Origin of the sequence: Coprococcus hominis (ex Arizal et al. 2022), from assembly GCF_040094675.1 — a bacterium.
Taxonomy (GTDB): Bacteria; Bacillota; Clostridia; order Lachnospirales; family Lachnospiraceae; genus Coprococcus_C; species Coprococcus_C hominis.
In genome coordinates this window covers 1-115,343 of record NZ_JBBNHG010000032.1, presented here as the reverse complement: position 1 = coordinate 115,343, position 115,343 = coordinate 1, and the positions used below count along the sequence as shown (strand labels likewise).

Sequence of the window (115,343 nt, the reverse complement as noted above, 5' to 3'; positions counted from 1 at the left end):
GTGCAAAAGTATGCGCCGCCGCATCTACTTCTGCATCCGACTTATCTGTACCAATAATAATACGGCTTGGATACAAATTGTCATACAGCGCCTTGGACTCCCGCAGAAATTCCGGAGAAAACAGAATCCGGCTTGTCTGATATTTCTTTCTTACTGACTCCGTATAACCAACCGGGATCGTCGATTTGATTACCATAAATGCTTCCGGATTCACCTTCAGCACAAGTTCAATCACGGCTTCCACCGCTGTGGTATCGAAGAAGTTCTTCTGACTGTCGTAGTTTGTCGGCGCAGCAATGATGACAAAATCCGCATCGCGGTATGCTGTCCCTCCATCTAAGGTTGCTGTCAGATGCAACTCCTTCTCTGCCAGATACTTCTCAATATAATCGTCCTGAATCGGAGAAATCTTATGATTGATCTTCTCCACCTTCTCAGGCACGATATCCACCGCTGTCACCGTATGCTTCTGAGACAACAGGGTTGCAAGTGACAATCCGACGTAGCCGGTTCCTGCAACCGCAATCTTTATATCTTCAAATGTTCTCATATTCGAAATCCTCCTGTAACACGTCTTTTCGAATAACTATTTACTCACTCCGCAATGCTTCCACTGGATCCTTCTTTGATGCTACACGCGACGGAATCAGTCCACCGATCATCGTCAGCACAACGCTGATGACAACCAAGAGCGCACCACCTGTAACCGGAAGCTTCGCAACGCCGGTTAGTCCTGCAAAATGGTGAATGACTGCATTGATTGGGATGTTCAGGAGCACGGTAACTCCAATACCGATCAAACCTGCCACGAAACCAATGATAATCGTCTCCGCGTTAAATACACGCGAGATATCCTTCTTCGATGCACCGATGCTTCGCAACACACCAATCTCCTTCGTCCGCTCCAATACGGAAATATATGTGATGATACCAATCATGATCGAGCTTACCACGAGCGAGATTGCCACGAACGCCATCAGCACATACGAAATCGCATTGATAATCGTACTGATGGAAGACATCATCGTTCCTACCATATCTGTGTAAGAGATTTCCTTCTCCTCTTCGCCGTTTGCTTTCACCATATCGTTATATTCTTCGATCACGTCGATGATCTTTTCCTTCGACTCAAAATCGATCGGATAGATGCGGATGACCTTCGGATCATTCTCATAAGCGATACCAAGTGTGACAAGGTTGTCATCATAGGTCGCATTCTCAGCAGATTTCAGATCGGACAGCGACATGCTGTTTGACACACTTTGCGTCTGTTCCGTCATCGTCTGCATGAACTGTTTCAACTGATCTGCCGGAAGGCTCGCCATATATTCATACAGCTGATTCTCTGTCATGTCTGCGATTCCCATCTCGCTCATTGCATCCTGCGCCTGCTGCTCAGCTTCCTTCTGTGCCTCCTCGTTCAGATCTGCACCAAATTCATAGCCGGTAAATACATTCTTATCTGGATCATCCAGCTGCGCCTTGCCAACTTCGCTGTCTCTCGACAGATCCATCAACTTCTCCACCAGTGCATGCGTATAACCAATCGTCGTTGTGATCGAATGTACCGTTGCATCCTCATTCGGACGGACGATACCAACCACCTTGATATCCAGACCATTTTTGATCTTATCTTTCAGGTAATCAGCATCATCGCTCTTATCCACATAACATTTCTCTGAATCATCGTATTCGTAAAAATCGGAAGATGGAATTACCTTATAGGTGAGGCTCAGCAGGTCATCATAGGTGTACGAGGTGTTTGGATACGTCTTCGTCTCACCCTTCAATGCCGCACGCATCATCTCCTGCATCTCGCTGACATCCCGGATGCCAAGCGAATACAACTCATAATCGCTGATCTCGTTATCCTTCGTCACGACCATCACGACTTCATCGTAATTCTCCGGCCAGCGTCCGGCTACAACATCATACTGGTTCTCGAGCAGCTCCTGATTGCTGATCATCTCGGACCAGACATTCGTCGTACTCTGCGTCCCTGTCATACCCAGGTTATCCATCTCTGACATCGAACCAAATCCGATACTGTCAAAGACGGTACTTGGATTGACCTGATAGACTTCTTTCTCTACATCACTTTTGTAAGCGTTAATCGTAATGCCATAGGTGTACATGATATCGCTGGTGTAGTCCTTCATCTTCTGACCGTCACCTTCCTCGATATAATCCTTGAAGGATACCATGTCGTTAACCTTGACTTCACCAAGCATATTCTTCATATAATTACCGACAAAGTTGTTTGAATACACCTTGTCCATATCATGCTCTTCTTCACTCTTCATCTCGGTGCCGAGCATAATTCCCATCATTGCGGACATGTCAATGGACTCATCCGTGATCTCCAGCGGGTAGGTAGAAAGAGTATCTTCCTCCACGCTCTTGATATAATTCCGGAATCCATCGGACAACGATAAGATCAGCGCGATTCCGATGATACCGATACTGCCTGCAAATGCGGTAAGCAGGGTTCGTCCCTTCTTTGTAAGCAGGTTGTTGAAGGACAGATTCAGCGCTGTAAAATACGACATCCGCTTATGCTTTAAGTCCTTCTTGCTTAATTCCTCATACGTTTCCTTCGCTGCTTCCTCATCGGAATACGGCATGCTATCATCTGTAATCTCACCATCCAACAGCTTAACAATTCGTGTACTGTACTGCTCTGCAAGCTCCGGGTTATGGGTAACCATAATAACGAGACGGTCTTTTGCAATCTCCTTCAGAAGATCCATGATCTGCACGCTTGTCTCTGTATCAAGTGCACCGGTCGGTTCATCCGCAAGCAGAATCTCCGGATCATTGATCAGTGCACGCGCGATTGCCACACGCTGCATCTGTCCACCGGACATCTGATTTGGCTTTTTATGGATCTGGCTACCGAGTCCAACCTTCTCGAGCACTTCCTTCGCCCGGCGTCTGCGCTCGCTCTTCGAGACACCCGACAAGGTCAATGCCAGCTCGACATTCTGCAGCACCGTCTGGTGCATGATCAGATTGTAGCTCTGGAATACAAAACCAACGCTATGGTTCCGGTAGGTATCCCAGTCCTTATCCTTGTATTTCTTTGTTGTTTTTCCCTTGATTATCAAATCGCCATCGGTGTACTGATCGAGCCCTCCCACGATATTCAAGAGTGTTGTCTTTCCACAACCGGAATGTCCAAGAATCGAAACAAATTCATTTGCCCGAAAATTAATACTGACTCCCTTTAATGCCTGTACCTTTGAATCGCCCTCTCCATAGTCCTTTACTATGTTCTTCAGTTGCAGCATGTCATCTTCCCTTCATTTTCTTTCACTATAACAAAAGCGATTTCTTCACCCTTCGGGTTCCCGAAATCGCTTTCATACTCTTACATCATGTATTCAATCATCTTGTTGACTGCTTCGCCAAATTCCTCTGACTTCTTCTGTGCATCATCGAAATCCTTACCGATAACGCCATAGTAGAATTTGATCTTTGGCTCTGTACCGGATGGACGGACGCAAAGCCAAGCGCCACCTTCGAGCTCGTAATATACAACGTTTGACTTCGGAAGTCCGGTTGGAACAACCGCCTTATTCTTCATGTTTGTCGCTGTATCGTTGTCGTAATTACGTGCCCAGAGCACTTCTAAGCCTGCAATCTCCTTTGGTGTATGAGACTTTAACTGATCCATGATACTCTTGATCTTCTCCAGACCTTCGATACCCTTTAATGTCAGTGTATGGATCGCATCTACATGATAACCATACTTCTCATAAATATCGATCATGGCATCCCACAAAGTCTTGCCCTGTGAACGGTAATATGCAGCTGCCTCACAGAGTGCCATCGTTGCTACGATCGCATCCTTATCTCTGGCATGTGTACCGATCAGACATCCGTAGCTCTCCTCAAATCCGAAGAGATATGTGCCATTATGTTTTGTCTCAAACTCCAACATCTTCTGTCCAATGAACTTGAATCCTGTCAGAACCTCTACGAGCTTCACGCCGTAGCTCTTCGCCATCTCATTTACAAGGTTTGTTGTAACGATAGACTTGATCAGTGCGCCATCCTTCGGCAGTCCCTTTGTCGCCTTGATCTGGCTGAGCTCATATTCCGCAAGCAGACTTCCCGACATATTTCCGGTCAGGCAGTGATACTCGCCATCCTTATCCTTTACATACACACCGAGACGGTCTGCATCTGGATCCGTTGCGAGAACGAGATCTGCGTCATGCTGCTTTGCAAGTGCAAGTGCAAGCTCGAATGCTTCTGCTGCCTCCGGGTTTGGATAGCTTACAGTTGGAAAATCGCCATCTGGCAATTCCTGCTCTGGAACAACATATACATTCTCAAAGCCAAGTTCACGCAGAATTCTTCTGGCTGGGATATTTCCCGTTCCATGCAATGGTGTATATACAATCTTTAATTCTTTTCCGTATTTGTCGATGCACTCCTGATGCAGTACAAGCTTCTTCAGCTCTGCCATATATGCATCATCGATTTCCTTGCCGATGACTTCATACAAACCTTCATGGATTGCTTCCTGCTTTGGCATTGTAATGGCATCCTGTACAGAGATTGCCTTTACCTCACGCATGATACCCGCATCATGTGGAGGTGTAATCTGTGCACCATCCTCCCAATATACCTTGTATCCGTTGTACTCTGGTGGGTTGTGGCTGGCTGTTACGTTAATACCTGCCACACAACCAAGGTAACGGACTGCAAAAGAAAGCTCTGGTGTTGGACGAAGAGACTCAAACACATATGCCTTGATACCGTTTGCTGCCAGACACAAGGCTGCTACATCTGCAAACTCTGGTGAACAGTGTCTGGAATCATATGCAATCGCAACACCCTTCGCCTGCTTCTTACGCTGTTTGATATAATTTGCAAGTCCCTGTGTTGCCTTTGCAACAATATAATTATTCATACGGTTTGTTCCGGCACCAATGATGCCTCGCAATCCAGCTGTTCCGAATTCGAGATCCATGTAGAAACGCTCTTTGATCTCTCTCTCGTCATCCTTAATTGCTGCCAGCTCTTGTCTTGTCGCCTCATCGAAAAATGGGTTTGTCAGCCATTCTTCATAAACCTTTTTGTAATCCATGTCCATGATGTTCCTCCTACTATTTAGTCCAGCACGGATATCAGATCCGCGTAGCTATATTCATCGTCTTTGCCGTTATCTTCGGCTTGTATTGTATAACTTTTTATCAAATAACCGGCTTTGTATAGCGTGATCGTATGTGTTCCCGCTGTCTTCCTGATCGACACCGGTGCGATTCCGACATAATCGCCGTCGAAATATACGCCCACACCTTCCGGTTTTTTAATCGTAATTTTATTACCCTGCTCCGCGGACTCCGTCGTCTGCCCACTCTGCGTCGTCGCAGTGGTCGTCTGTGATCCCTGTGTCGTTGCAGTCGTCTGCGTCGTAATCTGCCCGGATGCAGTTGTCTGTCCCTCCTGCGTCGTTGCCTCAGTCGTATCTTCCGTTGTCTCTTCGGTCGTTTCCTGCTGCAAGGTTACGCGCAAGGTTTTCATCGTCTCTGTGATTTTAAAGTTTCCACGGAAGCTGTCATAGCCATCCGCTGTAATGCTTAATTCATGATCGCCGTACAATCCGGTATACGTCCGGTTCGCGATCACCTCGCCATCAACCTTGATGACTTCATTCGCATCCTCCGGCGTCACAGCAAACGTTACCGTTCCGGATGGAATTGCAATATCTGAGATATCTACATTTAACTCGCGATCCTTTGTCACACGGATACTCTTCTCTCCGGAATATCCATTTTTACTGATACGAAGTGTATAATCGCCTTCCCCGACTGCTACCAGCATATCTGCAGTAACTGGAACAATCACATCTTTTCCAATCTCTACAAATCCGCCAACATATGTCCCCTGATTTAACAGCCGGACATACCCGTGCCCCTTCGTAATGATCACGGACACCAGATTGCCATTCCACAAGGACAGCGTCACCTCATCCTCTGTGTTTACATCCACGAGAGAAAGCGCCTGATCCCCATCAAATACCTGTGCATAATCCGATACCGGGAAACGATTTCCATTATAGACAGCGGTATGGTCATCCTGCCGGTACAGGAACTTCTTAATCTGTGTATATGTCTTCACCTTCGCATTCTTCGCGATACTGACCAGCTTCTCTGTATCCATATAATACACGATATCCACGACATTTCCACAGGCAACATTGTCAATGCCGATATCCGCGCCCGTCGTATCTGTCACGCGCACACCGCCATGATACTGCAATGTTATATCTGTACCATCCAGCACCGATACAAAATGCATCTGATTATTTTCCATGTCCATGCTCGTTATGATTGCCGTCATGGAAGCCTCTTCATGATCTGCCGTGACTTCCTCCGTGTTCTCATAGACCTTGACATCATTCTTCTTTTTTTGCCCACAGCCCACGAACACGAACGCAAGCATCAACACAACGATTCCATATTGTATCTTCCGCTTATCCATAAAACCACCTTAACCTCTGTATTATACAAGATTATTTTGCAAATGTGAAGATTATATATTCATTTTTTCGAGATATTATAGGAAGATAATTTTTCAAGCAACGTCTGCTTCTTCTCTTCCTCTTCCATGATCCGGTTCAACTTCTCGACCATTTTCGGAGAAATGCGTGTCTTCGAACCATTCATATATTGATTTGAGAGCTTATAGAATTTTTCAGGATACCGGTAGAGTCCACAAATATACGCAACGTCCATCTGTTGCAATGGGATTCCCTGCTGGTACCGTTCTAAGATCGCAGTGAGCAGTGCAAACGCATATCCATTTTTTTCCACGGTTTTCCGAATGAAATAATACAGATCCTGCAACTGGTTCCCGATATGATATTTTTCAAAATTAATCGTTGCGATATAGCGCGCATCGGCTGTCCCACATACAAGGACACTATGATGATTGTAAGTGCCATGACAATATCCCATATGTTCAGATTCGCCCGCCGTCCCCGCCTCTGCCTGTTCACAGTTCAGCCCCTGCTCATAAAAGTACGGAAATGCCTGCATAAACAAAGATTCAAATTCCCGTTTCGGACTCTGTTTCGCAATATAATTATGTACTCGCTTCATTTCCCGATTCCGACGCTTGACATCATTCTTCTCCCGGATCTGCATATCGCGATCAACTTCCTGCCAGACCGTACGTCCAGCCCGATGCAGGGCAACCAGATTATCAACCGCAAGCATGATTTCATTTTTGTTGCTGACACCCATCTCACGACCGTCAAAAAACATCCGCATCACAAACGGATTCCCATAACGATCGTATGTAATCAGTTCATCCTCCACATTTTTCACAAGCCGGTCAATATGTGGAAAGCCTGCCAGATACATATGCTCTTTAAAATCATACTCTGCCTGCAGCCGTTTTTCTCCGGCTGTCGTTGCCCGGATCTGGCGCACCCCCTTGTCCGTCTGCAGCAGCATCGCTCCCCGTCCCCGTCCTATGTGATCCAATCTCACATCGTACATCTCGAATACTTCCGACATTTTTTCAGCCACAAAAAATCCCCTCCCAACATCAGTCTTGTTAATTGTATGCCGGGAAGGGCGGATTCATTCCGATTGATCGTCCGCATCTATAGATACGATTCCTTTACAATCGCCAATAATTGTTCTCTTGTATTCAATTCCGGTTCTTCAAGTACCCGGTCCAGCAGTGCCTTCAAAATGCGTCCCATATCCGGCCCCGGTTTTACACCGATCGCGATGAGATCTTTTCCACTGATTTCAAGTTCCGACAGTTTCAAACATTGCTTCTGTTCTATGATCTCTGCATACATCGCTTCCATATGCGCGATCACCTGTCTGCGCTGTTCGAGATGATACGCACTCTGACCTGCCATATCGCCCTTTCGGATCTCCAGAAAATCTGCGAAATGCTCCGCGCCAAGCTGTGCCACAAACCGGCGGAAGCTCTTCATCCCCGGTCCGTCCCCGGAGAGTCCATAATCGTGATTTCTCACCAGTCTGCAAACCTGATCGATCGTATCGTTATCAAGCTTTAACCGACGCAGAATCGTGCGCGCCATCTTCGCAGAGAGTTCCTGATGTCCATAGAAATGATCGACTCCTGTTTCGTCTGTCGTCTTACATTCTGGTTTTCCAACATCATGGAGCAACGCCGCATAGCGCAGTACAGGTGTTGCTGATACTGCCCGCATCACCTGCAGCGTATGACGACCGACATCATACAGATGATACGGGTTATTCTGTGGCGTCTGCATCATCCGGTCGAACTCCGGCAGAAATATATTGGTGAGTCCCAGCTCGTACGCTTCTTCCAGCCGTTCCGGATGCTTCGAAACGATCATCTTCGTAAGCTCAGTACAGATCCGTTCTGCACTGATATCCTTCAGGAACTTTGCCTGATCGCGCATCGCTTCCCGCGTCTGATCTTCAATTACAAAATCAAGCTGTGCCGCAAACCGGACTGCACGCAGGATACGAAGTGCATCCTCGTCAAACCGTTCTGATGCCTCACCCACGCAGCGGATGATTCCTTTCTCCAGGTCCTTCTGTCCACCGAAAATGTCGATCACACCCTGCTCCGGGTTATATGCCATTGCATTGATCGTAAAATCCCGTCGTTTCAGATCCTCTTCCAGGCTCGCTGTGAAGCACACGGATTCCGGACGACGGTGGTCGGTATAAACACCATCCACCCGGTATGTAGTCACCTCAAATGCATAATCGGTATGACTGGCAGGCAATCCACTTCCATCGTCCAAAATCTCGCGATCCACTAAGACCGTCACCGTTCCATGCTGGATTCCCGTATCGATCGTGCGGTGGAAAATTGCCTTGACCTCCTCCGGTTTCGCCGAGGTCGTGATATCCCAGTCATTCGGCTGCTTGCCGAGCAGGCTGTCCCGCACGCAACCGCCAACAATATATGCCTCATACCCATGCTTATTTAATTGTTGTAAAATATATGCCGCCCCTGTCGGAATTTCTATTTTCATGTATTTCACCCAAATAAACAACTACCCCGCTGATGTCAGCAGGGTAAATGTTCTGATTTCTATTTTTAGTATGCCTTTCCAAAATAAACCATGTGTTTCGCAGGCTTGCCACAATGTACACATACATCACCAAGCTTCTCCTGTGCAAACGGGATACATCTCGTTGTTGCACCTGTCTCGTCCTTGATGGCTGTCTCGCAGGCTTCCTCGCCACACCACATAGCCTTGATGAATCCCTGCTTCTTCTCCAGAATATCTGTGAACTCATCCCAGTTTGTAGCGACATGTGTATTCGCATCACGATGTGCCTTTGCCTTTGCATACATATCATCATGCATCTGTGCAAGCAATGCCTCACAGGTCTCTGACAGCTTGTCGAATGGTACGATGGTCTTCTCTCTTGTATCACGGCGGACAACAACTGCCTGTCCTGCCTCGATATCCTTCGGTCCAACCTCAACACGAAGTGGGATACCCTTTACTTCCTGCTCGGCGAACTTGAATCCAGGACTCTTATCGGAATCATCAACTTTCACACGGAAGTTGGATGCGAGCACGCTGCGAAGCTCTTCTGCCTTCTCGAGTACGCCCTCTTTTTTCTGCATGATCGGAACGATCATGATCTGTGTCGGAGCAACCTTCGGAGGAAGTACCAGTCCGCTGTCATCACCATGCACCATGATGATAGCGCCGATCATTCTCGTTGTCATACCCCAGGATGTCTGATGTACATACTGAAGCTTATTATCCTTATCTGTATACTGAACGCCAAATGCTCTTGCAAATCCATCCCCAAAGTTGTGGCTCGTTCCGGACTGCAGTGCCTTACCATCGTGCATCAGCGACTCGATCGTATAAGTTGCCTCAGCACCTGCGAATTTCTCTTTGTCTGTCTTACGTCCCTTGATAACCGGAATTGCAAGCACGTCCTCGCAGAAATCCGCATACACATTCAGCATCTGGATCGTTCTTGCCTCTGCCTCTTCTGCTGTTGCATGTGCGGTATGGCCTTCCTGCCACAGGAACTCTCTCGAGCGAAGGAATGGTCTTGTCTCCTTCTCCCAACGCACAACGGAGCACCACTGGTTATATACCTTTGGAAGATCACGGTAGCTCTCGATCTCCTTAGAATAAAAATCACAGAATAATGTCTCGGATGTTGGTCTGACGCACAGGCGCTCCTGCAGTTCATTCAATCCGCCATGTGTTACCCATGCAACCTCCGGTGCGAATCCTTCGACATGATCCTTCTCCTTCTCGAGCAGGCTCTCCGGAATAAACATTGGAAGGTATACGTTCTCTACGCCGGTTGCCTTGAAACGCTCATCGAGATTCTTCTGGATCAGTTCCCAGATCGCGTAGCCTGCCGGTTTGAAAACCATACATCCCTTTACGCTTGTGTAATCACACAGCTCTGCTTTACGGACAACGTCCGTATACCACTGTGCAAAATCCTCATCCATCGCTGTAATATGCTCTACTAATTTCTTGTCCTTTGCCATTTCTCTTTTCCTTTCTATATCCTCTTTTCCGATTTGGCAATTGTGATACAATTTCTGTACCTCGGTATTCATCATACGTAATTTGCCGCAGACGCGCTCTCGCTCACTTCCGCATGTAACGGTACTAAACTCATTGCACCAGCAAACTGGCACAATTCGTTAAGTGCCGACATGCTCCAATGGTCTGCTTGCAAATTGGTATGTATGAATACCGCTATCCACATATTCTTTCACAATTGCCGAATCCCTTCACGTGATTGTGTATATCCAGTCACACGAGAGTTTCCTTATCTTAATATTATTCAAACTCATCTAAATCAAGCACCTCGAAGGCCTCGCCCTCCGGTTCCTTCTTGATCACGATTTCTTCCCCGGTGATGGGATGTGTAAATTCCATCCGTGAGGAGAATAAACCGATCTGTTTATATTTACGTTTTGTCTTCGCGAATTTCGGGTTATATTTCGTATCACCCCAGATACCACAGCCCCGGCTCGCAAACTGTGCCCGGATCTGATGATGTCTGCCTGTGACAAGCTCAATCAACACATAGCTGAGCGTTCCGTCGTCCGTATCCATGACATCGAGCACCTCATAATATAGCTCTGCGCGCTTGGCACCCTTTTCGCCTTTTTTCACGACTTTCGTTGTGTTCGTTTTTCCATCCCGCAGAAGATAGTCTACCATCTCGCCTTCAAAATCCGGAAGCTCTCCGGTTATGACCGCCTGATAATATTTCGCGATCTCACCATCCTGCTGCATGTCCGAAAGCTTCGCTGCTACCTCTGGAGTTTTTGCAAATACCATCACACCCCCTACGGGACGATCCAGTCGGTGAATCGCAGCTACATACGGCTCTTCCGCCTGCTCCGATTCCGCTTTGTCATACAGGTAATGCTTGATTTTTGTAATCATATCTTCATCGTTGCCCTTGTCGCCCTGTGACAACACACCATACGGTTTTACGCAGGCAAGCAGATATGCATCCTCATATAAAATCTCTAACTTCATAAGTCCTGTCCATTTCCGATATAATTCCTATATCTTAGCTATATTTACACATAACTAAAAGGAATTATACAAGAGTTGCCATCTTTTTGCAACCAGCGGACACAGAAAGTTTTTGATCTTACCGGTGTTTTTTGAAGATTCCCTTTTTCGTTTTCGTTGCTGCTACCTCTGCATTTGCCTGCTGGATTTCCCGCAGCACCGTGTCCAGTCTCCGGTACCGTGCTTCCTCGCGTTCCTCTTTCTCCCGCATAACTGCATCAAACTGCCGCATCACATCCGCGGTCACTTCCTCCTTAATGGATGTCGTGATAATATCCTTGTTCTCGCGCAGGGCAGTTGCGATCACACGGTTCATCACGCTTTGCAGTTGTGCCTGCTTGAAGTCGACAACCTTATCCTCATCCCCCACCATCTTCTGCATACGTTCTAACATCGAATCCTTATCCTCATCCATCCGGGTATGTACGGGGCGAAGCTCCACCGACGATGTGCGCTTGATGTTCGCTTCCGGTTTGCATGGTTTATCCTCGTTGTCTGTTTCTTCCTGTGCTGTTTTTGCGCAATCGATGGTCTGCGCATTCCCCTCATTTTTTTCTTCTGTCGAATCCAAAGCATCCTCTTCAGATTTTGCACGTTTTGCACGAATGATCGCATTTCGGATATCCTTGAGCATCAGTCCCTCTTCCTTCATCGCTTTCACGCTCTCAAACAACCGGATATCGCGATCATCATAATACCGATGTCCCTGCGCATTCCGCTTAATGTCGAGTTTTAATTCATCCTCCCAATATCGAAGTACATGTGCTTCCACATGCAGTTTTTTTGCAGCTTCCTTGATTGTCATAATTCCCATCTCTCCTTTAATTGTAAACATTTTTCCCCGTTCTTACCTTAACATAAATATACTTACATGAAACCTGCTTTCGTATACTTTATGTAGCCATTTTTCCTGTCCGTTCGACAGATGTATTTCTGTGCATTTTATGTGAAATCTGCATCGGACGATTGCAGATTTTGATTATTTCGAGTATGATTATTTTGTATGTCTATCCAATTAAAGCAGATACTATACTATAAGATACAGGAAAACGGAGGTTATAGATTTATATGTGGAAAAAATTTTACAAGAAGGCGACTGCGCTCGCACTTGTCTGTGCGATGTCCGTCATGCTGACCGCATGTGGTGACAGCAACAGCAGCTGGAAGGCAGCATCTTCGTCCTTAGAGAATTCTGTGGAGGACGCGATTGCCGCAGGAAATACAGAGCCGGAAGCATCTCCGATCGATGCCTCCTCCCTGGAAGATTGTGCCTATGCATTGCCTGATCCAACTGGAGAAGAAGCAAAAGCCGAGCAGGAACGGTTTCATACTTACCTGATGGATAACTTTAAGGAGAGCGTCACAAGCGATACCGTCACGCTTCACTATACCGTTGCCAATCCAGCCCACTACGATCTGGATGTTCCAACTGCAACCTTTGGCGATGCGGAAATCTCCGAGGACGCCATTGCAAGTGACAAAAAAGAAACCGAAGATGAAATCACAGAACTGCAAAGCTTTGACTACGATCTCCTGACCGGATCGCAGAAATACACCTATGATGTTATCAAGGATTATCTGGATCTGAATCTGGAATCCTATGATTACACATATCTGTACGAACCATTTGCCTACACAAGCGGCTTGCAGACAAACATGCCGATCAACATGTCGGAATACAAATTCTACAACGAAGGGGACGTTCAGGACTATCTGGCATTGCTTGGACAGTTATCCGATTATTATGGAAAATATCTGGACTTTGAACAGACAAAGATTGACAAAGGGCTTTTCATGAACGAGCATTCCGCCAGCGAGGTTGTTCGCCAGTGTGAAGAATTCATTGCAACTCCGGAAGAGAATCTTCTGATTGCAACCTTTGAAGATAAGGTTCGCGGTGTCGAGGGCTTGAGTGAAGAACAAATTCAGGACTACATTACCCAGAATCACGATACGGTTATCAATTCCGTCATCCCTTGCTACAAGAATGTAATTAACTTCTTTAATGCACACAAGGATGATGGACAAAACGATCTGGGTCTTGCCGGGTTTGAACACGGAAAAGAATATTACGCATATCTGTTAAAGGATAAGGTTGGCACTGACAAAACGCCAGAGGAAGTTATCGACTGGCTGGACAATGCCATCGATGATGTCATGTATGAATACCAGGCAACCGCGCTTGCCAACTATTCTGCTTATGAGCAGTACTTTAACGATTCCAGTGACAGCTTATATGCGGATAACGATCCGCTGGAGACGATCAACTACTTTAAGGATGCTTTTGCCGACCGCTTCCCTGCCATGCCTGACGTGCATTACACCATTGAAAATGTCCATGAATCCTTAGAAGATATCGTCAGTCCGGCATTCTATGTGACAACACCAATTGATGCCTACGACGAAAACTCCATCTACCTGAATATGGGCAGTGACGGCGCCGGTGATCTGTGGTCCACCCTTGCGCACGAAGGAATCCCCGGACATATGTATCAGTTCACCTACTACTTGAGCACGAACCCGGAACCAATCCGCGCGTTGCTTAACTTTAACGGCTACACCGAAGGCTGGGCTACCTATGTTGAGATGATGAGCTACGATATGTACAAAGATTATCCGGATGACAGTTATGCAGATTTCGAACGGATCAACTCTGAGTTGAACCTGCTTGTCAGTGCCCGTGTCGAAATCGGTGTCAACTATGAGGGCTGGGATCTGGAAGCAACACAGAAGTACCTCTCCGACAATGGTTTCAATTCTGATGGAGCCGAAAGCATCATGGATTACGTTATCGCCGAACCAGTCAACTACCAGATGTATGTCATGGGCTGGCAGTCCTTCCAGGAGCTTCGTGACTATGCAGAATCCGCCCTTGGCAACAAGTTCGACGAGCAGGCTTTCCACAAGGTTGTGCTTGATGCAGGTCCATCCCAGTTCTATCTGATTGAGAAGCTTGTCAAACAGTATGTAAAGGATAATTTATAATTTCATATATAGCAAAAGCAGCTCTTAGAGCTGCTTTTTGTTTTTACCAATACTTCTGTATTAACCGCTTTGCTTCTTCCTCTGTTTTATCACAAGATTCCACAAGGTTTTTTATTACATTCTCTTTTGTTCCATATACTTTTTTCATAAGATCCATTAGTGTTTTTTCCGCTTTATCCCGTTCTACTTCCGTCTTATTCAACTTCTCTTCTGCTCGATCCCGTTCCTCTTCTGCTTGATCCGCCCGTTCTCGTTCTCTCTTGGTATTTGCCCGCTCTTCCTGTATGTTCATTGGCTCCATATTCTCAAACCAGTTTCCCATGCTCTCGCCTCCGATCATCTTTCTCAAACAATCTGTCGCTTCAGAAACCGATACCTGCATCTTCATAAATAACGCCCACAACGAATTTACAATGATCTGCACGATATTCTCCGACGCCCATCTGCGACAATACATAAACCATAGCATACAACTTCTGAAAATGTAAAGCGTAAGTTTGGAACATTTGGAAAAAGTGAGGAACTATACGGGTTTAAAGGCAAAAAATAACGTAGGATGCATATGTCATTTTATACACATCCTACGTTTATCCATTCATATTCTATTTCAGATTCAAGATTTCATTCATAACCTGCGAGAATTCCCGGTACTCAGAAACCAATGCTTCCAATCGTTCTCTCCCCGCGTCCTCCAGATGATAATACACTTTCACCATCCGTTCACCGGTCTGTTTCTTATAATCACTAATGTACTTCTGATCAATCATCTTATATAACGTCGGATACAAAGTACCCACCGACAACGAGATCTTATCTTTCGAAGCACGCTTTATACTTTTTACAATTTCATAACCGTAACAATCCTTCTCCGAAAGGAATTTCAACACAAGTAATTCCACATAGCCACGGTAAAACATATTTTTATTTTCCATATATCTGCCTCACAACGTATTCTATGTATCTTACCATTTTGGATTGTAAAAAACAAGAAATATATTCATTATATTTATTATTTTCGGTTTATATCAGATAGCATTGTTATAATCAAAAAATTTCATGCATGAGTATTAACTATAGGTATCTTACTATCTGAAAATCAAATTACATCTCCATTTGTTTTTATCTTAAATTGTCCCTTAAATTTAGCAGATTCTTTTGTCGACTTATTTGTTACCTTATAAGTAACTGTTGCATATGCTGGATTTCCATTCTTCTTTGTTTCCGCCGTAAAAGTTTTGGTGCCCATTACCATTACCAGCGATAAAATTATAATACCCGCAATATGCTTTCTTATCTTTTTCATCTGTTACATCTCCTTCATCTTTATTAACATTTCAATTCATCTGAAATCTTGTGGTTAAAATATATGCTGAAAAATCACCATTTTCAGATATAGGATTTATTACCTTTAATACTACATTTCCATAGTCATCATAATAATTTCCACTATGACTAAGCAGTTCTTTTTCCAAGTCACTATAGCCCTCGTCAAAGTCTTCTTCCTCTGTATCTGCCACCTTGTCTCCAGCGGTGTCTTTCCGTTCGGTTCTTAAACTCGGTGTTGCAAATATAACAGCTCCGAACAATATACCGCACACGCCTATTGCCAACCCAACATGCTTCACCATCACTTTTCGAACATTCCGTATATCTGATATTTCAATTTCCTTCTGATAATTCAAGATCACTTCCTGCGGTTTTCCAAACTCATCCACCAGCATGTCATAAGTACATGGATCATGCTCTCGAACGAAATGATCTATGTCCTCAGCAATTGATACCAAAAACTTCTTCCTGCACGCTCTTCCATAAGGAAAATAGTTCTTCAACAATTTCATATATTTCCGCTTTGCCCTGTTCATAGGAATACCCCCTTTCGAATTTATTTGACTATATCATATGTATTATCGCTTGTCAAATGTTTCGTTTCCCGATATATTTCATTCTCCATTCATTCTTATATACAGTATGTTGAAAGCTCAGAAGTTCTTAATGTTCTGCAAGTAATCGCAGCCATGTTTGAACACGATGTTCAAACAAGCCGCCGCTGAGACAGGGATGTCGAATCGGCGGCGGTGGCGTATATTTTTAACATGTAAATCAGAACATTTAGAGCTTCTTAGCTTTCATACATTGTATATGGAATGAATCGAGAATGAAATATATGTTTGAGTACATCTTTATTTTGCAATGTCAGAAATTCTATATAGAGATACTTGTATTGAATGTCCATTATTAAGAACCATCCCCTACATAAAACAGGGTAAAAAATAACCCGCGTCAGCCGACGCGGGTTACCCTTATTTATAAGCGATTCAATTACTCAGCCTTAGGACCAGCAGCAACCAATGCCTTACCAGCATCGTTTGTTGTGTACTTCTGGAAGTTCTTCTGGAATCTCTCAGCAAGATCCTTAGCCTTTGTCTCCCACTCAGTAGGATCAGCATATGTGTCTCTTGGATCAAGGATTGCTGGATCTACACCAGGAAGCTCTGTTGGAACCTCAAAGTTGAACATAGGAATCTTCTTTGTAGGAGCTGTCTTGATATCACCTGAAAGGATTGCATCGATGATTCCACGAGTATCCTTGATTGTGATACGCTTGCCTGTTCCGTTCCATCCTGTATTTACGAGATAAGCCTTAGCTCCGCTCTTCTCCATCTTCTTAACAAGCTCTTCTGCATACTTTGTAGGATGCAACTCAAGGAATGCCTGTCCGAAGCAAGCTGAGAATGTAGGTGTAGGCTCTGTGATACCACGCTCTGTACCAGCAAGTTTCGCAGTAAATCCTGAAAGGAAGTAGTACTTTGTCTGCTCTGGTGTCAGAATAGATACTGGAGGAAGTACTCCAAATGCATCTGCTGAAAGGAAGATTACGTTCTCTGCAGCAGGACCTGCGGAAACGCCATTTACCTTAGATGCAATCTTCTCAATATGATCAATTGGATAAGAAACACGAGTATTCTCTGTTACGCTCTTATCGTCGAAATCAATCTTACCTGCTGCATCAACTGTCACGTTCTCAAGAAGAGCGTCACGTCTGATTGCGTTGTAGATATCTGGCTCAGACTCCTTATCAAGTCCGATAACCTTTGCATAACATCCACCCTCGAAGTTGAAGACACCGTTGTCATCCCAACCGTGCTCATCATCACCGATCAAAAGTCTCTTAGGATCTGTAGAAAGTGTTGTCTTACCTGTACCTGAAAGGCCGAAGAATACAGCTGTATGCTTACCTTCCATATCGCAGTTAGCAGAACAGTGCATTGAAGCGATACCCTTAAGTGGGAGGTAGTAGTTCATCATAGAGAACATACCCTTCTTCATCTCTCCGCCGTACCATGTATTGATGATAACCTGCTCCTTAGATGTGATGTTGAATGCTACACATGTCTCAGAGTTAAGACCAAGCTCTGCATAATTCTCAACCTTAGCCTTAGATGCGTTGTAAACAACGAAATCCGGCTCGAAATCCTTCAGCTCTTCCTCGGAAGGCTTGATGAACATGTTTGTTACAAAGTGAGCCTGCCAAGCAACCTCAACGATGAAACGAACTGCCATACGTGTATCCTTGTTTGCACCACAGAATGCATCTACAACATAAAGCTTCTTGTTGCAAAGCTCCTTCTTAGCAAGATCCTTAACAACTGCCCATGTCTCTTCTGTCATAGGATGGTTGTCGTTCTTGTAAGCATCTGTTGTCCACCATACTGTGTCCTTAGAATTCTCATCCATAACGATGTACTTATCTTTAGGAGAACGTCCTGTAAATACACCTGTCATAACGTTAACTGTATCTAATTCTGTGTTCTGTCCAACCTCATAACCCTCGTTTGAAGCCTTTGTCTCTTCCTCAAACAAAACTTCATATGAAGGATTGTGAACGATTTCTGTTGTTCCGGTAATTCCATACTTAGTTAAATCAATGTTTGCCATCTTAAAATTTCCTTCCTTTGCTTTTTATTAATTCAGGGCAGTTATCCACCCAAAACCACCGAAATTGTATCACTAAAAAGATATCCAGTCAACCAACATATATGAAAAATCGTTTAATTTTTCGTGAATTAAATGTTAATCCTCTTTTTTATCAATATATCGGTTGAGTGTCTCAACTACCGTGTTCAGATTATATGGTTTCGCAATATAATCATCGAGCTTGTTCTCTAAGATTCGTTCCTTATCACCAAACATGGCTCTCGCTGTAACTGCAATGATCGGAAGGCGCTTCTTATGCTCCTTCTGCTCAATCTCACGAATCTGCTGTGTTGCTGCGATACCATCCATAACCGGCATCTGTACATCGAACAGCGCTGCATCGTATTCCTTCTGCTTGAACAGCTCAATTGCTTTCTCACCATTCTCTGCAATATCATAAGAGAATCCTGCCATACCGAGCAGCTTACCGATAACCTGCTGGTTGACCGGCTCATCCTCTGCAACAAGGATACGCGCCTTGCTGTGTGCATTGATCGAGAATACTGCGGCATCTTCTTTTTCTTCCATGTTCTTGGCTGCTTCCACCTCGGCTGCCTTTACAACCTTCAGAGGAATCTCTGCAATGAACGTCGAACCGATGCCTTCCTTACTCTGCACACTGATGTTACCACCCATCAGCTCTGCAATCTGCTTGGAGATAACCAGACCAAGTCCGGAACCGCCATACTTTCTTGTATCGGAACCATCGACCTGTGAGAACCGGATAAACAGCTTATCCATGTTCTTCTCCGAGATACCGATACCAGTATCAGCAACCGCGATACGCAGGTTGATATTCTCTTTTTCTGCATCAATTGCGGCAATCTTTACTCTTACACTTCCCTCAGATGTGAATTTTAATGCATTGGAAAGCAAACAATTCAAAATCTGCTGGATTCTCTGTCCATCGCCCTTTACAAGCTTTGGAATATTGTTACCAAATGTGCAGTCAAGGGCAAGTCCCTTGTTTGTCGCTGTCGGTACCTGTGCAGCTACCGTCTCCTCAATGGCTGCACGCACATCGAAGATCTCTTCCTTCAGATTATATTTACCAGCTTCCAGCTTACTGATATCAAGAATATCGTTGATCAGGCGAAGCAGGTTATCTGCACAGCCCTTTGCAGTGAGCAGGTTATCGCGGTAATCTGCCTGCAGATCATCTGCCATCAGCGTAAGCTGCAGCATACCAAGGATTCCGTTGATCGGAGTACGAATCTCGTGGCTCATGTTCGCGAGGAACTCTGCCTGTGTCTTATATGCTGCATTCGCATCTTCGATTGCTGCAGACAGCTTGTTCTCCGTCTCCTTCTGGTCTGTAATATCAATAACAACCATGTTGATATAGTCAGCCTCAGACTTGTACATAACTGTGTTAAATACCTTGCCAAGCTTCTCCATCGTGATCTCCACGTCCATGAAGTCGCCCTCTTTGGTTCCAGAGGTATTATACGCAGTAAACCATGCGTTAATATCCTGTAACACTTCGATCTTACTCTCACCAAGAATCTTGTCCTGATAATCAGATGCATCCAGATTGAAGTAACTTCCGAACCGCTCATTTGCTTCCTGAATGCAGTACCCAATGCTGTTCCCAAGTGAATCTGTGATGATCTTTGCCTGTGCAAATCCGATCGGAAGATTCATGAACAGCTTCTTGTATTTGTCACCCTTTGTGTGGCCTGCCACAACGCCGCCACCAAGCGCAAATACAATCACTCCCGTGACAGCCGCAGCCAGCACGCCAACGATGATTCCCGCCGGAACCGCCTTAAAAATCGCACCAAATATAATTCCGAGCACGATATCCAGCGCCGCTGCAATGATGATTAGTTTCTGCCACCCTAATTTTGCTAGTTTTTCCATGTGCATAACACCCCCTATTTATCAACATTTTACTATACATTTTCGAGATTTTCAATATCTGTCTCGACCTCTTCTGCAAGTTTTTCGCCTGGTTTTTCATTCTCTTCGCGTGCGTTCGCCTTCTCGATTCTCCGCACCTCCAATTTCTTCTCCACCTGCAGGGAAACCAACAGTAACACCATGCAGATCACGGAAATCGCAATGCCCAAAAGCATACCCTGCGGCATATAGGAAAATTCAACCGTATGCGAACCGGCACCGATATCCACACCGATAAATGCGCCTGCCACCTTGTAGTAATCCACCTTTTTTCCGTCGACCTTTACCGTCCAGCCTTCATCATAAGGAATGCTTGTGAACAGTGTCTTATCCTCCGGCATCTCGATCGTGCCATAGACATAGCCATCCTTTACCGTTTCAACCTCCAGCATATGGTTCGTCAATTCCCGATATACATTTTCAAACACATCCTGATGGAAGGTTGCCACATAAAATGGTGCCACTTCGGAGCCACTGACATTGCTGTATTCGTATTCAATGGAAATGTAATCGCCCGCTTCCAGCTGTCCCAGATGGAAAATCTGGATCTGATAACGGTCATAAGCGATTTCCTGTCCGTTCTTATAAAACCGGATCTTCGTCACATAATTACCACGGCAGTTCACGTAATAATCGCCTGCATGATCCGCAGTAAAGCTCAACATAAAACACATCGGTCCAGATGCATTTGCTGTGAAGCTGACCTGATTATTCTCATAGCTGACTTTCGCCGTATCACTCGTCACACTGATCGCCGGATACTCGTCCTGGAAGAATCCGCCATAGCCAGTCATGTCATATGCCAGTGTATTCTGCGCGATCATTGCAGAGTAACGGCTCTGATCCCAGTCCTTGACATTGTTGCTCACCGCAAATCCAATAGAGGTCGGGTATGGATTCTCATAGATGGATACATTATCCACCGTTTCTTTATAATTATAATCAAAATTATTCAGATCTCCCGGTCGTTCCAGCAGATACCGGATATTAAAGATTGCATTTGTAAATGGCGTATAGCCACGATACAAAAATTCATTTGCGCCTGTATAAAATCCAAGCTTGCCCATCGTGGTGACAACCGGTCCCATAACCGTTGAATTGAATGTGCTGACGCTCGGCATGTTATGCCAGCTTGCCTCATCCAGTACCGTGTAATTCATCAGTTCCGAACGATAAAAGCCTGCCTGTTCTTCCTCTGCCATCTCCCGCACGCGCACATTCGCTTCTGTCACTGCCGGACTCGTCTTGTAATATTTCTTGTAATGACAATACCCATTTTCCGAAAATCCATATGCTGCATTTGCCACAAGCTCGACCAGACAGACACTTCCAATCACCGAAATGTAAGTCGCATGCGTGATCTTCTTCGACGTCCGCAGACAACAGGTCACGCCGTAGATCACCAGCAGCACAAGACTCGCCGGCAATGTATATTTGCCAATTGTCGCGCCTGCCTGCTGTTTACAGGCAAATGCAAACGCACCTGCCAGTAAAATTGACGAAATCACAAAATAAATATCGATTTCTGTAATCGACTGCACTGCATCATATGCCATAACGAGCAACACAAAAATAAACACAAATGAAAACCGATTCGGGATTCCATACTGGTCATGCATGCCATGCCAGATATAGTTTAACGTCCCATGATTGAAGCTGATCACAAGCAGCACCAACAGCACATATTTGCGGAACTTCTTCCACGGATGTTCCTTCACAAACAGATACAGGAACATCGTCAGAACCGCCAGCATGCCACAGTACAGATTCACACCGCCATCAAAGATCTGATTCGTAATCGGCTTTGTAAATACAAGCAGCTGCCGCAGCATCACAAAGATATTTCCATACCATGTTCCTTTTGGGATTGCCATATCTCCCGCTGCCGTCGCCATGATTCCATGATATGCAGGAAGCAGGATAAATGCTGCCATACCACCGGATAACAGGGAATACACTGCAAACCGGAATCCATTTATGAAGAATCGCTTCACTGTCTTATGCTCATAGACAAAGAACCACAGCACAAGAAACAGGCAAATGATATATCCAATATAATAATTACAATAGAGCGCATAGAACAGGGACAGCACATACAGCTTTGGATCTCTCTCCTCAAGCATCCGCTGGAAGCCCAGCATGATAAGCGGGAAGATCATAATACAATCCAGCCACATCGTGTTCCAGTTGTAACCGATCACATAATTACTGAACGCATAGGCAACCGAGATCGCCACGATCAGGAAATTGCGTTTCTTCTCGCCATCCTTGTAGCTTAGGAAATGTACCATTGCAACGGCTGTGAGTGCAATCTTTAAGCACATCAGGAAGCAGGTAACCGCCGCAATCTGTTCCTTGCCAAATAGTAACAACAGCAGATTAAACGGGCTCATCAGATAATACGCCGCAAGCGATACGAAATTCGAGCCAAGTGCTACATTCCATGTATAAAGAAGACTTCTCTCATGCAGAAGCTTGTCTCTGAGTTCTGAGAAAAACGGCAGATACTGATGCACACTGTCTACCAGCGTCAGGGAATTCTCTCCAAACGGTGCAATCTTTTCTGCGATACAGACAACCAGCATGACGACTGCAACGATTGCAAACGACAGATAATAGCACCAGTTATCCTGCATATTCTCGTGAAATGGTTTCTTTTCCTTGAACACAATCAGCTTGCTGAACACATAGTTCAATACCAGTACAATGACCTGTACAAGCAGCTTGGATGCCAGTTCATGGATTCGAAATGTATCACACAGAATCGCCAGTCCAAGAATTTCCACAACCATGGACACCAGACGGGCGCCTACAAACTGCACCGACTCTACCAGAGTTGCATAAAATCCCTTCTTCTTACTCTGAAATACAAAAAATTTATTTGCAAAGTATGCAAAAGCAATAGCCATAGCGATCGCTATGGCATTGCATGTATTTCTTGAAATTGGTGTAATAACGCGCAGCAGGAAGAATGTTACCAGGTTGACAGCTGTCGTACAGCCTCCCGCAATCAGATATCGCATTTTCTCATTGGCAAGAATCTTCTTTATAAAACGAATCAATGTACTACCCTAATCCTTTTCTTTTAATTTAAACCTGTAAGCAGATAGATCAGTGGAGAATTCCAGTAAATCGTTACCTCATTACATGAATAGCACTGCTCATTATCTACATATGCACGTCCCGGTGCAATTCCGTAGAGAACGGCATTTGCATATGGATCGTTCAGATTGTTATTGGCACCGCCAACCAGCATACCCGGCATCGTCTCTTTCAATACCTGTGATGGTCTGTGGTGTGTTGCATTCGGGGTGAGGGATCCATAGCCGGTCACATAGCAGTATCCGGTTGGGTTCACACCGAAGATATAATCACGCATCTTCTGCGCATATTCTGTATACTTGGCATCCCCTGTCAGGTTTGCAGCAGCCAGAAGCTCCATACCCTTGTTGGTGATCGTCATATTACTTCCCCAAGGATATGTCACACCCATACCTGTAAAGAAGCCCTCTGACTCTGCTTTCGAAAGTGTCTCATCCGCATCTGCAAGCAGCTTTTCCTTCGCTGTCTTTGCCACATCTGCATCCACGCCCTCGGTCTTTGCAAGATCATACAGCGCATAGCTTCCGATATCTGCCCAGCCAAAACCTGTCAGATAGTTGCTGTCAAGTGCTGTCTTTGTCGCAGTTAAATATTTTGCATCCTTTGTTGCAATATACATCTCTGCAGAAGCCCAAAGTGTCTCGTCTGCAAGATGTGTATCATCGTATGCACCTGTTACAAGGTCTTCCGGATTCTCATATCCCTTCATATCCGGATTTGCCTCCAAAAATGCATACGCGTTCGTTGCTGCATCCAGACAGCTCTTTGCAAAATCTGCATCGTATTCTGCATAGAGTACAGATGCCTTTGCCATAACAGCCGCGAAATCAGCCGTTGCTGCATAGGAAATCGGCGCAAGCACCATATCATCCGTCTCATCAACCGCAAGTACCGTCTCCGGGAATACAAGTGCAGTTACTTTATGGTAGACGCCACCGCTTGCTGCATCCTGCATCTTGAGCATCCAGTCAAGCTCATACTTTGCTTCATCGAGAAGATCCGGTGTCTTGTTTCCGCTCTCTGGAATTCCAAGATCATCGGCAGTCTGACCATAATCCTCGTAAGCAAGGAAGAGATCCTGTACCGTCTTAGCACCAGACACAACATATCGTCCGTAATCACCGGCATCATGCCATCCACCAGATACATCAATCTTTGTTCCAGATGTATCTCCGTAAACAGTCGCTTCCTGCATATGACATGCCTCATGTGCGAAATCTCCAGCGATATCCTTTGTCACCTCTGTTCCGCATCGCTGCTTGTATAACATCAGTACAACATCCTTATACACATCATCATACAGATCGTCCCCGATGGAGAACTCATAGGATGCACCAGATGGACTGGAAATAATCTTGTATGTACCAGGTGTCTTAAACTCCGTGAAATCACCATGTCTTACGTTTGATTCCGCAGACTTGTCATACGAAAGCTCTCCGTATGCACCAACAAACATTGTCTCATCTGTCTTCGCATCTACGATCTTGAATTTCTCATCGTCCTTGGATGTCACGATCACTGTCTTTGTATCATCCGGCTTGTAACCGATCTGATTTACCTTTACCTGAATCGGCTGTGGTGCACCGACAATCTTCTCCGCATTGGAACCGTCTGTTACAAACAGGGAAATGTTGTCGAAGTAAATCTTATGTGCTTCTGTAACCTCAGTCTGTCCTTCCTGAGTTCCCATATTGACAACAAATCTTGGAGCCGGATCGGAATTTTCTTCCATCGTAAACTCCTTCGTAATCGTCTGTGTCTCTGGTCCAACTGTGATGAAATCACTCGCATAGGCATGGTAGTCTCCACCATTGATCTGTACACGCCACTGGATCACACGTTCAATATCACTTCTGACATCAAAACTCATCGTATAGACACAGCCCTTTGCCATCGTAAATCCATCGTAATAAATCTGGCAGCTATGCTCAAGCGGTCCACTCTTTGTAATGTCACAAACGAGTTCGCCATTTTCTGCGGACATTGTAAAGTTACCATTATTTATGTAACTCGTAAAACCATCTGTACCATCATCAAATGTCACGCCGATCGCATCTGCGCCTTCCACCGTCGTGAAACGGTCATCCTCCACAACTTCCTGTTCCGTCGTTGTCCAGTCTCCATCATCCTCGATGGTTGACGCTGTTGCATCTGTCACGGTTGCACCACCACCAGATGTCTGTTCTGTCGTCACCTTGTCTGTCTTTCCGCCACATGCACATAACGAAAGTGCAAGTGCTGCCGCCGCAACAACTGCGGCTGTCTTCCTGAATTTTCTCATAAACCCTCCTATCGTTTTTGTCCCTCTTTTTATCGTTTTATTGTAGTCCCACATGGGTACTACGAACAAAATTTCACAACCTCATCGTATGGTAATGCACCGCCGAATATATCCAGTGCACTTCCCACCGTCACATCAATGCGATCCTGTCCACATTGCTTCAAGCTCTCTAAATCATCAAAGCTTCCAACTCCGCCTGCATAAGTCATCGGCTGTTTGCCCCATGTGCCAAGCATGGTTGCAAGCTCCGTCTCAATGCCTGCCGCTTTACCCTCGACATCCACTGCATGAATCAGATATTCGCTACAGTATTCTGCCAGCTTGTCCAGCGTCTCCGGTGTAACAACTTCGTCTGTAAATTCCTGCCAGCGGTCGGTCACGATATAATACCTGCCATCCTTTTTCCGACAGGACAAATCGAGCACCAGATGCTCCGCACCGATCAGACTCGACAGCCGTTTCAGATTCTCGTAATTGATTCTTCCATCCTTAAATACATAGGATGTCACGATTACCTGCCGCGCGCCCATATCCAGAAACTGCTCTGCATTGTCTGCGTTGATGCCGCCACCGATCTGCAGGCCCTGTGGATATGCAGCAAGTGCAAGCTTCGCCTGTTCCAGATCTGCCTCATAGTATGTACTGCCAGCCGGATTCAGCAGGATAATATGTCCGCCGACCAGACCGCTTCGGCGATACAGATCAGCATAGAAATCTGCCTTCAGCTCCGAAACGAAGTTATCCTTGGCAAAATCAGCCTCATCTTTCAGGCTACCGCCGACAATCTGCTTGACTGCGCCATTATGTATATCAATGCATGGTCGAAACCGCATAATACGCTCCTTCTACGTCTGTCCGTCTGAATTTGCATCTATGGAATCCCACGTTCATGTATGGAACTGGTATAAATGCACATAGAATGTATTGCAAGCAGAAAGTACTAAGTGTTCTAATATACATGTTCTTACCATACGGGACCGCCGTCGATTCGCCGTCCATGGCTCAACGACGGCTTGTTTGAACATCGTGTTCAAACATCCCTGATTACAGAAAGAACACTAAGTACTTCCATGCCTGCAAACATATCCTATGTTCCATTTATACCGGTTCCACACATGACTCGCGAATAAACATAACAAGTCAGTTCAAACGGACAGGCATATTCTGTTTTTCCTTATTGGTTTCTCAAAACCTAATTGGTTTTTATCGTACCATATTTCCCTACCTTGTTCAATATATTTCGCTTTACGTGAAAGTGTTTTTGCGGTATCATTTACCCAAGGTAAATTGAACGAACACCTGTAAATTGGGTTCCAGACATTTGCGAATCGTATGAGGATTTGTGTATATATGTCTGCATCCGCTTCAAATAATTTAAATATGTTTGGGACTTAGAAGTTCTTGATGTTCTGTGAGTATCAGCAATGTTTGAACACGACGTTCAAACAAGCCGCCAGTGAGCCATGGACGGCGAATTGGCGGCGGTTGCGTACGATAACTATATGTGTATCAGAACATCTAGTACTTCTTAGTTTCAATACATGCTGATATATTATTGGAAGCGGATGCAGACATATCACAAATCCCATCACGATTCGTAGATACTGAAACAGTTTTACAGGGGCAAGGAGAAAATATGTTAAACGATTTGAAGAAAGAAATCACGGATTGCTACATGTACGGTGAGATCATCTGCCAACAGGGTTTTGGTCCAAAAACCGATATCTCCATGCATGACATGATCCGTTTTGATCTGCTGCAGTTTCTGGTGTATCTGACAGACAGCTCCGACGGCAGCCTGTACCCGGAGACACGCTTTTTACACGAATATCTCGGACAATATTTCACATTGGAATCTCTGATGCGCTTCAAGCAGGATCGCACAGCAACCCCCGAATTTGTCACAACGATTCCACGTTCCCTGACTTATTTTGTGGAAGCTGACCAGTCTGGGCTTTCTGCCTGCACGACGAAAGGTTTTTCAAAGTCAAGGAATCTGTACAACCTGTATGTCGAACTCGGTCAGGCATACATTTCCTGCAACAACCGGACAACCGACACAGAAGTCTCCGCGCTGACGGCTTATACCGGTATGATCGAGGAATACCTGCGCAAACTGAAACTGTTTGAGCCCGGCGAGAATCCGGCACTGAAGAATCCCCCGAAACCTTCCACCCCGAACAAGGCAGCCTCCGATGCCAACCCCCCTGCCAAAAATGCATCGACCTCGCAGGCGGCTATGGCTGCTATGAAAGGCACTATCAACAAGCAGGAAGTTCCAGAGGAAGATATCAAATTAGATGATCTGCTAAATGAATTAAACGAACTGACCGGACTTTCTGAAGTAAAGAAAGATATTAAATCACTGATCAACCTGTTGAAGGTGAAGAAGCTGCGGGAAGAGCGCGGTATGAAGCAGCCCGAAATGTCATTGCACATGGTATTTTCCGGGAATCCGGGAACTGGTAAAACAACCGTTGCCCGTCTGCTCGCCAAAATCTACAAATGTCTCGGTATCCTGCCGGGTGGTCAGTTGGTCGAGGTTGACCGTTCCAACTTAGTCGAAGGCTATGTCGGACAGACTGCCATCAAGACAAAGGAAGTCGTGGAAAGTGCCTTAGGCGGCGTACTCTTCATCGACGAAGCTTACACACTTACCGCAGGCAAAGACGGAAAGGACTTCGGGCAGGAAGCGGTAGATACCCTGCTTAAAATGATGGAGGATAACCGCGATAATCTGATCGTGATTGTTGCCGGTTACACCGAATTGATGCAGGAGTTTGTAGACTCCAATCCGGGACTCCGTTCGAGATTTAACAAATACATCAATTTCGAGGACTATAGCGGCGACGAGCTTTATGATATCTTCTTATCCATGTGCAAAAAACAGGAATACGAACCAAACGCACAGGGAAAAGCATATGTCAAAGAGTTACTGAATATCTGGGCAAAATCCCACGATGAAAACTTTGCAAATGCAAGAGAAGTACGAAACTATCTGGAGCGTTCCATCGCCAGACAGGCAAGCCGTATCGTCGAGCTTGACTCTGTCAGCGACAAACAATTAAAGACATTAACCAAGGGGGATTTAACGGAGGGATAATACCTGTGACCACAGGATTTCAAACAAATCCCGCTCTGTACGTTCCATCTGCGCATCTACGATGGCAGCCTCGCGCACCTGTCTGACAGAATCAGGCAGATCGTGAAGCTGCCATTTTGCATGAGCAGCATTTACAATCCGATATCCATGCTCGCGTACACGCAGGCAGAAGTCAAGTGCGGAAAGCTCTGTCCGGAATTTATCCGAGAATCCACCCAACTGTACAAACACTGATCTTTTCACAAGCATACAATGTGCCGGCACAATCACATATTCGCGGTTCATTCCATAGTACCGCATCGCACCGGTCTCATCCTGCCGGATCTTCCGCCATTCTTTCCATGCATCAAATTGTGGTAATCCGCGATACGGATAGCGGTATAAATTTTTTATTTCCTTCAGATCAATCGCACGTTCTGTTTCCGCCTGCCATTTCTGAACCGGAGACTCATATGCCCCTGCGAATTCCAAGCCCGCGCAATACAGCCGATCCCGGTCATCATAGACCGTCCCGGCTACAATTCCGACGTCTTCACGCATAGCGATACCTAGCATTTCACCGAGTGCTGTCGTATCGCCAATCTCCATATTCGCATCCAAAAATAAAAGGAAACTGCCATTCGCATGCAAGGTTCCAAGATTTCGGCATTCCGTGCTGCTTTTCCCAGGCTCTGCCTCCACCACAGCAATATTTCGTCTGCGGCTCTGCATCTGCTGGTAATATTTCTGCAATTCCTCATCTGTTCGGTCTTCATCTACAATGATAATCTCAAAATTACTGTACCGTGTTTTCTCGTAAAATGGCTCCAGCATCTGTTCCATCAACGAACGATTCGTATGCCCGGTTATGATCATCGACACGAGTGGATTGCCCGGTGTATCATATTTTACCGTATATACGCTTCGCTGATCAGTCATCATGACACGCGCCAGCAAATGTTCCCGCGACACATGTGCCTCCAATGCCTCTTTGCCCGCCAGATTCTCCTGTGCATGCTTTGCCTCCCGCTCCGAAGAAGTTCCATCATGAATCCGTTTGTGATACAACACGCGCGGAATATGACAGATCTCCCGGTTGCCTTCACAGCAACGCAGGATCATATCGTAGCCCTGCGCACCATCATACTGACTATGAAAGCCTCCGTCCGCCAGCATAAGCTCTCTCCGTGCCACAAACAAATGGGAAATATAATTATATGCACGCAGCAGGTCGATATCGAATTCCGGTTTGAATCGCGGTTCCAGATAATGACTTCCATTTTCTGCCATCCGGTCTTCATCGGAATAAACCACATCATAGCGTTCTCTCTGCAAAGCATCCACCACCCAGTACAGGGCATCCTCCGTCAGGACATCGTCATGATCCAGCAATGCAACATACGCTCCTTTTGCCGCCTGCAATGCCCGGTTACTGTTCCCGGAAATTCCAAGATTTTCTTCCATTTTTATGTACTGGATTCGCGGTTCATTCTCCATATATTGCCAGATAATGCGCTCCGTCTCCAAACTATACACCTTCTCCAGCACCGACAATTCGCCATCCTCTGATACGCGCGCATCAAGAACCGGCGGTTCTCCCTTCGCCTGACTGCCATCGACCAGACACAGTTCCCAGTTCCCATAGGTCTGATGCAGCACCGATTCCAGCATTGCACGTAAAGAAAGCTCCGGTGTCATATACACCGGAACTACAATACTGATACAAGGGCAGTATGAAAACACCCGCTCCCGCTGTGTTGCAAGTGCTTCCTCATCTGCCTCTATATTTTCTTTAAAAAAACGATCATACGCCAGATCCAGCCCCGTCACCATCGAACGTGCCTTGGAAAGCGCCTCCGGGATTGCAGTCGAACGAATATGCGCAAAGCCTTTTTTAATTGTATCCGCATTCAAGTCTGAAAGTCGAAACTTCATCGCCACTGCCTCCCCTTTTTCTTATTTCCGCACAGAGAAATCAAACGCATCTAACGCCAGATTCATGTTGTAGTACGGATCTCCGGTTGCCAGAATATCCACCCATCTTGACTGAAACAACTGCATCTCGCTGTGGAATCGCTTCTGTTTTTTCACAGTATCTTCTTTACCTCTGGATTTTGATTCATAATGATACAGCTTTGCCTGTGGAACATACACAACCAATTTGCCAAGCTTTCTTACTTTCAAACAAAAATCCACATCATTAAAAGCCACCTGAAATTCTGGATCCAGTCCTCCAACCGCATCGAAGGTCTCTCTGGAAATCATCAGACAGGCTGCTGTAACCGCACTATAATCACACGCAACAGAAGTCCGAAGCTGATAGATACCCGCCTGCTCATCCATTGCAGAAAATGCATGTCCGGCAATTCCGCCAATCCCAACAATTACGCCTGCATGTTGAATCGTGCCATCCTCAAAATACAACCGTGCACCAACAATTCCTACATCTTTGCGTTGACAATACCCAAGCATCTGAGTAATAAAATCCGGTGAAATCAGTTCGGTATCATTGTTTAACAACAAAATATACTTACCCTTTGTATGTGCAACACCAAAATTATTGATTTTGGAATAATTAAATTCCTCCTGCCAATACAACACCTGAATATGCGGATTTTCCACAAGTGATTCATAGTATGCAAATGTCTCTTGTTGCACACTGTTATTTTCTACTATGATAATCTCATAATTCCGATAAGTCGACCGTTGTTCAATCGCATCAATACATTTTTTCAAATCATCCACATGATCCTTGTTTGGAATCACGATTGACACAAGCGGTTCTCCCCGAACCAGATAACTCACCTGATAATACCCCGGAGCTGCTCCATCCACAACCTCCGCAGCCAGCCCCTGTCGCGCCAAATGCGCTTCTATCGCTCGTTTTCCAGCCTCAAACGCATAACGTTTTGCTGCCGGATCTTCCGCTGTCGATGCCGCATGTGCCCGCCAATGATACAGAATCTTCGGAATATGACAAATGCCATCTGCCTGCTCCGTGCAACGGAATATAAAATCATAATCCTGCGCACCATCAAACGCTGGATTTAACAACCCCACCTGATCCACTAAGTTTTTCTCTGCTACAAACATATGACAAATATAATTATTACAACGTAGCAAATCAATATTAAAATCCGGTTTAAAATTCGGTGCAAAGAAATAATCTCCTGTTTCATCCACCTTATCTTCATCGGTATAAATTACCTGCACCCGCTTCGCATTTAGCGACTCAACGCAGGCATAAAGTGCATCCGGCTCAAACAAATCGTCGTGATCACCAAACACAATATAATCTCCCGTCGCAAGCGTATATGCCTGATTCGTATTTTCGGCTATTCCAAGCGTTCCATCTTGTGAAGCTATATAATGAATTCTCTGATCCTTTTGCATATATACCTGCAAAAAATCGTATAAACATTTTTCTTTTCTTCCTCCATCCGAGAAGCATAACTCCCAGTTTCCATAGGTTTGCGCCTGCACCGACTCAATTAACGCACGCAGAAAATCACAATTGCTCTCATATAATGGCACCAAAATGCTAAACTTCGGATGATATTCAAAATGCCGTCCACATTGTTCCTGTCTTTCACTATCTGTCAGCCGATGACTATGCATCCATTTATTATAATCCACATAGTTGGAACCAAGATGCAGGTACTTTTTTAATTTTGCACATGTATTACGCCATCCGAATGTCTTTATATTGTTGATTACACGGATTGCATTTATATATATACGTCCCATATCTGATTCTCCTGCTGTTTTCTATATCATCTGTTGTCTCAGTATATCATACATACAAAAAAATCTCACGAAAATATCAAGATTTAGTTGTTATTTTCTATTATATTCGTGTATAATAGACACGTTATAAGGTTTACCATTACGAATACCATTCTTATATCAATCTTTCAGTAATTAACCATATACCTTATAACGCACGAAGAGGAACCAGCATCACCGGTTCCTCTTTTTTGTATATCCAATATCAAGGCTCTGATTCATCTTCTCCTGAATCAGCCTTTATCTTTATATTACTAGGCTCTTCTCCGTTTCCAGACAGCCGGGCAGAACAACAGCATCATCGGGAAAATCTCCAGTCTGCCTGCCAGCATATCGAACATCAGAATATATTTCGTAAAATCCGTAAAATGTCCGAAATTCGCCATCGGTCCAACCAGAGAAAGCCCCGGACCGATATTGTTAAACGTCGCTGCTACTGCCGCGAAGTTCGTGACCAGATCTTTGTTCTCAATCGACACAAGCAGTACGGATACCGCGAAAATAACCATATATGTCATAAAATAGACATTTGTCGCCCGCAGCGTCTCATGCTCGAGTGGTTTTCCCTCGATTTTGATCTTCTTCACGGAACGCGGATGCAGATAAGAAATAATTTCTTTTATAAATGACTTGCATGCAATAATAAACCGTGAGACTTTGATACCGCCGCCCGTACTTCCGGCGCAGGCACCGATAAACATCAAAAGCACAAGGATTGTCCTCGAAGTCTCCGGCCATAGATTGAAATCCGCACTTGCAAATCCCGTTGTCGTGATAATACTTGCTACCTGGAAGAACGCTTGCCGGATGCCTTCCGCCGGCGCATACAATGCAAAATGCCGCAGATTAATAAAGATAAACACTGCCGCTGCAATCACGATGATAAAATAAATCCGCACCTCTTCAAACTTCAGCGCATCCCGCAGCTTTCCTGTGAGAATCAGGAAATAAAATCCGAAATTCACACCGAACAGCAGCATGAAAATCGTAACGACCCACTGATTATACGGGCTGACACTGACGAATCCGTCATTCCAGATTGCAAAACCTCCGGTTCCGGCTGTTCCAAACGACGTTGTCAGAGCTTCAAACAGATTCATTCCTCCAAAGAGTAGAAAAATCACCTCTATCATGGTCAGGGCAAAATAAATAATATACAGATATTTGGCTGTCTGACGCACCTTCGGAACCAGCTTTCCAACCGAAGGTCCCGGGCTTTCCGCCTTCATCAGGTTCATGTGGCTGCCTCCCGCCATCGGCACGATGGCAAGCAGAAATACAAGAACGCCCATGCCTCCGATCCAATGGCTGAAGCTTCGCCAGAATAAGCTGCCCTTCGTCAGGCCTTCCACATCCGATACAACCGTCGCACCCGTTGTTGTAAATCCTGATATCATCTCAAAAAGCGCATCTGCAAAATGCGGAATATCACCATTGATCACAAACGGCAGACATCCAATCACAGACATCAGAATCCACGAAAGTGCTACCGTCACGAAACCTTCCCGCAGATAAAACCGCATGTTCTTCGGTTTCCGCAAAATAATTGCTGAACCTGCAACCGCACTGCCAAGTGCCACCCACAAAAAAGCAAAGCCGCCCTTCTCACCATAGATCGCAGACACGATCCCAGGGAGAGCCAGAAATGCTGCTTCGATTTCCATGATCCAGCCTAATATATAAATAACAACTGAGTAGTTCATAATCTGTCTCCAAAAAAATCTCCCTTACTGCCATTTCAAAATATCGCTGACATCGGTAAAGCCCGTGTGCGTTGTAACAACGACCACGTAATCTCCCTCGCAGATGACATCCTGACCACGCGGAATAATGACCTTACCATTCCGGTTCAGACAGGCAAGCAGAAGGTTATCCTTCAATTTCAACTCCATGATCGGTTTCCCGATTACCGGAGAATCCTTCTCAACCTTAAACTCCAGTGCCTCCGCCCGGTTATCAAAGATATGATACAGTGTCTCAATATTACTTCCGACCGAATTCTGCATCGCACGGATATACGCCAGAATCTTCTCTGCTGTAATATAACGTGGATATACGATACTTCCGATGTCCAGACTATCAAGCACATCACTGAATGTGCTCCGATTGATCTTCGTGATCACCTTTGTGTCAGAGCATTTTCTCGCAAATAACGTAAGCAGGATATTCTCCTCGTCAAGTCCGGTCAGCGGAACAAACGATTCCGTACTCTCGATGCCCTCCTCACGGAGCAGGTCTTCGTCCGAGCCATCGCCATGCAAGATCAGTGCCTTCGGAAGTAATACGCTCAGCTCCTCACACCGTTTCTCATCCAACTCCAGAATCTTGACCTCCACACCGGATGAAATCAGCTGTTTTCCAAGATAATACGAGGTTTTTCCTCCTCCAATGATCATGCAGTTTTTGACCTTATGTGTATCGACACCGATCTTCTTGAAGAAATCCATACTGTTTGTCGGTGTCGCAAGAAATGTCACGGCATCACCGCCACGCATGATGAAAGAACCATCCGGGATAATCAGGTTCCCATCCCGCTCGACACCACAGACAAGCATATCACAGTTTAACTCATGCATCGCCGAAATCGGCTTATCGTGCAGCAGATTTCCCTTCGGAATCTTGAACTTCACAAGCTCCGCATGTCCACGCGCAAAGGAGTTGATCTCAAGGGCCGACGGCAGACGCAGCAGACGTGCAATCTCGCGTGCAGTCTCCAACTCCGGATTAATGATCAGCGAAAGTCCAAGCTGATTTCGAAGATACGAAAGCTCCATACTGTAATCCGGGTTCCGGACACGTGCGATGGTAGCACAGTCACCGACCTTTTTCGCGATCGTACAGCTGAGCAGATTTAACTCATCACTTTCCGTCACGGCAATCAGAACATCCGCATCCTGAATACCCGCCTCAATCTGGATGCTGTAGCTCGCACCATTTCCGGTAAAGCCCATAACATCGTAGTCTTCCGTAATCCGCTGAATCACCTCATTCTTCTGATCAATGACGGTAATATCATGGGATTCCTTGCTGAGCTTCTCCACCAGCGTACTTCCAACTTTTCCGCATCCAACGATAATAATGTTTAAACCCCGTTCTTTTTTCTGCGTTTTCTTTGAAGATCTCATATCCTTAATTCTTACACTCCCCGTATATTCGCAATTCCTTATTAACAATAAAATTGAAACTTTATTGTACCATATTCACAGTGTTACTACAAGGGAATGTCACGCGGAACCGCGTTCCAAAATCCGGTCTGGTCAACACGTCAATCTGTCCATCATGTGCATCTACGATCCATTTTGCAATGGATAGTCCAAGACCTGATCCGCCCGTCTCACTGTTGCGTGCCTCATCGGAACGATAAAACCGCTCAAAGATATGCACGACCTCGGATGCCTGCATGCCGATACCTTCATCCTGCACCTGATAATAGACGCCTTGCTCTGACCGCCCGACTGTAAAATGAATCGTATCGCCCCCTTCCGAATACTTTGCCGCATTCTGTACGAAAATACGAATAGACTGTTTCAGCATGGCAACATCGCCACGCACCATACAGCCTGGGCAGGCTGAAAATTCGTACGGATGCGTCTCATCAATCATCATGGATTCCTCGTACACCTCCTGCACAAGGTCATTTAAGTCCACTTCGACCGGCTTCAATGTATTCCGCCCACTATCTCCGCGCGCTAAGAATAGAAGCTGTTCAATCAGATCCTTCATATGGTCAGATTCGTTCTTGAGCGCTTCAATCGACTCATTTAGCACTGCTTCATCTTCTTTGCCCCAGCGGTCGAGCATGTTTACATAGCCCTGAATCACGGAGATCGGCGTCCGCAGCTCATGCGATGCATCCGACACGAACCGCGCCTGCTGCAGCTTACTCTCCTGCATCCGAGCGAGCAGATTATTCAGTGCCACCTCAATGCTCTGCAAATCCTTATCCCCGGTCGATATCCGTATATCATTCGCATCAACGGAGACATTCGAGATTGCCTGTTCCAGATGCTCCAGATTTACCTCATCACCGCTCATATTTGAGAGTGCTTCCGCACGCACAGCAAGATCATTCAACGGACGCAGCTTCCGTCTGATATTCCGTATACCAAAGCACGCAGAAATGAGCATCATAAGTTCCACCGCGCCAACCACAATGAGCGGTATAGCCGCATAATCCAGAACCTCATGCACCAGAAAATTGTCCGTGTTCTTACCGACCTGTGTGGTCATCGCCCATGTGGCATATGAATCACCCGACCATGTAATATGCACCGGCTTCGCCCCGGACATCCAGTCTGCATCTGTCGTATCAAGCCGCCATACCAGCACCGCCACGAACAACATTCCGAGTATCACAATATCAAGTCCCAGCAACGCAAAAAAGCGCCGGAACCAGTATCCGACATGAATCTTCCGGGCAATAGAGGTTGTCTTCCGATTTGTCCGTTCTTCTCTCATCCAATCACTCCTATGACTCCTTGATGCAATATCCGACTCCGCGAACTGTCTGGATCAGCTTAATTCCAAAATGATCGTCAATCTTCGTCCGCAGATACCGCACATACACATCAATGATATTCGTCTCGCCGACATAATCATACCCACAGACCTCATTTAGAAGCTTCTCCCGGGTAAGTACAATATTCTTGTTCCGCATCAACGTGTGCAGCAACTCGAATTCACGGTTCGTAAGCTCCACATTTTCGCCCTGCACAGTCACCTCGTGGCGGTCTTCGTCTAAGCAGACACCCAGCACCTCCAGCTTATGTGTCGGTGCATCCTCTGTACGCGCATGCTTCTTTAGCGCGACGCGGATACGCGCCAGCAGCTCCTCGATGGCAAATGGCTTCGTGATATAATCATCCGCACCAGCGTCCAGCCCTGCTACCTTATCCATCACAGCGTCGCGTGCCGTGAGCATAATGACCGGCGTGTCCTTCTCCTGCCGGAGTCTGCGCAGCACTTCCATGCCATTTAATCCCGGCAGCATCACATCAAGTAAGATCAGGTCAAACGAACCGGAGAGGGCTTTGTCCAAGCCCTCTCTGCCGTCTGCCGCCTTCTCGACTTCATTTCCTTCATGTTTTAATTCCAGTTCGACGAAACGGGCGATGCCCGCTTCATCTTCAATAATCAAAATCTTGCTCATATCGTCTCCTATAAACAGGAAAACGATTACGTCATAATGCTTATACCAGATATGTATAGTATCCAATTACATGCAGACGCGCTCTCGCTCACTTCCACATGTAGCGGTACTAAACTCATTGCACCAGTAAACTGGCACAATTCGTTAAGTACCGACATGTTCCAATGGTCTGCATTAAAATTGGTACTATACATATCTGAAATATATTTTTTTATACGTAATCGTTTCCCCTATCTTATAATTTTCCTTTCTCTATGTTTCAGATTTTTATTTCTTGATGTCTTCTTTCACTCCCGCACAGGCATCGGATGCCTTGTCGCAGGCGTTGTTGATGTCCTGAACTGTTTTCGCGTCACCCTCGAAATGGTACCTGCAGTCGCAGAAGAGTCCGATGATCAAAAGTGGTACACAGATCCAGAATGCGAAGATCAAAAGCAGTATGAATATGATGATCGGCATCCGCATAAAACGCTCACCCTTACGCTCAATGATGAAGTTCTTCTCGCAGCCCTTCTTGATGATATCGCCTACCCACGCGAAGAACTCATCCATACGCTCACCGAATGTTTTCTTCTTGCAAGACTGCTCGTAGGCAGCCTGTGCCTGTGCCAGCTCGTTCGATGTCTCCTGCGGAGTCGTCGTATAAGTGCCAACCTCCGGTGCCTTGATCTTTCCAAGCTTCTCTAAATACACGATCGCATCGAGCAGATCATAATTACATGCTTCGAGTGCACTCTTGGCATCCTCATAACTGACGCCTGTTTTCTCTCTGATTTTTTCTACCTTTTCTAACTGATCCATATCTGATATCCTCCATTTTCTGTAACAGCGGTTTTGTAATTTGTTCTTTGCTGTTCTTGATTGTGTCCTTATCTTACGGCACCAAAATTAATCTATAAGGTAGGAAAGATTAAAATCAGATTAAAATTTCTATTATTTTCCATATATCTATCTGCACTTCTTCCTGTTCACATACTAACACAAGTGTATGCGTATGTTCATCTATTTTCTTCAGAATTCCGGTGTCCTTCACATAGGCACCGCCCTCTTTTTTCGCATCCTTCACAAAATGTACGACCGCTACTTCCGTATCCTTGTGCTCCGCTAACCACTGCAGCTTCCGGTTTAGTTCCGCAACCTCATACTCATCAAGTTCGATCTCTTCCTCTGTCAGCCGTGCCGTCTCCCGCACCGCTTCATCATGTCCCGTAAGCGCTGCAAATGGGGCAAACTGCGCCGCACGCATCATCCGATCCATCGGCGGATGCTTCTTCGACACCGGGCGTTCCCGGTCGATGATATCACTGTAATCCCGTCTCACGCCTTATGTCCTCCGATCTGATTATTCCTGTCACGCGCCGTTGCGCCCTCGCGGAAATTCATTCCACGTAGAACTGCATTTTTACCGTATTTATGTTTGATTGCAAGCAATGCCTGCTGAATCTGCGCTTCTTTTGCTTCCTTTTCTTTCTCTGCTTCCTTCTCCTTTTCCAACGCCGCATAATCGGTAAATAAATCCATCTGTTCAAATCCAGAAGTCTCTTCCTTCACATCTTCCTTCCGGATCACATGATTGGCTACCACATACATCCGCCGCACAAGCAGATTCTCATCCACAATCCGGTCATATAAGCGAAGCACCGCCGCCTCAATCCTGCTTGTTGACGATGTATAACTGTCCAGATTCTCTGTCCCGTGTGCGTGCTTCGGCACCTTCCGCCCATAGCGGTCACGCGTCACCTCACCGTGATACCCATTTGCTCCCCCAGACAGATTCTCGATATCATAGCCAACTGTAAGTACCATCTGATTTGTGACAAGCCCCTTTTCAACCAGTTCCAGCACCAGTCCCTCTGTCATTTCCTGTACAACCACACGTGCTTTCTCACATGTATACGGGCATTGCAACACCTGCCCCGAACTAATGCTATTACTCTCCGGGCGGTACGCCTTAATCTCTGCGATCGTACACGGTTCATAGCCCCATGCATGGTCGATCAGCAGCTCTGCATTCACCCCGAAAAGCTTATACAGCAGATCTTCGTTATAGTAATCATCTTCTCCGCCCAGTGAACACCGGGCAATATCTCCCATCGTATACAGATCCTGTGCATGCAGCTTCTTCTGGTAACCCGCCCCCACACGCCAGAAATCCGTCAGCGGTTCATGGTTCCACAACAGTCTGCGGTAGCTCATCTCATCAAGCTCCGCAATCCGCGCGCCACGTTCATCCGGCTGCATATGCTTCGCCTCGATATCCATCGCAATCTTTGCCAGATACAGATTCGTTCCAATCCCCGCCGTCGCCGTGATTCCTGTCGTTTCATAGACATCCCGTATCATTGTCTCTGCAAGCTGTCTTGCTGTCATCTGATAGGTATTCAGGTATGTCGTCGCATCAATGAACACCTCATCCACCGAATAGACATGCATATCCTCCGGCGCGACATATTTCAGGTAGATATCGTAAATGCGCGTACTGTATTCCATGTAATGTGCCATCCGCGGCTTCGCCGCAATATAGTCCAGCGCCAGCCTTGGATCCGCTTTCACCTTCAGATTTTCATACGACGATCCGTTAAATTCCCGCCCCGGTGCAAATGCCAGCCGCTGACGGTTGATCTCTTTTACCCGCTGCACAACTTCGAACAAGCGCGCCCGCCCCGATATGCCATAGGATTTCAGGGATGGCGAAACAGCCAGACAGATTGTCTTCTCTGTCCGGCTCTCATCTGCTACGACGAGGTTCGTTGTGAGCGGGTTCAATCCCCGCTCCACGCACTCCACCGACGCATAAAATGATTTCAGATCAATTGCTATATACTGCCGCATACCGTCACTCCACATAGATAAATCCGTGTCTTATTTCACATACTGTTTTTATTTTAGTATAGAACATATGTTTTGTAAATAATAAATATTTCAAACAGCATCATAAAACCAGCGGATTCGTACGTTATTTATATAATCATTTACAAAATTATACAAACTATAAATATTTATTTTGCAACTTCGTTACACTTTTGATGCAACTTTGATGCAATTATTTGGTATGTTATGTTAACAGGGGATTTTAGGAAATCCGGACACATATTTTCAGGAAAGACAGGGAGATAAATGAACGTAAAAATAGACTCAAGAAAAATCGAAAAGGGCGACACTTTTGTGGCACTGCGCGGCATCGACCACGACGGACATGCCTATATCCGACAGGCAATTGAAAACGGCGCAGCGAAGATCATCTGCGAGGAAGGAAGCTACGAGGTGGAAACCTGTATCGTCGAGGATACCAGAGCATATCTGGTCAATTATCTGAAAGATACTTACTACGACAAAATCAGCAAACTCAAGCTGATCGGCATCACCGGTACAAACGGAAAAACTACATCAGCATTTCTGCTTCACCAGATGTTGAATAAGCTTGGCAGAAAATGTGGCTATATTGGCACAATCGGCTTCTACGTCGGCGAGAAGATCCGCAGTCTCGCGAACACGACCCCCGATATCTATGATCTGTACGCGATTCTGCTGCAATGCCTGTCGCTCGGCTGTGAGTATGTTGTCATGGAAGTAAGCAGTCAGGGACTTGCAAATCACCGTGTCGAGACGTTGCAGTTTGACTATGCGGTCTTCACAAACCTGACACAGGATCATCTGGATTTCCACAAGACGATGGAACGCTATGCCCTTGCAAAGCAGGAATTATTCCGCATGTTAAAGCCATCCGGCAAAGCGATCATCAACTATGACGATTCCTACAAGCACTATTTTCTGCTTGAAGAAAATGAGAATGTAACCTTCGGCTTTACCGGCGGAGATTTCAATGTAGCTTTGGATGCCGCAGACAAGGAACATACAGAATTCTCGGTACAGTGCCCTGCATTTACCCAGAACTTCTCGACCAATCTGATCGGCACTTACAATATCTACAATCTGATGGCTTCCGTTGTGATTCTGACACTGGAGCAGTTTGACAGTGCCACCATCGCACAGGCAGCCGCAGCACTTACACTTCCAAAGGGCAGAACCGAATGTATCCACACAGGAAATAATCTGATCATGGTAGACTACGCACATACGCCAGACGCCATGAGCAAGGTTCTGACTGCCGCACGTGCACTTACCTCCGGCAGCATCTATGTCGTGTTTGGATGCACTGGTGAAAGAGACCGGGATAAACGTGCGAAGATGTCCGCGATTGCCTGCAAGCATGCTGATTACGTTATAATGACGCACGACGATCCTCATTATGAAGATCAGGCACAGATCTACCATGATATGACATCCGGGCTTTCTTACGATAACTACGAAATCGTGCATGACCGGAAGGACGCTATTCGAAAGGGAATCTCCCTGTTAGATACGGACGACATTCTTCTGATCCTTGGAAAAGGGCACGAAGAATTTATTGTTTGCCGGGATAAGCGGATTCCATTTAATGATATGAATGTCGCACGGCAATGCCTGTCTGAACGGAGGACTCCCACCGCAGCTAGGATCTGCCAATCCGCCTAGCGGTCACATGCACAATTAACATTTATGAACGCTAAAAGGGCGGCCACATCCTGTGACCGCCCAGTAAGAGAGGGGAAACGAAAAATCGTCTGGCTAGCTATTTTAAATTATCCTTCGATGGCAATGAATTTCTTCTCTTCCACCTGTGGCTTTGCTTCCTTCTTTGGAACAGAGATCTTCAAGACACCATCTTCGAATTTTGCCTTGATATCATCCTGTGTGATCGCATCGCCCACATAGAAGGATCTGTTGCAGGAACCTTCATAACGTTCCTTACGGATATATTTGCCCTTGGCATCCTTCTCATCCTTAGAGTTCTTTGTAGAAGCCTTGATGATCAGGTAACCATCCTTCACTTCACCGGTTACATCTTCCTTCTTAAATCCTGGAAGGTTCATATCAATCTCGTAACCGTCTTCTTTCTCAAACACATCAGTACTCATCAGATTCTGTGCCGGTGCATCATACTTATAGACACCAAAACTTGGTGCATCAAAGAAATCATCCATAAAACTATTTGTAAATAAACTTGGCATTAACATAAGCCATACCTCCTTTTATACTTCACTCAGTAATTGCAATCTATGTTTCTTGACGGCATTCACTATTTAATTGCAATTACAATATCAACTTTCCTTCCCACTCGGGTTCCCTTCTCTAGGTCTTCCCTCATGTTCTAGGTGTACTATAACACACTTATTAGCACTCGTCAATAGCGAGTGCTAATAAAAATTGTGAAAAAAGTGTGAAGTCTTGATTATACAAAAACAGGTATGCCGCAACAATACAGCACACCTGTTTCAAAATCATGTTATTTACTTAAACTGATTCTGCTCTGCATGGCGTTTGAAGAAGTCCTTTGTCTCCTTCACAACCACACCACTCAAAGCGAAGATTGCGATCATGTTTGGAATCGCCATCAATCCGTTGAAGATATCGGCGATCGTCCATACTGCCTTTACTGTCATGTATGGTCCGATGAATACTGCCAAGATATACAACCAGCGATATACAAGGATTGCTTTCTTGTTCTTGCCTGACAGGTATTCCAGACAGCGCTCCGAATAGTAATCCCATCCGAGGATCGTTGTAAATGCGAAGAATACCAGACAAAGCATCAACAGGAACGCAGCTACCTGCTCGGAAATCGGAAGTCCCTCCTGGAATGCGTAGGTTGTTACCTGTACACCCTCTAAGCCTTCCTGCTGCCAAGCACCTGTCAATACGATAGAAAGTCCTGTCATCGTACAGATGATGATTGTATCAATAAATGTACCCGTCATGGAAACCAGACCCTGACGTACCGGCTCCTTTGTCTTTGCTGCGGCTGCAGCGATTGGTGCAGAACCAAGACCGGATTCATTTGAGAAGATACCTCTTGCAACACCCTTCTGCATTGCAACGATCATCGTACCAACCACACCACCGGTCACTGCCTTTGGATTGAATGCGCCCTTTACGATTGTTACAAACGCATCCGGAATCTCTTTGATATTGCAGATGAGAAGCACCAGACAAAGCAGAACATAAAGCACTGCCATAAATGGGACGACGATCTGGGATACATTTGCAATACGCTTGATACCACCGATCAACACAAGTGCCACGCAGACACTCAGGATCAAAGATGCAATAACTACCGTCCACGAATATGTACCGATTCCAGGAATCTCTACGCTCCATGATTCATTCGGATCAAAGAATCCCTCAACAGCCGATGCAATACCATTCACCTGTGAGAATGTTCCGATACCGAACAATCCTACACAGATACCGAAGAATGCAAAGATCTTCGCAAGCCATTTCCACTTTGTACCCATACCTTTTTCGATATAGTAAAACGGTCCACCAAGGGCATGATTATCTTCATCTACCACACGATACTTAACTGCAAGGAGTCCTTCTGCATACTTGGTTGCCATTCCGAAGAATGCAGCAAGCACCATCCAGAACAGAGCACCCGGGCCACCGGCTCCGATCGCTGTTGCGACGCCGACGATATTTCCGGTTCCGATCGTCGCTGAAAGTGCCGTACAGAGTGCACCGAACGAAGTTACCTCTCCTTCGCCCTCTTCCTCATTTTTCACCATCCATTTCAGGGCAAGCGGCAGTTTACGGACCTGCAGCACACCCATACGGATGGTAAGAAGGATTCCACCTGCAATGATTAAAATCATAAGCGGCGGACCCCAGACGAAATCATCTACTTTTGTCAAAAAGCTATTAATTGCTTCCCACATGTTTCCTACTCTCCTTTATTTTATTTTAACAACATGTTCTCTATATTACACAGTTTTCCAGCTTTTGACAACATTTTTCCCTCAATTTATAAAGTTTTTTACTGTTTTCATATTAAATATACGGGGTATAATAGAGTTTATGATATACTTTATATGTCCAAATATGGATTTTAAAAAAGAAAGGAATACATTTTTATGAATCTTATTAAGAATATTTCCAAATCAGAAGTACATGTATTGAAGGATCAGGTTACTTATCAGGAGGGACAGGTTGTCAGCAAGACACTCGCCCAGAATGACGCCGTATCTATCACATTATTTGCCTTTGACAAGGACGAGGCGATCAGCACACACGAGTCCGGCGGCGATGCATTTGTTACCTGCTTAGATGGTGTCGGCAGAATCACAATCGATGGTGTTGAATATATCCTGCACGAAGGTGAATCCATCGTAATGCCAGCCAAGCATCCACATGCCGTCTATGGTGCAGAACAGTTCAAGATGCTGTTAGTTGTTGTATTTTAATTATCTTAATTCTTAAAACGGAAAAGCCGCCGAGCCGGGAATCCAAGCCCCAGTCCGACGACTTTTTTTCTTTCTTCTATTCTATATATCGGCAGATTTCTATTATTGCTTTACATTAAATGCTTTCATTCCTGGATATACAGCGCTTGCGCCAAGCTCTTCCTCAATACGGAGCAGCTGGTTGTACTTTGCAACACGCTCAGAACGAGAAGGTGCACCTGTCTTGATCTGGCATGTATTAAGTGCAACTGCAAGGTCTGCAATCGTTGTATCAGCCGTCTCACCAGATCTGTGTGAGCTGATTGCTGTGTATCCAGCCTTGTGCGCCATCTTGATTGCTTCCAATGTCTCAGAAACAGATCCAATCTGATTCAACTTGATCAGGATTGCATTTCCTGCGCCAAGCTCAATTCCCTTTGCCAGTCTCTCTGTATTTGTTACGAACAGGTCATCGCCAACAAGCTGAACCTTGCCACCAAGTCTTGCAGTCAGCTTCTGCCAGCCTTCCCAGTCCTCTTCATCCAGACCATCCTCGATTGAGATGATTGGATATTTCTCGCAAAGTGCTTCCCAGTGCTCGATCAACTGCTCAGCTGTATACTCTGTACCCGCCTTCGGAAGCTTGTAGTAGCCCTTTCCTTTTTCGCTCTTCCACTCAGAAGAAGCTGCATCCATAGCAATCTTGAAATCCTTGCCCGGCTCATAACCTGCTCTCTTTACAGCTTCGAGAATTGTCTCGATTGCTTCCTCATCAGACTTCAAAGCAGGGGCAAATCCACCCTCATCACCAACGGATGTTGCAAGTCCACGCTCTTTCAAAATTGCAGCCAATGCATGGAAAACTTCTGCACACCAACGCAGACACTCTTTGAACGATGGAGCGCCAACCGGCATGATCATGAACTCCTGTACATCAAGTCCAGAAGAAAGTGCATGACATCCACCGTTTACGATGTTCATCATTGGAACTGGCATACGATTTCCAGATACGCCACCAAGGAAACGATACAGTGGAATATCAAGGGATGTTGCTGCTGCACGGCAGCATGCGATAGATACTGCAAGAATCGCATTCGCACCAAGCTTAGACTTGTCCTTTGTTCCATCTGCCTGAATCATAGCCTGATCCACTGCATAGATATCTGATGCATCCATACCCTCGATTGCATCATTGATAATTGTATTGATATTTTCAACTGCCTTTGTGACACCCTTGCCAAGGTAACGGCTCTTATCGCCATCACGAAGCTCCAGTGCCTCGAACTCTCCAGTGGATGCACCACTTGGTGCAGTACCTCTTCCGATGGTTCCATCTGCCAGATAAACCTCTGCCTCTACCGTTGGATTTCCTCTGGAATCCAAGATCTCACGGCCAATAACCTTTTCAATTTCTAAATAATCCATTGTTATGTACTCCTTTCAATTTGCATTTTAACGGAGTCTCTTGCTTCTGACGGTCTCTCCTCGTTCAGAAGCAGGAGTTCCGAAATGATTTACACGTGCTAGGTTAGCCAGACCTAACTATAAGTTAGTATATACTAACCCGGTTTAAAATGCAAGTGTATTTTCCATAACTTTTATGCAACTACAATACTCCCAACCATACGGGCATCTCCATCCAGCACAAGAGATACCTCATAATGCTGTTTAGGCAGATTCTGCTTTATAAATGCAGCCTCAAAACCAGCAAATGCTAACCTTCGCTTACCAAACGCATCCCGGACATCTGGTCTGTACAGTCGCTCTGATTTTACAATGTACTGTTGCTTGTCCTGTCCAGTTAAAACAATATTGAGCGTTCCCGCACGCAATGTTTTTCGATTCAAGGCCCAACCACTGATTTTTACGACTGCTTCATCTGTAAACTCTTCCACCTTGTATTGCAGACTTCCTTTTTCAACAAGCACCTGTTGCGTTTCCTCAGGCGTTTCGATTTCCTTTACTTTCAACAGCCGTAACGAGAAGTTATCACTGTTTCCAATCAGATTTGGGTTATAACACGGATCATACCCCTTAAATTCCGGATGACGATCATACAATTTTTTCATTTCCCGTTGCTGTCTGGCGGCTTTTTCTGGGGATACAGCGTCATAGCCACGGCTGACAGATTCATAATGGTATAAACGGACATCTGTTCGCACAACATTATAATATCCTGCTTCCACTAAATTAAAACATAAGTCAATATCGTTATATGCCACTGGTAACTGTTCCGAAAAACCACCCACCTGATCATATTTATTCCGGTCAATCATAAGACACGCACCGGTCACCGCACTGTAATTATATTCCAGCTTATTTCGTCCCCAATAACAATTCAAATCGTCGTTAATCCGTTGAAATGCATGTCCTGGTCCAACCATAAAACTGACAACACCTACATGCTGTATCAAATTCGTATTTGGGTAAATTAATTTACATCCAACCGCACCTGTATGTGGCTGCTGTGCATGTCCCAGCATCCGTTCCAGCCATTCCGCTCCCTCAACACGAATATCGTCATTTAAAAACAGAAGGAACTGTCCATCTGCCAGATGTGCCCCAATGTTGCACATCTTTGAAAAATTAAACTCCATTGGCGCGTAATGATATTTGCACTCCAATTCTTTACACATTTGTGTATATTTCGCATGTGTTTCTTCTGCACTGCCATTGTCCACAACAATGATTTCATAATTTTGATATTTCGTTTCCTTTCGGATGGACGTCAGACATTGCTTTAAAATGTCATAATTATCCTTAGACGGAATAATAATGCTTACTCTGGGATTTCCCACAACTTCATAAACCACGCGGAACATCACTATATCTTTAATATATTCCAGATGCCCTTTAACGCCTCTTCGCTCCAGGGCTTCGAGCTTCGCCTTCTTTGTCGTTTCAATAATATATGGCTTTGCCGATATATCATTTGCCGTAGACTCTTCACGTTCCCGCCAATGATAAAGAATTTTTGGCACATGCCCTATACGATTCGTCTTCTCCATCACCCGCAAAACAAGATCATAGTCCTGCGAACCTTCCAAGCCTACACGCAAACCGCCCATTTCGTCCAGCAAGGATTTGCGATACACCGCCAAATGGCAGGTATACATCAAAGACATAAATGTATCTGGAGACCAATCCGGCTTAAAAAACGGATTCCTTCTTTTTGTCCCATCCTCAGATAATTTGTCCTCATCGCTGTAAATAAAATCCAGTGTATGATCTTCATTTAGCTTTTTCGCAATTTCATACAGTGCATTTTCTGCATACAGATCATCACAATCCAAAAGCGCAACAAATTCGCCCTCTGCCATTGCAATTCCATCGTTTGTAGTTCTGGATATATGTCCATTCTCACTGCGGTATTTTATTTTAATGCGCTCCACTCCTTCAAATTGCCGCAAAGTCTCTCTGACACGCGCATCGGTTGAACAATCATCTACAAGGCACAACTCCCAATTATCATATGTCTGATTCTGCACAGATTGAATGCATGCCGTTAACATCTGTGGTTCCACATTATATACTGGCACAACAACCGAGATGAGTGGTTTATATTCCAACTCCTGTTCTGGCTCTTTATATTGCTGTTCATTTTGCAGCATCCACATGTCATATTCATTTTTCTTGTGTAGACGATGATTTAACTTATAACAAAATACATGCCATCCTTCTTTACCCAGACAGCGCATCATTCTTTTTGAAAAAGAAAGCACTCTTTTTATCTGACCCATATTTTTATACTCCTACTTCTTCTCTCATAGATTGAACTATACGTTGTTCACTGCCCGGAATATTGCTGTTATCACATACATCTGTAAAAACACCGTCCACATAGCAGCATATTGATCTGCATTTCCTGATACACATGTCCGTTTTGTCCGAACTGCAAGCAAACCAACCACAAGTGCCGGAAGGAAATATCTTCCCTGTACACCCGCTACCACAACAAATTGATATGGCGTCCAATATAAAAGCATCGCTGCAACTGCCAGCCCACTGACGCCGACAAACACCAAAAGCATCCAAATCCGGTCTCCCACTGTTATCAACTGTTCTTCGTTTTCTTTCCGCATAGAAACATATAACAGCAACAATAAAAATCCTATTACAAACACCAGTGGAACTTCAATATCAAGCCATCCAAGATAGCTTCCCAACATCTGCTGGATATGCTTTCCTGATTCATACCAAAGCGTATTGAGTAATATTTCAAAAAATTGGATCGGATTTTTTAAGAAATACCCCATTGTATACCCTTTGGAATCGGACCATGCAATATAAGTACTGTTAATATTTTCTGGTTGTAGCCAGCGCCGAACCACGAGAACCAGAACCATCACACAAGCCACTACAAATATACCTGCAATGACAATCATAAGCACCTTCATCCAAGGTTTAATTTTCTGTTTGACCGCATCCACCTTATCTTTGTGCTGTTGCAGAATTCGAGGGATCAACATCAACGGCAATACAACCAATGGCAACAGAGAAAAGCCTTTACATGGTAGCAATAATAAGCTGCTCAATACCATAACAATATTATTTACAAGCTTCGATCTCCGATTTGTTTCCTGTCCGTAAACTGCTGACATTGTTGTCGCTATTACAAGAATACATAAAGCAAACAACTGCGAATCATAGGAAAAAGAACATACCTGTTGCAATGTAATTGGCAAAAGCGCCCATACCATAACGATTCCTTTACCAAACGGAATCCGCTTTATCGCATAATAAGCTGCCGCTATAAAAGCAAGCAGATTCATCAATCGTCCAAGCAAATACAACATAGTTGTGCTCGCCCCTAACAACCGTCCAATTGTAATTCCAAGTCCGGATAAAATATACAGATAACGCGGAGACTGCGTCGAAACATGTGCTGTCTTTATCAGATTCGTTTTTTCCGGTCGCTGAAACAGCCCCTCATATTGACTATTGTAATCTTCCTTCGTAATACCACGTGCATTATACATATGTTCGTTATCCGCCTGCCGCATCATGACAGTTTCCGCATCGTGCGTTCCCATCATAACATCCGACATGTCATATGCTGTATATATGTGTACATACTCATCTGGAACTACCATAATCGGAATAATAAGCAAATACAAAAATCCAAGTACAATAATCATTGGCAGAAAAAGTTTCTCAAAAGAAGTCTTCCACTTTGTGCCAAACATCGCCTGAATGCTGACAAACGCCAACAATACAAACAACAATCCATATGCAATACAATGTAATATAAAATACGCATCCACACCGTTTTGATTGTCGATTTTGTGATATGCCACATTTATCATATACACACCCATTACCAAGGTAATCAATAGGAGTCCTATAATAACGCATAATTTGATTATTCTATTTGGATTTTTCTCTTTCACTTCCATTCTTATTCCCCTGTGTTTCTTTAATTTGATTTAGGTAGACAAAAGAGACTTTTATTGTAGGAATACAATAAAAGTCTCATGTCCTTTATAATCTATTATCGATTAGATGTTAAGCAGATCACTGAATACCTTCAACGCACCATCTGTCTCGTGTGCAAGTACCTTCTTTGCAAGTACCTTACCAAGCTGAACACCTTCCTGATCGAAGCTGTTGATGTTCCACAGGAATCCCTGGAACATAACCTTGTTCTCGAAATGTGCAAGCAGTGCACCAAGTGTCTCTGGATCAAGCTGCTCACCGATAATGATAGAAGATGGACGACCACCCTTGAAGTTCTTGTTGCTGTTCTCATCCTTCTTACCACATGCAAATGCTACGATCTGTGCAGCAACATTTGCGCAGAGCTTCTTCTGGCTTGTGCTTCCCTGAATCTCTACATCCGTGCCAATCTGGCTGTTCTTGAATGCGATAAACTGCAATGGAACAATGTCAGTTCCCTGATGCAATAACTGATAGAAGGAATGCTGTCCGTTTGTTCCCGGCTCACCGAAGATCACTGGACCTGTTGGGTAATCAACCGGCTCACCAAAACGGTTTACAGACTTACCATTGGACTCCATATCAAGCTGCTGCAGGTGTGCAGGGAAACGGCTCAGTGCCTGTGAGTATGGAAGAACAGTTGTTGCAGGGTAACCAAGTACGTTACGCTCGTAAACGCCAATCAACGCATCAAGCATAGCCGGGTTCTTCCTGATATCTGTATTCTTTGCTGTCTCATCTTCTGCGGCTGCACCATTTAAGAAACGTGCAAATACATCCGGGCCAAATGCCAGTGAAAGTACAGCACCACCAACGGCTGATGTAGAAGAATAACGACCACCGATATAATCATCCATAAAGAATGCTGCAAGGTAATCATCGCTCTTTGCAAGTGGAGATGTCTCACTTGTAACTGCAATCATATGCTTAGAAGCATCCAGACCTGCCTTTGCAAGCGCGTCCTTCACGAAGGACTCATTTGTAAGCGTCTCCAATGTTGTACCAGACTTTGATACAAGTACGAAGATTGCATGTGCTACATCGGTAGATGCAAGAACTGCTGCCGCATCATCCGGATCTACGTTGCTGATGAACTTCGCATCCATCTTGAATGTGCCGTTCTTCTTTGCCCAGTTCTCAAGTGCAAGATACATTGCACGAGGACCAAGGTCACTACCACCGATACCGATCTGTACAACCGTTGTGAACTTCTCGCCAGCTGCATTTGTGATCTCGCCATTGTGTACCTTATTTGCAAACTCTGCAATACGGTTCTGCTGCTCTACGTAAAATGTTCTCTTATCCACGCCATCTGCCTTGACTGGCTCGCCAAGCTGACCGCGTGTCATCTGATGAAGAACCAGACGGTTCTCTCCTGTATTGATAACGGCACCATTATAAAGCTCCTGGAACTTGTCAACAAGCTCTGCTTCCTTGGCAAGGGCTGCAAGCTTCTCCAAAACTGTGTCATCCACTTCCTTTGCAGCGAAGTTGTAAGTAAGCTTCTCTGCCATCGGTACGCTGTAATTCTTCGCACGGTCTGCACCGCTCTCACCAGCCATAACAGTTGTGAGATCTACACTGCCCTTACAAGCTTTGAGTGCCTTGTAAGAATCCAAAGTATCAAGATTTTTCCAATTTGTCATTTTTCTTTCCTCCGTAATCTATTTGGCGTAGGACGCCAGCTCGTTTTATTATAACCTTTTCGGCGGAATTTGTCACTTGTTTTATTCTTCGTCTGTACAAGAATTCTTTACGATTTTCTTCTCTGGTCTCGGTGTGCCACAGGTACAGGTTGTAACGTATCTCTCATTTTCAGAGGGACTCTTCTTCATGACAAAAGCTACGTCACCACAATATTCTTTATTTAACAAAATAATATCTTTATTTACGAAAATCATAATTAAGATATTTGTTTAGTATTGATAACCCACTTTGAAAAATCTCCAAACATTTATTTTTTTCATCAACATTAAAACTAGGATGATATTCTTCATTTAGTGATTTTGATAAATCACTAAATAAATGCCATGTATCTATTAAACTTTGACAATTTTGCGATATTTCTACATTATCTATTAACTCGGTAATTTTAGATAGATAAAAGACTGTTATTCCTTTTTCAAAAATAATATGTTCCTTATCCGCAAATATATTTGCTTCTTCGACACTAGAAAAAACTAACAGCCGTTGATTAAAAAGCAAGAAACCATCTTCATCGTTGCTATACCATATAAAAAAATAAGTTAATCCATTATAAATAATTTTTGTCAAATAATATTTCGTCATAACTTTGTTCCTAATTATTCCAAATCTTCTTTTGTTGGCAGTCTGCGGATTTCTCTTCCATCTGTGCATTTGCGCGGAACATCCGATATTCCGGCGGACAAGTTTTCAAATACTCGGATTGACAAATCATCTAATTCTGTTATAAAATGTATCCAAGAGATGAGTTTTACAACCGTACAGTTTTTACTCAAGCGGCTCACTCGTTTCTTTTTTTATTCATTTTCTTTATGCTCGTTTACAGAAAGATTTCCTATCAAATCTTCACCAATTTTGCAAGTGGATAACTTATCGATTGCCATTTGAACCTGAAACTCATTTAGTTCGATCTCAACATCGTAAATGTTTCCGCTTCTTGGCAGTCTGACATGCCATTCAGGGCTTTCAAAATAGCTGCCATTCATATATTGCGCCTTCGTCTCATGCGCTTTCATATCTGCTTTTCTTTCTTTACAATACGCATAGATTAAATATACAATGAGCATCGGACAAACAATACATGCCGCACACTTTCCAACCATATCTCCTCTGACAAAAAACAGAAATAGTCCCATAAGTACTGTAAAAACGATATATACAACCAACGATTTCTTGGTCATAGCAAATGGAAATTTGTGATTTGTTCTCATGTAATTCTATTCCCCCAACTACGAACTTCTTTCTCTACTTAGCAGGCACACTGCCTCACAATGTTCCGTCCACGGAAATAAATCCACAAGCGCAATCTTCTCCACCTGATACATCCGCTTGCTCTTCAGGTATTTCAGATCCCGCGCCAGACTTTCCGGTCCACAGGAAATGTACACAATCCGTTTCGGTGCCAGCTTACAGACGGAATCAAAGAACTCCGGTGTACTGCCACTGCGCGGCGGATCTAGGAATACAACATCCACATCCGTTCCGGCTTCTGCCATGCCAACCATGAATTTGCCTGCATCACCATCATAGATCCGGACATTCTTACAATCATTTCGTTTCACGTTCGTGATGGCATCCTTCGCGGCTGCCTTGTTCAGTTCGACGCCGATCACCTGCTTTGCATGGTCACTTGCCACGATTCCGATCGTACCGGTTCCACAGTACGCGTCCACGACAACCTCTTCGCCGGTAAGGTTTGCATATTCCATCGCCTTGTTATACAGGAGCTCAGTCTGCACCGGATTCACCTGATAGAAACTTGTCGGCGAGATCTTGAAGGTCTTCCCACACAGCTTGTCTTCGATAAATCCTCTGCCGTACAACACCTGATTTCGTTCGCCAAGCACCATACTTGTATCCTTGTCGTTGATATTCTGCACGATCGTCGTAATCTGCGGATGTGCCTTGACAAGTGCCTTCGCGAAATTCTTCTTCGATGGGAAGATCGGCGACGCAGTCACAAGCACAACCATAACTTCTCCGGTCGCATGTCCGGTTCTAACCATCACATGGCGCAGCAATCCATACCCACTATCTTCATTGTAGACAGTAATCTTAAATGAACGCAGCAGCCCACGGATTGTCTCTACAATCTCCTGTGCCCGACGATTCTCGATCTTACAATCGTCCACCGACAATACACGGTGCGTTCCCTCTTCATACACACCCGCCAGAATCTCGCCATTTCGCTTATGCTGAAATGCCGCATTGACCTTGTTCCGGTAATGATAGGGTTCTTTCATGCCGATAATTTCATCCACAGAACCATATGGAGCAAGCAGCTTCTTCACCTGATCGGTCTTGATTTTTAACTGCTCTGCATAGGACTTGTCAATATACTGGCATCCACCACATTTCTTCGAGATGGGGCAGCCGGATTTATTTCCTGTATGTCCGTTCTCACTTACATGTACATGCTTCTTAGATTGTTCACCACTCTGCTTGTATCTTCCCTGCTTTGTCATCACTTACTCCTGCTTCATCTGTCGTTCAGCTTCATTGACACAATTCACTGCATTTAAACATCTCGGATATCCAATGTATGGCAGGCTCTGCGAGATCACACGCATCAACAATTCCTTGTCATTCCCGATTTTCATGTTGCCCTTTGCATGTGCAACCACCTGCATATCGCAGCCTCCCTGTGAGAATAAGAAACAGAACGTTACCAGTTCCCGTTTTGCAAGCGGCAGACGGCTTCCCGGATAATCATTCCCGAAATAATTCTCCTTTAACCACTTGTTGATGTGGCTGTCCTTCCAGACTTCCTTCATATGCTCCTCGAAGATTCCCGCCTGCTCCGCAAGCTTTTTCTCCTCAGCAGCATCCTCACCTGCTCCTGTAGTCTCTGCCTCATCCGACGCAGACTTCTCCAGCCGTTCCTGCTTCGTCATGCCCAGGCGCCCCTGCTTGGCTCTTGTCGAATCCAGCAGCGGAAGTTCAATTCCCTTTGCTTCCATCACTACATTCGTGGCAACCAGAAACGGCCAGACTCTTCCCATACCAAGATAATCCACAGACTGATACACGATCTCCTTAATTACCATCGGTGACAAGCCACTATCCAGTGCTTTCGCCACAATCACCTTATATGCATCCACACCCTGACAACCGATCAGGGATGCGAGAATCGACATATACCGTGTCTCGTCATCCAGCTTCATTCCGTTCTCATTTACAATCTCCGTAAACGCAAACCGTTCGAAGCGCTCCATAAATTCCGCATCTGTCTCATATAAATTCATAGTAACAACTCCTTCCAAAAATAACCTGCTCTCATTATACCATGTCGCCTGTTGGCTCCATGAAGTTCTCGTATCATGTCTGTATGCAAAGACACATCCAACTATAATGATTATATCACATTTCACACGCAAAAAAAGTATTGCTTTCCCAAACGAAAAAGCAATACTCTATCCTTTTTATTCAACACCTGCGATACCGCGCAATCGTCCGCAGCATCTTCTCTGTATTTAACGGCTTTGTAAGCTGCTCATTCATTCCCGCAGCTCTGGTTCGATGCACGTCTTCTGCAAATACATTCACACTAAGTGCCACAATCCCTATCGTGCGCGCATCTGCACGTTTCTGCCCACGGATAATCCGCGTAGCTTCCAATCCATCGATATTCGGCATCATGACATCCATCAATATCACATCATAGGTATTCTCCGGTGCATTAAGATATGCCTCCACTGCCTGATATCCATCTGACACTGCGTGCACCTTCGCCCCTGCATCTTCCAGAATGAACTTCACAACATCCCGGTTTATGTCATTATCTTCCGCAAGTAGAATCCGCATATTTGTCACATCCGGCTGCACTGTCCCTTTCTGCATATTTCCTTCAAACTCATCACGTGCGACCTTCTCAAAAGGAATCGTGACAGTAAATGTGCTTCCGGCATTTTTTCTGCTTTCCACACGGATATTCCCATCCATAAGGTCAAGAATACTCTTCGTTATCGTCATGCCAAGTCCGGTTCCCTGATAACTGCTACGCACATCCATTGCTTCCTGCACAAACGGTTCAAAGATATGGTCAATAAACTCGGGCTCCATCCCAACTCCATTATCTTCAATCGTGAATTCATACACAACACGAGCCACATTTTCCATCGCAATGCGGGCTTTGAACTTTACCATGCCCTCATAACGATTATACTGAATCGCATTTGTAAGTATTTTTTCCAGCATTTGCCGCACATGTATCGGGCTTCCATACACGCGGGAATACCTGATATTTTCTGCAATATCCGCCGCAATCGTTATTTTCTTTCCTTCTCCCCGCGCCTGTGCAAATGCTATCATCTCTGCAATGACATCTGCCATATAAAATTCTTCCTGCACCAGCACAGCTGAGCCATCCTGAAGCTTACACATCTCCAGTGCATCTCCAAGCAGCTTCATCAGATAATTCGTTTCCGTCGTTGTCTTCACAAGGTTTGCTCTCATGAGTTCTATATCTTCATAGCTGCGCTCACTTATATCCATCATCCCTATGATATCATTTAAAGGCATACGGATATTATGTGACATACGGGATAAAAACTCCGATTTCGCAACATGCGCCTTCTGTGCCTCCTCAAATGCCTGTGCCAAAAGCTTCATCTGCCCGCGCTCTTTCTGCATAGTTCTATGATATTCACGAATATAACTGATATGCGTTCCCGCGTCCTGTAACAACTTTGCTGCCAGCTGTCCGAACTCCGTTCCGGGATTATCGAGTCCCATAAACCCATTCAAATGATTCTGCGACATGACCGGCACTACAATCGCTGTATGAACACCTCTCATCTGCAGCAATTCATACTCAAATGGCATTTCATTTTGCACATCATCTATGTTTGCAATCCATACACAGTCTCCCTGTTCAAATCGTTTTTGCCAACACGGTATCATCTGCACATAGATTTTCTGCATCCGTTCCTGCAGGGAATACACTCCCTCTTTGCACCACTCATATGTGTTTCGATAAATCCGGCAGTCCGGAGATGCCCAATCGAAAAAATACACACGATCGGACTGCGTATATTCTCCAATCTGCTCAAGTAACTGCGGAATCTGCATATCTAACTGCTGCTCTGACATCGAATGATCCAGTGTCAGAAGCTTTGCAAGCACCGTCTCCATATTCATTATTGTCTGCTTATAATCATCTCTTTTGTCCATGTACATTCTACCCTTATCAAATAAAAAGAAGCATTATACCTACCCTTATATGGCAATACAATGCTTCTGAAATAAACGTTACGTTATACGTCCGTGCAACTGGCTGCCATCTTACAGGCCCTATAGCTTTGCGTCGCAATCTTTCGATTGTTTTGCCAAATATTTACTTACATTATCGAAATAGTAACACATACTATTATTAATTGCAATTGTAGAATATTACTAGAATCTTACATCCATTTTTATGAATCTTTAAACATCCGGTAATCATCTATCTGTAATTGCGTTATATATTTCTTATATCCGGCAGGTCCACAGATCACCGATCTGCAGGCCTGCCATCCAAACTAGGAATTATTCTTTTTCTGAGGGTTTTCCTCCTCTTGTAAACTTATAAACATTCTGCTATGATGATTTTAAATCGTACCCTAAGGGACAAGTCAATGGGAAATTCGATTTTTCCAGACAGAAATCGCAAATAATTCGCGTTATCTACAGAAAAAACTTGATTGTATGGGGTTGATTATTCGGATTATATTTAGACAGAAATTCGCATCATCAGAGAAAAAAATACTGATTTTATCAGGAGGATTTCTATGAGAAAACAAAGTGAGCATCTATTTAAAATCGGCGAGATTGCCAAGATCTTAGGAGTGACACGGAAAGCCATCCTTGTCTATGAAGAGATGGGACTGCTGACACCTGCAGTCAAGGATGAAGCAAGCGGCTACCGCTATTATACTGCGGATAATATGACGCAGATTCGTGCCATCCGCTCGTTGCAGACACTGGGACTTTCGCTGGCGGAAATCAGAGAATATTACTATGATACAGAAAACCTTGACCGCTATCTTGACCGCCTCATGGATCTTCGGGCAACCTTGGACCGCAACATCCATCTGCTTCAATTGCGCGCGGCAAAACCGGGAGACTTAAGCGTGCACCGCGTCCGCCTGCCTCGGCAGGTGTGTTTCTGCCGCAGATACCAGTGTACCGATGCGAAGGACGCCGCCATCAAATTGCGGGATACCTATATTGCCGCAGCCAGAACAGGAAAAATGTCCATGGGGAGCCGCATGTTTACTGTACGTGCAGGTTCCTCCTGCAAGGAACTCGATCTGCTATGCTGCATCCCTGTTTCAGAAGATTTTGTGGGTGAAGAGCGGATGGAGTTTGCGGAAATGTCTGCCTTGTGCATCTACTATCGTGGTGCTTACGAAGGAATCAATACCGCGATTGACGCCCTACAGGCATATGTACAGGAAAATAAAATTCAGGCAACCGGCGGATTCCACTGTATCTATCTCGAAGGGCCTCCTAACCGCGGAGACCATACAGAAGACTACATCACACAGGTTGCCCTGCCCTTCTCAGAGAATAGTGAGGGATGTTTGTAAATAATTCCATTTCTCCCCCACTATCCATCTCTTGTTCCTTATTTATCGATTATGTCCACCTGACAGGAGCGCATCGTTGCAAGTGCCGCCGCATGTGCTTCCGGTGTCACACCTGCACAACAGCCTGCATCCACACGCACCGTGGCTTCCGGATACAAGGCTTTCAGTATAAGAGCATTTGACACGACACAGATGTCCGTGCAGACTCCAATCATTTCAATATCCAGATCCGAACCATCCGCGGTCTCACTCGCAAGAACATCCTTCCAGCCTAAGAACCCGAATGTCGGCTTGTCAACGGTCTTATATTCCGAAGTGATTCCATCAGTAAGCTCTGCACAGATCTGCCATCCATCTGTCCCTTTGATACAATGCGGAACCGGCAGATGTTTTCCCTCGTTCGTCTGCATATAATCTTCTCCATGTGTATCCCGCGTGAAAATGATCTCCTTACCAGCACGATCATACTCACTTATTTTCGCCATTACCTCTGGCAGAATCGCCTGTGCTTCCGCTGACGCAAGTGCACCTGTTACAAAGTCTTTCTGCATATCTACTACAATTAAAATGTTTCGCATCTGTGGACCTCCTTTTCCTACACCTCACGGTGATCGATCACACGCTTCGCCTTCTTCTCTGTTCGCGGCAATGTTCCAACCGGCACAACATTGATCTTCGGTGTAACACTCATCTTCGACTTGAACAGATTCTTGATCGTCTGACCTGTCTGCTCGAAGTCCACACGACCTTCCGCCTCAACCGTTACCATGATGATGTCACGGTTATGTGCTTCATCATGCGCGATATTAATGTTATATTCGCTCGATACACCATCGACCATGCCGAGGATTTCTTCTACCTGACTTGGGAACATATTGACACCATGTACCTTGAACATATCATCACTACGTCCCTTAATTATATCAAGACGCGGATATTTGTTACCACATGCACATTCACCCGGAATAATTCTGGAGATATCATGTGTCCGGAATCGCAGAAGCGGTGCGCCTTCCTTGACAAGTGTTGTTATAACAATCTCTCCTTCTTCTCCGTCCGGTACCGGCTGAAGTGTCTTCGGATCAACAATCTCAATATATACATAATCATCCCAATAATGCATACCCGAATTTTCATCACAGCTGATTCCGATGCCCGGTCCGTAAATCTCCGTCAGACCATAGATATCATAAAGAGAAACTCCAAGCTCCCTTTTAATGTATTCCCGCATCTTCTCACTCCAGCGCTCGGAACCAAAAATACCTTTCTTCAGATACAGCTGATCGCGGATTCCTCTTTTATTGATTTCCTCTGCCAGAAGCAATGCATACGAAGATGTCGCAGTAAGGACGGTCGATTTCAGATCCATCATCATCTGAATCTGCTTATCTGTATTACCCGGTCCCATCGGAATTGCCATTGCGCCAAGCTTCTCACAGCCTGCCTGGAATCCGATTCCCGCCGTCCACAGACCATAGCCGGCTGTAATCTGAATATGGTCTTTGTTTGTGATTCCTGCTGTTTCATAGCAGCGTGCAAACATAATCGCCCAGTCATCCACATCCTTTGCTGTATAAGGAATGATGACCGGCTTACCTGTCGTACCGGACGAAGAATGGATTCGTACCACCTCCTCATCCGGTACCGCCTGGATTCCAAGCGGATAAGCATTTCGAAGATCCGCCTTGCTGGAGAACGGAAGCTGCTCAAACTCCTCCTGACTTGAAACTCCTGTAATTCCTGCTTCTTTATAAATTCTGCCATAATAACTGTCTGTCTGAATCAGACGCTTAATCTGTGCATCTACCTGCGACAACTGTAAGTCTGTTAATTTCATAGTTGGTTCCTCCTCCAAATACGATTTATATTATCGACTGATGATACGTTATTTCCTCTATCACAACGTTTTTCCGCTTCCCACTTCAACACCTGCATAAAATGCCGCTTTGTTTGTCTCTACATACTTTGACGGCACGCGCCTTTCAAGCTCTGCAAGCACGGTTTCCTTGCTGATTCCAAGCCGTCCGCTTCCAACTGCCACGCCCAGGATGGCAATGTTGAAATATCGCGACGAGCCAAACGGTGCACAGATTTTCTCTGCATCGATTACGATACAGCTGCATTTCTTCTGCAGATACGCAATCATCTCTGTGCCGTCATACCCGGTATCCTGCAAAGATTCTGTCACCGGTTTTACCGGTACACGATTCACGATCACGATTCCATCCTTTTTCAGATACCCTAAGTTCCGCACAGCCTCCGCCGGCTCAAATGCGAGAATCATATCTGCTGCCCCCTGTGGGATCAGCGGTGCATATGCCTCCCCGATACGCACATGGCTCGTCACCGAACCACCCCGCTGTGCCATGCCGATCGTCTCTGCCGAATGAACTGCCGAACCTTCATCCATCGCAGATGCCGCAATAATTTTGGATGCCAACACGGTTCCCTGCCCGCCGACACCACAGATCAATATATCTTTCTTCATGATGTGGCACCTCCTTTTTGAGTATCGCCCCCAATGGCGTGAACCGGGCAGATCTGGCTGCACAAGCCACAGCCGGTACATAAGTTTTCATCGATCGTCACATTTCCATCTACGGTAATAAGTGCCGGACAGCCGATCTCACGGATGCATTTCTTACAATTGATGCACTGCTCCGAGATCCGGCATTTGCCGTCTGGCTTGGAAATCGCAATACACGGCGATTTGAAGATGATCGCTTTCACGCCCGGAAGCTTGGCACATTCCTGCACAGCAGCCACCGACGCATCAAGGTCTAATGGATTAACCGTCACGATCATATGTACTCCGATTCCTTCCAACACCTTCGCAATATCTACCTTGTCCACGAACTGTCCCATCATATTCCGTCCGATTCCCGGATGCGGCTGATGACCGGTCATCGCCGTTGTCGAATTATCCAGCACGCAGAGAATCATATCTGCGTTGTTGTACACCGCATTTACGACACCCGTCATACCCGATGCGAAAAATGTCGAATCGCCCACGAATCCGAAGCACGTGCCTTCCCCATCAATCCAGTGGAAGCCCTGCGCCATCGTGATTCCGGCACCCATGCAGAGACATGTGTCAACCATATCAAGCGGCATCGCATTTCCAAGTGTATAACATCCGATATCGCCACAGAAATACGCTTTCTTTCCTTTCATCGCCTGCTTCACTGCATAGAACGATGCACGGTGCGGACATCCTGCACACAACACTGGTGGACGCATCGGAAGCGCCGGTGCATCGCTGCCATCATACCCACGCGCGAGCTTCTCCGTGCCAAGGAACCCGCTCAGAATATCTGCAACCAGATTCGAACTGTTCTCGCCACTTGCCGGCACCCTTCCGTCTAATTTTCCTGACACTTTGATGGCAAGCGCGTGCTTACCGACAAGCTTCAGAATCTGTTCTTCAATATATGGACTTAACTCCTCCACACAGAGCAGTTCCTCCACACCCTCGAGTGCCTGTAACAGAAAATCCTCCGGCAGAGGGTACGCAGTCGCAAGCTTGATGAGCTTGATATCGGTGTGGTCTTTCAGATATTCCTTCGCATAGGCATAGCTGATTCCTGACGTAATTACTGCCTTCTTGGAATTTCCGCCTTCCACACAATTCCATTTATATGTAGAAAAATCTTTTCCGATTTCAACATTCCGCTGCTCGATCATTGCATGATTCATGTAGGATAACCGCGGGAAGATGACCCATTTCTTGGAATCTTTCACGAAACCATCATATGCTTTTGGTCCATTGTTAACCGGATTCTCAATCGACGCATACGCATGGCAGACACGTGTCGTCGGACGGAACAGAACCGGTGTCTTATATTTCTCCGAATATGAAAATGCATCCTGTATCATCTCATATGCTTCTTCCGGGGAAGATGGATCAAACACCGGAATCCGTGCGAAGTCCGCGAACCGCCTTGTATCCTGCTCGGTCTGGGAGGAAATCGGACCCGGATCGTCCGCCGATACAACAACCATGCCGCCCTTTACACCCACATACGCAAGCGACATCAGCGGATCGGCTGCCACATTTAAGCCCACCTGCTTCATCGTCACCATCGTCCGTGCGCCACCATATGCCGCACTCGCAGCAACCTCCATCGCTGCTTTCTCATTCACTGACCATTCCAAATGCACCCCATCGTGTGGGTACTTGGATATCGTTTCCACAATTTCAGAAGATGGAGTTCCCGGATACCCGGACACAAGATTGACGCCTGCTGCCAATGCGCCGAGCGCGATCGCTCCATTTCCCATTACATATTCCTGCATGTAACTGCCGTCCTTTCTCTAACAAATATGTATATTATAGCAAATTCTACGTGATACGACTACTTTTGATTTTTTTGTTTATCATCAGAAAAAGCACAGTTCAAAAGCAAACTGTGCTTTTCTCATAAATATAGACAGAATTACCGCTTCTTTCCCGCATAGAGACAGCCCATTCCCGATACCAGCATCAACACGCAAAGTACAGGCAGATTCATATCATCCCCTGTTTTAGGCGAAGCTGTTACAGCATCTTTTGTTGCTTCTGTCGTACCACTTGTCGTAGCTTCGGTCGTATCCTTTGTTGTAGTTTTGGATGGATCTTCGGTTGTGCTCTCCGTTGTCGTTTCCTTTGTCGAATCCTCCGTCGTTGTCTCACTCTTCTTATATGCGACCGCATAGTTGGAAAATCCCTTTGTCTGGAACATCACAGTCTTAGTTGCAGAATCAAAGGACGCAGGAATAACCTCATAGGTTCCATCCGAATTCTCATGAATGACAATCAGATCATTGCCTTCAACCTCCATGTCTGTACCAAACTGAAGGGATACCTTTGCCGGATTCTTCAAAGCTGCTATATCATTTACCCACAGATCTGCTGCAGAATTCTTGTACAGGATCTGTGCCAGTTTGATGTCAAAATATCCTGCGATCTGATAATCCCCGGCTGCCTTTTCAAAGGCGTCCTGCTGTTGCTGTGTGAGAACCGCATCCTTTATCGTCAGTCTGCTGTTTCCTGAAGTGATCTCATTTTCTGCTAACTGAATCAATGCATTTTTCACTTTATCTGTTTTCAGCTCTGTCTGATCCTCTTTCTTTGTAAATATGCCACAGATATGAACATTTGCATCCGGCATCGTGTATGTATATGTAGATGTATCCGCAGAAGGTGTCAAAGACTGCCCATTGATGGTGATAGAATCAAGCTGGTACCCATATTCTGGTGCTACACGAAGTGTTATTTCTGACCCCGGCACAATACTTCCATACCCATGACTGGCGCTCTGATCAATATCCTTTAATTCAACCGGCGTTCCATCTGCATCTTTGATCCCAATAATCGCAATACTTCCATGCTTTAATAATTCATTCTCTTTCAGGCTTGTATTATTGGCATTATCACTCTCCCATACGATAACTCGTTTCATAACCGTCAGTCTCTTTGTAACCTCGATCTTATATGCACTTGCAGGTGCTACTGTGAATTCCACCCTGTCCTCTGTGCCTTCCGGAAGGTTAATTGGCTTTCCATTTACCGTAACAGTTCCGATATTTCCATCTCCAAACGCCAGCTGAATCTGGATCAGATTATAGATTTCACCAGAGGCATATCCCTTTCCAGTCCCTTGTATCTCCTTACTCTCTTTTCCAATTCTCTCTCCATTTAGAGAAATCTCCATTCCTACTCCATCACAGCTTGCCGTAATCTGAATATCATCTGGATAAGCCGGCTTCGGTGGCGCAGGTTCGTATTCTACTTTGATATTCAGGTTGCCGCTAAATTCGTTTGGATCCAGCTTGATATACGAATTACTGTCAATATTATACGATGTCTCATTGATATATACCCGAATATCCGAACTTGAAATACTCGGCATACCCGGCAGTTCCTCTATGGATGATGCTTCTAAAGAAATACCAACCTTCAAATAATACTCGTTCTCGAGCAGATCGACCTGCATGCCATTCCCACTGATTGAACAATCCTTATAACCATCCCATGCGTCTTTCGTACATAATGTTATTTTTGCTTTACAGCCCTCAGCAACATCAAAAACGGCCTTTCCTCCGTCAACGGATGCCCCTATAAAATTCAATGTCACCGTGTTTGTTTCTGCTGCATGAACCGGCGTGCTGACCAATAACAGCAGGAGCATACTGATACACAACCATACACTTAGAAAAATCCCTGTTTTTTTCCTCATAACGTTGTCCTCCCTCTCTGCTTCCCTCCCCGGGAAGTTATTTTTGACATTTTATCATAAAGCACTTGACATCACAACAAGGTTTTCTTAAAAAATGCGTCGTCCGGTTTGTATCCGGTCTTTGCCAGCCACACCGCAAATGGCGCGATCAGCATCGCATAGATGTGCTCGCAATATTCAATTCTTGACTCGTCATCGAAACCACCACCAATCTCGATCTCATCGATGTCACTGATTTCGTAGCCGATTGTTCCCTTCCATGCGCACGTCTCCAGAATCCTCCGGCTTTCGGCATCCGCATCCCCCAGACAGGCAATCAGATCTTTCGGTCTCAGGTTCAGATAGGCATCCTGCATCGCAACCTTTTTGCGTAACTGCGCAGGAAAGCTATCCTCGCACTGCTGTATACTTTCTATTTCCATGTCAATTTTCTCCTTCGTGAAAAATGGATACCGGCGGTGGTTATCCACGATATCTGACAACAGCCAGACTGCCTCCCGCGCCTTATCCTGCAATGCCGCATCCCCGGAATTCCGATACGCGACGATCAGATAAATCAAATCCTTCCACATATCGTCAAGGAAGGACTCCGGCAACTCCAGCACATCCAGCACCCGCTCCATCATGTAAGACCGCGGTTCCATGCCAAAGTGCTGCAGCTCTCTGTCATAAAACAGATAAAGCCGTGTATCCACGATCCACACGACGATCGCATCAATTACCTCCGGGCTGATTGATGCATCCTTCTGCGTGCTTGCAGCCATTTTATTCCATGGCAGTCTCCCTACGATTTTCCTTACATGTTCTCCTATCAATGTTAAAAATTTTTCCATGAAAAAAACACCCCTTTCCAAACAAGTTAACAGTATCTGCCTACAATAAAATTCGTATTTGCTCGTTTAAAAATGGATGTTCGTTTTTCTCGTTGTGTTTGTATTTGTGATTCTCGTTGATAGACGCCCCAGCCTCTTCGGCTTCGAGACTGGGGGTTTTGATTTTTGTTTGTGGTTACTGCTTTCTAAGGCCACAGACACTGCACTCCTGGTGCGTAACAGCATCGTGATGTCTTGTACCAGTCTGTACTTTTTCAGTACCAACCCATACTTCACCATCAAGGATGCTAAAAGCACATCTTCCAGCTGGGTCTGGGTCCGGACAATCCGGGAAGCAGCTGATACAATGTTGTGCACACCATCTCTGTTTTGCACAAGAGTCACGTAACTCGTCTGCATAACTACCATCAGGCCACATAGAGTGCCATTCATACACATCCTGCTCCTCATAAATCGGTGTTTCATGCGCTGGCTCATCTACAACCGTTTTCCACTTACAATCATGTGGAGTAATATATGGAAAAGCCACTTTGCTCTTGATTCCATTTAGATCCGTCAAAACACCGTCGTCTTTTTTCACAAGTACGATCTGAATTGCCTCCAACCGCTTGCCAAGACCGCTCGTACCTGCCGGATCTCCATTCCACGCCCACGAAAGCCATCCGTAGGTCTGTGCATGCACACGATAACAGATATTGTAATGGTTTGCGATTTCTCCTTTGAGACGGATTCGGATTGCTTCCAGTCGTTTTGCCTGTCCGGAAGTGCCGCTCATCATACCATTTGACACCTCATTCATCCAGCCATAGCTCTGTACGTGAGTAGAATATTCGATGCTTCCACTATACTCATTTCCGGTCAAAGCAATCTCGATGCCTTCCAATCGTTTTCCTTCGCCCGTTGTGCCGCTAACCTGTCCCATCGTTTTGTACGATGTCTCCCAGCCATACGTCTGACGATGTACGCGGTACACCAGTCCCATCGTCTCAGACTTCGGAACCAGCTGCACTTCCAGACTTTCGAGTCTCTTCGCTTCGCCCTCAGTACCCGCGAGCGCGCCATCATACTGCCAGCCCTGACTCCATCCATACGTCTGGATATGCACCCGGTAACGAATCGAATAATGCTTCGCAATCTCTCCAGTCAGACGAATCTGGATTCCCTCCAGCCGCTTGGCTTCCCCCTTGGTGCCCGCAAACTGGTTGTTCTTCACCCAGTTTGTCCAACCATACGTCTGACGATGAACCCGGTATTCAATCGAGCCATCATACCCGGTCTGATTGTTGAACTTGATCTTGATCCGCTCCAACCGTTTCGCCTGTCCGGTCGTGCCAAGTATCAGCGTGTTGTTCCTGTAAACGCCCGCTCTGTCGCCGTATGTCTGCACATGCGCCTCTCCCTCGAAAGAATACGACGCCGCAAGCGTATCCATCTGCGTCACAGATGCCATACCCAGTACAATCACCATTGCAACTGCAATCGCAATCATCTTTTGTGCCATTTTTCTCATAATTCATCCTCCTCTGCTATACCGCACATTATCCGACCATGTGGGTACACCCTCGTCTCTGGTTTCATTGTACTTCAATGGGAAATTCGTATTTCTCAATCACTTGAATTCGTATTACTCGTTTAATTAGAAATTGGTAAACTCTCGAAATGGTGGCTCGAACCACCTGTAGTTGGTAGAGTACCGCATTCTAAATTGTTTGTCAAGAGGGAACTACCAATTCTTTTCTTCCCCATTTCTTTGCCCATTATAGCATAAGCGATTCTTTGTTGCAATATATTCCGTATTGCATCTTGCAATGCATACTTCATCTGTTATTTGCAATAATATAACTTAAACGGAGGTGTAATTATGGCATTTCAATTAAAACCAAATAAAAAAGAATCGGAAAACAAAACGATTCGTTTTCCAATTCCTTTAATTCACAAAATAGAAGCAGCGATTCAAAATCAGGATGTCACCTTCTCCAGCTTTGTCATCCAAGCTTGCGAATACGCGCTGCACGACCTGCAAAGACCCGATCACTCCAATGCAGAGCCAGAGAAACAGGATGGGAGTAAAGTATAAAAAAGCACCGTTCATACCAATCTGCCTAAGGGAATTTACACATTACATCTGCCAGATCAGGTTGCCGGATGGATCAAGAGCCTGAATCCGATAGGTATGGGCTTTTAGGTCTGCAGACAGACGGGCAAGATAACCGTCCTTTTTCCAGGTGATATAAATGCCGGAAATTCTTTCCGGAATTTCAACATTTCAAGCTGCTTTTTATCAGTACGGATGGGAACGCTGTACACCGGCTCATCAGTTCGGGCCGGCTGCCAGAACCCACTATCTGTTTCATTATGTCATCTCCGGAACCGGACTTTTAATGGCGCAGGATCAAAAAGGAGAGACTAGAAATTATTCGATCAAAAGCGGACAGGGCTTTCTTCTGTATCCGGGACAGATCAGCACCTATATCGCAGATAAGACTAACCCATGGGAATATGCCTGGCTGGAATTTGATGGATTACGGGTAAAAGAAGCACTGGACATTGCCGGTTTTTCAAAAGACCAGCCGATCTATCATGCCACCTCAAAGGAATACCGGGAAATCATGATGAATGAAATGCTCTATATTGCCAAGCACCCAGATGAACCGCCTTTTCACCTGATCGGTCATTCCTATCTTTTTCTGGATGCACTCATCCGTTCCACCTCCTCTACCCGGATGATAAAAACCGGTAAAATGAGCGATTACTATATAAAAGAAGCAATCAACTTCGTAGAGCAGAATTTTCCTTATGACATCTCTATCGAAGATATAGCTGCCTGTTGCGGCATCAACCGCAGCTATCTGGGAAAGATATTTCACAACTCCATTGGCAAAACGCCACAGGAATTCCTGATACACTACCGGATGTCCAAAGCAACAGAGCTGCTGAAAATGACGAAATTATCAATTGCAGATATAGGAAATGCAGTCGGCTATCCAAACCAACTGCATTTCTCAAGAGCTTTTAAAAATATATATGGTGTCTCCCCCAAAAACTGGCGGGATCAGAATCACTAATATAGCATGAAACTCCGCAAGTCCGCATAACAGTTTTATTATTGTTCTAAGGTTTGACGTATTTTTCAATGGTAGCGGTTACTTCTTCCATGTCAAATGGTTTTGAAATATGTCCATTCATACCAGAATCCACGGAAGCCTTGACATCCTCCGCAAACGCATTTGCGGACAAGGCAATAATCGGAATCGAACTTGCGTCCGGTCGTTCCTTCTCCATGGCCCGGATCGTTTTCGCAGCCTGATGTCCGTCCATGTTCGGCATCATAATATCCATCAAAATAATATCGTAAGTGCCTCGCGGATGATTTTTGAATCGTTCGACCGCTTCCTTTCCATCGGATGCCCGTGTCACTACCATGCCTGCATCCTCCAGCATCACCGTAGCAAGCTCGGCATTCAGATCATTATCTTCTGCCATAAGAACATTGACACCCGTCAAATCACGATGCACCGGTTCTTCTTGCTTTTGATGAATATCCTGCTCTGTCAACTCCAACGGAATCTCCACTGTGAAAGTAGTTCCAATGCCCTTTTTGCTTTCCACGTCAATTTTGCCACCCATCATGTGAACATATTCCTTTGTAATGGCCATTCCAAGTCCGGTACCTTTATATTGTGTTCTGGCACCGCTATCATCTTCTTGCGAAAATGGTTTAAATAGTTTTTTCTGAAACCCTTCACTCATCCCAATACCGTTATCTTTCACAATATAACGGACTATCATATGCTTGTCATCCTCTCCCGGATGACTGCTGATATCCAGGGTGACCATTCCACCATCCTTTGTGAATTTCACAGCATTACCGAGAAGATTCGTCAGAACTTCCCGAATACGTGCAGCATCTGCAAGAACATAGGGATTCTTTGGTCTTTCGCGGTATACTTCAAACTTCAAATCTCTGTTATAAAGAAGACCTTTCATGATTGCCAGAACATTATCTGTCAGTTTGGTAATATCCACCGGTTCAGGAGAAAACACTGCTTTTCCGCTTTCAATACGACTGAGATCGAGAACATCATTCAACAACGAAAGCAGATGATTTGAGCTTTCCCGTACCTTTTCCAGACTTCCATGAATATCTGCAACAACATTCTGGTGCAATGCAATATTGGTAAATCCAATGATGGCATTCATCGGTGTTCGGATATCATGGCTCATGTTAAGTAAAAATGTAGATTTTGCCTGATTGGCAGCATCTGCTTTTTCCGCAGCCTCCAGCAATAATTGCTTTTGCTTCCGTTCTTCTTCCTTACTTTTCTGGTATATAAAATAGGTACTCAAACAGATCATCATCAACACCAATCCGACAATCGTGCCACAGATTACGGAAATTTTGTTTGTTTTCACTACCATGCCATACGCAGACTGCATATCCATTTCCATACAAAATGCACCTACAATATCTCCCGTTCCATCCAGATTTGAACGTACCGGATAACAAGCCGTGAAAATCGGTCCCCAGGTTGTGTCCACAATATCTTGGGAATACACGTTTTCTCCAGAGAGAGCCCTTTCAATATAGGGAACCATTTCATCCTCTATATAATCCCCAGGATGTCTTACATCCCCGGCATCTGGATCCAAACCGTCCACTACATAGATCAATTTTCCCTCTTCATCTCTCGTAGCAATGTAAATATATCTTGTAGAATTCAATGTCCGGATCTCATTGAGATAGCAGGAAATATCCTTATAGAACCGTGTTTCTTCATCTGAACGATCCTTGATTTGTGAAAAATCCTCCCATCCAATTTTTCCATCCACCAGTTTATGGACTGCATCTGCACTTGCTCGATCACGGGAGATTTCTGTTTCCAGTGCGGTCTTGGTATAGGCGCTTTGCAGAATAAATGTGTACGCAGCTATGGCCAGAATGATAGCCAGTCCCATAAGAACAAAGATCTTTCCTGATATTTTTTGTTTTACAAACCTTTTCTTTTTCTTCAAATGTATCCCTTCTTTTATTTTCTTCTCCATACAACTCCACCCTTTCAGAAATGCACACCTGAACATGGCTTTTCCAATATCTTGGTTATAATACTACGCGACATTTTCCGTTGCAACAGATTTTTACATTTCTGCTTGCTGTCGATATACATTCATGATAACGATGGATATCATTAAACTTCTTCGTGGATGCCCACTCGTCAAGCATATATACAATTTCATCCAATTTATTGCTCCTTCCGACAGCTATGTATTGGAAAAGGACAAAAAACACCGCCATGTTGTTTACACATAGCGATGTTCTTTTTAACATTCCTATTATTCAGTTGTTGTATCAATCAACTTAATCAGACAAGGCCAATTGCAAATATACAATAAAAGAATTCATAAATGAATTGCCATAGGTATTTATATCTTTTTCCACTATCTACAAATTCACCAAAACCAATTAGATGAGGTATTAATGTCAGCAAAACCGACATTACAGTTCCAATTAGGATACCAACAATAATTTGCATTCCTATTTTCTCTTTGCTAAACCCATAATCTGTCAACTTGTCTTTATTAACAACCATAACTATGGCTGGAATCAATGCAATTAACCAGTAAGTCATAATCATACATACCATTCTTATTCCTATCGGTAATGACATCAATACGAACCGGTTAAATGACTCAACACCATACAATTCAGCCACAGCTCCCACAAAACCTATTATCAAAGGAATAATTTCTATTTTCTATCTACATTTTTTCCTGCTAAAAACACAGGTACATAATCTTCAAAAAAGCCCGCTAAGCCGCATAAAATCAAGGTCTCTTCGACAGCAAGCAAACCGTCTCAACGGTACTTTCGTTGTCCCAACAAAGTTCCTGTGTCTCCCTGTCTCCAAAATACACCGGAAAACGAAACTTTATGTGCTTCAGGAATCTGCCATCTGGCTGCTCCTGCTCGTAAATGTCCACCTGTTCCACAAAGCTGTTAAGAAATTCTTTCTTCTCCAGGTCGGTGAACTTATCATATAGTTTATCAAAATATAAAAGAAATTGATAGACGTTTTCTTCTGATATTTTCTGTTGCTGAATATTCAGCAGGCGATTCTTTACTTCCTCTATACTGTTCTCCACGCCTTCAATCTCATCATACAAACGGTATAACCTTGTCTCCATATCCTGATATTTCTTCTCATAAAATTTATCCATAATATCCAGACTGTCCATCTGCTGTCCAAGTCTTGCTTTTGCTCCGGTCAACTGCCTGTGCTGCTTTTCCAATCCTTCAATCTCTTTTTCTATTTCTTCTGTATCTATTCTTGAACCGATTTTATTCAGTATTGCTTCCTCAAACTTTGGATTCTTCACCAACTTCCGAATAACTTCTTCCACTGCATTGTTAATCTTCTCCTCACTCCATTGTTTACGATATCCACATTTATGACCATCTACCAGGCGACGATGTTTGCAGGCATAATAGAAATAATCCTTATATAAAGTTCCGTCTTTCTTTTTCTTTCGATTCACGTTTCCATACATACCGCTTCCACATAACGGGCATCTCAATATTCCAGATAAAATATGCTCATGATCGAGACTATGTGTCTTTTCATATTTCACACCTGTTTTTTCTCGTTTTTGATGGGCCAACTCCCAGTCTGTTTCTGAAACAATCCCTTCATGGATACCATCGTGCAGCATATAATTTTCCTGTTTTACAATGCGATATTCATTTCTTGTTCCTGAAACTTTCTCGTTCTTCCTTCGTCCATAAGCCAGCTTTCCACAGTATACCGGATTATCCAGAACACCTTTTATAAACGAAGAAGCAAATGCGTCCAGTGTATTATTCTGTCGTTTTTTCTTTTTATATCCGTGCTGGTTCAGCCATGCAGCAATCGCAGAGATTCCCATATTGGTATGAATAAATTTGTCATAGATCAGGCGAATAATCTCTGCTTCGTCCTCTGCGATCTGCAATTCTCCATTTACCAATTCATAGCCATATGGAGCAAATCCACCGTTCCATTTTCCTTCCCTGGCTTTCTGCTTACGTCCTTCCATTGTCTGAACAAGGATATTCTCCCGTTCAATCTCTGCCACCGCAGACAGAACGGAAATCATCAGCTTTCCGCTATCTTTAGAGCTGTCAATTCCATCTTCAACACAGATCAAATTCACTCCGAAGTCCTGCATTCTTTGCAAAGAATTTAATACATCTGCCGCATTACGACCAAATCTGGAAAGCTTGAACACCAATACAAACTGCACCTCATCTGTTCCATTCTCAATATTGTCTAACATACGTTGGAATTCCGGTCTGCCCTCTACGCTCTTTCCAGACTTACCTTCGTCTGAATACTCATTTACAATTTCCATGTTCTGAAACTCCGCATATCTCTTGAGTTTTTCTTTCTGAGCATCCAGACTGTATCCATCTACCTGCATGGTTGTGGATACTCTGGTATATATATCGCATTTAATCTTTTTATTCTTCATAATCTTCCTCGCAGTATAACTCTGTTTTATTGTCCCAACTTAATTTTAGTACTTGTTCCAACTATTTTCAATACTTATTTTCCGTATTGACGCATTTCTTCGCCAATCGTATAATTAAGTTAGATACAGAGCATTTCTGTTATCAAAATATTGCCCGCCCACCATTGGCGACTTATAAATGATTGGCTCGAAAATATTGTTCGCCTACCGGAAGCGTCTAATAAATGTCCGGCTTGAAAATTATTTAGAAATAATTTCTGTTTTTGATATTGTGTTTTTATCACACATTGCATATACTATAAATACACAAAAAAGCCAAAAAAAGAGGAGGTGTTAGTATGGCTACTTCAAGTATTACTCATAATTTTGTCGTATCCAATCCAAATAGCGTAAAGCGTTTTGTCGCAGCAATTGACGAAGCTGACCGTGACCGCACACCAAAGCAGACACTTCCCGGACGTCAGTTAACGAACCCACAGGAAATCTTAGCTTTAATGTCAAAAAGGAAGAAAAAACATGTCTGATAAATATTTTACCGTTAATATTCGGGCATATTTGGATAAAGACGAACCGACATATATCGGAGAGGAAAGTCTTTACGACTTACTCTCCGATTTTTCTTGTCCCAAAAATCCCGATGTGGAATACTTTTTATTACATAATGCGATTGAGTTTACCAAAAAAGATCAATCTATCACTTATCTGGTATTTGATGCTGAAGATGCTTCACTGGTTGGTTATTTTTCACTTACAGTAAAACCCATCTCTGTCCGTGCTTCAAATATCAGCAAGACAATGGCAAAAAAGCTGTCCCGTGTCAGTATTTTGGATGAAGAAACACAATCCTATACTACCGCAGCTTACCTGATCGCCCAGTTGGGAAAGAACTATTCTCTTCCAAAGGAAAAACGAATTCCTGGAAATATTCTACTGGGATTTGCACTGGAAACCATATCCAGTCTCAAATATTCCGTAGGTGGCGTTATGGAGTTTCTTGAATGCGAAGATAATGAATTTCTTCTGAGCTTTTATACGCAGAATCATTTCAAGCCATTTGATACTCGTATTACCGCTTCTCAGAATAATGAGCCACACACTCTGCATCAGCTTTTAAAATTTATTTGATTTAAAAGTACATGAAAAAGCGACAGTCTGATTTACATTTTGTATTTCAGGAAACTGCCGCTTCTTTTTCTTCTTTATTCTGTTTTTCTTCCTCCAACTCCCGGAGGACTTCAGCACCGTACTTATCAATCATCCGTACCAGAAAATCAATGCACCGCTCAAATTCAATATTCTGTTGCATAAGCTCCTCCCGTTATTGTTTTGATCTGAGCTTATTTTACAGAACCTGCCGGAAAACCACATTGAATAGAATTTGATTGTAAATTGACACAATCAATTTAAAAATATCTGCATTTTCTTGAATCGAATATATGTTCGTGTTATGATGGATATACTTAATCTTAACTATGAAAGGGGAATTTCTATTGAATCGATGCGATTTTTCTTCTATTAGCACTTGCTTAAAAAATCATATCAGCGAAAGTAATCAAATGAGTCAGCCTGATTTTTTATACGAATTATTTGAAGATTTTATGGATGATCCGGCAAATCAGGATTTTTCAATGGACAACGGTCTGGTTTGCCGCTGGATGACTGGTCAGGCTAAAATCAGCCCTAAAATATCCGCTTACTATTCCAAGCCATCCAATCAGGAAAAATTAGCCCATACCATTCACCAGAATCTGCTTCCATTGATGTCTGACTGCAATATGGCTATGCAGGATATATACACATTATTTATACAAGATGACAACATCTCCGATGCCAAAAAGAAAAATCTGGCTTCTCTGTATAAACCAGCCAACTCACGTCTGCTTTTTCTTGCAAAGCTGATTTCTTTTGGCATGGAGCGACAATTTATCAAACGTGATACTAAAAATCAAAAATTAATTGCCGGAGGTGCCCTGTCACCCATTGTGCTGGATTATATTATGGACAGTGAGGTTCCGAAACCATGCCGTCATTTTATCGGAAGAGATAAAGAACTAGAAGAATTATATACCATGCTTGAGGAAAACCGTCATGTTTTTCTTTGCGGAATTGCCGGTATTGGTAAAAGCGAACTTGCCAAAGCCTACGCAAAACATTACAAAAAGCATTACACTAACATTCTATATGTAGAATATACAGGTGATCTTCATCAGGACATTACTGACATGGATTTTATTGATGATCCACCAGAAATCAGCGAACAGGAACGGTTCCAAAGACATAACCGTTTTCTTCGTTCCCTGAAATCCGATACTCTGCTTATCATAGATAATTTTAATGTCACTGCTACACAGGACAGTTTTCTGTCAGTAGTATTAAAATACCGCTGTCAGATTTTATTTACGACCAGAAGTAATCTGAATGAATACTGTACTTTTCAATTAAAAGAAATAAAGGATATAAACATTCTTTTCCAACTGACATCTGCATTTTATTCAGAAGCAGACAAGTATCGTTCGACCATCGAAAAAATCATAGAGACCGTACACTATCATACTTTTGCTGTAGAACTGGCTGCAAAACTTTTGGAAAATGGAATTTCAACTCCAGGTCAATTATTAGCAAAACTTCAGGAAGAAAGAGCATCTCTCGATAATGAAGATAAAATTAAGATAATCAAGGATGGTCAAAGCAGTAAAGCCACTTATTATAGTCATATCCATACTCTATTTTCACTATATGCTTTATCCCGAAAACAGCAGGATATCATGTGCAATTTGTGTTTTCTTCCTTACACTGGTATTTCTGCCCGCATATTTGCCAAATGGTTGGAACTGCCTACCTTAAATGAAATTAACGACTTGATTGAAACTGGTTTTGTGCAGACAACTACACGTCACACGATCTCCCTGCATCCTATGATTAAGGAAATTGCCCTTTCAGAGACAAAACCATCTGTAAGTAGCTGTCACATATTACTGGATTCTTTACAGAAAATATGTTTAATGCATGGAATTGAAGTCGATTATTACAAGAAGCTGTTTCAGACAGCAGGAAACATCATAGAATTGATTGAAAAAGATGATATACCAAAATATCTACTTTTTCTGGAAAATGTTTTTCCATATATGGATAATTATAATTACCAGAAAGGTATGAAAGCAATCATTCAGGAATTGAAAAATTTTTTGAAGCGTAAAGACATTGGCACCGATTCTGACCGGGCATTGTTACTGGATTTTCAGACTACTCTTGAAATCAAGCCAGAAAAAGCAATAAAACTGGAAAAGGATGCACTTGCCCAGATAGAAAATATCACTGCTGACAATGCTCGCCTTGTTTCCAACCTTCATGCCAATCTCGGTGGACTTTACCGCATGAACGGTCATCCCGATCTTGCAAGAGAACACATGGAAAAAAGTATCTCACTGCTTGACCAATTTAACCTGCTTCATATAAATGACAGCATACCTCAGATTGCCAATTATGCAATGTTCCTGACAGAACAGCAGGAACCCGAAAGAGGAATCTCTGAATTGCAAAAATTATCCGGCATCATCAAGGAATACCATTCCGATGACTGTCTGGATTATGCCAAAGTTCAGGAAACCCTTGGAACCATTTATCTGATGACTGCCAATCTTCCGCAAGCCAAAACACATTTTAAAAGAACTTTCAAAATATATGAAAAGATCTGGGCTGATGAACCAGAAATGATTGAAGCAAAATATCAGGAAATTCAGGAGTTATATCCACAGATTGGATTTTTCATTGGAAAAAATCTATCCGGTCTTTTAACAAAATAAGCATAATTTACGGCGGGCAACTTGCCCGCCGTTATATTCAACTATTCGTCAAATAAATATATGCATCTTCCAAAGTGATATCATTATCCAGGACACAATTCTCATTTGGCTTTCCTTTGCTTAATACTTTCATATGAATTCCATTTTCTACATACTGCTTAGATGATATAGAATAATTGGCTTCTAACAAACGGGCTTCTTCTGCATTTTGTACCGTACAATTCCAAACACAGCCCTTTGCATTTTCCAGCAACCCACTCACGCTTCCAGAATATAAAAAACTTCCCTTTTTCATAATGGCAAGCTGTGTACAGGTTGCTGCTAAATCTTCTACTACATGAGTGGAAAACAGCACAGTTCTATCCTTTGAAAAATCAACCAAAAGATTGCGGATCCTGATTCTTTCTTCCGGATCTAACCCGGTGGTAGGTTCATCAATAATCAAAAAATCCGGATTATTAAGAAGTGCCTGTATGAGTCCGACACGTCTCTTCATACCACCAGATAATTGCCGCATTTTTTTATTCTGATGCTCTGTAAGAGAAGTCTTTTCCAGATAATAGGTAATTCTTTGTTCGAGGTCATTTCTGGCTACTCCTGACAGTCCCCCCATATATACAAGACATTCTTTCACCGTAAGATTCGGATATAAGTCGATTTCCTGTGGAAGATAACCAATCTTTTTCTGTATTTTCTCATAATTTCCCTCGTTATACAGAATTCCATCAAGGGAAACCATTCCTTCCGTTTGTTTTAAAACAGTTGTAAGAACCCTCATCAAAGTGGTTTTTCCGGCACCATTCTCACCCAAAAGTCCGTAAATTCCCTTAGGTATTTCAAGAGATGCCTTATTTACTGCAACTACACCATTTTTAAATCTAACTGTTAAATCATTTATTCTAATACTCATAATCTATCCTCTTTTCTTTAAAGTCATTGGTAATACTGCAAATAAAAACAGCCCCGCTATAAAAGACACAAGCGTTCCATAAATCCAACTCTCGGACATTAATTGAGTAGGTTCACAAAAGCTGAAAGAAAACAATCCCAGATTTCCGAAAAATGAACTTCCCGCTTTTGATATAAGTCCAATGACAATTCCAAATAAACATCCAATACCTGCCCACATATTTCGAAGCAATGTACACAAAATCACAGAGCATATACTCCAAAGCCAGATAGTTCCAAACATTGCAATGAAATATAAAAGAAATATCTGAATACCCGAAATGCCTTCGTTTACACTGCCCGGTTTTTGCCAGAAAAACAAAACATATCCAACACAAGAAAGTATTAATAAATATAATATTTGAACGCCCACTCTCTGCAATATTACTTTTAACTGCTTTTTTTGATTATACAAATGAAATACATCGGCACGCTTACTTTTTACTTCCATCAAATATGTGTCACTACAAAAAATAATTGTTAAAAATGCTATTGGCGACTGAATCGCTGAACCGATTTCTTCATAGTATATAATCGGATGAATAGCACACAATATCAGTATAAATGCACATGAATAAAAAATCTTATATAACGACAGGCAGTTTTTTAGTTCCGTTTTCAATGAACCCTCCTCCTTTTCCAGATTGTAACAGAAATACATACTAATATAACTGATGAAATTACAAGAATAATCTGATTTATGTTTGACATTTTGGCTACATGTGTTTCAAAAAATCTGCCAGGGAATCGCACCATAATAGAGAACGGTCTCATATAATAAATATCATTCTTCATGGTCAGCATATTTGAATATATAATGTGTAAAAACAAGATTGGTGCTGCCGGAAGCGGATTTTTAAATATTACTGCTGTAATTGTATAGACACAACATATCATCAAAAGATTCGGAATAATATAGATCAGAGAATTCACGCAAAAATCAATTGGTGTTACTGGAAAGCCCGATTCTAAAGACGTTTTCAAACACAGCATAAAGAATATAACATTCAAAATCACTAATACTCCCAGCATACTAATGAATCCGCTTATTACTTTCCCACATATATATTGGACTGCCGTAACAGGCTTTGTATGTAATAATTCATAGGTACTTTTTCGTGTATCCTGAATAAATAAAAATGATAGCAAGACTGTTGCAAAAAAGGCCATATGCAATCCTGCAAAATCCGTAAATTTTTTGGCAAAGTACCAGGAAAAAGAATGTTCGGATAATTTCCGCTCGATATAATGATTGATTTCTTCTGCTGTCCCCTTATGAATTTCAAGGTCCTCATAAGCATCTATTGCATTATAATAGCCATATTGGGATTCCAAAAACTCAGAAGCAGTCTTTACATCCATATTCTGAATTTCTTTCATTACATGATCTGCTTCCTGCCTGCTAAATCCAAAACCATTTTTGGAGGTGTCCATTAACGTCTCTTTGATCGTATCTTCCCACTCCCTTCTTCTTTCTTTATCATCAGATGTGGGAATGTACCCATCCATGACATCAGCATCTTCCAATGCTACGTCATTTTGTGTGATCTGTTCATTCTGTTTGATATAATGAATTTGCAAATACGATGACAGACATTGATACATACTGGCAACTATAATAATCAAGCCAATCCACAAAACAGGGTTCTTTAAATAATCAAGTATACTTCTTTTTATGATTGTTTTCATTGTATCTCTTCCTTTCTTTAACAACATCATACAAATCAATTCTCAATAAATTCACAACAAAAAAGACTAAAACCACTTTATTTGTGATTTCAGCCTTATAAAGTATTTTTATTCAGCTTTGAAAAGAGCTTCTACATGAGCACCGCCTTGTCTGGCATTATATATTTTCAAATTTCCTCCATGCTTTTCACAGAAAATACGAGAAATATACATACCAAGGCCAAAATGCTTTAAATCATCTTGTGGATTCTTATGATAAAATGGTTCTGTTACTTTTTCCTCAGTATCCACAAATCCTATTCCATCATCTTCAACAGAAATTATAAGAAAACCATCCTTTTTCTTTATCTGCAAAGCAATACTTTTTTGTGCATATCGAACCGCATTTTCCAGTAAGTTGTCTGCCACTTCCATGACAAGTTCCTCATCCACTTTCACAATGTTTTGTTCCTGCACTCTTTCTACCTTACATAATTTACTTTCCTTCTTGGACAGCATGGCAGCTTCTGCCTCAATCTTTTTTGCCAGTTCCGATAATTCTATCTCTGAGCATTGCAGTTCCCTCTGTTCTAAATGGGACATTTTTCTCATGTTTTCCGTGAAATGCTCTATACGGTCAATCTGATACATGCCTGTTTGTAAGATATCAATAACATCCTCTGTTTTTATACTCTCAGCAGAAACAAACTCTAAGAGCATTTCCTGATACCCTCGCAATATGGAAAGTGGAGAACGTATGTCATGTGCAATTGCATTCCGCAAGACCTTCTCGTCATCAATCATTCGCCACATCTTTCTGTTGTTATCTGCAAAAGCACTTCGCATCATTTCAAATTCTTTACACAACGTTCCCATCTCATCTTTATTTTCATAGGACACATGAAAATCCAGTTCATTATCTGCAATCATTTGTGAGGCATCTTTTAATTCCTGTAGAGGCGTCTTTAACTTATTTTTATAAAAAAAGAATACCGCAGCAACACTCCCAACAATCGAAAAAATCAGTACCGAATATGTTTCCATAAAGTCACACATTTCCGAAAGATGATGGTCCAAACGATTCATCTGCGATTGATTAGGTCTTGATATCTCAATCTCGTATTTCTTTCCATATTGCTGAAACACGTCCGTATAATCTGCATAATCAATATATTTTTCCCATATTTTATTCTGCATATTTCCTGCAAAATGAACTGTAAATCCAGATAACAGAAATGCTGCCGTTAAGCTGATCACAAAATAAAGCAGAATTGTTTTTTTCAGTGACAAGTTTCTTATTTTTTCCATCGGTATCCAATCCCCCATACAGTTTCTATGTATTCTTTTTCTGAATAATCCGCTATTTTTTTCCTTATACGCCGTACTAATTCCGTTATCGTTCTACTGTCCCCTTCCGCATCATATCCACAGACTTGTGCATATATACGTTCTTTATCAAACACCTGCCCTGGATGCATGGATAAGAATTCAATAATCTGATATTCAATTTTTGTGAACTCCATCCTGTGTCCGGCTATAGCTACTATTTTTTCAGAATAATCAATCAGCATTTCATCCATGAAACGGTATTCCGTTTTTTGTTGATGCCTTTCTTCTCTCTTTATGTTTGTGACAATCCTTGCTTCCAACTCCCGAAGACTAAATGGTTTCGTAATATAGTCATCCCCACCCGAAAGCAACCCATTAATTTTATCATCTTCATCAACTCTTGCTGTTAGAAACAAAATCGGGCATAACACTTTACTGCGTATCAGACGACATACTTCAATCCCATCCATGCGTGGCATATTGATATCCAACAAAATAATATCCGGTTTCATTTTTATTTTATTTAATGCTTCCATTCCGTCTGTAGCCGTAATGGTTTCATATTGTTTCATATTAAAATAACTACAAAGCATTTTCACCAATTCTTTATCATCATCGACAACTAAAATCTTGTATTTCATCCAAACCACCTCCAGTATCCATATTATACGATAAAAAACAATGAAATCACAACAAGAGTACATGAAGAACGTAAGCACAATATATCTTTTTTCTCAATTCCTGCTCAATTTCCCCTCAATGCCTTTTTCCTCCGATTTTCGTATGCTTATCCCACAGCAGAGCAGTACCACACCGGTACGACCTGCTGAATCAATCAATACGAAAACGGAGGTATTTTTTATGCGAGAACTCAGAAACACCAAAATCATTGCTGTAGATCATGGCTACGGCAATATGAAAACAGCAAACACCGTCACCCCAACCGGCATCAAAGCCTATGAAACTGAACCAATCTTCACCGGGAATATTCTGGAATACAACGGCATTTACTACCGGATCGGCGAAGGACACAAAGAATTTATCCCGGATAAAGCTATAGACGAAGAATATTATCTTCTGACGCTAATGGCTATTGCAAGGGAACTGAATGTCTTTTCCATCCGTGAAGCAGATGTTCATCTGGCTGCCGGACTTCCTCTGACATGGATCAGAAATCAAAGAGAAGCTTTTCGTTCCTATCTGCTCCAGAATCCAGAAGTCCATTACCGTTTCAACGGCAAAGAATATCATCTCCGCTTTGTGGGATGTAGCCTTTACCCACAGGGATATCCGGCTATTGTAAACCACCTTGGAAATTTCAAGGGAACTAATCTCCTTGCAGATATCGGAAACGGAACCATGAACATTCTGTATATCAACAATAAGAAAGCTCAGGAGAGCCGATGCTGGACAGAAAAACTTGGTGTAAACCAATGCATGATTGCCGCAAAGAACGCTGTTCTGGACAAATTCGGAGTGAAAATTGAAGAATCCACAGTAGAACAGATTCTGCGGTTTGGAACCGCTGACATTTCAGCACCATATCTGGATTGTATCAGTTCTATTGCCAGACAGTATGTGGCAGAACTTTTTTCCACGCTCCGCAAATATGAATACAATCCTGACCTGATGCGCCTGTATGTGATTGGCGGTGGTGGATGCCTGATTCGTAACTTCGGAACGTATGACAAATCACGAGTCACCATCATTGATGACATCTGCGCCACCGCCAAAGGTTACGAATCTCTGGCTTATATGAGCCTGAAAAGGAGGGGATAAACCATGCAGAACAATATCCGCAACACCAACCTGCGCTTTAATCTGGGCAAAGAACAGCAGCGGAGAGCCTGGGAATATTTACAGACAATGGACAGGCAGGATTTTAAATCTTACAGTCAGGTAATCTCTCTTGCACTGGTAGATTATTTTGACCGCTACTACCGCACACAGGCTGATCCTTATCTGGAAACAAGAGAACGGGAAGAACTTTTTGTGAAACAGATTGTAGATGCAGTGGAAAACAGTCTGAAACAGGCATTGCCACTTTTTCTTTCCGGACTGACTGCAGGCATGGTGCAAAGGGAGCCCCAAATCAGGGCGTCCTTTCCAACACCTGAAAATTCGCAGCCAGATAGTGATGTAGACTGGGATTTTCTTGGAGAATAACTGATTGGAGGTGAACACATGACGGACTTTCTGACAGCAGACACCAACCTGCCATCTTATATGATGTTTCCCCGTTTTCTTCTGGACATGGAAATAAACGAAACTGCCAAAATGCTTTATATTATCCTGCTCGACCGGGCAAGGCTTTCCCAGAAAAATGAGGGCTGGTCAGATATCAATGGTCATGTGTTCATTTACTTTACAATTGAAGCACTGGCAGAAGTTCTCCATAAAAGCCAGATGACGGTTAAAACTGCTCTGGCAGTACTGGAAAAACAGGAGCTTATCTTCCGAAAACGGCAGGGACCCGGACAGCCCAATCGGATTTATGTAAAACTCCCAAAAGAAACCATCCACTATACAGACAGATTTCTTTCCCTAAGACAGACAGAAAACTGTCCTATTGACAGACAGGATTCTTTCCCTGATACAGACAGAAAACTGTCTGGTAATAAGAAAGAGATAAAAAAGAACAATTTAGAAAAAAGAGGGAGTAAGGAGCCACTCTCACCCTATGGAAAATTTCAAAATGTTTTTCTGTCAGAAAAAGAGCTGGAAGATATCCGACAGACAATCCCTGACTGGAAGGATTATATTGAACGCTTATCCGGTTATATGGCTTCTACCGGAAAGCAATACCAGAACCATGCAGCTACCATCATCAGCTGGGCAAGCCAGGATCATCCTGCTTCCCGGCAAAGAAATTACGAAAGTGAGGAATACGAAACATTATGACAAAATTTACAGAAAAAGCAACCGCTATAACACCAAACAGAGAGATTCAGCCTGATGAATATTTTAACGAAACAGACCACCTGATCTACTGTTCCAAATGCAATACGCCAAGACAATGCCGGCATGAATTACAGGGAAAGGTTCTTATTCCTTCCATCCGCTGTAAATGCCAGCAGGAAATCTTTGAGCAGGAAGAGGCCCAGAGAAAACTTCATGAAAAACAAATGGAAATAGAGCATCTTAAAACCAGCGGCTTACAGGACAAAGCACTCTATGACTAATTCCGCTGCCTATATAACCATACTTGCTTTCAGATAGAATAAATTTAACAACACATCTATATCAACTTGTCACAACCATTTTTCACAATCACTTTGATTCTATTTCATACTTCTTAAAAAGTTCGGGACATTATTATCAGTTACCACTCGTACCGTTTCCTAGGAAAACCTAATCCATGTATTCCTATTTCTTCACAAATTGAAGATAATATCTTTAATATTTCTTCCCTTGTTGAATCAAACCATATTGCCAAATCTCTGTCATAGAAACAATACATCACATCATCTTCTCCATATAATGAATATGCTCCAGTGTCTTTTGCAATTTTTAATCGTTTTCTTAGTGCAACCAACATATCACAAATTGTATTAAGCTTCTCCCGCCACTCTATATTTACAACAGACGATTTTCCGTCTGCTTTTTTTAAGATACTTCCGTCTCTGGTTCTAAGAACTCCCGTATTTAAAGCGATAATAGTATCCTCAATAGCCTTATCAAAATCTTCCATTCTTCCTTCTTGATATATTCTATCCTGAAATGCTGGACGATCAAAACATTGCACAAAGAACTTTATAAGTTCTTTATCTTCATGTTGCTCCTCTGCTGTTGCTTCTTCCAAATCAAGAACTGCCATTTGCTCTGAAATTTCCTTCCATTTTTTCAATTTAGCAATCGTATATCTATTCACATCTGAATCTATTAATTTTGAACACGACTGGCATAACCATATTCCATTTTCTGCTGATGCTCTCTCTTGAGACGTTATGTTCTCATCATACCTTGGTCCGCCTTTAGAAGCTGCTGTAATATGAGATGCAACTCCAATATTTATGATATTCTCTTTTCCTATTCCTGCTCCACGAGTTGCTTTTCTACAATTAGGATTGCTGCATTTCCATCCAACTCTATTAGCTAACAAATCCTTTGTTCTTTGTGAAAAATCATCTCTCATATAATTTTACCTCCACCTTACACTTTATCATCTTTAAATTTTCTATAATCAACGAAAAGCTCCCGAAAGAGCTTTCCATTACCTTAAATATACACTAATTCTTTTAACACAATCTCTTCTGCCCTACTACGAATACCATTTACCACTCTGACCCATTCCATCTGATCACGAGCTTTCAATTCTTCCGTAACACCTTGCTTCTCCATCATCTGACGCACCAGAATATCCATTCTCTCCTGCGCTTCATCGTCCACCGCATTCAGATGTTCTGTCAATCTGTCTTCCAACATATACAGTGAATACATTGCCGGACGATGCTCTTTCAGATATGTTTTCCGCAACATTCCGTATTTCCCATAATGCGGTTCTTCATCTGTACTGACAAGATTCGGATAGTAAATTCCGTCTGCGCCAAGTGTGTAGGTTCCACCCATTTTTTCAAATGTGCTTTTCATGTGTTATTCCTCCTTGAAATCAGCGATTTCCTTAGATCATCGCAAAATATTTCAGGGCAGCCTTGATAGCTTCTTCCTTCTCTTTCGGGCATTGTGGAACTCTTGCATTTTCTGATTTTGGAAGATTATAGTTTTCTCCCACTTCAATTCCACATTTGCGTTTTACCTGAGAAATATATAAACTTGAAACCTTCAAGCCAAATTCTTTCAGCACATAATCTTTGATTTCCTGATAGGTTGCTTTCAACTCGGCACTGGTGGCATCCAGCTCGTCCAGGTCTAAGTCTATCTCTATCGTGTCATCTGGTTTTTGTTGGGACAAAAGAACAACCGTCTCTACATGACTTGTCCTCGGAAACTGATCGACGCAACACACCTTATCCACGTGGTACCCGCGACGAATGATCGTCTCCAGGTCGCGTGCCAGCGAGGTCGGCTTGCAACTGATATAGACGATCTCGTCCACGCCAAATGCAAGGATTTTCTCCAGTGCTTTCGGATGAATCCCGTCCCGTGGCGGATCGACAATGATCAGATCCGGTTTCTCATCCACAAGGTCGATTGCCTTTAACACATCACCTGCGATGAATTCGCAGTTAGAAAGTCCATTTGCCTTTGCATTTTCCTTCGCTGCCTCGACCGCTTCCTCCACGATTTCGATTCCGATCACTTTCTTCGAAACCGCTGCCATCATCTGTGCGATCGTACCGGTTCCGCTATACAGATCGAACACGGTCTTGTCGCCGTCGAGCTTCACGCTGCCCCGCATAATATAATCGCGCGCCTTTTCATACAGCACCTCGCAGCCACCTGTGTTTGTCTGGAAGAATGAAAACGGCGAGATCTTGAATTTCAGTCCAAGTATTTCCTCTTCGATGTAATCCTGACCATATAGAAGCTCCATCCGATCGCTCTGCACGACATCGCCCAAAGCGTCATTTTCCGTGTACAGAATACCTGCAATACTTCCCGCAAATGCATCGGACTTCTCTAATTCTAACAGCATTTCTACGAACTCCTGAAGCAACTGTTTTACATCAAATCCATATGTGTCCCACTGTGTCGATGTTACCAGATTGATCAGGAACTGCCCATTTGCACGCGACTGGCGCACAACCAGATTCCGCAGGATTCCCTCGTGGCGCATCCGGTGAAAGAACGGCACATTTCGCCCGGAGAAAAACGCGAGTGTCGCCGTGAGTATGCGGCTCCAGTCTGCGCCAATAATCTCACATCCATCAACCGTCAGGATATCATAGAAGTTTCCCTTCTGATGTAATCCAAGTGCTAATGGACCATCCTTGTAGGCATCGCCAAATGTGAATTCCATTTTGTTCCGATACGCAGTCTGGCTCGGCGAACCAAGGATTCCTTCCCATTCATAATCCTTTGAATTGGAATCCTCCGCCAGAAGCACGCGGTCAAGTAATGCTTTTACCATGTCCGCTTTCAGCTTCAGCTGATTGTCATACGACATCGTCTGGTAGGCGCATCCACCACACGCACCAAAATAAGGGCAGGTCGGCTCTACATCCTCCAGCGGACTCCGCTCTAAGACTTCCAGCACCTTTCCCTCTGCCATACCGCTTTTCTTCTTTGTTACCATATATTTCACTTTCTGTCCCGGCAGGGCACCCTTGATCGTCACCTTGCGCTCGTCCACCTGAAAGCTTCCTTTGTTCGGGAAATCATAACGCTCGATGATTCCCTCGCATACATCACCTTTTTTCACTCGACTGTCTCCTCATCATTCGACATACCTTAATTCGTATGTCACTTCATCTTCATCGTCAATTTCCATCACCATATATGTGTAACGGTGATCTGCCTGCCGCGGCTTTGAAATGCTGCCCGGATTCAGGATTGTCACATCATCCGGATCCTCCTCCAGATATGGCACATGCGTGTGTCCATACATCGCGATATCGCAATCATTTTCCAATGCCGCAAACCGCAGCAGATCCAGCCGCATGTCCACCTGATACAGATGCCCGTGCGTTGCGAAGATACGATGTCCGCCAGCTTCGATCACATTTGCATTCAGAAGCTTCGCATCATAATCGGTATTTCCACGCACGATGTAGCATGGCACACCAGCCAGCGACTCAAGCTCCCGTGCATCCCCGACATCGCCCAGATGAATCAACATCTGGAATTCGCCGATTTCTTCCCGCACCTGCGCGATTGCAAGCTCCACGTTCTCATTTCGCCCATGCGAATCACTCATTATCAAAATCCGCAGCATAATTTCCTCCTTCGAGCCCTAACTACAGTACCTCGCGAATCTTTTCCAGCGCACGTCCCCGATGGCTGATCTTGTTCTTATCCTCCGGTGCCAGCTCCGCGGTCGTCTTTCCATATTCCGGCAGGAAGAAGATCGGATCATAGCCAAATCCATGTTCCCCGGCAGGCTGATGCGCGATCATACCCTCAATCACGCCGCGGCGTGTCGTCACCGTACCATCTGGAAATGCAGCCGCGATTGCGCATACGAACCGCGCTGTCCGCTCTTCCTCTTTCGCATCTGCAAGGGCATCAATAATCATCTGATTCTTGATGCTGTACGGCGTATCCTCGCCCTGCCATCTTGCAGAGTAAATACCCGGCGCGCCATCCATATAATCAACTTCCAAGCCACTGTCGTCGGCAAGAACCACACAGCCTTCCGCTTCCATTGTCTTACTGATAGCTGTCGCTTTGATGATCGCATTCTCCTCAAATGTCTTGCCATCCTCCACAATGTCTATATCTATGCCTGCTTCCTTCATAGACACAATCTCGTACCCACAATCCGCCAGAATCATGCGCACCTCCACCATCTTATTCGCATTACCAGTTGCAAAAATAATCTTCTTCATCTGCCTGTATCTCCTTTTTCCTTACTATTTCCGCTTGTTCGTAAACGCCTTCAAGCACACATTGCATTTCTCACTCGTCTCCGCCCGGTGCCACATCTCTCCATACAAACTGATGTAGCCCTCGCCGTCACTGATATCAAAGCTTGCCGTCCGCTCATCCGCATTGTACTCAATCGCGATCGGATGCACCGCGCCCGGCGTCTTGATCTTCACCACTACCGCATAACGTTCATTGTCATCGAGTTCGATTTCCTCCGGGAAATCCACCGTGTAATACCCGGCATACTGCATGCTGCCGGACGTCACAAGCTCCCGGTTCTTAAACGAGTCCACACCATCAAAATGCCGCACGACATACACTTCAAACTCCGTATCCTTATCCGTCGCATAGAAAGAAACGGCTGCCAGATTCTCATTTTTTCCTGCCTCGTAGACATTGGAAAAATACGCATCCTCCTTGGAGAAACCAAGCTGTCCAACCCAGCCAAGCTTATCCGTCTGGTAGATATTATCATAATTATCCTTGTCGCCAACCCGCGTGTAGACAACCGATTTCCGGCAGATCTTCGTATCATAATAGGATACATAAAAATATCCATCATCGCCGAATTCCTCGCCCCAGCTATTCTTGCAGATAAAGGCACCGTCACCCTCCGGCTGGATCGTGAAATTCTCCTTCGGGAAATTATCATCCCAGCCAACGACAACGACATCATGGTTCGGCGTCTCATCACCATCATAATAATACGCCGCATACTCACTCGAATAATACATGGAATAACTGTCCACATATTCCAGCGCCGAATAAATCGATGTCTCGATCGCGCCATACCGGAAAATCGCACTCTTGATCGTCTCGTCCTCACGCCCGTTGATGATCAGAGCCTCCTCCAAATGCTTCTCCGCGGTAAGATTCGGATCACTCATGCCATCGCCATATGGATCATCCTTCTCCAGCACCGGTCCCTGCCAAGCCGCCAGATACGCGATACTCATCGTATGCTCGCCGCCACTGTTCACATCCAGTGCATAACTGTTACACATCGACATGTGATCGACTGAGAAAATATCCTCCTCCATCGGAAGCAGCGTTGTCTCCAGCGCGCCAAGCGATGCAAATGCCCAGCATGTGCCGTACCGTCCCTGATCACGCACCGGTGACACGCGCCCATAATCACGCATATCGTATTTCTCCGGCAATGGCGTCTCATCCGGCAGCCGCGCCAGATCAACCCATTTCTGATCGACATAATAATCAACCTCGTAGCTCAAATACTCTGCGATCTTGTCAATCGGCACCATCAGCTTGTCCTCTGCCTCATCCACATAGACGGCATCGCCCAGCTCCACCTCGGTTTTCTTATTGACCGTTGCCTTGTCCGAACCCACGGCAAGTGAAATGCTGTTGTCGCCCTTCATGATCAGGACCGTTCCATCCGGGTATCGCTGCACGGAACACAAAAGCAGACTGCGCAGGAACTCGCCTTCCACCATCAAGTGCATGTTGTCACTCACGTAAAATGTGTAGCCAAACTCCTCCGTGCTTCCGCCGCCAACCGTGATGATCACATCATCCCCATTCATGCGGGAACGGATATTTGCCGCAAATGCATCGCTGCACGTCGCGAGCGCATCCGACTCATCAATCGTCTTGACCGGATTCCTTCCTAAAAAAAATGTAATTGTCACCAGCACTGCAACCAGCACTGGGAAAATCCAAAATCGTTTCAATGCTTAACGCTCTTTTCTACTGTTCTTTCGGCTCCTTATTCCTGGGTGGCTTCGGTCCCATAAACTGATAGAAATAGGACTTGATCATGCCGTTGTAAATCTTACGGTTTCGATCTGCCTTTCTTCCAATATATTTCTCCGCATCCTCATACGAAGTAATCAGGTACATTGACCAGTCTGGAAGGTTCGCGAAGCTCTCGCCGATTGTCTTGTACAGTGCCGGTAACGCTTCCTTTTCCTCCAACCGCTCGCCATATGGCGGATTCGTAATGATAAATCCATAATGCTTCGGATGGCGCAGATCCTTCACGTCACGCGCCTGAAAATGAATATAATCTCCGACACCGGCTGCCTTCGCATTCGCCTTCGCACATTTCACGATCTCCGGGTCTAAATCATAACCCTGAATATTCATCTGCACATCGCGGCGGATCATATCCTCCGCCTCATCGTACGCGTTATACCACACCTTCTTCGGCACGACCTTGCCCCAGCAATCAGCGGTGAACTCCCGCATCATGCCCGGCGCGATATTGGCACCGATCATCGCCGCCTCGATTGGAAATGTACCGCTGCCGCAGAATGGATCGACCAGCACACGATCCTTGTTCCACGGCGTCAGCATCAGAAGCGCTGCTGCCAGTGTCTCTGAAATCGGTGCCTTTCCGACAAGTGTCCGATATCCTCGTTTATGCAGGGACGTTCCCGATGTATCCAGACCAATCGACACCTGATCCTTGAAAATAAACACACGGATCGGATACTCGTCCCCATCTTCCTCGAACCGTTCCACGCGGTATGTCTGCTTCATGCGCTCCACAATCGCCTTCTTCACGATGGACTGAATCGCACTCGCAGAAAAAAGCGCACTCTTATTCGTTGTCGCCTTCGTCACCCAGAACTTTGCATCCCGCGGAAGAAACTCCTCCCACGGAATTGCCTTTGTCCCTTCAAACAGTTCATCAAAATCCGTAGCCCGGAAGCTACCCATCTTCAGCAGAATACGCTCTGCTGTCCGGATAAATATATTTGCACGGGCAATCGCTGTGACATCTCCGCGAAATGTGATTCTTCCGTCCTCCACAGTCACGATCTCATAGCCCAGATCTAATATCTCACGCTTTAGCACCGACTCCAAACCAAAATGGCACGGTGCGATCAATTCATACATATTTTCCATGCTTGTATTTTTGCCCTTTCTTCCCCTGTTCCGATTTTTGAACATACTTAGTTGTATTGTAAATTTATCTTTGTACGAAGTCAACAAAATCGAACAATTTATTCTTACATTTTGCACATGTAAATTTTACCAAATCCTGCTAATGCCGGGTTTTTGTCAGCGCCCCACGATACCCGGAGATTCCCCCAACCGTGTTGATGACCTTATACCCTTTCTCTGTCAATATTTTTGCAGCCAGTGTGCTGCCTCCCCCGTTTGCGCAATAAACCAATATCACTTTTCCTTTCGGAAGAGAAATATTGCCTGCCTGTATTTCTTCCAGAGGCAGATTTATCGCCATCGGAATGTGACTTTTCGCAAATTCTTCGCTCGTTCGAACGTCAACGATGATTCCTCCATAGTTAAGAGCCTCTCTCAGGATGTTCCGAATATTTATATTATGAAATCGCATCGCTCCGCCTCCTTTCTTCTTACTAATAGGATATGCGGAGCGTGCGGATTTGTGTCTGTGATTGCTTTCTGCTAGATGGTTTATTACAAAGAAAGAGGACCGCTAAACGGTCCTCTCGGAGGGGGTTTTTAGTAACAGTCTGTACTGTTACTTGAATTGTTTTTCTGGCTGTTCTTCTGACTATTCTTCATCTTGCTGTTTGAAGCTGTTTCCTTGTTTGTCTGATTGCTTCCTGTATAATTTGTCTGCTTGTTCTTCTGCTCGTTTGACTGATAATTTTTTTCTGCCATAACTAATCTCCTTTTTGCTTTGCAGGTTTCCCTGCATTTGTAATTGCTACATAGAGAAGTATACCCAGCCCACAGAATTTCATTCAGCCAAAATCAAGAAATTCACAAACGCAAGGCAAACACAGTTTCACGAATTACAATCCCTATCACAAACACAGGATTGCATCTAAGCAAACGTAAATCGGGTTGCGGATAATATTGATTTAATCGCAGACCATTGGAGCACAAGGCAGGAATAATTGCTTCAATGATTCGCTTTCAATAACGTAAATAGAGATGTCTATTGATATCAATTTATGCACAGACCGTTGAAGCACGCTGGCACTTAATGAGCGACGGTTCTCCGTCGCGAATTTAGTACCATTGCGTGCTGAACCGAGCGAAAGCGCGTCTGAGCATGAATTGAATATCATAGACATCTCTTTACCACTTTATTCCCTATGCGAATCACATTTATTGCAATTCATTCAAACTTGCAAACCGATACCCCTCTGCCTTCAGGTTTGCAATCACCTTTTCCAGCGCCCCAGCATTCGATGACGATACGTTGTGCATCAGAATGATTGCCCCGCTGTGATGATATTTATTGAAATGGTCGATCACGAAATCAACACCCGGCTGGTTATTCACATCGAAATCCATATATGCCATGCTCCAAAAAATAGTTTTGAAACCAAGGTCCTGGGTGATTGCCAGTGTCCGTGCGCTATACTCACCGCATGGCGGCCTTAAGTACGGGTCCATCGCATATCCCGTTGCCTCTTTCATATAATCCGCGCAACCATTGACCTCCTGCACAATCTCCTCATAGGACTTATCCGGCATGCATATATGGTAGATGGTATGATTTCCCACCTGATGTCCTTCCTCCTTCATTCGTTTCGCTATGGCAACATTATCCCGGATGTACGTCTGTGTCACGAAAAAGCACGCCGGAACATCTTCCTTCTTCAGGATATCCAGCATCTGCTCGGTATATCCATTCTCATACCCGCAGTCAAATGTCAGATAGACGACTTTTTCATTCTTCTTTGAAGCATTCTGATCCAAATAGTACGCGTCGTATTCGGAGATATCGATCGTGTCATCGCACCCGCTCGGTCCGTGGTTCATATCCCGCCGGAACCACCATGAAAGCTTGGTGTTATCAAGGCTTTGGTACGCCTCTTTTTCTTTCAAATGATTTTCAATCGGGTATGTCTGATACCGGCAGAAAACCTTCCTGCATTGGTCAAACATACTATGAATCGGCAAATCTCCATCCTCCTGCTCCGCATATCCTCCGGTTGTACCAGTCAACCCATCTTCCACATCACTCGTCGGATTCCCGGATGTATCCACTTGCTCTGATTCACTTCCATCCGCCTCCCCCGCGGATGCTCCATATGTAACAACACAAAAACTACCAACTACCAGAGAGATCAGAATCCCTGCAAGGCAAACCACTCCTTTCCATTTACAAACACAACGCGAACCATTTTTTGTTTCATTTCCTACATTATAGTTTCCCATCAAGAAAAGAACTCTGCCAAAAAGCGATTGAGCGTCTCCTCACTGGCGGCACTCTCTTTCTCCTGCATTGTCCCGCCTTCGGACTCTTCCCCGGATGCATCTGTCTGCGGTGATCCATCGTTGTCGGCATGTTCCCCTTTCTCCGCCGACATCTCCTGCTTCACTACAAAGGGACGTACCGCAGCCGCTGTCTGCTCTCGCGGTTTCGGAATCCGTTCCAGGTACCCGCGGATATTCGCTTTCAGGATTTCCACTTTATTATTTATAACCAATATATGATCAAGCACGAGCAAACATGCACATACTAAAATACTATTCGCTAAGAAAAACTGCATGTCCGGACTGCCTCTCCAGCTTGGATCGTAATACAGATACGCTCCTGCCATCGTGCCACAGACGACGAGCGACAACACGGTTCCGCTCCGGTTCCAGAATTCCATCGGGCGCGTCAGGAATTTTAACCCCCTCACAAAGCTTTCTGCATACGCCTCCTCATCGCCTCCGCACAGTCCAAAGCCTTTTTTGTTTTCATATTGCCGGCACATATTGCGAAGCTTCTTTCGTTTTGTCTCTCCCAGATTTGTCGATGCTCGCACCATTTTACTCATGTAAGCATTTGCCAGTATCTTCATAAGCACTCCTAACACGCCTAACCCCCATAGTATGTAGACCCCGGTTGAAACTTCCATGATTTTTTGCAGCATACAAAATCCCTCCATTAAGATTTTTTGGACCGACAGCCTTTTTTTCTCCTCACTGTCTGATGGCGATTATAGAGAAGGTGAACTTCAGAATGCAACCCCTGTTCGGTCGTAAAAATCCTTGTAAATGTGACAGAAAATATGGGTTTAAGGAACTTTATATTTATGCTATAATAGGAACGCGAAACGTATAATATAATTGTTACACACGAGAAAGGATGATACACAATGACATATAAGACAAAGGGAACCTGTTCCCAGATGATCGAGTTTGAGATTACAGATGGCAAGGTGCATAATGTGAAATTCACGGGCGGCTGTAATGGTAACTTAAAGGGCATCGGACAGCTTGTGGAGGGCATGGATGCAGAGGAAGTTATCAAGCGGCTGGAAGGCACAACGTGCGGATTCAAGAGCACATCCTGCCCGGATCAGCTTGCACAGGCATTAAAGCAGGCACTTCACGCATAGGTTAAAGATATAAGTAGGAGGATCAACCATTCATGAAGCGTATTATATTAACCGGTGGCGGAACCGCTGGTCATGTAACACCCAATATGGCTCTCGTTCCAACCTTAAAGGAGCGCGGATATGATATTCAATATATCGGCTCTTATGATGGAATGGAGAAAAAACTGATTGAAGATATGGGCATTCCATATCACGGAATTGCAACCGGAAAGCTGCGCCGCTATTTCGATCTGCGCAACTTCTCTGATCCATTTCGCGTGATCAAAGGCTTCAACGAAGCGAAAAAACTGATGAAGGAGTTAAAGCCGGATGTTGTATTTTCCAAAGGCGGCTTTGTCTCTGTCCCTGTTGTTCTCGCCGCAAGTGCGAAGAAGATTCCATGTATTATCCATGAATCTGATATGACGCCGGGACTTGCAAACAAGATCAGTATTCCAAAGGCATCCAAGGTGTGCTGCAACTTCGCAGAAACAATGGAGAATCTTCCTGCAGGAAAAGCAGTTGTAACTGGTACACCGATCCGTCAGGAATTATTTGCCGGTGACGCTGTAAAAGCGATGACCTTCTGTGGCTTTACAGAGGTTCGTCCAACTCTTCTGGTAATCGGCGGAAGCTCTGGCAGCGTACGTGTCAATGAAGCGATCCGTTCATGTCTCCCGGAACTGACGAAGAAATATAACGTCATTCACCTCTGCGGAAAAGGAAATATCGACGAAAGCTATAACGGAACTGCGCATTATGTCCAGTTCGACTACATCAAGCAGGAGCTTGCTGACTTGCTCGCATTAGCAGATATCGTTGTCTCCCGTGCCGGTGCCAATGCAATATGCGAACTTCTGGCACTCCGCAAACCAAGCGTTCTGATTCCATTATCGCTTGCAGCGAGCCGGGGCGACCAGATCTTAAATGCACAGTCCTTCGACAAGCGCGGCTACGCCAAGCTGTTGTTAGAGGAAGACCTGACAAACGAGTCACTGCTTGCCGCAGTCAATGAAGTGTACGAAAATCACGATCATTACATCAAGGCAATGGAACTTTCCACGAAGTCCGACGCCATCACGATGATCTGTGATATGATTGATGAGTTAGCAAACAAATAAAAACAAAAGTCCCCTGAATGGCGCTCTGATCTGTTACAGTCAGACCCCGACTCAGGGGATTTATTTTTCTCACTCTTTTATACCGGCGTTCTTGAAAAACGCTCTTTTATCTTCTCAATTCCATCTATCACCAGACGATTTCGGAACAATATCATAATCGCGAAATATCCAATTGCACCAATTGAAACGGTCAACGCAATCGTCAGAAGATCCGAATACTGACTATGTGCACACCAGTTATAGCAACACACAATCGGAATACATGCAATCAAGCTTTGACCGAGCTGCCAGCCAAGCTTTGTGATCGGATACATATGCCGGGCTTTGATACTTGCATAAATGAAGATTGCCAGTTCCGCTGCAACCGTACTGGCTGCGGCACCGAATTTCCCATATACCGGAATGGTCAACGCATTTAAACAGACATTTGTGACTGCACCAATCACAACACCCATGGACGCCCACCGGTCTTTCCGGTGTATGATAAACAACTGATTGATCAGGAAGCTGTTAAAGGTTGCAACGATAACATTCAACATCAACACCTGCATCGTAGATGTTACACCCAGATATTTGCTGCCCGCAAACAAATGCAGCACCTGCCGACTCAGACAGAACATGCCAATCGCCATCGGAATATTAAAGAGCAATATAAGCCGCGCGGTCAGATCATTCAGATTCTCCGCCTGTTCCTCATCCCGCTCCATCATGTACGCGACGCGTGGACGAATTACCGCATATAACGCACTGAAGAATGACGTTAACACAGATGCAATCTTAATCGCTGCCGCGTAAAGTCCGACCTCGGTATCATCCCCGGTAATATAACCAAGCATAGAACGATCCATAACCAGATACACCGCCGACGCAACATCCAACAGGAAAATATACGACATCGGCTTCAAATGAATCCGCAGCTTCTTACTGATCCGCAACTTGAACTTCACGTATTTTCTTGCCCGGATAAAATTCATAATATTGGAGCCGACGCTGGAGATTACCATCGTCAACGCATATATCATGTAATCATCCTCTGATTTGACACATGTAAACAACATAACCACAGATATAATCTGAAAGATAAATGAACGAATCGTGATATACTGATATTCTTCGTATATATTATACAGCCACTCGACTCCGATGGTAGAAAGTATAATCGTCGTCGAAAAAAGCAGCATCAACGTCCGATATCCCGCAAGTTTGGGAATCGCAAGTGCAGCAAAAAAAAGCACATATGCAAGTGCAGAAGTCATCAGATTGATGGACAGCATATCACTTGCAAATTCATCCATTTTCTTTCGGTCATCCCGAATACGGGCACCCTCCCGGATTGCATAGCCGCCAATGCCAAACGCCTGCAACAACGTGAAGTATGTCATGTTCGCCTGCGCATAATCGACCTTACCGAGTGCCTCCGGTCCTAAAACTCTGGAAGAATACGGGAATGTAATGAGCGGTATGATCACACCCATCATCGTCCGCATCATATTAAATATGAAATTAACACCTAAGGATCGCTTCTTTTCCAACTTAATATTTCCCCTATCATCAATCTCTATAAAAAAGAAAAGCTGTCACATAAAACGTAACAGCTTTTTTAAAATAATTCCTTTTCCAACTGGAAGATGAAACTGTCAAGCAGTTGCATACGCTTCGTATATTCTGCTCTGGCTGCATCTGTCTTGCATCTTCGAATCTTTGGTTTGTTATTTCTATAATAATTCTTGATCCTGTAATAGGCTTTCTTGTAACTTGCCTCATCCTCACATGCTGTCGCCATCGAATCCCACAGCACACTGATTGCTCCAACCTCATCGAGCAGATCGGCATCCATCACAATCTTACATTCCAGCGACAGATCAGCATCCGAATCCTTGTCCTCGTGAATCATAATAATCTCTCCCACGCGTCGGATCGTCTCCGGATCAATTCCAATGCTATCCATGTATTCTACAGCAAGCTCTGCACCAACTTCTCCATGTGGACGTTCATCATCCCATCCAATATCATGAAGCAAAGCTGCAAGTACGATCACATCCAGATCTCCGCCAAGCTTTGACTGCAGCTTGATGGCCCATCGATACACACGCATCGTGTGCTCAAACCGACTACGGAATGGATAGTTCGAAGGCCTGCCGTTCTCAGAAGTCATCTTCTTCACATATTCAATTACTTCTGCATAATTTACACTCATGCCGTTGTTTTTGCCACCCGATTCTTTTGTTCTTCCCAAAGTTAGGTATCATTTACCTATCTCTAAAATGATACCATTTTTTTACCAAAAATACCACATGTATTTTATATTTTTTTAACCGTGCGGCTGGTGTTGTGAAGCTCTCATAAGCGTTACCACGGCAGTTAACTCAGTCCCGGCTGCCTCGCGGCGCACAGAAGGTTCTACTTAGTGCTGCTTCGTTCCCGACCTGACACGGTTCATAGATTCCTGTCGCGCAAGACCAAAACATCAACGCCACTTACCGTGGGCAGCCTCACAAGAAGACAACCCGAAACCAGCCATCACCCCCTCTGTAGCGGATTGAGGGTACAGGGCACCGCTATCTCCCCGGCTGCACGGAAATTTTATAACAAGTCCACGCATATCCATCGAAAAGTCTGTTTCTTATAAACCCCATATCGACAGATACCTCTTTAGTATATAAAAATAATTATGTAAAGTCAAGACATCCCATTATTTTCTTTTAACGCGGCTGCCTTCTTTTTTGCACGCAACTCCGCGAAAAAACCGGACATCATCGCTGAACATTCTGTTTCCATGATTCCCCGTGTTACTTCCACCTGATGATTAAACTGCTTCATATCAAGCAGATTTAAAATGGAACCGGCACATCCTGCCTTCGGATTCATACAGCCGATCACGACCTTCGGAATCCGCGCCTGCACAATCGCCCCGGCACACATCTGGCAAGGCTCCAACGTCACATACATTGTGCAATCCTCCAGCCGCCAGTCACCCAGCACCTTGGACGCCTTTTTAATCGCCATGATCTCTGCATGCGCAAGTGTCGTCTTGTCCACGTTCCGCCGGTTGTAACCACGCGCGATCACCTTTCCTTCATAGACGATCACACATCCGATCGGCACATCACCATTCGCCGCCGCCTTCTTCGCAAGCGTGATCGCCTGCCGCATATATCGTTCATCCTCACTCAATTTCCTCATATTGTACCTCATTTCCGTATCATTTTATTGTCTGTTCCCATAAAATGTACTATACTGACCTCATGGCTACATGATACAAGAATCGTTCCTGTATTCCACAGTCACAAACGTCAGAAAGGAGACGCTCATGGGACCACTGATAAAATATACAAATCGCTTAATCCTGCGCGTAGAAAATGAATCAAAAGCCAAACAAGTCTTAGATCTCTATCTGCGCAATCGTCTCCCATTCGAGCAGTACGAGCCAACGCGTCCGGCATCCTTTTACACGCAGGACTACCACTGGTCTTCCCTGCACCGCGAATACATCGCTTACACGATGGGAACCTTCCTGCGTTATTACATCTATTTAAAAGACCGCCCGGATAAGATCATCGGCGCTATCAATTTCAATATTTTTCGCACCTCCCGCGAACCATACGCTGAGATCGGCTACAAAATTGACGCCCTCTATCAGAACCGCGGCATCGCATATGAAGCCTGCGAAGCGGCGCTCTATGTACTTGAACATGACTACCAGATTCACCGCGTCGATGCCCGCATCCACCCGGAAAATATTGCGTCCATCACACTCGCGACGAAGCTTGGCTTCCGTCCATTACAGTTTGAGCCGCAAAGTGCAAACATCTTAGGACACTACGTTGACCTGATGCGGTACACGAAGCTTCTCTGATTCTACAATTTCAGATACCCAATAACCAAAATTCCCGGTCAGAATCTTCGTTTTCCGCACCGGAATAAACACACGGAATCCAAACATATTCGCCAGATACCGTTCTTTGTTCGTGAAGATTCCAGGAACTCCGATCACATGCAATTCTGCCTTATTCATCTTCACCTTTCCAAGCATCAGATACTGATATTTGTAATACCCATGTGCAAGAAAACTGTTCACGCCCAGCTTCCAGTTCGCCATATCCAGCTTCCCGATATCCTGCGGCGCGATCTTCACGCCATCGACAATCTGACTTCCTGCAAAAAGCGGTAACTTTGGATATGTCGTAAGCATTTCCTCATACCCATTTGCTATGTCCGAAGGAAGTGGAATCTGTGGGATTTCCTCGACAGGTTCCTCCTGCGGCTTTGTCCCGGCACCTGCATATTCCAGCACCGGTTCTTCCTCTTCCACAAGCTCGTCCTGCCTGTCCGTCACCTGCACCTGCCGCAGATCATACCGCTCCGTCGACCAGATACCGGCTAAAATCTCACCGTCGTCACACACGAAATACACACCATCGTATTCAGGAAATGCTACACCATCTCCTAGCGGGTTGCTCCACGGAAGCTCCACACTTGTCAGGATCGTATCGCGTTCTCCCGCCGCGAACTGCACCGCTGTAAATGGCTTCGCCTGTCCATGCCATAGCAGATACGCATAACACGTACACGCATATTCCTTGTACATTTTCATCCCCATTCGTATTCTCGTCACATCCGTATCTTTGTTGCTGATTCTCTGTACCTTGATGAATCCGGCAATCTCGCATCGCACGAACTCGCGATACCGGTAAATATAAGACACCCATCTCCTCTGCTGCATCACAGACCACGCTCCCCCTTCATGCATTAATACGTACTATATATGTATGCAGAGGGTTGTCTGTTTATCACAAATTTTTTACGACATAATATACATTTATACGACGCCACACACCCACAGTATCCCCTGCGCGAATACCGCTATAACTGTGATCTACGCTACTCACACAACAGATCAGAAAGCTCTGCGAACTGCGCAAGTGTCAGTGCCTCGCCGCGGATGCTCTCAGAAAGTCCCATCTTCCGAAGTGCTTCTACAACCGCATCCTTGCTGATTGATAATTCGGCGGAGTTATTGATCCCGTTTTGCAATGTTTTCCGGCGCTGATTGAACGACGCACGGATCAGCTTGAACATGAATTTCTCATCCTTCACGACGATTTTCGGCTCTGTATGTCTTGTCAACCGGATTACCGCAGAACCGACATTCGGACGCGGCATAAAACAGTTCGGTGGTACATTTGCCACGATATACGGCTCCGCATAATACTGCACCGCAAGCGACAATGCACCATAGTCCTTGCCGCCCGGACCTGCCTGCATCCGCTCGGCAACCTCCTTTTGCACCATGACCGTGATTGATGTTGCAGGGATATGATTCTCGAACAGTCCCATGATGATCGGCGTCGTAATATAATACGGAAGATTCGCCACGACCTTTACCGGTCTGCCGCCGGTTAATGCCGCGATATCCACCTTCAGGATATCTTCATTTACGACCGTCACGTTATCATACTCCGCAAGTGTCTCGGCAAGGATCGGGAGCAGATTCTTGTCGATTTCGACCGCGAATACTTCCCCTGCCGCCTCGGCTAAATACTGTGTCATCGTGCCGATACCCGGACCGATCTCCAGCACGACATCGTCCTTTGTGATCTCTGCTGCCCGGATGATCTTCTCAATCACATGCCCGTCGATCAGGAAATTCTGACCAAACCGCTTCTGGAACGCGAAATTATATTTCTGTATAATCTCTATTGTAACCTTTGGATTGCTAAGCTTTTCCATTCTATCTCCATTTCTCTACTTCTGAATTTTATACATCTGGTGCGCATTTTTCCATGTCTCTGCATACACCTCATCCACCGGAATCTGCTTGATATCCGCGATTGCCTGTGCGACATAGACGAGTTTCGATGAATCATTGCGCTTGCCGCGGAATGGCTCCGGTGTCAGGTATGGTGCATCCGTCTCAAGCACGATATTTGACAGCGGAATATATGCCACTGCTTCCTTTAATTTCTTCGCATTCTTAAATGTCACCACGCCACCAATGCCAAAATAAAATCCCATATTCAGGAAGTCTCGTGCACTCTCCTTCGAATACGAATAACAATGGATCACACCGCCAATCTCCTCTGCGCGGGAAGCCCGCATGATCTGAATTGTGTCCTGCGCCGCATCCCGGCTGTGGATCGCGATTGGCAACTTTAACTCGCGTGCAATATCCATCTGTCCGGCGAACCATTTGTGCTGCAATGCCTTGTCCGTTTCTTCATAATGATAATCGAGTCCGATTTCACCGATCGCCACGATCTTGTCATGCTTTGCAAGCTCCTTCAGACGCTTGACATTATCAGGATTCTCCAGTTCCGCAACTTCCGATGGGAATATACCAACCACACCGTACAGATTCTCGTATTTTTCTGTCATCCGAACCGTCTCTTCACTCGCCCTGATATTCGTTCCGATGTTCGTCACCGCGTGTACGCCCTGTGCCGGAAATCCAGCCAGAAGCCGCTCGCGATCGTCATCAAAACTCTCATCATCATAATGTGCATGTGTATCAAATATCTGAATCATTTCATTTATCCTTGCCTTACCATAATAATTGCGTTTATTTTACCCTACACCAGATGTTCGTGCAACCCCAGTCGTAAATATCTGTGCATCTATCCTCCGTCCTGCATAAATTCGCCACAATATTCGAGAATTTATTTGGTTCCGCTATTGAAATCCCTCTGTAAATTCGGTAAAATGAAGATTAGGTATATGTTACGCACAAGGAGGAGCATTTTATGACTATAAATGATTATTTAGATATGGAAGCACTTGATAACATCCTAGAGCAGTGGGCGGCTGCAACACACATGATCGCCGTTGTTCTCGATGATGAAGGTAACTTCCTTTCCAACAAGCTCGGATTTTCCAGAAATAATGTAGAAGCATTTGGCGAGAGCATCGAAGTCGATGACGTCGAGGTTGCAACGGTTGTTGGCGGTCCTTTGGATGAGGATACAGACGAAGAAGTTGTCGAAGCTGCTGCTGCCATTCTGGTTGCCGCTATCCAGAATCTCTTAGAGGCTGGCTACCGCAAGAAGAAATACGAGGAAGCAATCGCTTCTTTCAATGAAGAGATTGCTGGTGCTGCTGCCCTGATCAAGGAGCTTGCCGGAAAATCGCAGGGATTAAAGAAGATTGAGAATAAGCAGAATATCCTTGCACTGAACGCTTCGATTGAGGCTGCACGTGCAGGCGAAGCCGGACGCGGATTCACCGTTGTTGCGCATGAGTTTGGTAAGATGGCACATGAATCAGGTGTTATCAACGACTCCATTCAGAAGACATTACAGAAGCTTGATGCATCCATCAAGAGCTATGACGCTGAATAAACAGCAGGGATTTGAGGATGTGAAAACTTTTTCACAATTAGAACATATTTTAGACACAATTTATTGTTATAGTATGCATTGTAAGAGCTTTTCATATATTTGAATCCTCTCTCCCCTCAAACAAGTGGCGAATTAATTCCCTCCCCGGTTTTTCTCGCCACTTGTTTTCTGTTTATTCCTAATTCACTCACATTGAATTTAATTTGTGAAACGCACATGAATTTGTGTATATTATACCCGCCTCCGTTTCTGCAAATATACGATGTATTGGAACTAAGAAGTACTAGATGTTCTGATATACATATTATACCGTACGCAACCGCCGCCAATTCGCCATCCGTGGCTCAGTGGCGGCTTGGTTGAACATCGTGTTCAACCATTGCTGCATACTTACAGAACATCAAGAACTTCTAAGTCCCAAACATATCTATATTTACAGAAACGGAGACGGGTAAATACACAAATTCAAAGTGCGTTTTCACAGATAAATCAATATCATCAAAGAAAGGAAATATATCATGATTAACGAATTCTACAAGGATATGACAGGAAAAGGTTCCGTTATCCGCCAGTTCTTTGACTATGCGAATAAAAAGGGCGCTGAAATTGGCATGGAAAATATCTACAATTTCTCTATTGGTAACCCTTCCGTTCCTGTGCCACAGGCATTTACAAATCGCATGATCGAACTGTTGCAGACCGAAGATCCGGTGAAGCTACATAGTTACAGCCCATCGCTTGGACTTCCATCTACAAGACAGGCGGTTGCCGATTCTTTGAATAAGCGTTTTGGCATGAACTACACGATGGATCACATCTTCATGACGAGTGCAGCAGCCAGTGCGCTGGCACATGCGCTTCGGTGCGTGACAAAGGATGGCGATGAGGTTATCACCTTTGCACCTTATTTCCCGGAATATGTTCCTTATGTGACAGGAACCGGTGCAAAGCTTACCGTGATTCCTGCCGACATCACCACATTCCAGATCAATTTTGAGGAATTCGAGAAATCCCTGAACCCGAATGTACAGGCAATCCTCATCAACTCTCCGAATAACCCATCTGGTATCGTTTATTCAACTGCCACGATCACAAAGCTGGCGGATATCCTGCGTGCAAAAGAGAAGGAATACGGACATCCGATCTACCTGATCTCCGATGAACCTTACCGTGAGATTGTATTTGCTGGTGTGGATGCACCATTTATTTCCAAGTTATACGAGAACACGATCTGCTGTTACTCATTCAGTAAGTCCGTGTCTCTGCCAGGTGAACGTATCGGTTACATGGCAGTGAACCCAGCCTGCGAAGACGCAAAGCTTCTCGTACTTATGGCTGGTCAGATCTCCAGATTTACCGGACACAACTGCCCACCTTCCATCATCCAGATGGCTGTGGAGTCTGTGCTTGACCAGACAAGTGACCTGTCAATCTATGAGACGAACAAGAATATTTTATATAAAGAATTGACACGCATCGGCTACGAGATGGTTGAGCCGGGCGGAACCTTCTACATGTTCCCACGCGCCTTGACGGAAGATGCAAATGAATTCTGCTGGCGCGCAGCCAAAGAGCTGAACCTGATCATCGTACCGGGTGACAGCTTCTTATGTCCGGGACATTTCCGAATCTCTTACTGCGTGACAACGGATATGGTCGAAAAAGCCATTCCTTTGTTTGAAAAACTTTACAAATTATATAGATAATTTCCATGTTTTTCTGTATAATGAAGTTTGGTTTAATAGGAGATACATAATTAGGAGGACAAGAATATTATGGCAGAAGAAGCTGGCGCAAGTAAAAAGCCAAAGAAATACACGGGGATCCTGCTTCATCCAACCTCACTTCCGGGGCCTTACGGCATCGGTGAGCTGGGTGCAAGCGCTTATAGATTTGTTGATTTTCTGGAACGTTCGGGATTGAACACATGGCAAGTACTGCCACTCGGACATACCGGATTTGGAGATTCTCCATATCAGCCTTTCTCCGCATTTGCGGGACAGCCGCTTATCATCAGTCTGGATCATCTGAAGGAGTTACATCTTCTTTACGACGAAGACTTCCGGGATATGCCGGCATGGAACGCAGAGCAGATCAATTATGGTGAGTTGATTGAGTTTAAGACAGGGCTTTTGAAGCTTGCTTATTCCCGTTTTCACGACGAATCTTTATCTGATGGTATCCATGACGATCCGGAGATGAAGCAGGCGTACGATAATTTCTGCGAGACATCTGTCTGGCTGAAGGATTACGCATTGTTCATGGCAGGCAAGGACTATCATCAGGGCATGCCTTGGTACATGTGGGAAGATAACCTGAAGAAACCAACCAAGAAGCAGAAGGAAACATGGGCGAAGAAGCTCGATACCGAGATGGGCTACTACAAGTTCATCCAGTTCTTATTCTATTATGAATGGACGACCTTGAAGAAATACGCAAACGATAAGGGCATTTCCATCGTGGGCGATATCCCGATCTTCATGGCTTGGGACAGTGTGGATGTATGGGCAAACCAGAGCCTGTTCCAATTAGATTCCAAGGGGTACCCAACCGTCGTTGCCGGAGTTCCACCGGATTATTTCTCAGCGACCGGACAGTTGTGGGGCAACCCGCTATACAACTGGAAGAAGCATACCGAGACCGGTTATGAGTGGTGGCTGAACCGTATTCGTTACCAGCTGACACTCTGTGATTTCCTGCGAATCGACCATTTCCGTGGTTTCGATAAATACTGGGCGATCCCTTATGGCGAAGAAACCGCCATCAACGGTAAATGGGTAGAAGCACCGGGTGTAAACTTCTTTACACAGCTTGAAGCAACCCTCGGTTATCATCTTCCGATTATCGCCGAAGATCTTGGTGAGATCGATGATTCGGTTATCGAGCTGCGCGACAAATTCGGTCTGCCTGGCATGAAGGTATTGCAGTTTGCATTTGAGAATCCGGAGGAAAATGATTTCCTTCCACACAACTTTGTTCGTAACTGTGTCTGCTATACAGGTACACACGATAACGATACAACCCTCGGCTGGTACAAGCACGCATATGAAGCTTCCAAAGACAAGTTGCGCCGCTACTTCTCAACCGATGGTTATGACATCTGCTGGATTATGATCCGTGCATGCTTTGGCTCTGTTGCTAACATGGCGATCGTACCAATGCAGGATGTATTATGCTTAGATTCCTGGGCACGTATGAACACACCGGGTGTCGGCGAAGGAAACTGGGCATGGAGATACAAAGAAGACGCACTGACACGTGAACTTGAAGCAAGATTATATGAAACCTGTAAAATGTTTGGACGATAAGAGGTGTATCTATGAAGACATTGGGAGTTGGAATCGTATTGATGGTGGCACTGTTCTTCTGTCTGCCATACCATCTCTACATGAAACAATTATGGAAGAAAAATCCTGAGAAATCATGGGAAAAAGCACGCAGGTTTGTATCCGGCTTCTTCCGGTTTGAACTGAAACTGTCCGGATGCAAGGTGAACGTCATCGGAAAAGAAAATATACCGCAGGACGGACCGGTGTTATTCGTCGGCAACCACCGCAGTTATTTCGACATTCTGATCTATCATGAAGCAATCGGCAAGCCGCTTGGCTTCCTTGCGAAAAAAGAAATGGAAAAGATTCCGCTTCTCCCACTGTATATGCGGGATATCGGATGTCTGTTCTTAGACAGAGAAGATATCAAGCAGGGCTTATCCGTGATCAAGCAGGGAACGGAATACATGAAGCAGGGACATTCGATGGTCGTATTCCCAGAGGGAACCAGAAACCAGACCGACACACTTCTGCCATTTCACGAGGGCGGATATAAGATGGCAGAGAAATCGAAATCCCCGATCGTTCCGGTATCGATCTGCCGTTCCGATCTGATGCTTGAATCTGCACCAAAGAAACGGATTCACAGCCATAGCGTAACGATTGAATTCGGAAAGCCGATCTATCCTTGTGAACTTCCTCCAAAGGAACGCAAGGAGCGATATGCAGAGTTTCCACAGCTTATACAGGATATGTATGATAAAAATAACATTTAGAGGAGGATTTGAACCATGCCTTGGTGGTTAATCATGATTATTGTCATCGTGGTAGCACTTGCGATCATGTTCGTGTTATACAGAGTCGGTGACAAATTACAGAAGAAACAGAGTGCACAGAGAGAACAGATGGTAGAGGCGGCACAGCCGATGAATATGTTGATCATCGACAAGAAAATGCTGCCAATGAAAGACGCCGGACTTCCAAAAATGGTGATGGAACAGACACCAAAGCGTTACCAGAAAGCAAAGCTTCCAATCGCAAAGGTCAAGGTTGGTCCACAGATTATGAACATGATCTGTGATGATGCAATCTTCGACGAGCTTCCAACCAGAGGCGAAGTAAAAGCGATGGTCAGCGGCATTTACATCATCAGTGTAAAGAGCGTCCGTGGCAAGAAGGTAGCTCAGGAAGAAGAAACTGGCAAGAAGAAAAAGGGCAACTGGCGTACACGTATGCGGAAACGTCAGGTTGAAATGCAGAAGCAATTGAACGCAGAAATGCTCGAGAAAGCAAAATCCAAGGGCAAGGCAAAAGACAAGCCTGTTGAGAAGTCCAAGGAAGAGCTTCGTCGGGAGAAAGAAAGAGCGAAAAAGATCAGTGACAAGATGTAAAAATCAACCGGCAAAATTGAAAGATATTATCGGTTCCTTTACACCGTTTCTGATTGCCGTATTGGCGCAGTATGTATTGAATTTCATCGATGTTGCAATTCTGTTCTTCAAGAATATGCGTTCCGATGAGAAATCAAACAGCGAAAATACGATTGGCAAGATCTTACAAATGGATTATAACCAGCCTATGAATCAGGCGTACCTCGTGCTTGCACAGCATATCGTATTTCTGATTTGTTTCGGGGTCTGGTATTACCGCATATTTTATCGGGGAAATATCGTTTCCACAGACGAATCTTTCGAGGATAATACAAAAGGACGCATGAAAAATATTTTTTCATGCGTCTGTTCTATACGGACTCCATTTTTATTGCTTGCTGGTGTTGCAATTCAGATCATGGTGGACGGAATCCTGAATCTGGTAAGTCCCCTCTTCCCGGATACCTTTGCAACCTACTATGAACTTGTATCCAAGGCGGTCGGTGTGAACCGTGCAGTCCCGATGATGATCGCGACCTTTGTAATCGCCCCGTTCGGCGAAGAATTGTTCTTTCGCGGAGTGATCATGGGCTATGCGAAGCGCTACATGCCACCGGCTTTCGCAATCCTGTTTCAGGGTGTGCTTTTCGGACTGTATCACGGCAACATCGTACAGGGCATCTATGCATGCATCTTAGGATGTCTGCTTGGATTTGTGGCTTACAAAGCGAACACGCTCCTCGCAAGCATGATCCTGCATTTCAGTATCAACCTGAGTGTACTATTCATTCCATCCGTATGGTTTGAGGAAACGGTACGATGCGGTATCATCACGGCTGGCGCGTTAGTGCTTACGGTGCTGTTCGTATGGCTGGCGATGAGAAAAAAGGAAGAAAAGAAAATTACAGAAAAATAAAAGAACCGGATGGATTTACATGATTGTTGTAATTCCATCCGGTTTTCTATGCTTGCTTAATCATCTGTATGGCATACCTAATCCGCTAAATTATGTACATGCACCTTCATCTTCCGTTCCATCGGCAGTTCATTTCCCATCTCCATGGTATATTGCAGTGCAAGACGCAGGGAAAACTCCTCTGCCAGAACGGTCGCCTCATAATCGATACCCTCTGCCGTGTGCAGGAAATGCTTCGTCTGCAGGGTCACCGGAATCGAGCCATAGCCGGTCGCATATTTCGTATGATGCGTTAAGCCATGCTCATATACAAAGTCCGAATTCAGCTCGCCGCTCCGTGTCACACGGAGCCGGTTGTCGGAGAAAATCATCGTACAGCGTGTCTTGTGTCCATCGCCGGACACATCCTCCACGTAGGTAAGCTTCATCCCCTGTTCGGTCATGCTTGCCAGCGCAGTTGCCTGCGAGCGCATCACTTCGCCGGTCTCCACATCTACATTTTCAAACTCAATGACTGCTTTCATTATGGACGTTCCTTTGCCATCTCGATCAAAGTCTCTACCAGACTCTCAATCGAATATCCCTTATCCTTCCAGAGCATTGGATACATACTGATGGATGTAAAGCCCGGTAATGTGTTGATCTCGTTAAATACGACCTCGTTCGTATCCTTCTCCAAGAAGAAGTCTACACGGGAAAGACCGAATCCATCCAGCGCATTGAAGATTGCAACCGCATCCTTCTGCACTTCTGCCTCTTTTCCGTCCGGAAGATCAGCACCAATTACAGTCTTAGACTCTACATTGTTGTACTTTGCATCGAAATCGTAGAATTCTGCTGCCGCAAGAATCTCGCCCACGCGGGATGCCTTTGTATTTTTACCATAACCAAGGACAGCGCACTCAATCTCTCGACCGACGATCGTCTCCTCAACCAGAATCTTATAATCATGCTTTGCAGCTTCCTTCAGGGCAACAACCAACGCTGCACGGTCATCTGCCTTGGAAACACCCTTGGAAGAACCTGCCTTGGAAGGCTTTACAAATACCGGATAAGAAAGCTTTGCTTCGACGCGGGCTGTCACCTCGTCGATATCCTCCAATTGTTCTGCCAGCACCGGCACATAAACAGCCTGACGGATTCCAAGTGTATCAACGACCAGCTTAGTATAGAACTTATCCATAGATGCAGCAGAAGCGAACACACCACATCCGACATATGGGATATCTGCCATCTCGAACAATCCCTGAATCGTTCCATCCTCGCCATACATGCCATGCAAGACAGGGAAGATCACATCAATCGGCTGCACCTTCATCATATCGTCCTGCGAAATGATAAGTCCGCCCTTTGTATCCGGGGAAATGATTGCAGAAACGGGACTTTGCTTCCAGCTTCCGTCTTCGATGCCTGCGATATCTTCTACAAGCTTCCACTCACCGTCTTTTGTAATTCCGATCAGGAACATATTGTATTTCTCAAGATCTACTGCTTTGGCAATTGTAACAACTGACACGCAGGATACTTCATGCTCGGATGAGCGGCCGCCAAATATAACTGCTAGATTCTTTTTCATGGTTTTTGCCTTTCTTTATGTAATGGTTTTATTCCGCAATTTACGAGGTTCTAATTTATTCTCCGAGTTGGACGATAATACAAAATTCTACGCAGACGCGCTCTCGCTCAGAGAAACACATAACGGTACTAAATTCGCTGCACCAGCCAGATAGCTGGCACAGCTTATTAAGTACCGATGTGTTTATATGGTCTGCTTAAGAATTTGTATTATCTTTCAACTCGATATACATTTCTTCTCGTAAATTGCTATAAACAAACTAACTTTATATAGTATTCAAAATATGAATACATTATGTTTTATTATAACAACTTAGAAGGTATCCTGCAACCATTCAAGAATCTTTAACTTTACTTTGACATCACCGGGCTTTATGTCCCGCTTCACGAATAATTTCTCGTAACTTTCTTCGTCGAGTGCCTGTGCGATTTTCTCCGCATCTGCCGAATCGACAACTGCCCCCGCGTCCATCGTGTAGCACATCATCGGATACAGCATGCACCAGAAGTTCTCGCCTTTTGCCTCACCGATATCTATACGCAGTGCCCGGTAGGTTCCTGCAGGAAGCACCAGTTCCCCATATTCCCGAATCGGGAATTCCTCTCTCGTAATATATGCTTTTACATCGTAATGATAGCCTGCCTCCTCGACAACTGCACGCGCAGTGTTGCGGATTTCCGATAAATTCTGCGCCAGATACAAGATTGCTTCACTGTCATTTTCTGCTTTCTGCAGATCTTCCGCAAGCAAGGCAAGCACTGCATCCCGCACCTCATATTTCAAAGCAAGATCTGTCTCACTGTCACTGTTTGCACGCACATGGAACCGCACCACAACATCTTCCGGGCTTTTTAGTGCATCCTCATAGACATCCGCACAGATACCGCTTTTTTCTGCAACATCATCCACATCGCCTGACAGACTCTCTGTTTCACCGCTATCTACAAACACAGCTTCAAGATCTGCCTGATCTTCATCGCTAATTTTCTGACCTGCAAATAGCATTTTCATATTTCCCTCGCGAAACAGACTGACGACATCACGGACACTCCCACCTCCTGCAATGTGCAGCACACTCGTAAGTAAGATCCCACCACATACTCCAAGCAGGATTCCGACCATTGCTCCTTTTAGAATCTTATACCCCATAACGAACTCCTCCATCGAAAGTTGATTTCGTTACAAGCTTTCCCTTCCGTAAGCAGCTTTAATCATTTCCCGCAAAATATATTTCGCGCCATCCGTTTCCATCATGACCGGAATTGATTTCGAGATTCCCGACCGGTGCCCAAGCTCCAGCAAGAGCGGATGTATCTCCTGCCCCGTCATATCTGCCGCGATCTGCTTCATATGCCCGAAATCCAACTGCCGCTCGTTCTCTCTCTGGTACAGATCTGCTGCCATCGCAAGACTGTCCGCCTGCACATGGTAGAGCGTCTGATTGATGCTGTTTTCCCCTTCGTACCCGGCGATATCTGCAATCACAAATGTAAACTGATATCCGTCCTTCGCAGTTTCCACCTGCATTTCCTGCACATAATCCCGGTGCTCCAACGTTTCCTTTTTCTGTTCTATCGCAGTAAAATCATTTTGCACAAATTGTCTGCCAAGCTTTTCATCTCCGATCAATACACTGCCGATTGCAGCTAACACAGTCAGACAGACAAAACAGATTCCCCATTTCACGCGTTTTTTCGTCTTTACCCACATGACGATCAACGGAAATACAATGCCGATCGCAAGGTCTGCATACAGGAAATACCGCATGCCATATTTTACGGCCGATTCAAACTGCATTCCATACGCAAACAGACACGCACCCGCGAACATCACCACAAATGTCACAACACGTCCACTTTTCTGCTTCACTTCACACAGCGAATACAGGAAGTCCCGAGTCTGATGCAGATAGCCGCTCACAACTGCAAACACACCGATAATCCAAAATGCCATCACCGGATAGTCAAGCCGCGCCACCGCCCCGCCAGGAAAAGAAGCCGCTTCCATTACATTGAACGATGCCGTCGTGTCGCTTGCCGTCCAGCCATAGCCAAGGATTGCCACGATGAACAGATACGCAAATACAATGGTAAATAAAATCCAGACAAGCAGCCAGATTCCCCCCATTCGGTCTTTCTCCTTCACGCATGGGCGGCTGTAGAGCTGCAATTCCAACGGCGACAATGCCAGAAGGATTGCATATGCGCCCTTGAACACGCCCGATACCTCCGACTGTGATGTGATTCCCTGCATGATTGCGCCGATATCAATATTCGATACCGAGAACACAACGATCAATATGAGTGGTACGACCATCCACCCAAACAAAAATTCAAACATCCGTGCGCGTCCTTCCATCGACTTGGACGCACCATACAATGTGATTCCAAGAAATGGCAGGAAGATCCACCATACGGAGAAGCTTTGCAACAAATAGCGTTGCAAAATCATGGAGAAAAAGACCGCGATAAGCGTCGCACGCAGCAGATACCGTAAGGCATACAGCACGTCCAATATACCGGCAGTCCATCCCATATGATTCCGAATCGCATTGATATAACCGCATGGAACAAAGTCCGCAAGATACAGCATCAACGCGCCATAGAGCACGACAAATGCGAGCCCGACCACCAGTGCCAGCACATGATATTTCCCCGCAAGCGACAATGTGATATACGGAATCATCATCATACTGATCGTGACACATTCGAGATAGCTCATGCGAAACCATTGCCGTTTGGAGATTTTACCGTCCGCCAGATTCATGATTTTTTTCCTCCTTCTCTGTTGACTTCGTCACATGGGGTTTCAACCTCATACGTTCCTCCTCACGTGCGAAGATTGGGCGTTTCCGCATCCACGAGATCGGTGCCCGCAGCACAAAATCCTGATTTGCATAGGCGCGCTTGCCACTTCCGGCGACAATCGGATACATATACGGGATGCCGAAGCTCATCAGTCCGGACAGATGCACCGCAATCACCAGAAGTGCCAGAATATATCCATACAAGCCCCAGATGGCAGACGGAATGATCACGAAGAATTTAAGCAGACGGAATACCGACGCAAACTCTTCATTTGGAATCGCAAAGCTTGCAATTGCCGTCAGTGCCACAACGATCACTACCATCGTGCTCACGATGCCCGCCTCCACCGCCGACTGTCCGACGATCAAGCCGCCGACAATCCCGATCGTATTGCCAAGCGGTCCCGGCAGACGGATCCCCGCTTCGCGCAAAAGCTCAAACAGAAACTCCATCAGTAGCACTTCCACAATCACAGGAAAGGTGACCATACTCCGTGCTGACGCGATCGCATACAGAAGCTTCGTCGGTAGAATATCACTATGATACACGGTAATCGCAATATACAGTCCGGGCAGGGACACCGCCAGAAATGCCGCGACATACCGGATAATCCGCGCAAATGTCCCGACCGCCCAGCGATTGTAATAATCATCGGACGTCTGCAACAGCATGTTCAAATTACACGGTGCCAGAATCACCTCCGGCGAATTATCAAATACGATTGCCACTCTGCCTTCCGTGATACCGGCTGCCACCTTATCCGGTCTGGTCGTCGACTGAAACGTTGGAAACGGAGAATACCAATTTTCCATCAAATGCTGCGCCATCCCACTATCATAGATGGCATCAATATCATAGTGATGCATGTCCTCCCGCACGCGCTTAACCAGCTCCTCCGACGCTACATCTGCCAGATACACAAGCGCATAGTCCGTCCGTGTGCGCTCCCCAATCGTATCCTGCTCCACGCGCAATTTTGCATCCTTGATCCGCCGCCGGATCAACGCGGTACTCTGCCGGAATCCCTCATTAAAGCTGTCCTTCGGTCCGCGCATGCCCGCTTCCGTATCATTTTCAGAGATTCCTCTAAGTGGTAATTTCTTCGACGATACGATCATTGACCTCGCATAACCATCAATGAAGATCGCCGTATCACCCTTCAGAATCGAACCGACGGTTTTATCAAAGGAGGTTTCCTCCTTGATATCCGCCGTCTGAACCTCCTGATATAAGATGCTGTCCCAGACATCCTTCGCCGAATTTCCGCGCCATTCATACGAAAGCGGCTTCAGGATTGTCTCCTCGATCATGCCGTTATTCGTCAGACCATCGATATATACAACATGCATGTACACCATGCCCTCTGCCCGCTCCATCGCGAAAGACTTCTGCACTACATCCCCACAGTTTTCAAACAGGATGCCGAGCACCTTTTTATTCTCAGCTAAGCTCCGCCGCAGAGGCACCTTGAGCTTATTGTTATCATCATACAGATCTTCTAAGTCCATAAAAAAACCTCCAAACTATACATAAGCTAGTATGTATGGTTTAGAGGTTTTTATGCAGAACCGCATGTGCCGTTGCTGTGTCAAAATAAACATGTTCCCGTAATTAACAGAATATCCAATATTGACATACTTAAGATTTCATTTTTAGGTCCTAGTACGACGGCTAAAGGTAGACCGTTTGTTAACCCTTTAGATAGACATAAAAAATCAGGAGTTACTACATAAGATACAGTAAAAGAATCATCTGCAAGTGTTATTACATCTCCCTCATGCAATTCATACACCATGCCGGTCTGAATTGAATATCCATTAATTTTCGTTCCATTTGCACTTTGAAGATCTTCTACACCATAATTTTCATTTTCCATATAATGAAATTTACCAAGTATATACGCATCTTTACTAATGCAAAAATACTCCTTTTCATTTAAAAGTATTATATTTTTGGTATACATAATCCCTATCCTATCTACAGACACTTTACTTTAATCATTTGATTTATTGATCATTTCATTCCGCAATTATTACATGTCCACGTTGTTCAGTTGCATACGCAGGTTCTGTTTATAAACGTTCGCGTATCG

General features: G+C 44.6%; 99 protein-coding genes, 1 other RNA gene, 1 pseudogene and 1 riboswitch (1 of these 102 running past the window's edge). Of the genes and pseudogenes, 23 read left to right on the top strand and 78 right to left on the bottom strand.

The genetic code is table 11. The annotated features are described in order from the left end of the window. The 9 genes from AAAT93_RS08675 to AAAT93_RS08635 all read right to left on the bottom strand — a co-directional run. Window positions 1-550 carry the start of a nucleotide sugar dehydrogenase gene (locus tag AAAT93_RS08675; protein WP_021984518.1) on the bottom strand. Its footprint begins 707 nt before the window's first position, so only the first 550 of its 1,257 coding nucleotides appear in the window; the start codon lies at window positions 548-550; its stop codon lies beyond the left edge, outside the window. 40 nt (window positions 551-590) lie between these two features. Then, entirely contained in the window at window positions 591-3,290 is a 2,700-nt protein-coding gene (locus AAAT93_RS08670) for an ABC transporter ATP-binding protein/permease (RefSeq protein WP_227573110.1), read from the bottom strand. An 80-nt stretch (window positions 3,291-3,370) separates the two neighbouring features. After that, entirely contained in the window at window positions 3,371-5,098 is a 1,728-nt protein-coding gene (locus AAAT93_RS08665) for a phospho-sugar mutase (RefSeq protein ID WP_118545560.1), read from the bottom strand. Between the two features lie 23 nt (window positions 5,099-5,121). After that, window positions 5,122-6,495: a PEGA domain-containing protein gene (locus AAAT93_RS08660; RefSeq protein ID WP_227573109.1), complete on the bottom strand. Its 1,374-nt coding sequence runs from the start codon at window positions 6,493-6,495 to the stop codon at window positions 5,122-5,124. 59 nt (window positions 6,496-6,554) lie between these two features. Continuing rightward, entirely contained in the window at window positions 6,555-7,547 is a 993-nt protein-coding gene (locus tag AAAT93_RS08655; RefSeq protein ID WP_021984514.1) for a spore coat protein CotS family, read from the bottom strand. 77 nt (window positions 7,548-7,624) lie between these two features. Further along, entirely contained in the window at window positions 7,625-9,010 is a 1,386-nt protein-coding gene (locus tag AAAT93_RS08650; protein WP_227573108.1) for a CCA tRNA nucleotidyltransferase, read from the bottom strand. Between the two features lie 65 nt (window positions 9,011-9,075). Next, window positions 9,076-10,512 carry a proline--tRNA ligase gene (gene proS / locus AAAT93_RS08645; RefSeq protein ID WP_117780410.1) on the bottom strand — a complete coding sequence of 479 codons (1,437 nt, stop codon included), beginning with the start codon at window positions 10,510-10,512 and terminating at the stop codon, window positions 9,076-9,078. Window positions 10,513-10,810: 298 nt separating this feature from the next. Then, window positions 10,811-11,521 (bottom strand): RluA family pseudouridine synthase, encoded by a 711-nt coding sequence (locus AAAT93_RS08640; protein WP_227573107.1) that lies wholly within the window; start codon window positions 11,519-11,521, stop codon window positions 10,811-10,813. Between the two features lie 118 nt (window positions 11,522-11,639). Next, window positions 11,640-12,395, bottom strand: a complete 756-nt coding sequence (locus AAAT93_RS08635) for a helix-turn-helix domain-containing protein (protein ID WP_117780412.1) — start codon at window positions 12,393-12,395, stop codon at window positions 11,640-11,642. A gap of 233 nt (window positions 12,396-12,628) precedes the next feature. Here AAAT93_RS08635 and AAAT93_RS08630 point away from each other — a divergent pair, with 233 nt between their 5' ends. Further along, window positions 12,629-14,545 (top strand): DUF885 domain-containing protein, encoded by a 1,917-nt coding sequence (locus AAAT93_RS08630; protein WP_227573106.1) that lies wholly within the window; start codon window positions 12,629-12,631, stop codon window positions 14,543-14,545. A gap of 43 nt (window positions 14,546-14,588) precedes the next feature. On the opposite strand, the gene AAAT93_RS08625 is transcribed toward AAAT93_RS08630, so the two are convergent. From AAAT93_RS08625 to hisA, 9 genes are all read right to left on the bottom strand, one after another. Continuing rightward, the gene (locus AAAT93_RS08625) at window positions 14,589-15,002 is read right to left on the bottom strand and encodes a hypothetical protein (RefSeq protein ID WP_349095563.1); all 414 of its coding nucleotides are present in this window, start codon (window positions 15,000-15,002) and stop codon (window positions 14,589-14,591) included. A gap of 145 nt (window positions 15,003-15,147) precedes the next feature. Further along, window positions 15,148-15,477, bottom strand: a complete 330-nt coding sequence (locus AAAT93_RS08620) for a PadR family transcriptional regulator (RefSeq protein WP_118545314.1) — start codon at window positions 15,475-15,477, stop codon at window positions 15,148-15,150. A 164-nt stretch (window positions 15,478-15,641) separates the two neighbouring features. Next, a complete protein-coding gene (locus AAAT93_RS08615) occupies window positions 15,642-15,848 on the bottom strand; it encodes a hypothetical protein (RefSeq protein ID WP_021984506.1) in 207 nt (68 codons plus the stop codon). A gap of 31 nt (window positions 15,849-15,879) precedes the next feature. Next, window positions 15,880-16,383 (bottom strand): hypothetical protein, encoded by a 504-nt coding sequence (locus AAAT93_RS08610; RefSeq protein WP_349095561.1) that lies wholly within the window; start codon window positions 16,381-16,383, stop codon window positions 15,880-15,882. Window positions 16,384-16,864: 481 nt separating this feature from the next. After that, window positions 16,865-18,481, bottom strand: a complete 1,617-nt coding sequence (pckA, locus tag AAAT93_RS08605; protein WP_021984504.1) for a phosphoenolpyruvate carboxykinase (ATP) — start codon at window positions 18,479-18,481, stop codon at window positions 16,865-16,867. A gap of 135 nt (window positions 18,482-18,616) precedes the next feature. Next, window positions 18,617-20,383: an ATP-binding protein gene (locus tag AAAT93_RS08600; RefSeq protein ID WP_021984503.1), complete on the bottom strand. Its 1,767-nt coding sequence runs from the start codon at window positions 20,381-20,383 to the stop codon at window positions 18,617-18,619. A 32-nt stretch (window positions 20,384-20,415) separates the two neighbouring features. Then, window positions 20,416-23,484, bottom strand: a complete 3,069-nt coding sequence (locus AAAT93_RS08595) for a GtrA family protein (RefSeq protein ID WP_118734793.1) — start codon at window positions 23,482-23,484, stop codon at window positions 20,416-20,418. 23 nt (window positions 23,485-23,507) lie between these two features. Then, entirely contained in the window at window positions 23,508-25,805 is a 2,298-nt protein-coding gene (locus AAAT93_RS08590; protein WP_196020776.1) for a glycoside hydrolase family 9 protein, read from the bottom strand. A gap of 59 nt (window positions 25,806-25,864) precedes the next feature. Continuing rightward, the gene (hisA, locus tag AAAT93_RS08585) at window positions 25,865-26,638 is read right to left on the bottom strand and encodes a phosphoribosylformimino-5-aminoimidazole carboxamide ribotide isomerase (RefSeq protein ID WP_118374596.1); all 774 of its coding nucleotides are present in this window, start codon (window positions 26,636-26,638) and stop codon (window positions 25,865-25,867) included. Between the two features lie 803 nt (window positions 26,639-27,441). Between hisA and AAAT93_RS08580 the strand changes: the two genes are divergently transcribed. Then, window positions 27,442-28,908, top strand: coding sequence for an AAA family ATPase (locus AAAT93_RS08580; protein ID WP_118671133.1), 1,467 nt, complete (start codon window positions 27,442-27,444; stop codon window positions 28,906-28,908). Here AAAT93_RS08580 and AAAT93_RS08575 read toward each other — a convergent pair. From AAAT93_RS08575 to AAAT93_RS08535, 9 genes are all read right to left on the bottom strand, one after another. Continuing rightward, the gene (locus tag AAAT93_RS08575) at window positions 28,894-30,822 is read right to left on the bottom strand and encodes a glycosyltransferase family 2 protein (RefSeq protein WP_195541097.1); all 1,929 of its coding nucleotides are present in this window, start codon (window positions 30,820-30,822) and stop codon (window positions 28,894-28,896) included. The genes AAAT93_RS08580 and AAAT93_RS08575 overlap by 15 nt on opposite strands. A gap of 21 nt (window positions 30,823-30,843) precedes the next feature. Next, window positions 30,844-32,634 (bottom strand): glycosyltransferase family 2 protein, encoded by a 1,791-nt coding sequence (locus AAAT93_RS08570; RefSeq protein ID WP_021984497.1) that lies wholly within the window; start codon window positions 32,632-32,634, stop codon window positions 30,844-30,846. A 293-nt stretch (window positions 32,635-32,927) separates the two neighbouring features. Then, on the bottom strand, window positions 32,928-34,376 hold the full coding sequence (locus AAAT93_RS08565; protein ID WP_021984496.1) for a TrkH family potassium uptake protein: 1,449 nt from the start codon (window positions 34,374-34,376) through the stop codon (window positions 32,928-32,930). A 24-nt stretch (window positions 34,377-34,400) separates the two neighbouring features. Then, window positions 34,401-35,798, bottom strand: a complete 1,398-nt coding sequence (gene trkA / locus AAAT93_RS08560; protein ID WP_021984495.1) for a Trk system potassium transporter TrkA — start codon at window positions 35,796-35,798, stop codon at window positions 34,401-34,403. 61 nt (window positions 35,799-35,859) lie between these two features. Further along, entirely contained in the window at window positions 35,860-37,131 is a 1,272-nt protein-coding gene (locus tag AAAT93_RS08555) for a sensor histidine kinase (RefSeq protein ID WP_021984494.1), read from the bottom strand. 10 nt (window positions 37,132-37,141) lie between these two features. Beyond that, on the bottom strand, window positions 37,142-37,822 hold the full coding sequence (locus tag AAAT93_RS08550) for a response regulator transcription factor (protein WP_117780425.1): 681 nt from the start codon (window positions 37,820-37,822) through the stop codon (window positions 37,142-37,144). Between the two features lie 267 nt (window positions 37,823-38,089). After that, the gene (locus tag AAAT93_RS08545) at window positions 38,090-38,623 is read right to left on the bottom strand and encodes a DUF4342 domain-containing protein (RefSeq protein WP_021984492.1); all 534 of its coding nucleotides are present in this window, start codon (window positions 38,621-38,623) and stop codon (window positions 38,090-38,092) included. Window positions 38,624-38,738: 115 nt separating this feature from the next. Then, window positions 38,739-39,143, bottom strand: coding sequence for a hypothetical protein (locus AAAT93_RS08540; protein ID WP_021984491.1), 405 nt, complete (start codon window positions 39,141-39,143; stop codon window positions 38,739-38,741). Further along, window positions 39,140-40,654, bottom strand: a complete 1,515-nt coding sequence (locus AAAT93_RS08535) for a hypothetical protein (RefSeq protein WP_021984490.1) — start codon at window positions 40,652-40,654, stop codon at window positions 39,140-39,142. The genes AAAT93_RS08540 and AAAT93_RS08535 overlap by 4 nt, the downstream gene beginning before the upstream one ends. A 285-nt stretch (window positions 40,655-40,939) precedes the next feature. Here AAAT93_RS08535 and AAAT93_RS08530 point away from each other — a divergent pair, with 285 nt between their 5' ends. Then, window positions 40,940-42,337, top strand: coding sequence for a UDP-N-acetylmuramoyl-L-alanyl-D-glutamate--2,6-diaminopimelate ligase (locus tag AAAT93_RS08530; protein WP_021984489.1), 1,398 nt, complete (start codon window positions 40,940-40,942; stop codon window positions 42,335-42,337). Between the two features lie 107 nt (window positions 42,338-42,444). Here the strand turns inward: AAAT93_RS08530 and AAAT93_RS08525 are convergent, their stop codons facing one another. Both AAAT93_RS08525 and AAAT93_RS08520 read right to left on the bottom strand, forming a co-directional pair. Next, window positions 42,445-42,879, bottom strand: a complete 435-nt coding sequence (locus AAAT93_RS08525) for an Hsp20/alpha crystallin family protein (RefSeq protein WP_021984488.1) — start codon at window positions 42,877-42,879, stop codon at window positions 42,445-42,447. 273 nt (window positions 42,880-43,152) lie between these two features. Continuing rightward, window positions 43,153-44,577 carry an alanine/glycine:cation symporter family protein gene (locus tag AAAT93_RS08520; RefSeq protein WP_021984487.1) on the bottom strand — a complete coding sequence of 475 codons (1,425 nt, stop codon included), beginning with the start codon at window positions 44,575-44,577 and terminating at the stop codon, window positions 43,153-43,155. 195 nt (window positions 44,578-44,772) lie between these two features. Here AAAT93_RS08520 and AAAT93_RS08515 point away from each other — a divergent pair, with 195 nt between their 5' ends. Then, the gene (locus tag AAAT93_RS08515) at window positions 44,773-45,102 is read left to right on the top strand and encodes a cupin domain-containing protein (RefSeq protein WP_021984486.1); all 330 of its coding nucleotides are present in this window, start codon (window positions 44,773-44,775) and stop codon (window positions 45,100-45,102) included. Window positions 45,103-45,204: 102 nt separating this feature from the next. Here AAAT93_RS08515 and eno read toward each other — a convergent pair whose 3' ends face one another. The 9 genes from eno to AAAT93_RS08470 all read right to left on the bottom strand — a co-directional run bounded on the left by eno (window position 45,205) and on the right by AAAT93_RS08470 (window position 57,393). Continuing rightward, on the bottom strand, window positions 45,205-46,506 hold the full coding sequence (eno, locus tag AAAT93_RS08510) for a phosphopyruvate hydratase (RefSeq protein WP_021984485.1): 1,302 nt from the start codon (window positions 46,504-46,506) through the stop codon (window positions 45,205-45,207). Between the two features lie 173 nt (window positions 46,507-46,679). Continuing rightward, window positions 46,680-48,821 (bottom strand): glycosyltransferase family 2 protein, encoded by a 2,142-nt coding sequence (locus AAAT93_RS08505; protein ID WP_021984484.1) that lies wholly within the window; start codon window positions 48,819-48,821, stop codon window positions 46,680-46,682. Window positions 48,822-48,857: 36 nt separating this feature from the next. Beyond that, the gene (locus tag AAAT93_RS08500; RefSeq protein WP_227573104.1) at window positions 48,858-50,387 is read right to left on the bottom strand and encodes a DUF2142 domain-containing protein; all 1,530 of its coding nucleotides are present in this window, start codon (window positions 50,385-50,387) and stop codon (window positions 48,858-48,860) included. A gap of 192 nt (window positions 50,388-50,579) precedes the next feature. After that, entirely contained in the window at window positions 50,580-52,163 is a 1,584-nt protein-coding gene (locus AAAT93_RS08495; protein ID WP_227573103.1) for a glucose-6-phosphate isomerase, read from the bottom strand. A 238-nt stretch (window positions 52,164-52,401) separates the two neighbouring features. After that, window positions 52,402-52,806 carry a hypothetical protein gene (locus AAAT93_RS08490; RefSeq protein WP_147354334.1) on the bottom strand — a complete coding sequence of 135 codons (405 nt, stop codon included), beginning with the start codon at window positions 52,804-52,806 and terminating at the stop codon, window positions 52,402-52,404. A 212-nt stretch (window positions 52,807-53,018) separates the two neighbouring features. Then, the gene (locus AAAT93_RS08485) at window positions 53,019-53,432 is read right to left on the bottom strand and encodes a hypothetical protein (RefSeq protein WP_118671142.1); all 414 of its coding nucleotides are present in this window, start codon (window positions 53,430-53,432) and stop codon (window positions 53,019-53,021) included. 18 nt (window positions 53,433-53,450) lie between these two features. Continuing rightward, a complete protein-coding gene (gene rlmD, locus AAAT93_RS08480; protein ID WP_021984479.1) occupies window positions 53,451-54,686 on the bottom strand; it encodes a 23S rRNA (uracil(1939)-C(5))-methyltransferase RlmD in 1,236 nt (411 codons plus the stop codon). A gap of 3 nt (window positions 54,687-54,689) precedes the next feature. Further along, on the bottom strand, window positions 54,690-55,466 hold the full coding sequence (locus AAAT93_RS08475; RefSeq protein WP_227573101.1) for a carboxymuconolactone decarboxylase family protein: 777 nt from the start codon (window positions 55,464-55,466) through the stop codon (window positions 54,690-54,692). Between the two features lie 181 nt (window positions 55,467-55,647). Beyond that, window positions 55,648-57,393 (bottom strand): hybrid sensor histidine kinase/response regulator, encoded by a 1,746-nt coding sequence (locus tag AAAT93_RS08470; RefSeq protein WP_182428878.1) that lies wholly within the window; start codon window positions 57,391-57,393, stop codon window positions 55,648-55,650. Between the two features lie 91 nt (window positions 57,394-57,484). Beyond that, window positions 57,485-57,560, bottom strand: a riboswitch (cyclic di-GMP riboswitch). Between the two features lie 429 nt (window positions 57,561-57,989). Between AAAT93_RS08470 and AAAT93_RS08465 the strand changes: the two genes are divergently transcribed. Next, window positions 57,990-58,790 (top strand): MerR family transcriptional regulator, encoded by an 801-nt coding sequence (locus tag AAAT93_RS08465; protein ID WP_118545296.1) that lies wholly within the window; start codon window positions 57,990-57,992, stop codon window positions 58,788-58,790. Between the two features lie 38 nt (window positions 58,791-58,828). Here the strand turns inward: AAAT93_RS08465 and AAAT93_RS08460 are convergent, their stop codons facing one another. From AAAT93_RS08460 to AAAT93_RS08430, 7 genes are all read right to left on the bottom strand, one after another. Beyond that, window positions 58,829-59,368 (bottom strand): cysteine hydrolase family protein, encoded by a 540-nt coding sequence (locus AAAT93_RS08460; protein WP_227573100.1) that lies wholly within the window; start codon window positions 59,366-59,368, stop codon window positions 58,829-58,831. A 17-nt stretch (window positions 59,369-59,385) separates the two neighbouring features. Further along, window positions 59,386-60,627, bottom strand: a complete 1,242-nt coding sequence (locus AAAT93_RS08455; protein WP_118545284.1) for a phenylacetate--CoA ligase family protein — start codon at window positions 60,625-60,627, stop codon at window positions 59,386-59,388. A 60-nt stretch (window positions 60,628-60,687) separates the two neighbouring features. Then, window positions 60,688-61,278 (bottom strand): indolepyruvate oxidoreductase subunit beta, encoded by a 591-nt coding sequence (locus tag AAAT93_RS08450; protein WP_117781177.1) that lies wholly within the window; start codon window positions 61,276-61,278, stop codon window positions 60,688-60,690. Next, the gene (gene iorA / locus AAAT93_RS08445; protein ID WP_227573099.1) at window positions 61,275-63,086 is read right to left on the bottom strand and encodes an indolepyruvate ferredoxin oxidoreductase subunit alpha; all 1,812 of its coding nucleotides are present in this window, start codon (window positions 63,084-63,086) and stop codon (window positions 61,275-61,277) included. Before iorA ends, AAAT93_RS08450 begins: the two co-directional genes overlap by 4 nt. 140 nt (window positions 63,087-63,226) lie before the next feature. Continuing rightward, complete coding sequence (locus AAAT93_RS08440; RefSeq protein WP_227573098.1) at window positions 63,227-65,008, bottom strand: InlB B-repeat-containing protein; 1,782 nt, start codon at window positions 65,006-65,008, stop codon at window positions 63,227-63,229. Window positions 65,009-65,079: 71 nt separating this feature from the next. Continuing rightward, the gene (locus AAAT93_RS08435) at window positions 65,080-65,841 is read right to left on the bottom strand and encodes a hypothetical protein (protein ID WP_227573097.1); all 762 of its coding nucleotides are present in this window, start codon (window positions 65,839-65,841) and stop codon (window positions 65,080-65,082) included. Between the two features lie 175 nt (window positions 65,842-66,016). Continuing rightward, window positions 66,017-67,351 (bottom strand): hypothetical protein, encoded by a 1,335-nt coding sequence (locus AAAT93_RS08430; protein WP_227573096.1) that lies wholly within the window; start codon window positions 67,349-67,351, stop codon window positions 66,017-66,019. 351 nt (window positions 67,352-67,702) lie between these two features. Between AAAT93_RS08430 and AAAT93_RS08425 the strand changes: the two genes are divergently transcribed. Both AAAT93_RS08425 and AAAT93_RS08420 read left to right on the top strand, forming a co-directional pair. Beyond that, window positions 67,703-67,918: a YlcI/YnfO family protein gene (locus AAAT93_RS08425; protein ID WP_195541119.1), complete on the top strand. Its 216-nt coding sequence runs from the start codon at window positions 67,703-67,705 to the stop codon at window positions 67,916-67,918. Window positions 67,919-68,075: 157 nt separating this feature from the next. Further along, the gene (locus tag AAAT93_RS08420) at window positions 68,076-68,906 is read left to right on the top strand and encodes an AraC family transcriptional regulator (RefSeq protein WP_227573095.1); all 831 of its coding nucleotides are present in this window, start codon (window positions 68,076-68,078) and stop codon (window positions 68,904-68,906) included. 46 nt (window positions 68,907-68,952) lie between these two features. On the opposite strand, the gene AAAT93_RS08415 is transcribed toward AAAT93_RS08420, so the two are convergent. The 3 genes from AAAT93_RS08415 to AAAT93_RS08405 all read right to left on the bottom strand — a co-directional run bounded on the left by AAAT93_RS08415 (window position 68,953) and on the right by AAAT93_RS08405 (window position 73,347). Beyond that, window positions 68,953-70,884, bottom strand: coding sequence for an ATP-binding protein (locus AAAT93_RS08415; protein ID WP_207738819.1), 1,932 nt, complete (start codon window positions 70,882-70,884; stop codon window positions 68,953-68,955). A gap of 317 nt (window positions 70,885-71,201) precedes the next feature. Further along, window positions 71,202-71,576, bottom strand: coding sequence for a CAAX protease family protein (locus tag AAAT93_RS08410; protein WP_227573094.1), 375 nt, complete (start codon window positions 71,574-71,576; stop codon window positions 71,202-71,204). An 88-nt stretch (window positions 71,577-71,664) separates the two neighbouring features. Then, the gene (locus tag AAAT93_RS08405; protein WP_196020740.1) at window positions 71,665-73,347 is read right to left on the bottom strand and encodes a recombinase family protein; all 1,683 of its coding nucleotides are present in this window, start codon (window positions 73,345-73,347) and stop codon (window positions 71,665-71,667) included. A gap of 338 nt (window positions 73,348-73,685) precedes the next feature. Between AAAT93_RS08405 and AAAT93_RS08400 the strand changes: the two genes are divergently transcribed. Both AAAT93_RS08400 and AAAT93_RS08395 read left to right on the top strand, forming a co-directional pair. After that, window positions 73,686-73,871 (top strand): hypothetical protein, encoded by a 186-nt coding sequence (locus AAAT93_RS08400; RefSeq protein WP_014080774.1) that lies wholly within the window; start codon window positions 73,686-73,688, stop codon window positions 73,869-73,871. Beyond that, complete coding sequence (locus tag AAAT93_RS08395; protein ID WP_006857836.1) at window positions 73,864-74,472, top strand: hypothetical protein; 609 nt, start codon at window positions 73,864-73,866, stop codon at window positions 74,470-74,472. The genes AAAT93_RS08400 and AAAT93_RS08395 overlap by 8 nt, the downstream gene beginning before the upstream one ends. Before the next feature lie 46 nt (window positions 74,473-74,518). Here AAAT93_RS08395 and AAAT93_RS08390 read toward each other — a convergent pair whose 3' ends face one another. Beyond that, complete coding sequence (locus AAAT93_RS08390) at window positions 74,519-74,653, bottom strand: hypothetical protein (protein ID WP_005348500.1); 135 nt, start codon at window positions 74,651-74,653, stop codon at window positions 74,519-74,521. A gap of 250 nt (window positions 74,654-74,903) precedes the next feature. Between AAAT93_RS08390 and AAAT93_RS08385 the strand changes: the two genes are divergently transcribed. Next, window positions 74,904-77,150, top strand: coding sequence for a tetratricopeptide repeat protein (locus AAAT93_RS08385; protein ID WP_227573165.1), 2,247 nt, complete (start codon window positions 74,904-74,906; stop codon window positions 77,148-77,150). A 37-nt stretch (window positions 77,151-77,187) separates the two neighbouring features. Here the strand turns inward: AAAT93_RS08385 and AAAT93_RS08380 are convergent, their stop codons facing one another. The 5 genes from AAAT93_RS08380 to AAAT93_RS08360 form a co-directional block, all read right to left on the bottom strand. Next, window positions 77,188-78,060 carry an ATP-binding cassette domain-containing protein gene (locus AAAT93_RS08380; RefSeq protein WP_005348496.1) on the bottom strand — a complete coding sequence of 291 codons (873 nt, stop codon included), beginning with the start codon at window positions 78,058-78,060 and terminating at the stop codon, window positions 77,188-77,190. A 3-nt stretch (window positions 78,061-78,063) separates the two neighbouring features. Beyond that, entirely contained in the window at window positions 78,064-78,720 is a 657-nt protein-coding gene (locus AAAT93_RS08375) for a transporter (RefSeq protein WP_227573093.1), read from the bottom strand. Then, on the bottom strand, window positions 78,717-79,787 hold the full coding sequence (locus tag AAAT93_RS08370; RefSeq protein ID WP_227573092.1) for an ABC transporter permease subunit: 1,071 nt from the start codon (window positions 79,785-79,787) through the stop codon (window positions 78,717-78,719). Before AAAT93_RS08370 ends, AAAT93_RS08375 begins: the two co-directional genes overlap by 4 nt. A 108-nt stretch (window positions 79,788-79,895) precedes the next feature. Next, window positions 79,896-81,074 (bottom strand): HAMP domain-containing sensor histidine kinase, encoded by a 1,179-nt coding sequence (locus tag AAAT93_RS08365; protein WP_227573091.1) that lies wholly within the window; start codon window positions 81,072-81,074, stop codon window positions 79,896-79,898. Next, window positions 81,062-81,736 (bottom strand): response regulator transcription factor, encoded by a 675-nt coding sequence (locus tag AAAT93_RS08360; protein WP_014080778.1) that lies wholly within the window; start codon window positions 81,734-81,736, stop codon window positions 81,062-81,064. The genes AAAT93_RS08365 and AAAT93_RS08360 overlap by 13 nt, the downstream gene beginning before the upstream one ends. Window positions 81,737-81,956: 220 nt before the next feature. On the opposite strand from AAAT93_RS08360, the gene AAAT93_RS08355 reads away from it, so the two are divergent. The 4 genes and pseudogenes from AAAT93_RS08355 to AAAT93_RS08340 all read left to right on the top strand — a co-directional run. Beyond that, complete coding sequence (locus AAAT93_RS08355; protein ID WP_227573090.1) at window positions 81,957-82,874, top strand: ParM/StbA family protein; 918 nt, start codon at window positions 81,957-81,959, stop codon at window positions 82,872-82,874. Window positions 82,875-82,877: 3 nt separating this feature from the next. Further along, window positions 82,878-83,261, top strand: coding sequence for a hypothetical protein (locus AAAT93_RS08350; RefSeq protein ID WP_006858996.1), 384 nt, complete (start codon window positions 82,878-82,880; stop codon window positions 83,259-83,261). 18 nt (window positions 83,262-83,279) lie between these two features. Further along, window positions 83,280-83,996 carry a replication initiator protein A gene (locus AAAT93_RS08345; protein ID WP_117981933.1) on the top strand — a complete coding sequence of 239 codons (717 nt, stop codon included), beginning with the start codon at window positions 83,280-83,282 and terminating at the stop codon, window positions 83,994-83,996. After that, a pseudogene (locus AAAT93_RS08340) lies at window positions 83,993-84,274 on the top strand (ATP-binding protein); the annotation flags it as partial. The gene AAAT93_RS08345 and the pseudogene AAAT93_RS08340, both read left to right, overlap by 4 nt. A gap of 143 nt (window positions 84,275-84,417) precedes the next feature. On the opposite strand, the gene AAAT93_RS08335 reads toward AAAT93_RS08340, so the two are convergent. The 11 genes from AAAT93_RS08335 to AAAT93_RS08285 all read right to left on the bottom strand — a co-directional run bounded on the left by AAAT93_RS08335 (window position 84,418) and on the right by AAAT93_RS08285 (window position 94,411). Then, window positions 84,418-85,230 carry an HNH endonuclease gene (locus AAAT93_RS08335; protein ID WP_117591688.1) on the bottom strand — a complete coding sequence of 271 codons (813 nt, stop codon included), beginning with the start codon at window positions 85,228-85,230 and terminating at the stop codon, window positions 84,418-84,420. A gap of 83 nt (window positions 85,231-85,313) precedes the next feature. Then, complete coding sequence (locus AAAT93_RS08330; RefSeq protein WP_227573089.1) at window positions 85,314-85,685, bottom strand: TnpV protein; 372 nt, start codon at window positions 85,683-85,685, stop codon at window positions 85,314-85,316. Between the two features lie 31 nt (window positions 85,686-85,716). Next, the gene (rlmD, locus tag AAAT93_RS08325; RefSeq protein WP_227573088.1) at window positions 85,717-87,417 is read right to left on the bottom strand and encodes a 23S rRNA (uracil(1939)-C(5))-methyltransferase RlmD; all 1,701 of its coding nucleotides are present in this window, start codon (window positions 87,415-87,417) and stop codon (window positions 85,717-85,719) included. Window positions 87,418-87,432: 15 nt separating this feature from the next. After that, window positions 87,433-87,930, bottom strand: a complete 498-nt coding sequence (locus AAAT93_RS08320) for a YfcE family phosphodiesterase (protein ID WP_117781164.1) — start codon at window positions 87,928-87,930, stop codon at window positions 87,433-87,435. 22 nt (window positions 87,931-87,952) lie between these two features. Then, complete coding sequence (locus AAAT93_RS08315) at window positions 87,953-88,543, bottom strand: XTP/dITP diphosphatase (RefSeq protein ID WP_117781163.1); 591 nt, start codon at window positions 88,541-88,543, stop codon at window positions 87,953-87,955. 24 nt (window positions 88,544-88,567) lie between these two features. Further along, on the bottom strand, window positions 88,568-90,274 hold the full coding sequence (locus AAAT93_RS08310; protein ID WP_227573087.1) for a lectin like domain-containing protein: 1,707 nt from the start codon (window positions 90,272-90,274) through the stop codon (window positions 88,568-88,570). A gap of 16 nt (window positions 90,275-90,290) precedes the next feature. Next, on the bottom strand, window positions 90,291-91,454 hold the full coding sequence (locus AAAT93_RS08305; protein ID WP_021984033.1) for a THUMP domain-containing class I SAM-dependent RNA methyltransferase: 1,164 nt from the start codon (window positions 91,452-91,454) through the stop codon (window positions 90,291-90,293). Between the two features lie 139 nt (window positions 91,455-91,593). Next, window positions 91,594-91,905: a rhodanese-like domain-containing protein gene (locus tag AAAT93_RS08300; protein WP_021984032.1), complete on the bottom strand. Its 312-nt coding sequence runs from the start codon at window positions 91,903-91,905 to the stop codon at window positions 91,594-91,596. 128 nt (window positions 91,906-92,033) lie between these two features. Next, the gene (locus AAAT93_RS08295) at window positions 92,034-92,195 is read right to left on the bottom strand and encodes a hypothetical protein (protein WP_021984031.1); all 162 of its coding nucleotides are present in this window, start codon (window positions 92,193-92,195) and stop codon (window positions 92,034-92,036) included. 453 nt (window positions 92,196-92,648) lie between these two features. Continuing rightward, window positions 92,649-93,707 (bottom strand): polysaccharide deacetylase family protein, encoded by a 1,059-nt coding sequence (locus AAAT93_RS08290; protein WP_021984030.1) that lies wholly within the window; start codon window positions 93,705-93,707, stop codon window positions 92,649-92,651. After that, on the bottom strand, window positions 93,707-94,411 hold the full coding sequence (locus AAAT93_RS08285; protein ID WP_021984029.1) for a hypothetical protein: 705 nt from the start codon (window positions 94,409-94,411) through the stop codon (window positions 93,707-93,709). The genes AAAT93_RS08290 and AAAT93_RS08285 overlap by 1 nt, the downstream gene beginning before the upstream one ends. A gap of 225 nt (window positions 94,412-94,636) precedes the next feature. Between AAAT93_RS08285 and AAAT93_RS08280 the strand changes: the two genes are divergently transcribed. Continuing rightward, complete coding sequence (locus tag AAAT93_RS08280; protein ID WP_021984028.1) at window positions 94,637-94,879, top strand: TIGR03905 family TSCPD domain-containing protein; 243 nt, start codon at window positions 94,637-94,639, stop codon at window positions 94,877-94,879. A gap of 32 nt (window positions 94,880-94,911) precedes the next feature. Beyond that, window positions 94,912-95,979, top strand: coding sequence for an undecaprenyldiphospho-muramoylpentapeptide beta-N-acetylglucosaminyltransferase (locus tag AAAT93_RS08275; protein ID WP_021984027.1), 1,068 nt, complete (start codon window positions 94,912-94,914; stop codon window positions 95,977-95,979). 77 nt (window positions 95,980-96,056) lie between these two features. On the opposite strand, the gene AAAT93_RS08270 is transcribed toward AAAT93_RS08275, so the two are convergent. From AAAT93_RS08270 to tadA, 4 genes are all read right to left on the bottom strand, one after another. After that, window positions 96,057-97,511 carry a flippase gene (locus AAAT93_RS08270; RefSeq protein ID WP_227573086.1) on the bottom strand — a complete coding sequence of 485 codons (1,455 nt, stop codon included), beginning with the start codon at window positions 97,509-97,511 and terminating at the stop codon, window positions 96,057-96,059. Window positions 97,512-97,579: 68 nt separating this feature from the next. Further along, a complete protein-coding gene (locus AAAT93_RS08265; RefSeq protein WP_227573085.1) occupies window positions 97,580-98,215 on the bottom strand; it encodes an HD domain-containing protein in 636 nt (211 codons plus the stop codon). Window positions 98,216-98,294: 79 nt separating this feature from the next. Next, window positions 98,295-98,557: signal recognition particle sRNA large type (gene ffs, locus AAAT93_RS08260), an RNA gene on the bottom strand. A gap of 101 nt (window positions 98,558-98,658) precedes the next feature. Next, on the bottom strand, window positions 98,659-99,162 hold the full coding sequence (gene tadA / locus AAAT93_RS08255) for a tRNA adenosine(34) deaminase TadA (protein WP_021984024.1): 504 nt from the start codon (window positions 99,160-99,162) through the stop codon (window positions 98,659-98,661). Between the two features lie 127 nt (window positions 99,163-99,289). Between tadA and AAAT93_RS08250 the strand changes: the two genes are divergently transcribed. Next, window positions 99,290-99,835, top strand: a complete 546-nt coding sequence (locus tag AAAT93_RS08250; protein WP_021984023.1) for a GNAT family N-acetyltransferase — start codon at window positions 99,290-99,292, stop codon at window positions 99,833-99,835. Here AAAT93_RS08250 and AAAT93_RS08245 read toward each other — a convergent pair. The 3 genes from AAAT93_RS08245 to AAAT93_RS08235 all read right to left on the bottom strand — a co-directional run bounded on the left by AAAT93_RS08245 (window position 99,791) and on the right by AAAT93_RS08235 (window position 102,504). Further along, window positions 99,791-100,702, bottom strand: coding sequence for a DUF6128 domain-containing protein (locus AAAT93_RS08245; RefSeq protein ID WP_227573164.1), 912 nt, complete (start codon window positions 100,700-100,702; stop codon window positions 99,791-99,793). The genes AAAT93_RS08250 and AAAT93_RS08245 overlap by 45 nt on opposite strands. Window positions 100,703-100,860: 158 nt before the next feature. After that, window positions 100,861-101,709, bottom strand: a complete 849-nt coding sequence (gene rsmA, locus AAAT93_RS08240) for a 16S rRNA (adenine(1518)-N(6)/adenine(1519)-N(6))-dimethyltransferase RsmA (protein ID WP_021984021.1) — start codon at window positions 101,707-101,709, stop codon at window positions 100,861-100,863. 15 nt (window positions 101,710-101,724) lie between these two features. Beyond that, complete coding sequence (locus AAAT93_RS08235) at window positions 101,725-102,504, bottom strand: TatD family hydrolase (RefSeq protein WP_117781155.1); 780 nt, start codon at window positions 102,502-102,504, stop codon at window positions 101,725-101,727. A gap of 215 nt (window positions 102,505-102,719) precedes the next feature. Between AAAT93_RS08235 and AAAT93_RS08230 the strand changes: the two genes are divergently transcribed. The 6 genes from AAAT93_RS08230 (at window position 102,720) to AAAT93_RS08205 (ending at window position 108,868) form a co-directional block, all read left to right on the top strand. Beyond that, the gene (locus tag AAAT93_RS08230; protein WP_021984019.1) at window positions 102,720-103,313 is read left to right on the top strand and encodes a methyl-accepting chemotaxis protein; all 594 of its coding nucleotides are present in this window, start codon (window positions 102,720-102,722) and stop codon (window positions 103,311-103,313) included. A 518-nt stretch (window positions 103,314-103,831) separates the two neighbouring features. Then, window positions 103,832-105,019 (top strand): pyridoxal phosphate-dependent aminotransferase, encoded by a 1,188-nt coding sequence (locus AAAT93_RS08225; RefSeq protein WP_118545258.1) that lies wholly within the window; start codon window positions 103,832-103,834, stop codon window positions 105,017-105,019. Window positions 105,020-105,088: 69 nt separating this feature from the next. Further along, on the top strand, window positions 105,089-106,621 hold the full coding sequence (gene malQ / locus AAAT93_RS08220) for a 4-alpha-glucanotransferase (RefSeq protein ID WP_118734767.1): 1,533 nt from the start codon (window positions 105,089-105,091) through the stop codon (window positions 106,619-106,621). An 11-nt stretch (window positions 106,622-106,632) separates the two neighbouring features. Continuing rightward, window positions 106,633-107,358, top strand: a complete 726-nt coding sequence (locus tag AAAT93_RS08215; protein WP_227573084.1) for a lysophospholipid acyltransferase family protein — start codon at window positions 106,633-106,635, stop codon at window positions 107,356-107,358. A gap of 15 nt (window positions 107,359-107,373) precedes the next feature. After that, window positions 107,374-107,973, top strand: coding sequence for a hypothetical protein (locus AAAT93_RS08210; RefSeq protein ID WP_118734766.1), 600 nt, complete (start codon window positions 107,374-107,376; stop codon window positions 107,971-107,973). Next, window positions 107,960-108,868 carry a CPBP family intramembrane glutamic endopeptidase gene (locus tag AAAT93_RS08205; RefSeq protein WP_227573083.1) on the top strand — a complete coding sequence of 303 codons (909 nt, stop codon included), beginning with the start codon at window positions 107,960-107,962 and terminating at the stop codon, window positions 108,866-108,868. The genes AAAT93_RS08210 and AAAT93_RS08205 overlap by 14 nt, the downstream gene beginning before the upstream one ends. 77 nt (window positions 108,869-108,945) lie before the next feature. Here AAAT93_RS08205 and AAAT93_RS08200 read toward each other — a convergent pair whose 3' ends face one another. The 6 genes from AAAT93_RS08200 to AAAT93_RS08175 form a co-directional block, all read right to left on the bottom strand. Continuing rightward, window positions 108,946-109,392, bottom strand: coding sequence for a DUF1934 family protein (locus AAAT93_RS08200; protein ID WP_227573082.1), 447 nt, complete (start codon window positions 109,390-109,392; stop codon window positions 108,946-108,948). Continuing rightward, on the bottom strand, window positions 109,392-110,444 hold the full coding sequence (locus AAAT93_RS08195; protein ID WP_227573081.1) for a D-alanine--D-alanine ligase family protein: 1,053 nt from the start codon (window positions 110,442-110,444) through the stop codon (window positions 109,392-109,394). The genes AAAT93_RS08200 and AAAT93_RS08195 overlap by 1 nt, the downstream gene beginning before the upstream one ends. Window positions 110,445-110,756: 312 nt before the next feature. Next, the gene (locus tag AAAT93_RS08190) at window positions 110,757-111,593 is read right to left on the bottom strand and encodes a stage II sporulation protein R (RefSeq protein ID WP_227573080.1); all 837 of its coding nucleotides are present in this window, start codon (window positions 111,591-111,593) and stop codon (window positions 110,757-110,759) included. A 30-nt stretch (window positions 111,594-111,623) separates the two neighbouring features. Then, complete coding sequence (locus AAAT93_RS08185) at window positions 111,624-113,210, bottom strand: GerAB/ArcD/ProY family transporter (protein ID WP_227573079.1); 1,587 nt, start codon at window positions 113,208-113,210, stop codon at window positions 111,624-111,626. Further along, the gene (locus AAAT93_RS08180; protein ID WP_227573078.1) at window positions 113,191-114,759 is read right to left on the bottom strand and encodes a spore germination protein; all 1,569 of its coding nucleotides are present in this window, start codon (window positions 114,757-114,759) and stop codon (window positions 113,191-113,193) included. The genes AAAT93_RS08185 and AAAT93_RS08180 overlap by 20 nt, the downstream gene beginning before the upstream one ends. A gap of 80 nt (window positions 114,760-114,839) precedes the next feature. Next, the gene (locus AAAT93_RS08175; protein WP_227573077.1) at window positions 114,840-115,214 is read right to left on the bottom strand and encodes an FHA domain-containing protein; all 375 of its coding nucleotides are present in this window, start codon (window positions 115,212-115,214) and stop codon (window positions 114,840-114,842) included. Window positions 115,215-115,343: the final 129 nt, after the last annotated feature.

Coding starts and splice junctions, on each gene's coding strand:
- AAAT93_RS08650 (WP_227573108.1), bottom strand. CDS start 9,010: ATGAAAATAGAAATTCCGACAGGGGCGGCATATATTTTACAACAATTA.
- AAAT93_RS08610 (WP_349095561.1), bottom strand. CDS start 16,383: ATGAAATTGTTGAAGAACTATTTTCCTTATGGAAGAGCGTGCAGGAAG.
- AAAT93_RS08495 (WP_227573103.1), bottom strand. CDS start 52,163: ATGACAAATTGGAAAAATCTTGATACTTTGGATTCTTACAAGGCACTC.
- iorA (WP_227573099.1), bottom strand. CDS start 63,086: ATGCAGGAATATGTAATGGGAAATGGAGCGATCGCGCTCGGCGCATTG.
- AAAT93_RS08370 (WP_227573092.1), bottom strand. CDS start 79,787: ATGAAAACAATCATAAAAAGAAGTATACTTGATTATTTAAAGAACCCT.
- AAAT93_RS08580 (WP_118671133.1), top strand. CDS start 27,442: ATGTTAAACGATTTGAAGAAAGAAATCACGGATTGCTACATGTACGGT.
- AAAT93_RS08385 (WP_227573165.1), top strand. CDS start 74,904: ATGAGTCAGCCTGATTTTTTATACGAATTATTTGAAGATTTTATGGAT.
- AAAT93_RS08335 (WP_117591688.1), bottom strand. CDS start 85,230: ATGAGAGATGATTTTTCACAAAGAACAAAGGATTTGTTAGCTAATAGA.
- AAAT93_RS08350 (WP_006858996.1), top strand. CDS start 82,878: ATGCAGAACAATATCCGCAACACCAACCTGCGCTTTAATCTGGGCAAA.
- AAAT93_RS08545 (WP_021984492.1), bottom strand. CDS start 38,623: ATGGATCAGTTAGAAAAGGTAGAAAAAATCAGAGAGAAAACAGGCGTC.
- AAAT93_RS08215 (WP_227573084.1), top strand. CDS start 106,633: ATGAAGACATTGGGAGTTGGAATCGTATTGATGGTGGCACTGTTCTTC.
- AAAT93_RS08670 (WP_227573110.1), bottom strand. CDS start 3,290: ATGCTGCAACTGAAGAACATAGTAAAGGACTATGGAGAGGGCGATTCA.
- AAAT93_RS08530 (WP_021984489.1), top strand. CDS start 40,940: ATGAACGTAAAAATAGACTCAAGAAAAATCGAAAAGGGCGACACTTTT.
- AAAT93_RS08305 (WP_021984033.1), bottom strand. CDS start 91,454: ATGGAAAATATGTATGAATTGATCGCACCGTGCCATTTTGGTTTGGAG.
- hisA (WP_118374596.1), bottom strand. CDS start 26,638: ATGCGGTTTCGACCATGCATTGATATACATAATGGCGCAGTCAAGCAG.
- trkA (WP_021984495.1), bottom strand. CDS start 35,798: ATGAGATCTTCAAAGAAAACGCAGAAAAAAGAACGGGGTTTAAACATT.
- AAAT93_RS08365 (WP_227573091.1), bottom strand. CDS start 81,074: ATGGAAAAAATAAGAAACTTGTCACTGAAAAAAACAATTCTGCTTTAT.
- AAAT93_RS08420 (WP_227573095.1), top strand. CDS start 68,076: ATGCCGGAAATTCTTTCCGGAATTTCAACATTTCAAGCTGCTTTTTAT.
- AAAT93_RS08200 (WP_227573082.1), bottom strand. CDS start 109,392: ATGAAAGCAGTCATTGAGTTTGAAAATGTAGATGTGGAGACCGGCGAA.
- AAAT93_RS08360 (WP_014080778.1), bottom strand. CDS start 81,736: ATGAAATACAAGATTTTAGTTGTCGATGATGATAAAGAATTGGTGAAA.
- AAAT93_RS08635 (WP_117780412.1), bottom strand. CDS start 12,395: ATGTTTACAATTAAAGGAGAGATGGGAATTATGACAATCAAGGAAGCT.
- AAAT93_RS08565 (WP_021984496.1), bottom strand. CDS start 34,376: ATGAACTACTCAGTTGTTATTTATATATTAGGCTGGATCATGGAAATC.
- AAAT93_RS08460 (WP_227573100.1), bottom strand. CDS start 59,368: ATGCGAAACATTTTAATTGTAGTAGATATGCAGAAAGACTTTGTAACA.
- rsmA (WP_021984021.1), bottom strand. CDS start 101,709: ATGGAAAAGCTTAGCAATCCAAAGGTTACAATAGAGATTATACAGAAA.
- AAAT93_RS08180 (WP_227573078.1), bottom strand. CDS start 114,759: ATGGACTTAGAAGATCTGTATGATGATAACAATAAGCTCAAGGTGCCT.
- malQ (WP_118734767.1), top strand. CDS start 105,089: ATGGCAGAAGAAGCTGGCGCAAGTAAAAAGCCAAAGAAATACACGGGG.
- AAAT93_RS08210 (WP_118734766.1), top strand. CDS start 107,374: ATGCCTTGGTGGTTAATCATGATTATTGTCATCGTGGTAGCACTTGCG.
- AAAT93_RS08505 (WP_021984484.1), bottom strand. CDS start 48,821: ATGGGTCAGATAAAAAGAGTGCTTTCTTTTTCAAAAAGAATGATGCGC.
- AAAT93_RS08245 (WP_227573164.1), bottom strand. CDS start 100,702: ATGCAGCAGAGGAGATGGGTGTCTTATATTTACCGGTATCGCGAGTTC.
- eno (WP_021984485.1), bottom strand. CDS start 46,506: ATGGATTATTTAGAAATTGAAAAGGTTATTGGCCGTGAGATCTTGGAT.
- AAAT93_RS08425 (WP_195541119.1), top strand. CDS start 67,703: ATGGCATTTCAATTAAAACCAAATAAAAAAGAATCGGAAAACAAAACG.
- AAAT93_RS08660 (WP_227573109.1), bottom strand. CDS start 6,495: ATGGATAAGCGGAAGATACAATATGGAATCGTTGTGTTGATGCTTGCG.
- AAAT93_RS08320 (WP_117781164.1), bottom strand. CDS start 87,930: ATGCTGCGGATTTTGATAATGAGTGATTCGCATGGGCGAAATGAGAAC.
- AAAT93_RS08185 (WP_227573079.1), bottom strand. CDS start 113,210: ATGAATCTGGCGGACGGTAAAATCTCCAAACGGCAATGGTTTCGCATG.
- AAAT93_RS08280 (WP_021984028.1), top strand. CDS start 94,637: ATGACATATAAGACAAAGGGAACCTGTTCCCAGATGATCGAGTTTGAG.
- AAAT93_RS08520 (WP_021984487.1), bottom strand. CDS start 44,577: ATGTGGGAAGCAATTAATAGCTTTTTGACAAAAGTAGATGATTTCGTC.
- AAAT93_RS08440 (WP_227573098.1), bottom strand. CDS start 65,008: ATGAGGAAAAAAACAGGGATTTTTCTAAGTGTATGGTTGTGTATCAGT.
- AAAT93_RS08235 (WP_117781155.1), bottom strand. CDS start 102,504: ATGATTCAGATATTTGATACACATGCACATTATGATGATGAGAGTTTT.
- AAAT93_RS08380 (WP_005348496.1), bottom strand. CDS start 78,060: ATGAGTATTAGAATAAATGATTTAACAGTTAGATTTAAAAATGGTGTA.
- AAAT93_RS08450 (WP_117781177.1), bottom strand. CDS start 61,278: ATGAAGAAAGATATATTGATCTGTGGTGTCGGCGGGCAGGGAACCGTG.
- AAAT93_RS08250 (WP_021984023.1), top strand. CDS start 99,290: ATGGGACCACTGATAAAATATACAAATCGCTTAATCCTGCGCGTAGAA.
- AAAT93_RS08485 (WP_118671142.1), bottom strand. CDS start 53,432: ATGAGAACAAATCACAAATTTCCATTTGCTATGACCAAGAAATCGTTG.
- AAAT93_RS08640 (WP_227573107.1), bottom strand. CDS start 11,521: ATGAAGTTAGAGATTTTATATGAGGATGCATATCTGCTTGCCTGCGTA.
- AAAT93_RS08315 (WP_117781163.1), bottom strand. CDS start 88,543: ATGAAGAAGATTATTTTTGCAACTGGTAATGCGAATAAGATGGTGGAG.
- AAAT93_RS08395 (WP_006857836.1), top strand. CDS start 73,864: ATGTCTGATAAATATTTTACCGTTAATATTCGGGCATATTTGGATAAA.
- AAAT93_RS08190 (WP_227573080.1), bottom strand. CDS start 111,593: ATGGGGTATAAGATTCTAAAAGGAGCAATGGTCGGAATCCTGCTTGGA.
- AAAT93_RS08330 (WP_227573089.1), bottom strand. CDS start 85,685: ATGAAAAGCACATTTGAAAAAATGGGTGGAACCTACACACTTGGCGCA.
- AAAT93_RS08290 (WP_021984030.1), bottom strand. CDS start 93,707: ATGGGAAACTATAATGTAGGAAATGAAACAAAAAATGGTTCGCGTTGT.
- rlmD (WP_021984479.1), bottom strand. CDS start 54,686: ATGACAAAGCAGGGAAGATACAAGCAGAGTGGTGAACAATCTAAGAAG.
- AAAT93_RS08625 (WP_349095563.1), bottom strand. CDS start 15,002: ATGTATTGTCGCAGATGGGCGTCGGAGAATATCGTGCAGATCATTGTA.
- AAAT93_RS08405 (WP_196020740.1), bottom strand. CDS start 73,347: ATGAAGAATAAAAAGATTAAATGCGATATATATACCAGAGTATCCACA.
- AAAT93_RS08470 (WP_182428878.1), bottom strand. CDS start 57,393: ATGGACAAAAGAGATGATTATAAGCAGACAATAATGAATATGGAGACG.
- AAAT93_RS08275 (WP_021984027.1), top strand. CDS start 94,912: ATGAAGCGTATTATATTAACCGGTGGCGGAACCGCTGGTCATGTAACA.
- pckA (WP_021984504.1), bottom strand. CDS start 18,481: ATGGCAAACATTGATTTAACTAAGTATGGAATTACCGGAACAACAGAA.
- AAAT93_RS08550 (WP_117780425.1), bottom strand. CDS start 37,822: ATGAGCAAGATTTTGATTATTGAAGATGAAGCGGGCATCGCCCGTTTC.
- AAAT93_RS08300 (WP_021984032.1), bottom strand. CDS start 91,905: ATGCGATTTCATAATATAAATATTCGGAACATCCTGAGAGAGGCTCTT.
- tadA (WP_021984024.1), bottom strand. CDS start 99,162: ATGAGGAAATTGAGTGAGGATGAACGATATATGCGGCAGGCGATCACG.
- AAAT93_RS08355 (WP_227573090.1), top strand. CDS start 81,957: ATGCGAGAACTCAGAAACACCAAAATCATTGCTGTAGATCATGGCTAC.
- AAAT93_RS08285 (WP_021984029.1), bottom strand. CDS start 94,411: ATGCTGCAAAAAATCATGGAAGTTTCAACCGGGGTCTACATACTATGG.
- AAAT93_RS08415 (WP_207738819.1), bottom strand. CDS start 70,884: ATGGAGAAGAAAATAAAAGAAGGGATACATTTGAAGAAAAAGAAAAGG.
- AAAT93_RS08175 (WP_227573077.1), bottom strand. CDS start 115,214: ATGTATACCAAAAATATAATACTTTTAAATGAAAAGGAGTATTTTTGC.
- AAAT93_RS08465 (WP_118545296.1), top strand. CDS start 57,990: ATGAGAAAACAAAGTGAGCATCTATTTAAAATCGGCGAGATTGCCAAG.
- AAAT93_RS08600 (WP_021984503.1), bottom strand. CDS start 20,383: ATGGAAAAACTAGCAAAATTAGGGTGGCAGAAACTAATCATCATTGCA.
- AAAT93_RS08555 (WP_021984494.1), bottom strand. CDS start 37,131: ATGAGAGAAGAACGGACAAATCGGAAGACAACCTCTATTGCCCGGAAG.
- AAAT93_RS08295 (WP_021984031.1), bottom strand. CDS start 92,195: ATGGCAGAAAAAAATTATCAGTCAAACGAGCAGAAGAACAAGCAGACA.
- AAAT93_RS08435 (WP_227573097.1), bottom strand. CDS start 65,841: ATGGAAAAATTTTTAACATTGATAGGAGAACATGTAAGGAAAATCGTA.
- AAAT93_RS08525 (WP_021984488.1), bottom strand. CDS start 42,879: ATGTTAATGCCAAGTTTATTTACAAATAGTTTTATGGATGATTTCTTT.
- AAAT93_RS08455 (WP_118545284.1), bottom strand. CDS start 60,627: ATGAAATTAACAGACTTACAGTTGTCGCAGGTAGATGCACAGATTAAG.
- AAAT93_RS08615 (WP_021984506.1), bottom strand. CDS start 15,848: ATGAAAAAGATAAGAAAGCATATTGCGGGTATTATAATTTTATCGCTG.
- AAAT93_RS08575 (WP_195541097.1), bottom strand. CDS start 30,822: ATGAAGTTTCGACTTTCAGACTTGAATGCGGATACAATTAAAAAAGGC.
- proS (WP_117780410.1), bottom strand. CDS start 10,512: ATGGCAAAGGACAAGAAATTAGTAGAGCATATTACAGCGATGGATGAG.
- AAAT93_RS08570 (WP_021984497.1), bottom strand. CDS start 32,634: ATGGGACGTATATATATAAATGCAATCCGTGTAATCAACAATATAAAG.
- AAAT93_RS08195 (WP_227573081.1), bottom strand. CDS start 110,444: ATGAAAAAGAATCTAGCAGTTATATTTGGCGGCCGCTCATCCGAGCAT.
- AAAT93_RS08430 (WP_227573096.1), bottom strand. CDS start 67,351: ATGAGAAAAATGGCACAAAAGATGATTGCGATTGCAGTTGCAATGGTG.
- AAAT93_RS08665 (WP_118545560.1), bottom strand. CDS start 5,098: ATGGATTACAAAAAGGTTTATGAAGAATGGCTGACAAACCCATTTTTC.
- AAAT93_RS08515 (WP_021984486.1), top strand. CDS start 44,773: ATGAATCTTATTAAGAATATTTCCAAATCAGAAGTACATGTATTGAAG.
- AAAT93_RS08630 (WP_227573106.1), top strand. CDS start 12,629: ATGTGGAAAAAATTTTACAAGAAGGCGACTGCGCTCGCACTTGTCTGT.
- AAAT93_RS08400 (WP_014080774.1), top strand. CDS start 73,686: ATGGCTACTTCAAGTATTACTCATAATTTTGTCGTATCCAATCCAAAT.
- AAAT93_RS08490 (WP_147354334.1), bottom strand. CDS start 52,806: ATGACGAAATATTATTTGACAAAAATTATTTATAATGGATTAACTTAT.
- AAAT93_RS08230 (WP_021984019.1), top strand. CDS start 102,720: ATGACTATAAATGATTATTTAGATATGGAAGCACTTGATAACATCCTA.
- AAAT93_RS08535 (WP_021984490.1), bottom strand. CDS start 40,654: ATGCGGCAGTATATAGCAATTGATCTGAAATCATTTTATGCGTCGGTG.
- AAAT93_RS08475 (WP_227573101.1), bottom strand. CDS start 55,466: ATGAATTTATATGAGACAGATGCGGAATTTATGGAGCGCTTCGAACGG.
- AAAT93_RS08225 (WP_118545258.1), top strand. CDS start 103,832: ATGATTAACGAATTCTACAAGGATATGACAGGAAAAGGTTCCGTTATC.
- AAAT93_RS08620 (WP_118545314.1), bottom strand. CDS start 15,477: ATGGAAAATAAAAATATGTTTTACCGTGGCTATGTGGAATTACTTGTG.
- AAAT93_RS08590 (WP_196020776.1), bottom strand. CDS start 25,805: ATGAGAAAATTCAGGAAGACAGCCGCAGTTGTTGCGGCGGCAGCACTT.
- AAAT93_RS08345 (WP_117981933.1), top strand. CDS start 83,280: ATGACGGACTTTCTGACAGCAGACACCAACCTGCCATCTTATATGATG.
- AAAT93_RS08390 (WP_005348500.1), bottom strand. CDS start 74,653: ATGCAACAGAATATTGAATTTGAGCGGTGCATTGATTTTCTGGTACGG.
- AAAT93_RS08500 (WP_227573104.1), bottom strand. CDS start 50,387: ATGATAAATGTGGCATATCACAAAATCGACAATCAAAACGGTGTGGAT.